Source organism: Streptomyces sp. NPDC056734, from assembly GCF_042790455.1.
Classification (GTDB): domain Bacteria; phylum Actinomycetota; class Actinomycetes; order Streptomycetales; family Streptomycetaceae; genus Streptomyces.
The window spans coordinates 135,785-248,779 of sequence record NZ_JBHTZD010000014.1; the positions used below are offsets into that span (position 1 = coordinate 135,785).

Sequence of the window (112,995 nt, forward strand, 5' to 3'; positions counted from 1 at the left end):
ACGGGTGGGAGCTGAGATACAGACGGGAGCTGATACGTACGGGAAGCGCCGACGAGGGTCGGTTTGGAGGCGGGCGGTGGCTGAGGCGGGCCGGTTGCGGCACATGGCTGATGACGGCTGACGCGGGTCGGGGCGATGGCTGACGCGGGTCGGCGGCGGGCGGGTCGGCACGAGCTGGCCGCGGTGGCTTGCAGATGCGTGAGGCGGCTGACGTGAAGCGATGGCTTCCGCCGGACGCCGCCGGACGCCGACGGACGATGGTCGCCGCCGACAGCTGACAGCCGCGCCGCCGAATGGAGGCCGACGAAGGCCAGTCGAAGGCCGACGGACGCCGAAGAAGGCCGACCGGCGCCGAAGAAGGCCGATGAAGGCTGATGGAAGCCACGCGACGCCACCCGACGCCACCCGACGCCACCCGACGCTGCCGGACGCCAACAGACGCCCGCACCCCCACCCCCGTCGGCACCCGCCGACCACGAGAACCGATGAGCCCCCCGCGGGCTCCGGTGAGGAGTGAGAACACCCCATGACCAGTCCGTCCACCCTCCGCTGCGTGCCCGCCCTGGGGACCCGCCCGGTCTCCGGCGTCCACCCGAGCCGCGCCGAGACCCGTGAGCGGCTCGACCGGGCGTCGTACGACCTGCTCGTCATCGGCGGCGGCATCCTGGGCATCTCCACCGCCTGGCATGCCGCGCAGTCCGGGCTCAGGGTGGCGCTGGTCGACGCCGGTGACTTCGCCGGTGCCACCTCCTCCGCCTCCTCCAAGCTGCTGCACGGCGGGCTGCGCTATCTCCAGAGCGGCGCGGTGAAGCTGGTCGCGGAGAACCACTTCGAGCGGCGCGCGGTCTCCCGCCAGGTGGCCCCGCACCTGGCGAACCCGCTCACCTTCTACCTCCCGGTGTACAAGGGCGGACCGCACGGCGCGGCGAAGCTCGGCGCGGGCGTCTTCGCGTACTCGGCGCTGTCCGGGTTCGGCGACGGAGTGGGGCATCTGCTCTCCCCCGCGAAGGCCGCGCAGGACGTGCCCGAGCTGCGCACCGAGAACCTCAGGGCCGTGGCCGTGTACGGCGACGACCAGATGAACGACGCCAGGATGGCGCTGATGACGGTCCGCGCGGCCGTCGAGGCGGGCGCAGTGGTGCTCAACCACGCCGAGGTCACCGGTCTGCGCTTCACCAGAGGCCGGGTGAGCGGCGCCGAACTGAAGGACCAACTCACGGGCGAGGAGTTCGGGGTGGACGCCCGGCTGGTGCTGAACGCGACCGGCCCGTGGGTGGACCGGCTGCGCCGGATGGAGCACCCGGGCGCGGCCCCGTCCGTCCGGCTGTCCAAGGGCGCCCATCTGGTGCTCAGGCGGACCTCACCCTGGCGGGCGGCGCTGGCCACCCCGATCGACAGGCACCGGATCACCTTCGCCCTCCCGTGGGAGGAGATGCTGCTGCTGGGCACCACGGACGAGGAGTTCGAGGGCGACCCGGCGGACGTCGCCGTCACCGAGCGGGACATCGCGCAGATCCTGGACGAGGCCGCGTTCTCGGTACGGGACCAGCAGCTCGACCGGGAGCTGATCACGTACTCCTACGCGGGGCTGCGGGTGCTGCCGGGCGGTCCCGGGGACACGGCGAAGGCGAAGCGGGAGACGGTGGTGACCGAGGGCCGGGGCGGGATGCTGTCCGTCGCGGGCGGCAAGTGGACGACCTTCCGGCACATCGGCCGCACGGTGATGCGCAAGCTGGAGTCGCTGCCGGGTCGTCCGCTCGGCGAGGACTTCGAGCCGGTCGCCACGCTGCCGAGGCAGCTGCCGCTGCCGGGCGTCGCCAATCCGCGCGCGGTCGCCCACCGGCTGCTGACCGACGGTCCGGCGCCGGGCCCGCGGATGGCGGCGGACACGGCCCGGCACCTGGCCACCCACTACGGTTCGCTGGCCTTCGACATCGCCCGCCTGGCCAACGACAACCCCGAACTGGCCCGCCGCGTCCACCCTGACGCCCCCGAGATCTGGGCGCAGGTGGTGTGGGCCCGCGACCACGAGTGGGCCGAGACGCCGGACGACGTACTGCGCCGCCGCACCACCCTGACGATCCGCGGCCTGGCGACGGACGAGGTCCGGACGCGGGTTCAGGACATGCTCGACGAGAACTAGAACCAACGGGCGTACGGGCGTACAGGCGTAGCCACGGCACACAAGGGCGGTTCCTTCACCGGAACCGCCCTTTCCGTATGCCCGCGCACCCGGGCGCACAGGGTGCCTCCTGTCCGTTCACCCGCTGATCGCCGGGCGCGCGGGAGAGTTCACGGCGCATTAGGGCACCGGCGGTGTAACGACGTTGATGAGACGTCAATCATCTTGTCATGAACCTGCGGCACGACGGACGGGCCGCAGCCTCATGGAGGTGTGCCTTGCACCGCAGACTCGCCACCGGTCTCGCCGCCTCGGCCCTGGCCGTGATCACCGTCGCCGCGACCGCCACCAGCGCCGCCGCCGCTCCCGCCGACAAGCCCCAGGTCCTGTCCAGCTGGACCCAGACCAGCGCGTCCAGCTACACCACGTGGGCCGCCGCCCGCGCCAACCAGAGCGCCTGGTCCGCCTACCAGTTCGACTGGTCCACGGACTACTGCTCCTCCTCCCCCGACAACCCCTTCGGCTTCCCCTTCGCCAACTCCTGTGCCCGCCACGACTTCGGCTACCGCAACTACAAGGCCGCGGGCACCTTCGACGCCAACAAGGCCCGCCTGGACAGCGCCTTCTACGAGGATCTCAAGCGCGTGTGCAACGGCTACAGCGGCGCCTCCAAGACCGCCTGCAACAGCACCGCCTGGACGTACTACCAAGCCGTCCGCGCCTTCGGCTGAGCGGCGCGGCGCCACCGGGTGCGGGTCCCGTCGGACGGGGTCCGCACCCGCTGCGCGCCGGGGTGTGAGCGCGGTGGGACAGGCGATTCGCATGTTCGTATGATCGGCGTCGCCGCCCGCTCGTCCCTCCGCCGCCTGGGAGTTGCCGTATGCCGCAGGATCGCCAGCCGCTCACCCGCATACCCCGCACCGGGCTGCCGGAGCATGCGGTCGTCGTGGGTGACCCGGGTCGGGCCGCGGACGTCGCCGCGCTGCTCGACGGCGCCGAGGAGGTGTCGTACCACCGTGAGTACCGGGTGTTCGCCGGGAGCTGGAAGGGTCTGCCGGTGGCCGTCGCCTCGCACGGGATCGGGGGGCCGGGCGCGATCCTGCTCTTCCAGGAGATGGCGGACGCGGGCGTGGGCACCTTTGTGCGGCTCGGTACGGCGGGGGCGATGCGGCCGGGCATCGGTGACGGCGAGCTGGTGATCGCGCAGGCCGCCGTGCGCGACGACGGGGTGACCGGGCAGTTGCTGCCGCCGGAGTACCCGGCCGTGGCCGCCCCCGAGGCGGTGCTGGCGCTGGAGCGGGCCGCGCGGGAGGCGGGGGCGGTGAGCCACCGGGGCATCGTGTGGACGCGGGCCGCGTTCCAGCCGGGACTGATCCCGCTGACGGCGTACGAGGGTGCCGGGCTCGCCGCGATCGAGATGGAACTGTCGGCGCTGCTGGTGACGGCGTCGCTGCGCGGGCTGGTCGCGGGCGGGGTGCTGGTGATCGACGGGGTCAACGCCGACGCACTCGCCGACGAACGGGCGACCGGCGCGTACGACCCGCACCGGGAGGTGGTCACGGCCGGCGTCGAACGGGGCGCGCTGGTATCGCTGGAGGCGCTACGACTGCTGGCGGAGGGGGCGGGGGGCTGGTGAGCGGGGTGGGGGTGGAGTGGGATGGGGGTGGAGGGGGTGCGGTAGCCGGATCGGCCGGCGCCCAGACCGGGCCGACGTCCGGCCCCGTCCCGACGCCTGGACCGGGCCGGCGTCCGGAATGGCCAGCCGTCCGGAACGGCCGGGCACCCAGATTGGCCGGGCATCCGGACTGGCGGGCATCCGGCTCGGCCCGGCGTCCGGATCACGCCGGAATCCGCCTCGTCCCGGTGCCCTGGTCGCCCCACGCCCGATCACGTCGCCGCCCGGTTCCGGCCCGGTCGGGAAGCGGGCCTGGCGGCGGGCCCGATGCGAAACCGGGCCGGTCCAGATCGGACCCACCCGGATCGGACCAATCCTGACCCGCCCGGTGCGATTCGAACCCGCCTAGATCGGACCCGCCGTCGCGGATGCCCCGGCACGCACCGGCCCCCTTCGGCACAAGTGCGCTCCAGCCCCCGGGTCCGTGTGGATCGGCCCGGCCAGGACCGAACCGGCCGAGTCGGAGTTCCACAGCAACCGCTGACCACCCCTCTCGCACGCCTCGCACTTGACGCACTCGTGCGAGGCGCCGCACACGTCGCACCGCGCAGATCGGCTCCCCTGAACCCGACCCGCCGTCACGAACCCCGGCACACACCTGGAGCCCCTCGACCCCGCCCCCATTCAGCCCGCGGCCCTCTGCGGATCGGACCCGCCAGGACCGAACCCGCACAGATCGGACCCCCTGAACCGAACCCAGCCATCGCCCCAGCCGTCGCAGACCCCCGCACCCACCCGACCCCCTCGACCCCGCTCCCGTTCAGCCCGCTGACCGAGCATAATGACGCTGAGACATCCGATGTCTGAGTGACCGGAAGGCGGGGCCATGGCTGTCACCGACGAGGCGATCGAGAAGATCAAGGGAATGATCGTCTCCGGTGCGCTGCGGCCCGGCGACCGGCTGCCCAAGGAGAGCGAACTCGCCGCCGAGCTGGGCCTGTCCCGCAACTCCCTGCGCGAGGCCGTGCGCGCGCTGTCGCTGATCCGGATCCTGGACGTGCGCCAGGGCGACGGCACGTACGTCACCAGCCTGGATCCGCAGCTGCTGCTGGAGGCGCTGAGCTTCGTCGTCGACTTCCACCGGGACGACACCGTCCTTGAGTTCCTCGCCGTGCGCCGCATCCTGGAGCCGGCCGCGACCGCGATCTCCGCCACCCGGATCGACGAGCGGCAGCTCGACGCGCTCACCGCGCAGTTGGACGCGCTGGGCGGCGCCCCCTCCGTGGAGGAACTGGTCGCCTCCGATCTGGAGTTCCACCGCGCGATCGTGCAGGCGTCGGGCAACTCCGTGCTGTGCTCGCTGCTCGACGGGCTGTCCGGGCCGACCACCCGGGCCCGGATCTGGCGCGGGCTGACCCAGGAGGACGCGGTCAGCCGCACCCTGCACGAGCACCGGGCGATCCTCGGCGCACTGCGCGACCGGGACGCGGAGGCGGCACGCGCGTGGGCGACCGTGCACATCGCGAGCGTGGAGCAGTGGCTGCGCTCCACGCTGTAGGTCCCGGGCGCTGTAGATCCCTGTGTGAATCCCTGTGCTCGGATGATTCGCAGAGCTGTTCGCGGGGTGTTCCGGGGTGGTGGGCGGGGCAGTGATCCGTTCATCCCCCGTGCCCGGGGGCTGCGGGCGCCCGCGCCGCACGCCGTAAGGTTGGGTGGTCAGGCGAGGGCATGTCGGAAGGAGGCGCTGGGTGATCGAGCTGGAGGGGGTTCCCGAGCTGATCGACCCAGTGATGGTGGCCGCGTTCGAGGGCTGGAACGATGCCGGCGACGCCGCTTCCACCGCGGTCGCGCATCTGGAGCGGGAATGGAAGGGCGAGGTGTTCGCGGCGCTGGACGCCGAGGATTACTACGACTTCCAGGTGAACCGCCCCACGGTGTGGATGGACGACGGCGTGCGCAAGATCACATGGCCGACGACCCGGTTGTCCGTGGTCCGGGTCGGTGGCGAGAAGCCGCGCGATCTGGTGCTGGTGCGCGGCATCGAGCCGTCCATGCGCTGGCGCTCGTTCTGCAACGAGCTGCTGGGCTTCGCCCATGAGCTGGGTGTGGAGCTGGTGGTGATCCTGGGCGCGCTGCTCGGCGACACCCCGCACACCCGCCCGGTCCCGATCAGCGGCACCACGTCCGACGCGGACCTGGCGCAGCGGATGGACCTGGAGGAGACCAAGTACGAGGGCCCGACCGGCATCGTCGGGGTGCTCCAGGAGGCGTGCACGCACGCGGGCGTACCGGCGGTGTCGCTGTGGGCGGCCGTGCCGCACTACGTCTCGCAGCCGCCGAACCCGAAGGCGACGCTGGCGCTGCTCAACCGCCTCGAAGACCTGATCGACGTCCGGATCCCGCTGGGCGAGCTGGCGGAGGACGCGCGGGCCTGGCAGGTCGGGGTGGACCAGCTGGCCGCCGAGGACAGCGAGGTCGCCGAGTATGTGCAGTCGCTGGAGGAGGCCCGGGACACCGCGGAGCTGCCGGAGGCGTCCGGTGAGGCCATCGCCCGCGAGTTCGAGCGCTATCTGCGGCGTCGGGACGGCGGCGCGGCCCCGCCGACGCCGGGCGAGCGGACCCGCCCGCCCAAGCCCCCGAAGTCGGCGACGGACGACGACGAGTCGTCGGAGGACTGAGCGGGGACGATGGACCGGGGCTCAGGGAGCACGGAGGAGGGAGGCGCACCCCGGGGTGCGCCTCCCTCCTGCGTTGACCGTCTGACCGTCCGCGTCTCTAGAGCGCCACGCCGAGCAGCGCGTCCACGGCCCGGGATACGACGCCGGGGGCGCCGATGTCCGTACCGCCCCGGTCCTGCTGGAGCGCGGCCCAGCGGTCCACGGCGGTGAGGGCGGCCGGGGCGTCGAGGTCGCGGGCGAGGGCGTCACGGATCTCGTCGACCACGGCGTCGGCCGGGGGGCCGTCGGGCCGGGAGACGGCCGCGCGCCAGCGCTCCAGGCGGGCCTCGGCGTCGGCGAGGACCTGGTCGGTCCACTCCCAGTCGGCGCGGTAGTGGTGGGCGAGCAGGGAGAGGCGGATGGCGGCGGGGTCGACTCCGTCGCGGCGCAGCTGGGAGACGAAGACCAGGTTGCCCTTGGACTTCGACATCTTCTCGCCGTTCAGGCCGACCATGCCGGCGTGGACGTACGCCTTGGCCATGGGGAACTCGCCGGTGAGCACCTGGGCGTGCGAGGCGCCCATCTCGTGGTGCGGGAAGGCGAGGTCGGAACCGCCGCCCTGGACGTCGAAGCCCATGCCGAGGTGGTCCAGGGCGATGGCGACGCACTCGATGTGCCAGCCGGGGCGCCCGCGGCCCAGGGAGCCGCCGTCCCAGCTGGGCTCGCCGTCGCGGGCCGCCAGCCACAGCATCGGGTCCAGAGGGTTCTTCTTGCCGGGGCGGTCCGGGTCGCCGCCGCGCTCGGCGGACAGCAGCCGCATGGCGGCGGCGTCCAGGTGGGAGACCTGCCCGAAGTGCGGGTCGGCCTCGACGGAGAAGTAGACATCGCCTTCGAGGTCGTAGGCGGCGCCCAGGTCACGCAGGCGCTCGACCAGCGGGACGATGCCGGGTATGGCCTCGACCGCCCCTATGTACTGCCGCGGGGGCAGCATCCGCAGGGCGGTCATGTCCTCGCGGAAGAGGGTGGTCTCCTGCTCGGCGAGGGCGGTCCAGTCGACGCCGTCGCGCTGCGCCCGCTCCAGCAGCGGGTCGTCGACATCGGTGACGTTCTGGACATAGTGGACCTGGCGCTTGGTGTCGAGCCACACGCGCTGCACGAGGTCGAACGCGTTGTAGGTCGCCGCGTGCCCCATGTGGGTCGCGTCGTACGGCGTGATGCCGCAGACGTAGATACGGGCGACGGGACCGGGGTCGAGGGAGACGAGGCCACCGGTCGCGGTGTCGTGGATCCTCAGGTCGCGGCCCTGACCAGGCAGGGCGGGGACCTCGGAAGCGGGCCAGGCATGCATGACTTGAGCCTAACCGGACGACAGTTACGTGTACGAACCGGACCGGGCCGGATGGCCGGTTAGGCGGTCTTGCGGAATCGGCACCCATATGCACCCGGGCATCGCGCCGGTGGGCTCCGCGCCCATGGGCTCCACGCCGGTGGCTCTACACCGGCGGCTCTATACCGGTGGCCAGGGGATGGCGGGCCAGTCGCCCGTCGGCTGGGGGTGGACCCCGGCGGTCAGGAGGGCGGTGATCCTGGCGCGGGTGGCGTCGAGTTCGGCGGGGGTGATCAGGGTGGCGAGGCGCTGCGCCAGGGGGGCGCCCGGTGCGAGGGCTTCCGTCAGGCGGGTGAGGGCGGTGGTGGCGTCGGGGAGGAGGGGTTCGCCCGCCCAGCCCCACAGGAGGGTGCGGAGTTTGGTCTCGGCGTTGAAGGTGACGCCGTGGTCGATGCCGTAGAGGTGGCCGTCGGCGGTGGGGAGCAGATGGCCGCCCTTGCGGTCGGCGTTGTTGATCACGGCGTCCAGGACGGCCAGGCGGCGCAGCTGCGGGTCGTCGGCGTGCACCAGGAGCGCGGTCCGGTCCTCGGCGACCTCGGCGAGGCCGATGGCCTTCCAGCCGGGCTCGGGTTCCTCGCCGTCCACCAGGGCGAGCAGGTCGGCGTCCGGGGTGGCCTCGATCCACAGCTGGACCATGCCCTCGCCGTAGGGTCCCTCGCGCAGCACGGTCGGCGGGATCAGGTCCCAGCCGGTGGCCGCGCCGACCTCGTAGGCGGCCACCTCGCGCTGGGCGAGGGTGCCGTCGGGGAAGTCCCACAGCGGGCGCTCCCCGGCGACCGGCTTGTAGACGCAGGCGGCCTCGCGGCCCTGGTGGGTGATCGTGCAGTACAGGGCCGCGTTGGAGGCGTCGCGGATCCGGCCGCGTACGGTCAGCTCACCCTCGGTGAGCAGATCGACGGGCCGCTGCGGGGGCGAGCCGGCGGGCGGACCGGCGGGATGGCCGTCGGTCTGCTCGGCGGGATGGCCGGCGGTCTGCTCGGCAGGACGGCCATCAGACCGCTCGACGGGGTGGCCGTCAGGCCGCTCAGCGGGGAGGCCGTCAGGCCGCCCGGCGGGCGATGGGGGCGGTGCCTCGGAGGTCACGCTCCGCGGCGGTATCCGTTCTGGCGCGGACATACGTGTCCTTCCGGGTCGAGCGGCAGGCTGCACAGCGGGCACGGCGGCCGGCCGGCGTTGACGACGTCCAGCGCGCGTTTGGCGAAGGCGCGGGCCTGGACGCCGGAGAGCCGGACCCGCAGCATCGGGGGCCCGTTCTCCTCGTCCTGGAGGAGGCGCTCCTCGGCCTCGGCGAGATCCTCGTCGGAGTCGGCGTCCAGTTCCACCAGCGCCTGCGCCTCGACGATCATGCGCTGTTCCTCGCCGTCCCAGGCGAGGGCCATGGTGCCGACCCGGAACTCCTCCTCGACGGGGGTGTCCAGGGGGCCGGTGTCGGCGATCTCCGTGGGTGCCACGGCCGGGACGGCCGCGCTGCCGCCGCTGCGCCGTACGACCTCGTCCAGCAGTTCGTCCATGCGTTCGGCGAGGGCGGCGACCTGGGTCTTCTCCAGGGCCACGCTGGTCACGCGGGGGCCGGCGGTGGCCTGGAGGAAGAACGTACGGCGTCCGGGCAGTCCGACCGTACCGGCCACGAAGCGGTCCGGGGGGTCGTAGAGGAACACCTGACGGGACACGTCCAGCTCCATAGCAGTCGAGAAGGGAATCGGCGGTGGTGGGGGATCGCGGGCGACGCTGCTCGGTTTCGCGGCTCCTGCAACCGCTCAACCCTACTGCGGCCGTCGATCACGGTGCGCCCGCACCACCACCGACCGGGGCCTCCCCCTCCGGGGGTGCCTCGCGCGGCACCAGGGAGGCGAAATCGCCGGTGTCGCCGAGCCGGAGCAGGAAGGGCCGCAGCCGGGTGTACCGGATCACGGTGATCGAACAGGGCTCGACGGAGATCCGCTGGAACAGGTCGAGATGGAGTCCGAGCGCGTCGGCGACCAGCGCCTTGATGATGTCGCCGTGCGAGCACATGAGGTAGACGGCGTCGGCGCCGTGATCGCGCTCCACGCGCGCGTTCCACTCGCGTACGGCCTCGGCGGCGCGGTGCGCCATGGCGCGCATGGACTCACCGCCGGGGAACGCGGCGGCCGACGGATGGGACTGGACGATGTCCATCAGCGGCTCGCCGGTCAGCTCGCCGAGCTTGCGGCCGGACCAGTCGCCGTAGTGGGCCTCGCCGATCCGCTCGTCCTCGTGGACGGTCAGTGCGGGGCGGGCTTCCAGGAGCGGCTGGACGGTCTCCCGGCAGCGCGTGAGGGGGCTGGTGACGACTTCGGCCAGCGGCAGCGCGGCGAGCCGTGAGGGCACGGTGGCGGCCTGTTCCCGGCCGCGCTCGTCGAGTACGACACCGGGCGTCCAGCCGGCGAGCAGACCCGCGGTGTTGGCGGTGGAGCGTCCGTGCCTCAGAAGGATCAGCGTGGGCATGCCGACCAGGGTAGGCGTACCACCGGGTGCGGCGGCGGGTCGCCGGCGGGAGAATGCGCAGGGTGATCGTGGACTGCGCCATCTACCGCGACGGGCGGCGCACGGAGGCGCCCGAGGACTTCTCGGCGGCGCTCGCCGAGGCGCGCGCGGGCGGCGGTTTTGTGTGGATCGGTCTGCATGAGCCCACGCCGGGCGAGTTCGACCTGGTCACGGAGGAGTTCGGGCTGCATCCGCTGGCCGTGGAGGACGCACTGAAGGCGCATCAGCGGCCCAAGCTGGAGGTGTTCGACGACTCGCTGTTCGTGGTACTGAAGCCGGTGCTGTACGAGCCGGAGGGCGACACCGTCACCAGCGGCGAGGTGATGATCTTCATCGGGGAGGGCTTCGTGGTGACCGTGCGTCACGGCGAGGGCGCTCCGCTGACGGCGGTACGGCATCGGCTTGAGCACGATCCGCAGCTGCTCGGCAAGGGGCCCACGGCGGTCGTGTACGCCATCTCGGACGCCGTGGTCGACCACTATCTGGAGGTCGCGGGCGAGTTGCAGACCGACCTGGAGGAGCTGGAGGCGGAGGTCTTCTCGCCGGAGGGCGGCGGCTCGCGGACCGCGGCGCTGCGGATCTACTCCTTCAAGCGGCAGGTCCTGGAGTTCCGCCGGGCGTCCGTGCCGCTGACGCTGCCGCTGACCCGGCTCGCGGGGCTCGGCCCGTTCGGCGGCGGGGTGCCGTTCGTGAACCACAAGGCGCGGCCGTACTTCCGCGATGTCAATGATCATCTCGCGCGCGTGAACGAGGCCGTGGAGAGCCTGGACCGGCTGGTGTCGGACATCCTGTCGGCGCAGCTGGCGCAGATGAGCGTGCGGCAGAACGACGACATGCGCAAGATCTCCGCCTGGGCGGCCATGGCGGCGGTGCCGACGCTGATCGCGGGCATCTACGGCATGAACTTCGACCACATGCCCGAGCTGCACTGGATCTGGTCGTATCCGGCGGTGATCGCGCTGATGGGGGTGCTGGTGACGGCGCTGTACCGGGGGTTCAAGCGGCGGGGCTGGATGTAGCGGGTGCGGGAGGGGTGGCGGGTGCGGTGGTCGGTCGACGCGCGCGTGTGCCGCGCCCCACGCACGGCACGCGCGCGTGGGGCGTTTTCTGCGTCCTGGCGGGACGTTTTCCGCGTCCTATGGCGGCGATTTTCGTGGAGCCGGGCTCAGGCGAACTCGGGTGCCGCGCCGGCCGGTCCGCCGAGGGCGTCCCGGCGTTGCGGCATCTTCAGCGACACCATGCGCCGCCAGCCGCCCAGACGCTCGTACGCGTAGACGGCGTGGATGCCGAGGGCCAGGGCGGCCGACTTGGGCCGGGACCAGCCCAGGACGTGCCCCATCTGGGCCATGACGGCGAGGCTGACGTCCCGGTAGATCCGGATCTCGGCGAGGGCGCAGGTGCGCAGGGTGCGGTGGATGGCCCGGCCGTGCCCGGCCCGCGCGTAGCGCAGCAGTTCCTCGTGGCAGTAGGCGAGGTGGTTGTCCTCGTCGCTGGAGATCATTTTCACCGCGCGGCCGATGTCGGGGTGATCGCCGAAGTGCCTGAGCAGCATCTCCATCTGCTCCGAGGCACGCTGCTCGGTGACCCGGCTGTGGGCGAGGTAGGTGATGACGTCCTGGAGGGTGAGGGCCTGGTCGCTCTTGAGCTTCTCGTGGGCGAGACCGATGCCGTTCTTCTCCAGGAGCATGGTGTAGTCGGTCGCGGACGGTACGTCGACGGGTTCGAGGCCGCGCTTCTTCATCAGGGCGTTGAAGATCCGCCCGTGCTTGTCCTCGTCGGCGCCGTGCCGGGTGATCTTGGGGGCGAGATCGCGCTCACCTGCGGGCACGAGCGCGGCGATGCGGGCGTTCTCCCAGCCGCCCTGCGACTCACCGCTGGCGGCGATGGAGCAGAACAGCCGGAAGGACTCGTCGTTGTCGAGGATCTCCTGGAACAGACTCTTGGCCGAAAGCATCTGAGGCACCCTCTCTGGAGGAACTCCGCAAAGAACGAGTCAAATGCCCGCGCGGAGGTGCTGCAACAGTTGTGTCGGACAACTCCGCCAAAAGAAGGACTCGGGGATTGCGCCGGAGGCGTAACCGCGCGCACTCCGGCGCGTTGTTCCCGTGACGGCCGTGGCGGGGAAGACCCCCGAGCCCCCACCACGGCCGCAGAAACCTCCCCCTCCTTGCCCCTCCGGGTGACGCCGTGTCACGCGAGCCCGGCGCGCTCCAGGGCCTCGGTGCCGGCGCGCAGCGCGGCGAGCCGCTCGTCCAGGGTGAATCCGGCGGGGGCCAGCGTGAGGGTGGTGACACCGGCCGCCGCGTACGCCTTCATCCGGTCGGCGATGCGGTCCACGGAGCCGAGCAGGGTGGTGGAGTCGATGAGGTCATGCGGTACGGCGGCTGCGGCGCCCTGCTTGTCGCCCCCGAGGTACTTCTCCTGGATCTCGGCGGCGGCCTGCTCGTAGCCCATGCGCTGGGCGAGCTGGTTGTAGAAGTTCTGCTTGCGGCTGCCCATGCCGCCGACGTAGAGGGCGGTGTAGGGGCGGAAGGTGTCGGCGAGGGTGGTGATGTCCTTGTCGTCGCCGAGGGCGAGGGGGACGGTGGGGCAGACGTCGAAGCCGTCCAGTGTCCGGCCGGCCTTCTCGCGTCCCGCGCGGAGGTAGTTCAGCGCGGTGTCCTCCAGGTGGTCGGGCGCGGCGAAGATCAGCAGGGCGCCCTCGGCGATCTCGCCGGTCTGTTCCAGGTTCTTCGGGCCGATCGCGGCGATGTACAGCGGGATGTGCTCGCGCTGGGGGTGCACGGTCAGCTTGATCGGTTTGCCGGGGCCGCCCGGCAGCGGCAGCGTCCAGTGCTCGCCCTCGTAGGAGAGGCGCTCACGGGTCATCGCCCTGCGGACGACCTCGACGTACTCGCGGGTGCGGGACAGCGGTTTGTCGAACTTGACGCCGTACCAGCCCTCGGACACCTGGGGCCCGGAGACGCCGAGCCCGAGCCGGAAACGGCCACCGGAGAGGGAGTCGAGGGTGGCGGCCGTCATCGCCGTCATCGCGGGCTGGCGGGCCGGGATCTGGAAGATGGCCGAGCCGACGTCGATCCGCTCCGTCTGCGCCGCCACCCAGGTGAGCACGGTGGCCGCGTCCGAGCCGTACGCCTCGGCGGCCCAGCACACCGCGTAGCCCAGCCGGTCGGCCTCCTTGGCGACCGCCAGATTGTCCGCGTCCATCCCGGCACCCCAGTATCCGAGGTTGATCCCGAGCTGCATGGCCGATCCCCTTACCCATCAGTAACGTCCCTGTGTCCGCAGACCCTAGCGCGGGGCGGACCGGGGGGCGAGACGGCTGTGACGAGGGTCGCGGTGGGGGGATGGGGGTGGAGGTGACCGGTGGGCGAGTGGGGTGGGGGTTTCGGGGGGGGCGGGGCCCTGTTGTGGAGGCCGGTTGGGGGGGTGGGGTGAGGAGCAGGCGGGGGGGAAGTGGGCGCGGGTTCAGCGGGGCCGACGGGACCTTTCCCCGGCGGGGCGGCAGCGACGGGCGTTCCGGGGCGCGGGCGAACTGGGTGGACGGGACTTTCGGCGGGGAGCGGCGAACGTAGGCACGGGTCGGAAGCAGAACCTCAAGCCAGGAGCGTGCCGGGCACGTTCGGCAGACACCGGGTGGGAGAGGGGGCACGGGCCGGCTGCTCGCCGCCGGCATCCGGCATCCGGCATCCGGCATCCGGCATCCGGCATCCGGCATCCGGCATCCGGCGGTCAACGTCCGACGTCCGGCGCTCGATGTCCGGCGTCCGGCGCTCGATGTCCGGCGCTCGGCGTCCGGCGCTCGGCGCTCGGCGTCTCAACGGAGACCCGCCCGACGAGGACCGCCTCGACGGAGACCGGCTCGGCTACCGGTGAGCGGGCGCGGTGTTACGCACCGCACCGCACCACACCGCGCGCCGCACCGCCACATCCGGACCGGCAGTCACGGCGAGGAGCCGCCCGACCAGATACGCCCCGACCCAACCGGCGTCTGACAGCGGACGCACATCGCAGCCCCCGCCACCCCAGCCCGCCCCCAGACGCCACAGCCAAACCGAAACAGCACGCACCGGAGCCGGTACCGACCGGCCGCGCACACCCCCCAACACCCTCAACGCGCGGCAGCGCACCGGCACCGCACCCCCGACGCGGTGGGCGGTGGCCGGGCCCCGCCCTCGGGGCCGCCCTGCCGCCCGGGGCCGGGGCCGCCCGGTTCGGGGTGTGCGGGCCTGTGGCCATGGGCTTCGCCGGTCCCCGGTGAGGTGGCGGTCGGGGAGGCCGGTTGTGCGCTGGCCACCCACGGGGCCAGTTCTGGCCAGTACTCTCGGCGTTCATGGAGCAGAGGCATCTCGGCCGCACCGGCCTGCGCGTGTCCCGCATCGGTCTCGGCACCCTCACCTGGGGCAGAGACATCGACGAGCACGACGCGGCGGACCTCTTGAAGACATTCTGGGAGGCGGGCGGGAACCTGATCGACACGGCGGACGTGTACGGCGACGGGGAGGCCGAGTATCTGCTCGGGCGGCTCATAGACGGCTTCGTGCCGCGCCGCGATGTGGTCATCTCCACGAAGGCGGGCAGCGTGCCCGACCCGGACCGCCGCTTCAACGGCTCGCGCGGCCATCTGCTCGCCGCGCTGGACGCCTCCCTCGCCCGGCTCGGCACGGACTACGTCGACCTCTGGCACATCCACGCCTTCGACCCCGACACCCCGCTGGAGGAGTCCCTCCAGGCCCTCGACCTCGCGGTGGCCAGCGGTCGCGCCCGCTACGCCGGGGTCTCCAACTTCTGCGGCTGGCAGCTCGCCAAGGCCGCCACCTGGCAGCTCGCCGCCTCCGGCACCCGTACCCGGCTGTGCAGTACGCAGATGGAGTACTCGCTCCTCCAGCGCGGCGTCGAACGCGAGGTCCTGCCCGCCGCGCTCGACCTGGGCATCGGGCTGCTGCCCTCCTCGCCGCTGGGGCGCGGCGTGCTCACCGGCAAGTACCGCGAGGGGCTGCCCATGGACTCGCGGGGCGCCTCGGAGCACCTGGCCCCGTTCGTCGAGCCGTACCTGGACGACACGGCGAGCCGGATCGTCGAGGCGGTGATCACGGCCGCCGACGGGCTCGCGGTGACCCCGCTCCAGGTCGCCCTCGCCTGGATCCGGGACCGGCCCGGAGTGACCGCGCCCATCGTCGGCACGCGCAACGCGCAGCAGCTCAGCGCCGCGTTGTCAGTGGAGGCGCTTAGTCTTCCTGACGAGATCTGCCGGGCGCTCGACGATGTGTCGGCGCCCGTGCACCGCTATCCCGATCACGACTGGAGCACGCTGTGAGCACGGAGCCGGAGAGCACGGAGGAGAACACGGCCGAGGGCCCTCCGGACACACCGGACGCGACCGAGGTGACCGAGGCGACCAACGTGGCCGACGCGGGTGACGGGGCAGGACCGCCCGACGGCGTGCCCTCGGGTGACTCCGCGACCCCCGACGCCGCCGCCCAGCTCACCGAGGCCGAGGCCGAACTGGCCGCGCAGCGTCTGGAGCGGGAGCGGATCGAGCGGCGCAGGGCGGAGAAGGCGGCGCCCATCGCCAGCGGTGCCAAGCTGAACGGCAAGGCGGCCGATCTGCTCGCGGCGGTACGGGCGGTGGAGAGCGGCGAGAAGCCCGCCACGACCGTGTTCGCAGAGCCCGAGCCACCGGCAACGCCGGCATCCGCACCGCGCCCCGCCCCCAACCTCCCCCCCACCCCCACCCCCTCCCCCGAGCCGGGCAGGCGTCCGGCACCAGCGGTCGCCGAGACGCCCGCGGGCCCCACCGCCGACGCCGTGGCCGCCGTACGGCAGGTGCTGGCCGGTGGTGGTGCCCCCGAGGCGCTCGCCCCGCAGATCGCCGAGGCCCTCGGCGCGGACGCGCCCGACCTGCTGCGCGAGGACCCCTGGCGGCTGCTGGGCGTCGCCGGGGTGCGGCCCGAGCAGGCGGACGGCTTCGCGCGGGCACTGCTGGGCGCGGAGTGCCGCCCTGACGACGAGCGGCGGGGCCGCGCGGTCACCTGCTGGCTGCTGGAACAGGCGGCGCTCGCCGGACACACCGCCCTCGACCTGCCCGCCCTGCTCACCGCCCTGGGACAGCGCGGGGTGCCCGCCCCGGACGAGGCCGTGGAGAACACCCTCACCGAGGGCGAGGCACTGGTCTTCCACGATCCCCTGGACGGGCAGCCCGGCACCCCGGGGCAGGACGAAGCAGAGGAAACAGAAGGCACAGAGGGCACAGAAGGCACAGAAGGCGCTGAGGAGGCCGAGCGGCCCGTCCGCGTGCTGGTCGGGCTTGAGCGGTACGCGCTCGCCGAGGAGAGCCTCGCCGACGGGCTGGCCCGGCTGATCACCTCCGTACCGAAGCAGGACGGTTCGGCCGAGGACTGGGAGCGGGCGGCGGGCGGGGCCGAGGGGGCCGCCGCCGAGCTGATCGGCGCGGTCGCGGGGCACGGTCTGGTGCTGCACACCGGCGCCGAGGCGTCCCTCGCCGAACCGGCCGCGCTGCTGGACGCGGCGCACGCGCTCGGGCTGCGCGCCTGGGCGGCGACCCACTCGCCGGTGGGCCGGGAGCGGTTCGCGGCCCGGGTCGAGGGGCCCGGGACGGCCACCGTCGCCGGTCTGCTGTCGGGCGTCCAGGGTCCCGGCCGGGATCCGGAGGGCGCCCTCGACCTGGATCTGCTCGTCGTCCTCGACGCGCCTCAGCTGGACGTGGAGAGCGCCGCGCTGCTCACCGAGTCGCTGCCGGACGGCGCCCGCCTGGTGCTGGCCGGTGACCCCGCGGTGCTCTGGTCGGCGGGGCCCGGCCGGGTCTTCGCCGATCTGCTGGCGGCCCGGTACTGCCCGCAGATCGCCTCCCGCCGCCCGGACCCGGGCCCCCTGGGCGAGCTGGTCTCGGGCATCGGCATCGGCGAACTGGCCCAGGTCGACGCGCCCGGCAAGGAGATCGTCATCGTGCCGGTGCGGGACGCGGGCGAGGCCGTGCACCGGGCGGTCCAGCTGGTCGCGGACTCCGTGCCCCGCGCGATCGGCGTGCCCGCCGAGGAGACGGTCGTGATCACCCCGGGCCATGGCGGCGCCGCGGGCACCCGCGCGCTCAACGCGGCCCTCAAGGAACGGCTCAATCCGGGCCCCGGCCGCTTCGGCGGCTTCGACCCCGGTGACCGGATCGTGCACTCCCCGGCGCCGGGCCGCGGCGTGCCGGGCACGGTGGAGACGGCGGACGCCGACGGGCTGCACCTGTCGTGCGCGGGCGAGCGGGTCGTCGTACCGAAGGACCGGGTGGCGCAGTCCGTGCGGCACGGGTGGGCGCTGACCGCGCACCAGGCGGTGGGGGCGCGCTGGCCGGCCGTGGTCGCGGTCCTGCCCGGCGATGCCGCGCAGGCCCTCAGCCGTCCCTGGGTGTACACGGCGTTCGGCCGCGCGGACCGTCATCTGTCGGTGGTGCACGGTGTGGAACAGACGCTGTCCCGGGCCGTGGCCGACGTCCCCGCCAAGCCCCGCACGACCCGTCTGCCGGCGCTCCTGCGCCCCCAGCTCCCGCCCTCCGGCTGACCACCGGCCCGCACCCAACGGTGACGGCGGCGACCGGGAGACTCCGCTCTCCCGACCGCCGCCGGTCACCACCGCTCAGCACCACTCCGCACTGCCGTCGAGATCAGCCCGATGCCACGAGCCACGACACGCACCGCTCCCCCGTGCCCACCGCGTCAAGGGCGTGGGGTGGTGCCGCGCAAGTGACGGACAAGAGGCCCTAGCGGTGATCCGCGTCCAGCGGCTCCAGGTCCTCGTCGTCGTCCAGCTCGTCCAGCTCCACCTCGTCGACCTCATCGACGTCATCGATCTCGCCGACGTCATCGGCATCGTCGGCGTCCTCCGGGTCCTCGCCGTCGTCCTCCTCCTCGTCGAAGACCGAACTGACGTCGAAGCGGCACACCACCCGCTGCGGATCGACCTGGTCGAACGGGGCGTCCAGCCACTCGCCGGGGTCGGCCGACTCGTCCGCCGCCGTCACCCACAGCGTGGAATCGCCCTCCTCCAGGCCGAACTCCTTGTGCCGCGAGGCGATCTCGTCCGGCTCGTACTCCCCGAACAGCACCCCGAGCGCCCCGTGCAGGGTGCCCGCCGTCCGGTCGCCGACCGCGCCGTCCTCCTGGTCCACCGCCTCGATCCGCTGGGCCTGCGCCAGCAGCCGCTGCGGCTCCGCGACCGCGTAGTCACGGCGGATCAGCACACTCAGCGCGTTCGGCTCCTCGGGACCGGTGTACGGCGGCAGCGCGTCCTCCGCGCCGGGGATCTCGAAGGGCGTGACCTCGTCGTAGCGGTCGTAGAGCAGCTCGTCGTACGCCTCGGCCGCCGCGGCGAGCTGGTTGAACGCCTCGTACACGGCCTGGTCGTCCTCCTCGGACCGGCGTTCGACCGCGGCCAGGTGGCGGTCGAGCGCGGTCTTGACCGCCTCGGCGGCGGCACGTACCTCGGCAGCGGTGGGCTGCGCAGCATCAGACATAGTGCAGACGCTATCCGTACCGGGCCCCAGCCCGCACAATAGATGCGATGCCGGAATACGAATTTGTCGACGTCTACGTACCGCGCGGGGTTTCCCGCAAGGAAACGGCACGTCTGCTGACCGACCACGCCGAGTACGGAAACTGGGAGTTGTACCGCCTGAGCCTGCTGCGTGACGGCAGCCGCCGGGTGCGGCTGCGGCGGCGGATCATCCGCCAGGTCCGCGCGACCTGGTGACCCGGCCGGTACGCGCGAAAGGACGGGCGCGGCGGTACCCGCGCATACGGAGCGGGCCCCGCCGAGACAGGGCCCGCTCCGTCGGACGCGTCCGGTGCGGCGGCTCGGGCTACGCCGAGATCCGCGCCCGGCGGTAGATCACCGCGCCCGCGAGCAGCGCCCCCGCACCCAGTCCGAGCGCCCCGCCCAGCGGCAGTGAGCCACCGGTCTCCGCGAGCTGCGCCGAGCCGTCCGGCTGCGCGACGGAGAGGGCATCGGGCCGGTTGCCGGACGAGACGGGGGTGACCGGGGTTCCGGGGGTCCCGTCGCCCGGTCCGGGCGGGGTGGCCGGCTCCACCGGGTTTCCGGGGGTGCCCGGCTCACCAGGGTTTCCAGGAGTTCCGGGGGTACCAGGGTTGCCGGGATTGCCGGGCTCCCCGGGGTTCCCCGGTGTCGACGGATTCGGCGGGGGCGTGGTGGCCGGGCCGCCCGGCGGGGTGACCGGCTGTTCGCCGTACCCGCCGCCTCCGTTGCCGCAGTCGTTGCCGGTCGTGGAGTTGCCGATGCCGATGACGTCGACGGTGTTGCCGCAGACGTTGACCGGCGCGTGGATCGGCGCCTCGACGTGGTTGCCGGAGCCGACGCCGGGTGAGCCGCCGGTGCGGCCCTGGGCGTGGGAACCGCCGGCGTTCCCCGGGCCGGCGGACGGTCCCGCGCCCTTGTTGCCGCAGGTGTTGCCCATCGACGGGTTGAGCACCCCGACGACGTTCACGGTGTTGCCGCACACATTGACCGGCACGTGCACCGGCGCCTGCACCGAGTTACCGGAGAGGACGCCGGGTGAACCGGCGGCCTGGCCGCGGGCGGCGGAGTCGGCGTGGGCCGTACCGCCCGCGGCGGCGATCACACCGGTCGCGGCGGCCATGGTCATCAGTCCCTTGCGGGTGACCTGTCGCATTGCTGGATTCCTGCCTTCGGCATGTGAGAAGCGGTAGAAGACGATCGGCCCCGGAGCGCGGGAAGCGCTCCGGGGCCGAAGGCTCAGACCCTCATCGGGCGAGGCCCGACGTCACTTGTTGATGCAGGTGTTGCCGAAGGCGGGGTTCAGCAGCCCGATCACCGAGATCGTGTTGCCGCAGACGTTCACCGGGACGTGCACCGGCACCTGGATGACGTTGCCGGAGACGACGCCCGGGGAGTGCACGGCGGCACCCTGGGCACCGGAGTCCGCAACGGCCAGGCCCGCGCCCGCGAGAACCAGCCCACCAGTGGCAGCCGCAGCGGCGACGACCTTCTTGATCATTATTCCTCCTTGTTGGCAAAAGCGATCCCATAGCCACGGACCGCAACACCAGTAACGAGGGACACGGATTAGGGCTACGACCTGATGAGCGCATTCACTCGTCCCGGTGATCGCCGCACAGGTGGACGAATACCGCCGGACACCGCGGGAAGGCGGCTCAGGACGCGTCGATGAAGCGGTCCAGCACCCGCACGCCGAACTTCAGGCCCTCCACCGGTACCCGCTCGTCCACGCCGTGGAACATGCCCGCGAAGTCCAGCTCCGGCGGCAGTTTCAGCGGGGCGAAGCCGAAGCAGCGGATGCCGAGGTCGTCGAAGGACTTGGCGTCGGTGCCGCCGGAGAGCATGTAGGGCACCGCGCGGGCGATCGGGTCCTCGGCGCCGAGGGCGGTCTGCATGGCGTCGACGAGCTTGCCGTCGAAGTCGGTCTCCAGCGCCTTGTCGCCGTGCACGTCCTCGCGCCTGACGCGCGGGCCGAGGATGCGGTCGAGGTCGGCGAGGAACTCCTGTTCGTAGCCGGGCAGGAACCGGCCGTCGACATGGGCGGTGGCCTGGCCCGGGATGACATTGACCTTGTAGCCGGCGCCGAGCATGGTGGGCGCGGCCGAGTTGCGGAGGGTGGCGCCGACCATCTTGGCGATGCCGCCGAGCCTGGCGAGCGTCTCGTCCATGTTCTCGGGGTCGAGTTCGGTGCCGAGCGCGTCGGACAGCTCGTCCAGGAAGGACCGTACGGTCTTGGTGACGCGGACCGGCCAGGTGTGGCGGCCGAGGCGGCCGACGGCCTCGCACAGCTCGGTGATGGCGTTGTCGTCGTTGGTCATCGAGCCGTGACCGGCCGTGCCGTCGACGGTGAGCCGCATCCAGTGCATGCCCTTCTGGGCGGTCTCCACCAGATACAGCCGCAGCTTCTCGTTGACGGTGAAGGAGAATCCGCCGACCTCGCCGATCCCCTCGGTGACCCCCTCGAACAGCTCGGGGTGCTTGTCGACCAGGAAGCGGGCGCCGTAGGTGCCGCCGGCCTCCTCGTCGGCGAGGAAGGCGAGCACGATGTCGCGCGGGGGCTTGCGCCCGGTGCGCAGCCGGTCGCGGACGACCGCGAGGGTCATCGCGTCCATGTCCTTCATGTCGACCGCGCCGCGGCCCCACACACATCCGTCGGCGATCTCGCCGGAGAACGGGTCGTGGGTCCAGTCGGCCGCGTTGGCGGGCACGACGTCGGTGTGGCCATGGATCAGAAGGGCGGGCCGGGACGGGTCCTCGCCCTCGATCCGGGCGACCGTGGAGGCGCGGCCCTTGTGGGACTCGAAGATCCTGGGTTCGAGCCCGACCTCGGCGAGCTTCTCGGCGACGTACTCGGCCGCCGCCCGCTCCCCCGGCCCGGAGTGGTCGCCGTAATTGCTGGTGTCGATCCGGATCAGTTCACGGCAGAGATCGACGACCTCGTCCTCGCCGGTGACGCCGCCCGCGGTGCCCGTCTGGCTCACGCTGTTCCTCCCGCTGTAGCTGCTGGCAGTCCCCCACATCCTCTCTCCCCGCGGCCCCGGCCCCAAGAGCGGTCCCGGTCCGTCACACGTCGTTCACGTGGCCGGGGGTGTGATCGGACACGCTCGAAAGCCTGGTAATGTTTACGTCGTCGCCGCGAGGGAAACCCCGCGCGAAAGACACCTTGTCCGGGTGGCGGAATGGCAGACGCGCTAGCTTGAGGTGCTAGTGCCCTTTATCGGGCGTGGGGGTTCAAGTCCCCCCTCGGACACCAGCTGAGACCCCTGTCCATCAGGGGTTTCTTGCGTTTCCGGGCTGCGGCGTGACCAACCACGTGACCGACAGCCGGCAGATTCCCGAGGTCAGGCCAGGGTGGTGTCGCACGTTGACGGAGACCTCTATGAGGTTCTCTCCAGCCTCCGGAGAATTGGTCACCCACTGTGGCGCCAGTCGTATATCTGGAAGTCGTCGGGGAGATGCAGACAGTTACGAAGGGTGCGCCACCATGCCGACACCTTCTCCAGGTCCTGCGGTCCGCCCGCCTCGACCCGGTAGAGCTTGAAGCCGTCACGGGCGAACACAAGGTCATGGTCAGCCCACGCCGCCCCGAGGCGCTTCCGCTTGTCGTCCCGGCTCTCCTTCTGCCGCTCCAGAATTACGCGGTCGACGACGGAGCCACCAGTCGGGCCCGCTCGTAGAGATCGCGCGCGGTCGAGTTCTTGAGGTGTGGCTGAATTAGCCAGAACATTCTTCTGATGTGATTATCGACCTGTCTAGATTGAATCGTTGGATAATCATCCACAACCTTCCCCCATGTGGCACACGCTGCATCCAAGTGGCCGATTTTAAGTTGACGCTCCACTTGTGCGGTGTGGTAGGCGAGTGTGGCAGCGTTGTAGCCACCGAAAATTCCCCGTTGACTGTCTGCCTTGTTCAGGGCGGTTTCGGTTTCCTGGATGCTTCGGAGGGCGTTAGAGCGCTCGCCTGCAATCGCGCAGGAATGAGCCTGTTGACCTGCCATGAAAGCGACCACTCTATGGCCAGCCGTAGGGGATGCCTCACTGGCCACATTAGCCCAATCCACTGCTGTCTGGCCATGGCCCAAATCTGCTGATTGCACCGACATTCCACGCAAGATGCGGCAGTAGGTCAAGTAGTCATTACTGGAACCCGCAAGCTCCAGGCCCTTAACTTAATACCGCTGTGCTGTGCCGTGTGATCCTTCATCAACCGCCATCCAGCCTGTGAGATAGCACAGGAAGGATGCAGCGGACACCATTGCCTTTCGTACCTCTTCGGGCGCGTCCGCCTTCACGTAGGGGCTATGATATTAACTAGAAAGGCAGCAGCCATGGGACGCGCGTATCGCCCCCCCGAATTCACCATCAAGGTCCGAAAGTCGATCCGTCATGGAAATGACGGTATTCACATCAGACATGCCGATGCGTTGCGCTTGACCAGTTTGGATCGCTTCCATACGGCCCACGACATCCCGCCAATTGGGAACGGCGAGAGCAACAGAAAACAGGCCCGCCCCTATAACGCTGCGTCGTGACGGGTCCATGTCGTCCCTTCCGAGATCAACTAGCCCTTCCACGGTGCCCGGGCAGACCTTCGAATTCCCTTTGGGCCCGGGAAAGCCCGCTTCGCTGTGTGTGACCGGACGGCGGAGCCTTCGAGCCAGGGCCTCCAGGATCAGGGGGCGGGTTCCCTCTCTCGGCATGTATCCCTTGAGCCACTGATGCGCGGACTGCTCACGGTATTTGACTGGGGTTCCCCGCTCAGTACCGATCTTGTTAACCGCCTGCGCGAACTGCCGCAGGTTCCACGCGGTCTCGCGGTACAGGCGCGCAAGTGGCTCGTTCGGCTCCCGCGTCACGGACTGTCAACTCCTCTTACTGAGTAACCGTTTGAGAATTTTGAAAGCAAGTGCCGCCTCAACGGTACCCCCTTGCGTGACGGGCCGGTCACCTAGAGCGAGCAGGGCGATGGTGATCCGGCTGCACCCCTACCGCCGGATCACGGACGTAACTCCATAGACACCGTTGCCGGTAGCCAGAACTTCCAGCGAGGGGAAGGGGCCCCGACCTGCGCCCCCCATTACCGTGTGGTGCCCCGCAATGGGGCGCCCGACCCCCGGAGCTGGCATGACTTTCTCCCCCTGTCGATCACATGTCTCGGGGGGTGGTGTCACCGGCTCCAGAGGCATCGACAGACCACTGATTAGGGGTATGACCACCGGCCTTTCCGCAGGTCGGGAGGCTCTTCGTAATGTGGATGTGGCGATCGGTGCCGTGGGACGGCCGGGCGGCAGGGACGACCGGAGGACGCACGTGATGGACATCAGCGGCATCGGCGCCTTCCTCGGCCTGGACGTCGGCAAGGGCGAACACCACGCCACCGCCGTCACCCCGGCCGGGAAGAAAGCCCTCGACAAGCGGCTGCCCAACAGCGAGCCCAAGCTCCGCGAGGTGTTCGGGAAACTGCAGGCCAAGCATGGAACCGTGCTCGTCGTGGTCGACCAGCCGGCCTCCATCGGCGCGCTGCCGCTGGCCGTCGCGAGAGACATGGGCTGCCCTGTCGCCTATCTGCCGGGGCTGACGATGCGGCGGATCGCCGACCTCTACCCGGGTGAGGCCAAGACCGATGGCCGCGACGCGTTCGTCATCGCGGACGCGGCCCGCGTCATGCCTCACACACTCCGCTCGGTCGATCCCGAGGACGAGACCATCGCCGAGCTGGAGATGACCGTCGGCTTCGACGACGACCTGGCCGGCGAAGCGACGCGGATCAGCAACCGGCTTCGGGGCCTGCTGACACAGATCCATCCGTCGCTGGAACGGGTTCTGGGGCCGCGGGTGCAGCACCCGGCCGTGCTCAGGCTGCTCGACCAGTTCGGCTCGCCCGCCCAGATACGCAAGGCCGGGCGTCGTCGGCTCGTGACGCTGATCCGTCCAAAGGCCCCACGGATGGTCGAGCGTCTCGTCGATGACATCTTCACGGCATTGGATGAACAGACCGTCGTCGTCCCGGGCACCGACGCGGCCTCGCTGATCGTTCCCAGCCTCGCCAACTCGCTCCAGAAAGTGCTTGACCAGCGCAAACTCCTCGCCGCCCGGATCGGGGAACTGCTGGAGGACCACTCTCTTTCCAAGGTCGTGACGTCCATGCCGGGGATTGGCATCAGGACCGGAGCACGCATCCTCATCGACGTCGGCGACGGCAGTTCGTTCCCGTCCGCCGCCCACCTCGCCGCCTACGCCGGTCTTGCCCCAGCGACCCGCAGCTCGGGCTCGTCAATCCGTGGTGAGCAACCGTCCAGGAGGGGAAACAAGCAGCTCAAACGGGCCTTCTTCCTCTCCGCGTTCGCCGCCCTAAACGACCCGGTCTCCAGGGCCTACTACGACAAGAAGATCAGCCAGGGGAAGCACCACACCCAGGCCCTCCTCTGCCTCGCCCGACGACGAGCCGACGTGCTCTTCGCGATGCTCCGCGACGGCACCTTCTACGAACCCCAACCCGCCCCACCAGCTTGACCAAACCCATAGGGGTACCCCCCCCGTAACCCATGGGTCGGGGCCCGCGCATTCCCCACCGACAAGGAAGCCAGATGAGTGCCAAACTCCCCGATGGCTGGACGTACTTCCAGTCAGCGCCGGGTAGCCAAAATCCCTCGCGTTGGTACGCGACGCCCCCATACAGCGCGAGCGTGTTCGCACTGCGCGAGAAGTACGGGGCCAGCCGTTCAAGCGACCCAGCGTGGAATCTCGCCCACACCGTGGATGCGCCGACCTGGACCAAGTTGTGCGCCGAGGCAGCCGAGCAAGTGGCGCTTCACCAGAGCCTCATGGAGCGCGAGTCATGACGGCCCCCGCGAAGCGTGCGAGTACCCGTCCGAGCGTGCTGCCGGACCCGGAGGTCAGCCTCAGTGACACCCCGGCAGAGCCTCAGACGGCCGTCCAGGCACCTTGGTGGGAGGAGTACGGCGGACGGCTCGACCCGGCATCCGGCATGATCTCGTTCCCCCCTGTCGCACTCCCGCCGTGCCCGGTGCCCAACTGCCCTGACTGCAACCGGAACAGGGAGGCGACATGACCGCCCGATGCAAAGCTGTGGTCGTTGTCGACCCTGACGTTCTCGCCAGCACAGCCCAGCTTGAATGCGCGTTCTCAGCCCCTGATTGGGCGGACGCCGACGCGTTGCAGTGCCAGATGGGCGACGTGCCGCACGTGTTCCATGCAGCCTTTCTCCGGGACGGCGCACAGCGCGAACCGTGCTCGGACGTGTTCCTGCGCTGGCATCAGGAGATGCCCGGCCAGTGGGCCGAGGATCTCGCTGTGTGCCTGAGTAGTAACACCCCTACCAGCGACATGTGCACGCTCTTCCGTGACCACCAGGGCCCGTGCGAGTGGCAGCAAATCGACCCATTCGACATGGCATTACAGGCGCACGCGGACCAACTGATTCAAGAGTGGCAGCAGGGCGGGCCAAGCGACAGCCTCGCAAAGTGGCTCGCGCGCATGGGGGAGGGTACCGATGCTGCTTGATCTCCGTACCTGCCAACGGCCCCTTCGAGGGTGGGGGTAATGGTCACCAAACGCATGATCGGCCAGCGCGTCACTGATGGCCGGCGCACCGGCGTACTCATGGAGATTGACTCCCGATGGGGCGACCCTAGCAAGCTCCCCGAGGAGCGCAGAGAGGCCCCTACAGCGTTCGTGCGGCCCGAGGGCGGCGGACGTGAGTGGACCGCCCCGCCGGACCGGCTGAACGCCGTATGAGCCGCCCAGGTCCCCCGTAGTAGGCGGATACATCCGACCGGCTACCGGGCAGAGAAGCCCCCGTTTATGTGTCCCTCCGGAGCGCATCGGGCTTCTCCGTGCTCAGAGCCGGTTGGTCACCTGACCAACGCATGACCGGCAGCGGCCGAAAACGGGCGGAAACGGCAGATGAGCATGATCAACCGCCACACCTCTGGAGGGTGCTCGATCGGTACATCATCACAGGTCAGCTGACGTAGGGAGCTGGTGCCCGAGCGGAGACTCCAAGTCCCCCGTCGGACACCAGCTGATACCCCAGTTGTGGTGGCACCTTCGGCCGGGCTCCTGAGGTCACAGATGCCCTACCGACCGTAGGTCGGGCCGCAGAGCGGTGCCGTGATCAATCCTCACAGTCATTCGTCCGTGGGCGGGATCATGAATCCTCGCATCGCCCCGAACCCGGCTTCGCCTCCGGAAACTTGGCGGCCAAAGATGGCAGCGCATCAGGAGTGACGTCCCGGCGCGTGGCCGGATCGGCCATGTCGTACACACGCCATGACCCCGCTGTGTTCTCCGGGTCATCCTGTGCGATCACACCGGGGATTCCCAACTGCCTGAGCACGGAATCAACTTGCCGGGCCTGCTCAGCGTCCACACTTCCGCCTGCTAGCGGCCAGCTTAGCCTCGATCTTTAACGTTCGGCGTCGAATGGCAGGTCGAACTTGATCACTCGGTGCGGTAACTGCCGTACGTGGAAGCGGCCTTCGTCTGAACATGTGCTCCGACCAAGGAACACACACATTCAGAACGAAGGCCGTGAGGATGAGTCTGCTGCATCACGACGCCCGGTCTGACGCATTGGCACAACTGTCATGCTTCCGGGGCGAGTTCTACTCCTGCCTGACCACCCGTTCGGACGCCTTGTTCGAGCTGGCCGATGCAGTTCTGTGCAGCGACGGACCAGTGAGGTCTCTGGCCGAGTTGTCGCTGGTGGGTGAACACCGCCGCGGCCATGGCGGGCTCTACGCCGCGGTGGCCCGTGGCCGCATCGATGCAGGCCGGCTGCGGCGGGCACTGGCCGATGTACCACTGCCACGGGCTGCCGACGGCCGGCTGGTCCTGGCCATCGACGTCACCTGCTGGCTGCGGCCCGACGCGCACACCTCACCGCAGCGGATCCTGTGCCACACCTACGGCCGGGGCAAGGACCAGCACATCCCTGTCCCCGGCTGGCCCTACTCGATCATCTGCGCACTGGAGCCGGGCCGCAGCTCATGGACCGCACCCCTGGACGCACTCCGCCTGGAGCCCGGCGACGACACCGCCACCGTCACCTCTCGCCAACTGCGCGATCTGCTTCAGCGACTGATCGCAGCGGGGCAGTGGCAGACGGGTGACCCCGACATCCTCATCGTCGCGGACGCCGGATACGACGCGCCCCGCCTCGGCTTCCTCCTCAAAGACCTGCCGGTCCAGGTACTGGCCCGGATGCGATCCGACCGCGTCCTGCGCAGGGCTGTCCCACCCCGGCTGCCGCACACCCAGGGCCGGCCGCCCCGGCACGGTGGCGAGTTCGTCTTCGGACAGTCCGACACCTGGGGCACCCCGGACACCGAAACAGCCACCGACACATGCCTCTACGGCACCGCCAGGGCCCGCTCGTGGGACCGCCTGCACCCCAAACTGACCCACCGCTCCTCCTGGGCCGCGGCCGACGCCACCCTCCCCATCGTCGAGGGGACCGTGATCCGCCTGGACATCGACCACCTGCCCAGCGGAGCAACCTCCAAGCCGGTCTGGCTGTGGTGGTCCGGCACCGACGCCACTCCGGCAGACGCGGACCGTCTGTGGCAGGCATACCTGCGGCGCTTCGACATCGAGCACACCTTCCGCCTCTTCAAACAGACCCTCGGCTGGACCTCCCCGAAGATCCGCACCCCCGAGGCGGCAGACCGGTGGACCTGGCTGATCCTCGCCGCCTACACCCAACTGCGGCTCGCCCGGCCGCTGGCGGCGGACCGGCGTCACCCCTGGGAAAGACCAACTCCGCCCGACAGGCTCACCCCGCCCGAGTCCGCCGCGACTTCCGGCACATCCGCCCAAAGACCAACTGTCCAGCCCAAGCACCGAAACCCACCCGCCCTGGCCCAGGGCGACCCCCAGGCCGAAAGAACACCCGACCCACCCCACGCCACGACGTCCACACACCCCGCAAAACACCGGCGGCGAAACAACGAACGAAGAAGTCGACCAACCCACGACCACGCCGCACAGGTTAAAGATCAAGTTAGCCGTTGGTCGTAGACGGCGAAGGTGTTCATCGGCCCACGACCCACGGCTGTTCCCGTAGGGATGAGCCCGATATGCATGTTGGGCAGATGGGATATCGAGGCGAGCCGATCCATTTGGACGGCCATCGCCGCAGGCGGGACCACGGCCCATCTGACGGCCTGTTCCGTCAGGAGGAACGTGAATTGCTTCGTGCTGTCGTAAAGAACCGCTTGCCGTTCCATCTTCCTCGCGACCATTTTGGTTGTGTCCACCGATGAATTGCTGAGGCTGTCTCTGATGCATTCAGGTGTGGCCAGGAGTCCCGTCACCATCGCAGCCAGGAAGTAGCGAAGTGTCGAGGCTTCCCTTTCGAGGGCGGCCAGCTCGTCCTGTCGCGTCTCCAGCCCTCTTCGCCAAGAAGCCCTCTTGCCCTGCCACTCCGTATTGGCCAGCCGCGCCAGGGCGGTAACTTCGGCCAAGATTTCCGGAGGGGCGTCAAGGGCTCTAAGAATCAACTCGACATCGACAAGACCGGGGGTGACTCGTCCGGTCTCGATATTACCCAGATTGGTCTGAGAAATATTGTAGCGCCGAGCGAGCCAGACGCCCGGCTCGCTTTCGCATACCGCGAAGTGTTTCTGCCAGGTCAACCTTCGACTGGCCCAGATGGTCAGGGTCAAGCGTCAAAGGACCTTCACGCACTCCTCGAAAGGTACTGCGTGCTCCAGAGCGACCCGCTTCCAGTCACGATGGGGGCCCGGATCACCTTCGTACGCTTCACGATTGATCTGAGTTCCGTCCGGACGGAAGCTCAGGTGAGCGATGCGGGAATCGTCGAACATCCACCAGTCCCGGCCTGAGAGCGGCAGCCCGAAGTCGTTTCGCGTCACATCCAGGATGCAAATGTCTTCCCCGGCAGCAATGTTTCCGGGGATGCCCCAGGCACATTGATACCGCTGATAGTCGGTGAGCGGCTGACGTACGATGCGGACACGCCCGATGCGCCTGCCGGATTCGATGTGCCCGCGTACTCGTTCGTGCCAGCGGGCATTGTGGCCTGTGGGCTTGTCCTCACCGCGCAGGAAGCGGGCCACGTTCTCCTCCTCCTTGGGCATGGTGTACGTGGGCTGCGCCTCGAACCGCCACGGTTCGCACTCGAAGGCGTCGAAGAACCGGCGCCAGTCGTCACCGTCCAAGAGCACAGACGGCCTCCCTCAGAATGTGCTCGGGGATCTCCACGAGGTCCTCACCCAAGGGCGGAGTGAACGCGTCGGACACGTCGCCGTGGACGATGATCGAACCGCTCCTGGTCCGGTAGACGTTCGGGCAGTCGTCATCGTCACAATTGGGTCCTTTGGCGTTGCCGGTAAGGCGGGTCAGTTCCTCACGTGCCATGGTTCCGCTCCTCGGGCACAGGGCCATTCCCTGCCACCGTGAGGACGGTAGGGCCAGACCGCGTGCGAGGTCTATGACACTTCGCCGATATCCGCGTTGTCAGGTAGACAATCTTGAGAACCCCTGGCCGGTCAGGGCGAGCGAGCGGCGGCCACGTGACCATTCTCCGAGGCCGTCCCGACCTGCTTGACGCGTCCGCGCCAGAGATGTGGGGGATGTCTCCCGGCTGCGAAGATCCCGAGGTCACAGGGGGTTCCCCGGGGCTCACGACGGACCCGTTCGGCCCACCCGAGTGGCTGTCGACAGGCCGTGGATCTAGGTTCGTACTAAAATTTCCGGCTTGTTACGGAGCTGGCGCCGGACAACCCCAGGCGGACCTGTGGGCCGGCCAGCGCCCCGGAGGTTTCCGGGATCGAGACGCGAGGACCGATGGCAGCCATACACGAGAGCAGCGCTCTCGGCTCGCTCGACGAAGAGATTCTTGAGCGGTTCGGCGATACGGCACGTTTCTCCGGGGGACAGCCGGCCCCTCCCCGCACCCTGGTCGACATCTTCGACGCGTCCGTGCGCGCCCACCCCGACGAGCCCGCGCTGGACGACGGGACCACCCGGCTGAGCTACCGGGCGCTGGCCGGCGAGGTCGAGCGGCTGCGGGCGCGGCTCGCGGCGGCCGGGGTCGGGCTCGGGGACCGGGTCGGGGTGCGGGTGCCGTCCGGGACCAATGATCTGTACGTGGCGATCCTGGCCGTACTGGCCGCCGGGGCCGCGTATGTGCCGGTGGACGCCGAGGACCCCGACGAGCGGGCCGAGCTGGTGTTCGGGGAGGCGGAGGTACGGGGCGTCGTCGGGGCGGGGCTGGAGGTGACCGTCAGCGGGCGGGCCGAGGTGCCCGCCGCGCGGCCGGGGGGCGGGCACGACGCCTGGGTCATCTTCACCTCCGGGTCGACCGGGAAGCCCAAGGGCGTCGCCGTGAGCCATCGCAGTGCCGCCGCGTTCGTGGACGCCGAGGCCGCGCTGTTCCTGACCGAGGATCCGATCGGGCCCGGTGACCGGGTGATGGCGGGGCTGTCGGTGGCGTTCGACGCGTCCTGCGAGGAGATGTGGCTGGCGTGGCGGTACGGGGCCTGTCTGGTGCCGGTGCCGCGCTCCCAGGTGCGCAGCGGGGCCGATCTGGGGCCCTGGCTGGTGGAGCAGGAGATCAGTGTCGTGTCGACCGTGCCCACGCTGGCCGCGCTGTGGGAGCCGGAGACGCTGGACGACGTACGGCTGCTGATCTTCGGTGGGGAGGCTTGTCCGCCGGAGCTGGTGCAGCGGCTGGTGACCGAGGGGCGGGAGGTCTGGAACACGTACGGGCCGACCGAGGCGACCGTGGTGGCCTGTGCGGCGCTGCTGGGCGGGGAGGAGCCGATCCGGATCGGGCTGCCGCTGGGGGGGTGGGAGCTGGCCGTCGTGGACGAGGGCGGGGAGCCCGTGGCCATGGGCGGGAGTGGGCAGTTGGTGATCGGGGGCGTGGGGCTCGCGCGGTATCTCGACGCCGACAAGGACGCGGAGAAGTACGCGCCGCTCACGTCGCTGGGGTGGGAGCGGGCGTATCGGAGCGGGGATCTGGTGCGGGCCGATGCCGAGGGGCTGGTGTTTCTCGGGCGGGCCGATGAGCAGATCAAGCTCGGGGGGCGGCGGATCGAGTTGGGGGAGGTCGACGCGGCGCTCCAGGGGCTGCCCGGGGTCGCGGGGGCGGCTGCCGCCGTACGGACCGCGCGGAGCGGGAATCAGCTGCTGGTGGGGTATGTCGTCACGCAGGAGGGGTGGGATCAGGCGGCGGCCGTGGAGAAGCTGCGGGCCGGGCTGCCCGCCGCGCTGGTGCCGCTGCTGGCGCCGGTCGCGGAGCTGCCGACCCGGACGTCCGGGAAGGTGGACCGGGACGCGCTGCCGTGGCCGCTGGAGGGAGTGGCGGCGCCGGGTGGTGGCGAGCAGTTGTACGGGACCGAAGCCTGGCTCGCCGAGCAGTGGACCGAGGTGCTCGGGGCGCCGGTGACCAGTGGGGCCGATGACTTCTTCGCGATCGGCGGGGGGTCGCTGGCCGCCGCTCAGCTCACCACGCGGCTGCGCACCCGGTATCCGAGCGCGGCCGTGCTGGACATCTATCAGCGGCCCACGCTGCGCAAGCTGGCGCGGCGGCTGGAGGAGTCGGCGCAGGACGACGGGGCCCGGCGGGTGATCGCGCCCGTGCCGGCGCGCGCGAAGGTGGTGCAGCTGCTGGCGCTGGTGCCGCTGTTCACGCTGCTGGGGCTGCGCTGGACGGTGGTGCTGGCGGCGGTCGGGATGGTGCTGCCGGGGTATGTCTGGCTGCCCTCCGCGTCCTGGTGGGCGGTGCTCGCCGGGGCGCTGGTGCTGTTCACGCCGCCGGGGCGGATCGCGGTCGCGGCGGGCGGGGCGCGGCTGCTGCTGCGCGGGGTGCGGCCGGGGCGGTATCCGCGCGGCGGGAGTGTGCACCTGCGGTTGTGGGCGGCGGAGCGGCTGGCCGAGTTCAGCGGGGCGACCGGGCTGACCGGGGCGTGGCTGCTGCGGTACGCGCGGGCGCTGGGCGCGAAGGTCGGGCAGGACGCCGATCTGCACTCGCTGCCGCCGGTGACCGGGCTGCTGAAGCTGGGCCGGGGTGCGGCCGTGGAGTCCGAGGTCGATCTGTCCGGGTACTGGCTGGACGGTGACCGGCTGCTGATCGGCACGGTCAGGGTCGGGGCGCACGCGGTGGTCGGGACGCGCAGTGTGCTGTCGCCCGGTGCCCGGGTCGGCAAGCGGGCCGAGGTGGCGCCGGGGTCGGCGGTGGCGGGGCCGGTGCCGACCGGGCAGCGGTGGGCGGGCTCGCCGGCGGTGAAGCTGGGCAGGGCCAAGCGGAACTGGCCGAAGGAACGGCCGCCGCGGGGCCTGTACTGGCGGGTCATGTACGGCGTGACGGGGGTGGCGCTGAGTCTGCTGCCGGTGGTGGCGGGGCTGGCGGCGCTGGGTGTGGCGCGGGTGTTCGTGACGCCGGGGATGGGTCTGGCGGAGGCGTTGCGGGGGGCGGCGGTGGCGCTGGTGCCGGCGACGCTGGTGTTCGGGGCGGCGTACGCGCTGCTGATCCTGGCGGGGGTGCGGCTGCTGAGCCTGGGGCTGCGGGAGGGGACGTATCCGACGCACAGCCGGATCGGGTGGCAGGCGTGGACGGTGACGCAGCTGATGGACCGCTCGCGCGAGACGCTGTTCCCGCTGTACGCGGGGCTGGCGACGCCGGTGTGGCTGCGGCTGCTGGGGATGCGGATCGGCAAGGGCGCGGAGGTGTCGACGGTGCTCGCGCTGCCGAGTCTGACGACGGTCGGCGAGGGCGCGTTCCTGGCCGACGACACGCTGACCGCGCCGTACGAGCTGGGCGGGGGCTGGATAAAGATCGGGCGGGCGCAGATCGGGCGGCGGGCGTTCCTGGGGAACTCGGGGATGACGGCGCCGGGGCGGAGCGTGCCGGACGGCGGACTGGTGGGGGTGTTGTCGGCGACGCCGAAGAAGGCGAAGAAGGGGACCTCGTATCTGGGGCTGCCGCCGGTGAGGCTGCCGCGCAGCGCGTCGGGCGGGGATCAGAGCCGGACCTATGATCCGCCGGCCCGGCTGCTGTGGGCGCGGGGGCTGGTGGAGGTGTGCCGGATCCTGCCGGTGCTGTGCTCGGCGGCGCTGGCGGTGCTGACGGTGGCGGCGCTGGGCGCGCTGGGCGGCTGGGCGTGGCCGCTGGGCGGGGTGGTGCTGCTGGGGGCGGGTGCGGTGGCCTGTGCGGGGTCGGTGGCGGCGAAGTGGCTGCTGGTGGGGCGGCACCGGGCCGGGGAGCATCCGCTGTGGAGTTCCTTCGTGTGGCGCAATGAGCTGGCGGACACGTTCGTGGAGGTGCTGGCGGTGCCGTGGCTGGCGGGGTCGGTGCCCGGGACGCCGGTGATGACGGTGTGGCTGCGCGGGCTGGGGGCGCGGATCGGGAAGGGGGTGTGGCTGGAGTCGTACTGGCTGCCGGAGGCCGATCTGGTGACGCTGGGGGACGCGTCGACGGTCAATCGGGGCTGTGTGCTCCAGACTCACCTCTTCCACGACCGGATCTTGCGGACGGATACTGTGGTCCTCCGTGAGGGCGCGACGCTGGGTCCTGGCGGAATCGTTCTGCCCGGCAGCACGGTGGGTGCCCGTACGACCCTGGGTCCCGCGTCGCTGGTGATGGCGGCGGAGTCCCTCCCCGACGACTCCCGCTGGCTGGGCAACCCGATCGAGGCATGGCGCCGGTAGCCGGGGGCGACCGCCGGGCGGGGCGTGGCACGTCGTACGAGCAAGGGCAGGGAGCAGGCGGGCAGTGGCAGTTCAGCAGGCGGCGGGTCCGGATCCGTACTTCCCGGGCAGCGGTGACGCCCGGTTCCGGGTGCACCGCTACGAACTCGCCGTGGACTACCGGCCCGGTCCCAACCGGTTGTCGGGCACGGCCCGGATCAACGCGATAGCGGGCCGGGCGGCGCTGGCCGAGTTCCAGCTGAATCTGGCGGATTTCAAGATCGGCCGGGTGCGGGTGGACGGGCGGCAGCCGCATTACACGCATCGCGGCGGGCGGCTGCGGATCCGGCCGGCGAAGGCGATCCGGGCGGGGGCCGCGTTCACGGTCGAGGTGCACTGGTCGGGCAATCCCAAGCCGGTGAACAGCCCGTGGGGCGGGATCGGGTTCGAGGAGCTGACCGACGGGGCGCTGGTGGCCAGCCAGCCGGTGGGGGCGCCGTCCTGGTATCCGTGCAACGACCGGCCGGCGGACAAGGCGTCGTACCAGATCTCGGTCACCGCGCCGTCGGCGTACTCGGTGGTGGCGGGCGGGCGGCTGCTGACCCGGACGACCAAGGCGTCCACGACGACCTGGGTGTACGAGCAGGCGGCGCCGACGTCCAGCTATCTGGTGGGGCTGTCGATCGGGAAGTACCAGACGGTGCTGCTGGGGGATCCGGGGATCGGCGGGGTGCCGCAGCACGGGCACATCCCGGCGCAGCTGCTGCCGCAGTTCTCGCGGGACTTCGCGCGGCAGCCGCAGATGATGGAGCTGTTCCAGGAGCTGTTCGGGCCCTACCCGTTCGACGAGTACGCGGTGGTGGTGACCGAGGAGGAGCTGGACGTGCCGGTGGAGGCGCAGGGGCTGTCGCTGTTCGGCGCGAACCATGTGGACGGGGCGCGGGGTTCGGAGCGGCTGGTGGCGCACGAGCTGGCCCATCAGTGGTTCGGCAACAGTGTGTCCATCGCGGACTGGCGGCACATCTGGCTGAACGAGGGGCTGGCCAAGTACGCGGAGTGGCTGTGGTCGGAGCGCTCGGGCGGCCGGTCGGCGCAGCAGCTGGCGGCCGTGGCGCATCGGGTGCTGGCCTCGATGCGGCAGGATCTGCGGCTGGCCGATCCGGGCCGCAAGCTGATGTTCGACGACCGGCTCTACGAGCGGGGCGGTCTCGCCGTGCACGCGGTGCGCTGCGCGCTGGGCGACGAGGCGTTCTTCCGGATGCTGCGCGGCTGGACGTCCCAGCATCGCAACGGGTCGGCCACGACGGCCATGTTCACCGCCCATGCGTCCCGCTTCGCGGCGGAACCGCTGGACGACCTGTTCGCGGCGTGGGTGTACGGGGTGGCGCTGCCGCCGTTGCCGGTGCCGGCGTCTGCGCCTGCGCCACGGGCGGCGGACGGGGCGGGGGTGCCGGCTCGGCCGCCGTATCCGCCGGGGCGGGGGGCTACGGCGTGAGGGGCGGGAGGGCGGGAGGGGGTATGGCGTGGGGGTGGGGGTGGGGGTGGGGGCGAGTGCGCGGGCTCGTGGCTGGGGGCCGGGGGCGGGTGCGAGGGCTCGTGGCTCGTGGCCGGGGGGCCGAGGGCGGGTGCGAAGGCCCGCCGTGGAGGGTGTGGCCAGCGGGCGCGTGGGCGTGCGGCTGGGGGCGAGGGCTCGGGGCGGGCGCGAGGGCTCGGGGCGGGGGGCGGGTGCGAGGGGCATGGGTGTGCTCGGACGCGGAGGCTGAGGGGCGTGGGTGTGCGCGGACGCGACTGCGTGCGGCGGGAGTGCGTGCCGGGCGTCGCCAGGACAGGCGGGTTTTCGAGCACCCGCTCCAGGGCCCCGAGCGCGGACGCGAGGGTCCGGGGGGCGTGGGCTTGAGGGGGCGGAAGGGATGCGGGTGTGGGTGTGAGGTGGCGCGCGGGCTGGGGCGGCGGGAGCGAGGGCGAACGCCCGGCGGGGAGCGAGGACGAAGGCCCGGCGGGGGCGGTGTGAGTGAGGGTGGGGGCCGGGAGGCGGTGGCGTGAGTGGGCGGAAGGGCAAGGCGGGGCGGCGGGGGGCGGCTCCGGTGGGGTGTCCTTGTGGGTTGCCGGGGGCGTACGACGGGTGCTGTGGGCGGTTTCACTCGGGGGGCGCTGTCGCGGCGAGTGCCGAGGTGCTGATGCGGTCGCGGTACAGCGCGTTCGTGAAGCGGGACGAGGGGTATCTGCTGCGGACCTGGCATCCTCGGACGCGGCCGGGGCGGGTGGAGTTCGATCCGGGGATGCGGTGGACGGGGCTGGAGATCGTCCGGGCGCGGGACGGGTCGGCGTTCCATGCCACCGGGGTGGTGGAGTTCCGGGCGTCGTTCCGGGGCGGGGTGCTGCATGAGCGCAGCCGGTTCGAGCGGGTGGACGGGGTCTGGGTGTATGTGGACGGGGAGTTTCCCGATGCGTCCTGACGGCCGGTCCTGACAGATCCCCGCCCTAGGGCGCCAGGATGTCGAGTTCCTGGAGGGCGCCGACCGTGATCTCCCTGGTCAGGTGTTCGGCGCGGGCCGCGTCGCGGGCGCGGACGGCCTCGGCGACCTGGACGTGCAGGGTGACGGCGGCGGGGTCGGGGTCCTCGAACATCACGTCGTGATGGGTGCGGCCGGTCAGGACCTCGGCGACGACATCGCCGAGGCGGGCGAACATCTCGTTGCCGGACGCCGTGAGGATCACCCGGTGGAAGGCGACGTCGTGGAAGAGGTACTGCTCCAGGCGCCGGCCGCGTGAGTTGGCGACCATGCCCAGGGCGCACTCGGTGAGCGCGGCGCACTGCTCCGGCGTGGCGTGCCGCGCGGCGAGTCCGGCGGCGGCCGGTTCGACGGCCGAGCGCAGCACGGTCAGGGAGCGCAGCTGGCGCGGGCGCTCGGTGCCGGCCAGGCGCCAGCGGATGACCTGCGGATCGTAGACGTTCCACTCGGACTCGGGCAGGACCGTGACGCCGACCCGGCGGCGGGATTCGACCAGGTGCATGGACTCCAGGACCCGGACCGCCTCGCGCATCACCGAGCGGGAGACGTCGAAGCGCTGGGCCAGTTCGTCCGTGCGCAGCACGCTGCCCGGTGGGTATCCGCCGGCTGTGATCTCGGGGCCGAGGGTGTCCAGTACATGGCCGTGCAGCCCCCGGCCCGCTGTGCTCATGCACGCAGCGTACGGGGCGGGTCACGGGACGAAAAAGTCAGACTTATTCATCACAGTCTCTTGAATTTGTCTTACCTAATGGGTTTCAGTGGCTCGACCTCAAGGTGAGGTCCCCAGGTCGATGAAGACAGCGAGGCAGCGATGAGCACTCCCCACGTCGTCGTGGTCATGGGCGTCGCGGGCACCGGCAAGACCACCATCGGTCCGCTGCTCGCCGCCCGGCTCGGTGTTCCGTACGCCGAGGGCGACGACTTCCATCCGCAGGCCAGCATCGACAAGATGTCGGCCGGTGTCCCGCTGACCGACGACGACCGCAGGCCCTGGCTCGACGCGATCGGCGCCTGGGCGGACGGCCGGAGCGGGCTCGGCGGGGTGGTGAGCAGCTCGGCGCTGAAGCGGGTGTACCGGGACCGGCTGCGGGCCGCCGCCGAGGGGCTCGTCTTCGTCCATCTCACGGGCGGGCGCGCGCTGATCGAGGAGCGAATGGCACACCGGCGGGGGCACTTCATGCCGGCCGCGCTGCTGGACTCGCAGTTCGCCACGCTCGAACCGCTCCAGCCGGACGAGACCGGTGTCGCCGTCGATGTGTCCGGCGGCCCGGAGGAGATCACCCGGCGGGCCGTGGCGGCCCTGGAGCGGCTGTCGTCGTCCGGCTAGACCCGCGACGCCCCGCTGTCCCCTCACCTCATTTCCCCCGTCCCCGTAACTGCAAAGGGAATCACCCGTGACCAGACTCAGCGTCGAGATGCTGGCAGCGGACACCGTCGAGCCGATCACCTCGGCCGGGCACGCCCAGTTGGGCATCGCCGTGCTGGCGGGCATCGCCGTCATCGTCCTGCTGATCACCCAGTTCAAGCTGCACGCCTTTCTGTCCCTGACCATCGGCTCGCTGGCGCTCGGCGCGTTCGCCGGGGCGCCGCTGGACAAGGTCATCGCCAGCTTCACCAGCGGGCTCGGGACCACGGTCGCGGGCGTGGGCGTGCTGATCGCGCTCGGCGCGATCCTGGGCAAGATGCTCGCCGACTCCGGCGGCGCCGACGAGATCGTGGACACCATCCTCGCCAGGACCGGCGGGCGTTCGATGCCCTGGACGATGGTGCTGATCGCCTCGGTGATCGGGCTGCCGCTGTTCTTCGAGGTCGGCGTGGTGCTGCTGATCCCCGTGGTGCTGATGGTCGCCAAGCGCGGCAACTACTCCCTCATGCGCATCGGCATCCCGGCGCTCGCCGGTCTGTCCGTGATGCACGGTCTGGTGCCCCCGCACCCCGGCCCGCTGGTCGCGATCGACGCGGTGAACGCCGACCTGGGGGTCACGCTCGCGCTCGGTGTGCTGGTCGCGATCCCGACGGTGATCATCGCCGGTCCGCTGTTCTCCCGGTACGCGGCCCGCTGGGTGGATGTCCCGGCGCCGGACCGGATGATCCCGGACCGCCCCTCCGAGACGCTGGAGAAGCGCCCGGGCTTCGGCGCGACGCTGATCACCATTTTGCTGCCGGTCATCCTGATGCTGTCCAAGGCGCTGGTGGACATCGTCATCGACGACCCCGAGAACACCACCCAGCGGGTCTTCGATGTCGTCGGCTCCCCGATGATCGCGCTGCTCGCCTCCGTACTGCTGGGCATCTTCACGCTGCTGCGGCCCGCCGGGTTCGCCAAGGAGCGGGTGTCGGGGCTGGTGGAGAAGGGGCTCGCGCCCATCGCGGGCATCCTGCTGATCGTCGGCGCGGGCGGCGGCTTCAAGCAGACCCTGATCGACTCCGGGGTGGGTCGGATGATCCTGGAGATATCCGAGAGCTGGGCGATCCCGACGCTGCTGCTGGCCTGGCTGATCGCGGTCGCGATCCGGCTGGCGACGGGTTCGGCGACCGTGGCGACCGTCTCGGCGGCCGGTCTGGTCGCGCCCCTCGCGGCCGGCATGTCGACCAGTGAGACCGCGCTGCTGGTGCTGGCCATCGGCGCCGGTTCGCTGTTCTTCAGCCATGTCAACGACGCCGGGTTCTGGCTCGTCAAGGAGTACTTCGGGCTGACCGTCGGCCAGACGATCAAGACCTGGTCGGTGATGGAGACGATCATCTCGGTCGTCGCCGGGGGGTTCGTACTGCTGCTGTCCTTGGTCATATGAGGGCCGCAAAGGGCTCATAGAGATTCATAGGGGTTCATGGCGGGTCCGTGGTGATGTTGGTGCGGACATGTTCCGTCCGCGGGTTCCCTCGTGCCGTGGGCTGGATGATGATGGAAGACCTTCCGTGGACCCGGCTGGTTCCCGGAAGTCTTCTCGACGGGGGGCGTCATGGCGGTTTCCCTGGGGACACGTGTCTCTGGGCTGCTGGTTGCGGGGTCGGTGGCCGTACTGGCCGTCGCCTTCACGGACGGCGGGCGGAACGCCGGAGTGCGTCCCGGCGAGGGGCATGTTCCGGTCATCGCCGGGCCGTCGTCCGGTGCCGAGGCGGGCGGGACGGTCGCGCCCCCGGCGGCGCCACCCGGGCCGCCACCCCTGCTGTCCTCCCCCGCCGGAGGCTCACGCGGGGCGGCCACCACGCCCCCGCCCGGCGAGCACTCGCCCCGGACCGCCCCGGATCCCGCCCCGTCCGCGACCGATTCCGATACGGATACGGATACCGCCCAGCCCGTACGCCTGCGCTGGCTGCCGCCCGGGCCCGGTTCGCCGGATGCCGACGGGGTGCCGGATCCGGCGAGCGTCTACGACGTACTCACCGACCCCGCCCGGTGTGCCGCGGGCCTCGCGGCCGTACCCGAGACCTCCGACGATCCCGAGTGGCAGGTGCTGCGCGGGCTCGCGTCCGCCTGTCTGGCCGCCCAGGGGCGCGGGGGTGACTGGGACACCGCCCGGCTGGCCCGCGACGCCGCCGCCGGGGTGGGGAGTTGCAAGGGGCGGGCCGCCCTCGCCGTACTGGACGGGCTGCTGGAGTTTGAGCGGCTGCGGCCCGCGCAGACCGCGCGGCTCGGTGCGAAGTCGCAGGGGCCCGCGCAGACTCGGGCCGCCTGTGACTTCGGCATCGCGGCCGTTGACGCGGGCGACGCGGGTGGGGGTGTGGTGCGGGCCGGGGAGCGGGTGGTGATCACGTTGCGCGGGGTCTTCTTCGATGTCCGTGAACTCGCCCTGGGTGGGGAAGTGCTGGTGGGCGGGCGGGCTGTCACCCCGGCGCCCGAGGGGGTGGCGCCGGGCGTGGCGGCGGGGGTGCCGGTCGGGTCGGTTGGGTCGACTGTGTCGGTCGTGGTGCCTGAGATGGAGGGGTATCCGCGGGTGGTGGGGGTCAGTGTGCGGTATGGGGGTGGGGAGGCTGTGGTGGAGGGGGTGTTGTCGGTGGTCGGGGGTGGGCCGGGGGCGTCGCCGGGGCCTTCGCCGGGTTCGTCGCCCGGGTCCGGGACTGGTTCGTTGCCGGGGTCCTTGCCCGGGGCCTCACCTCTGGGCGGGGGGCCTGAGGGGGCGGTGGCCGGGATGGAGGCGGCGGACGTGACAGTCGGGGCGGACGTGGCGCGGGTCGTGGTGGAGGGGTCGCCGGGCTGGGGGATGCCGGGTGCCGAGGTGGTGTACGGGGGTGCGCGGGCGGGCGTCGCGGTGTCGCCGGAGCCGGAGCCGGAGCCAGAGCCGGCGCCGGTGGCGGAACCGGTGGCAGCGGCGGAACCGGGGGCAGTGGTGGTGGCGGGTGGTTCGGGCGGGCCGTAGTGGCGGGCCTTGGGGCGTCGCGTGTCTCATGGGCGCCACAGTCCGTGCCGGTCGCGGGCCCACTCCTCGCTCACCGAGCCCGTGCGCAGGCCGCGGCGGGCCTCCGGGTCGGCGAGGGCCATGCCGATATGGCCGGCCAGGACGATGCCGAGGGTGAGGGCCAGCCAGTCGTGGACGAAGGTGGCGGCGGTGCGCCAGCGCAAGGGGGTGAGGCCGGTGAACCACATCATCAGGCCCGTGCCGAGCATGACCAGCGTGGCTCCGGCGATCCAGGCGGCGTAGATCTTCTGCCCCGCGTTGAACTTGTCCGCCGGGCCCGACGCGCGGCGCAGCCACACCCTGTCGTGCGGGCCGAAACGGTTCAGGCGGGTCAGGTCGGCGCGGAAGGCCCGGGAGAGCAGGCCCGCCAGGACCGGGAGCGGCAGGGCCAGACCGGACCACTCGTGGACGCGGACCACCAGTGCGCGGCGGCCGACGAGTTGGGCGAGCTGGGGGACGTACAGGCAGGCGGCGGTCAGGACGCAGAGGCCCATCAGGGTGGCCGTGGTGCGGTGGATCCAGCGTTCGGCCCGGGTGAAGCGGCGCACACGCCGTGCGAGGGGCGGGGCGTCAGCTCGTAGGCTCATCGCCACGTCCGTTCGAACGGCCGACCCAGGCGTCGATGTCGTAGCCGCGTTCCTCCCAGTAGCCCGGCTCCACCTGGTCGGTGACGGTGATGCCGGAGAGCCACTTCGCGGATTTGTAGAAGTACATCGGCGCCACGAAGAGGCGGACCGGGCCGCCGTGGGCGTGGCTCAGGTCCTCGTCGCGCATCCGCAGGGCGACCAGGACGTCCGCGCGGCGGGCCTGTTCGAGGGTGAGGCTCTCGGAGTACGTCCCGTCGAAGCAGGTGAAGCGGATCGCCCGCGCGGAGGGGCGTACTCCGGCGGCGTCCAGCAGCAGGGACAGCCGTACGCCCTCGAAGGGGGTGTCGGGGACCCGCCAGCCGGTGACGCACTGCACGTCGCGCACCAGCCGGGTCTGCCGCAGGGCGCGCAGGTCGGCGAGGGTGTGGGTGGCGGGGCGGTCGACCAGGCCGTCGACGGTGAGGCGGTAGGTGGCGGCGGTCCTGCGGGGTACGGAGGTGGCGACCGAGTAGTAGCGGAAGCCGCCGCCGTTGGGGAGCAGGTCGGTGAGGCCGGTGGGGTCCTGGTCGGACGCGCCGGCGAGGAAGGACTCCAGGCCGCGCTGGAGGGTGGGCGCGGTGAGCACGCCGAGGGCGCCCAGGCCGAGGGTGCCCAGGAGGATGCGGCGGCCTATGGGGGCGCCTGAGGGGGCCGGGGGTTGGGGAGGTTGTGGGGGTTGGGGGGATTGCGGGGGCGCAGGAGGGGCCGAGGGGTCCGGGGGCGCCACGGAAATCGTGGGCTCCGGCGGGGCCGGGGGCGCAACCGACTTCGCTGGCTCCGGCGGGGCCGGAGGCGCCGAGGATTGCGGGGGCTCCGGTAAGGCCGCGGGTGCCCGGGATTTCGGGGGCTCCGGCGGGTCCGGGGGTTTGGCGGGGGTGGGGGTCACCCGTTCATTCGAGCACCCGCGGGCCCCGTCCGGCCAGGGGTCGCGGGTGCTCGTCAGACTTCCGTCAGGTGTGGTGGCGGGGCGGTCAGGACGACCGGGACTCCGCCTCCTTCTCCAGCTGGAACGCCTCGTTGCCGAGGCCGATCCGGGCGTGGGCCTCGGGGTTGCGGGAGCGCATGATCAGGCCCTGGGCCACGCCCCCGACGACGGCGAGGGCGATGATGCCGGGCAGCACCCAGCTCAGCGAGGAGTCCGGGCCGGCGCCGACCAGGACATCGAAGTCCTTGACCGTGTAGACCGCGATCACCACGAGCGCGATGCCCGAGAGCGCCGAGGTGACCAGGCGCCACGCCTGGGTTCCGGCGGCTCCGCGGCGGACGAAGAAGACGATCACGGAGAGGGAGGCGGCGGCCATCAGCAGGATCACGCCGAGCGCGCCGATGTTCCCGAACCAGGTGAACAGGTGCAGGATCGGCGCGGTCGGGTCGCCGTCGGGCCCGTCGTCGGTGACCGCGAAGGCGATCACGATCACGGCGGAGACGGCGGTCTGGAGGAGCGAGCCGGTGCCGGGGGCGCCGCTGGAGCCGGTGGTACGGCCGAAGGCGGACGGCAACAGGCCCTCGCGGCCCATGGCGAACGCGTACCGGGCGACGACGTTGTGGAAGCTGAGCATCGCGGCGAACATGCCGGTCACGAAGAGAATGTGCATGACGTCGGTGAACGTCCCGCCGAGCCGCGACTCGGTGAGGAAGAACAGCAGTCCGGCGCTCTGTTCCTGGGCCGCGGGCACGATCTGGTTCGGACCGGCGGCGACCGTCAGGGCCCAGCTGCTGAAGGCGAAGAAGACGGCGACCCCGGCCACCGCGAGGAACATCACGCGCGGCACCAGGATGTGCGGGCGGCTGGTCTCCTCGGCGTACACGGGGGCCTGCTCGAAGCCGAGGAAGGCCGCGATGCAGAAGCACAGCGCGGTGCCGACGCCCACGCCGCTGAGGGTGTCCGGGTTGAAGGCGTGCAGCGACAGGCCCTCGGGGCCGGGGTCGCCGAGGGCGGCGATGTCGAAGATCACGACCAGCGCGACCTCGATGATCAGCAGGACGCCCAGCACCTTCGCGTTGACGTCGATCTTCAGCCAGCCGAGCGCGCCGACCACGGCGAGCCCCACCAGCGCCGGGATCCACCAGGCGATCGTCACCTCGGCGTACGTCGCGAGCAGCCCGGCGACCTCGAAGCCGAAGATGCCGTAGATACCGGCCTGGAGGGCGTTGTAGGCGACCAGGGCGAGCATCGCGGCGCCCGCTCCGGCGGTGCCGCCGAGACCGCGGGAGATATAGGCGTAGAACGCGCCCGCGTTGTGGACATGGCGGCTCATCTCGGCGTACCCGATGCCGAACAGGACGAGGACCACGCCCAGGAAGACGAAGAGGAGCGGCTGTCCGACGATGCCCATCACCGCGAATGTGGTGGGCATGACACCGGCGACGACCATGAGCGGGGCGGTCGCGGCGAGCACGGAGAGCAGCAGGCCCCCGGTACCGAGGCGGTCGGCGCGCAGGGCGCGTTCCTGGCCCTTGAAGGTGCTGATGCCGTCGGAGGAGGAGGCGGCGGCGGACGCGGCGGAGGGGCTGGTCTTGCCGGGAGTGCTGGTGCCGGGAGCGTTTGTACTGGCAGCGCTCGTACCGGACGTGCTCGTACCGGATGTGCTCGTGCTGGATCTGCTTGTGCTGGATCTGCTCGTGTGGGAACTGCCGGTGCTCATCGGGGGCGGATCCTTTCGAACGGGCGGGATCGAGGCTCGGGCGGATGGGATCGGGTGTTCAGGTCGTGCCGAGCGCGCTGTCGCGGGCGGCACGGAAGGCGGGGTGCGGTTCACGGTCCGGGTAGGACCAGGGCTGCGGTGTGAAGCGGTCGCCGATGCGGTGGAAGAGGGCGGCGGCCTCGGCGGGCCGGCCCTCGCAGAATTTGGCGTGGGCGAGGAAGTTCAGGTCCACCAGGCGGCGCGGATGGTCCTCGTGCTCCCACTCCAGCCACCAGTCGAACGCGGCCTTCATCACCTGGCGGGCCCGGCGTCCCGCCCAGTGCCCGGAGGCCACCGGGTCGGTGGGCAGCTGACCGGCGGCGGCGAGCACCCGGAACCGCTCGGCGTGCGCGACGACCGGCAGGATGGCGAGCGGGGAGTCGGCGGGCGCCTGCTCGGCGGCCCAGTTGGCGAAGTCGTACACCTCGTGCAGCGGGTCCCTGCCGGTGTCGGTCAGCCGCTCGGCGAGCCGGGCCACCAGCAGCTGGTGGGCGTGGTGGTGGTCGGGGTGGCGGTGCCGGACCTCGTCGAAGAGCCGGACCACGTCCTCGTCGGAGCCAAGGGAACGTTCCAGCAGCAGCAGGCCGAGCCAGGGGGTGGGGTCGGCGGGGTCGCGGCCGGCGGCGGCCCGGCACGCCTCGCGGGCCCGCTCCGGCTTCAGCTTGCCGCGCAGGGCGCTGTGCACCTGGGCGAAGGCGGCGAGTACGGCGGCGTCGGCGGACTCGGGCTCGGCGATCTGCCAGTCACCCGCCCAGGCGGCGGTGTACGACTCGGCGCCCAGGACGGTGACCCGGTGGCCGCGGCGGTCCCAGTCGTCGCCGGTGCGCACCAGCAGGGAACGGACCGCCTGCCAGCGGCCTTGGGCCAGCGCGGCCCGCGCGGCACTGAGTTCGGTGTCGTCGAGAGCCGCGTCGTGGGCCTGGGCCGCTCGCCTGCGGCCTCGGCCGAGGGGAGGCGGGGGTGGGGGCACCGCGGGAACTTCCTCAGCGACGAATTGGGGGGTCGGCGCGTTATCGCCCGATCACGCACAGCAAATCGGCAGCCAACGCTTACCGTCAAGTGCGTTCCATGCGTGACACGCGTCAATTCGTGTGAAGGGAGGGGCAGTTGTGACGACCTTATGGAGATCGGCGCACGCGGGCTGTGATGCGGGGTGGGGGGTGTGGCGTACGTCATAGGGACGGTTCCCGGCCATACGGGGCGCCGGTCCGTCGTGCGTCGCCGAGGCCGGGGAGGGTCCGGCTCCGGTGCTCCGGTGTTCTGGCGTTCCGGTGTTCTGGCGTTCCGGTACGTGTGTGGCGTACGCCATAGCGTTCGGGGGTGCGGAGACGGACTATGGGACGTAGGTCGCGCCGACGCCCGCCTCCGTCGCAGGGCATCGCGGCCGACATTCCGCGTCACCACCACATCTCCCCCATTTCCTCCATTCCCCCACATACAGCTCATCCCGTGTCCCGGTATCCCGCTCCGACGCCGACGTACTCCCGGTGGATCGCCTGCGGGCCCTCCGGGGGCAGTGCCGCCCCCGGGCCACTACAGTCGGCCGTACCGCACCCCGTGTTTCCGGCCGGATGATCCTGAGGTACAGCGTGTCGGTTCTGGTCCTGGTTCTCGCCGTGAGTGCCGCCTGCTGTCTGGGCTTCGGCTTCGTCCTCCAGCAGAACGTGGCTCAGCGCGCGCCGCTCGGCGACTTCCTCTCCCCGCGGCTGCTGCTCGACCTGATGAAGGTGCCGCGCTGGCTCGGCGGCATCGGGCTGATGGCGGCCGGTATGGCCCTGGGCGCGATCGCGCTCGGCCACGGCCAGCTCTCCCTCGTCGAGCCGCTGCTCGCGACCAACCTCCTGTTCGCCCTCGCGCTGTCCCGGCGCCAGACCAAGCAGCCCCTGGGGCGGCAGGGCTGGGCCGGGCTCGCGCTGCTCGCGGGCGGGGTGACGACATTCATCGTGGCGGGGCAGCCGCACGGCGGTACGGCGGTCACCGATCCGGTACGGCCCTGGCTGATCATCGGCGTGATGGTGGGACTGGCGATGCTGCTCACCGGGTACGCCAAGCGCGCCCGGCTCAGCTCCGCGCCGGTGCTGCTGGCGCTGGCGGCGGGTCTGCTCTACGGCGTCCAGGACGCGCTGACCCGGGTGAGCGGGCAGCGCTTCAGCGAGGGCGGGATGCTGGAACTGCTGACCGGCTGGCAGCCGTACGCCGTGCTGGTGCTGGGCGTCACCGGGCTGATCCTGGTGCAGAGCGCGTTCGAGACGGGCTCGCTGCGGATGTCGCTGCCCGCGCTGACCGCCGCCCAGCCGATCGCCGGGATCATCTGCGGCGTCGGCTTCCTCGGCGACCGTCTGCGCACCGACACGGGCGCACTGGCCTGGGAGGCCGCGGGCCTCGCCGCCGTCGTCGCGGGCATCGTCCTGCTCGGCATGCATCCCGCGATGCCCCGGGGGGCCACGGCGGCCACCACGGCGACCATGGGGCGGCTTCAGCCTGTTCGGCCCAGTTGAGGGTGTCTGGCCTCGGTGCCGCGGTCCCAGGCAAGTAGGCCCGTCCCGCTTGGGGTGGTTCGCCGGGTGCGGGTGTGTGGGTGGCTGCTCGCGCAGTTCCCCGCGCCCCTGAAAGAGGCCGGCGTTCCGGGCGCCTCCGCCGGGCAGCACCCGGCATCCCGCAATCCCAGCCAGGTGAGGCGCCTGCGCCCGGGCGGTGGGGGCGGGCTGCTTGGATGCGGGCATGAGTGCAGCTGACGAGATTCTTGACGTCGTCGATGAGCGGGACCGGGTGATCGGGCAGGCACCGCGCGGTGCCGTGTACGCCCGGGGGCTCCGGCATCGGTGTGTGTTCGTGCAGGTCAGGGATGGTGTCGGGCGGATCTTCGTGCATCGCCGGACAGCGACCAAGCTGGTGTTTCCGGCGCTGTACGACATGTTCGTCGGCGGGGTGGTCGGCGCGGGCGAGTCGTACGACGACGCCGCGTTGCGGGAGGCCGAGGAGGAGCTGGGGGTCTCGGGGCTGCCTGGACCGTCGTACCTCTTCAAGTTCCTCTACGACGACGGGGCCGGGCAGACCTGGTGGTCCGCCGTCTACGAGGTGCGCTGCGAGCTGCCGGTGCGGCCCCAGGTCGAGGAGGTGGCCTGGCACGACTTCCTGCCCGAGAGCGAGCTGGAGTCGCGGCTCGGGGCGGGGCGGCAGCAAATAGGGCAGCGGGAGGGACAGTGGGAAGGACAGCGGGAAGGACAGCGGGAGGGTGCCTGGGAGTGGGTGCCGGACGGGGTGGCCGCGTATCGGCGGCTGCGGGAGTATCGCTCGGCGGGTCGCGGGTAGCCGGTCGCGGATCGCGGTCGCGAGTAGCGGTCGCGGATCGCGGTCGCGGGTAGCGCATCGCGCCCCCGGGCAGGCGGGACGCCGACCCCAGGGCCTAAGGTCGGACATGTGAGCGAATTTGTGCGGAACGTCCGGCTGTGGTTCGCCCCCGAGCGGGTGAGCGCGGAGGGCCGCACCCCCGACTACCGGTTCTCGCTGGCGAACGAACGCACCTTTCTGGCCTGGCTGCGCACCGCGCTGGCCCTGATCGGCGGAGGTTTCGCCGTCGATCAGTTTCTGCCGGAGCTGCGCTGGGCGGTACGGGTCGCGCTCGCGCTGGCGCTGCTCGCGGCGGGGGTGCTGTGCTCGCTGCGGGCGGTCAATCACTGGGTGCGCTGCGAGCGGGCGATGCGGCGCGGCGAGGATCTTCCGGTGTCACGGTTCCCGGCGCTGCTGAGCCTGGTCGTCGCGGTGGTGGCGCTGGGGATGGTCGTGGTCGTGGTGTTCGGCTGGGAGGGGTGAGCCCTCATGAGCGGTGAGGTCGGCCCGGCCCGGGATCCCGGGCTCCAGCCCGAGCGGACCCGGCTGGCCTGGCGGCGTACGACCCTCGCGGGCACCGTCGCCGCCGTGCTCGCCGTACGGACCACCCTGCGCGGAGGTTTCTCGGTCGCCGCCGCTCTCGCCTGCGCCGCGTGCTGTCTGCTGTGGCTGGGCTTCCTGCTGATCGCCCACCGGCGGATACGCGCCCTCGCGGCGCAGACCCGGCCGCCCGCACTGCCCGTGCGCCAGGCCGCGGCGGCGACGCTGTGCACGGTCGCGCTGGCCGTGTGCGCGGCGGCGGCGCTGATCTTCTGACCCGGGCGGGTCATGGATGCCCGCGCCCTTCCCGTTCCCATTCCACGGCATGAACCGCAAGGCATGAACCGCGAGGGACGAACCGCGAGGCACGAACCGCGAGGCACGCCACCGATATGCCCCTTATGCTCCCTTTCGTATGGCAATCTGTCCGTCGCCATTTCCCCCACCCCAAGGTGAGCAGCATGACCACCACACACCTCGAACACTCCGCCCACGCGCACACCCACGGCCCGGGCTGTGGTCACACCGCCGTGCCGCACGGCGATCACGTCGACTACGCGCACGACGGGCATCTGCACCGCGCGCACGACGGGCACTGGGACGAGTGCGAGTCCGCCGGGCACACCGCCCACGCGGGGCACGAGCACCGGCACGGCGAGGACTGCGGCCATGCCTCGGTGCTGCACGGCGACCATGTGGACTATGTCCACGACGGCCACCGGCACGCCGCCCACGGCGACCACTGGGACGACCACTAGGCCGGAATCCGCCCCTGAGGGTCTCAGGACCTGACGATCCAGGGTGGCCCGGGTCACGTTCACCCGTGGGCGTCTGGACGGCATACCGACCGGTCGGCATCATGGTCACGTCCCGTTCACGTGTCCGTAGGAGCGACGATGGCCGCCGACCACCCGCCAGGTCTCGATCCCGTACGGCTGCGCGCTCTGCTCGACCGTGAGCGGCCCGGCATGGTGGCCGGGCCGCTCACGGCGCGGCTGATCGAGGGCGGACGGTCGAATCTCACGTACACCGTCACCGACGGCAGTGCCCGGTGGGTCGTACGGCGTCCGCCGCTCGGGCATGTGCTGGCCACCGCGCACGACATGCGGCGCGAGCACCGGGTGATCAGCGCCCTGCACCCAACAGCCGTCCCGGTGCCGGAGCCGCTGCTGCTGTGCGAGGACGAGGAGGTGCTGGGGGCGCCGTTCTACGTGATGGAGTTCGTGCCCGGCACCCCCTACCGCACCGCCGGGCAGCTCGCCCCGCTGGGCCCCGAGCGCACCCGCGAGGCGGTGCTGGCGCTGGTGGACACGCTGGTGGAGCTGCACGCGGTGGACCCCGGGGCGGTGGGACTCGGCGACTTCGGGCGCCCCGACGGGTTCCTGGACCGGCAGCTGCGCCGCTGGGGCAAGCAGCTGGACGCCTCCCGCGACCGCGACCTCGCGGGCATCGACGAACTGCACGCCGCACTCGGCCGCGCGCTGCCCCGCTCCCCCGCCCCGGCCGTGATCCACGGCGACTACCGGCTCGACAACGTCCTCCTGGACGGCGCCGACAAGATCGCCGCCGTCCTGGACTGGGAGATGTCCACGCTCGGCGATCCGCTGACCGATCTGGGCCTGCTGGTGATGTACGGCATCCCGCTGGGCACGCCCGACTCGCCGGTCTCCACCACCGCCGAGGCCGCCGGGCACCCCGCGCCCGCCGAGCTGATCGAGCGGTACGCGGCCCGCTCGGGGCGTGATGTGTCGGCGGTGTCCTGGTACACGGCGTTCGCCTGGTTCAAGCTCGCCGTGATCCTGGAGGGCATCCACTACCGCTACACGCTGGGGCAGACCGTCGGGCGGGGCTTCGACCGCATCGGCGAGCTGGTGCCCGTCTTCATCGCGCACGGACTGACGACTCTCCAGGAAGGCTGACCGGCATGGACTTCGCGTTCGACGCCCGCACCGAGGAACTGCGCGGCACTCTGCTCGCGTTCATGGACGAGTACGTGTATCCGGCGGAGGCGGTCGCTGAGGAGCAGCGCGCGGCCCTGGCCTCGCCCTGGGACACACCGGCCGTGGTGGAGGAGCTGAAGGCCGAGGCGCGGCGGCGCGGGCTGTGGAATCTGTTCCTGCCGGACCCCGAGCACGGCGCCGGGCTGACCAACCTCCAGTACGCGCCGCTCGCCGAGATCACCGGCCGCTCCCCGCAGCTCGCGCCCACCGCGACCAACTGCGCCGCGCCCGACACCGGCAACATGGAGGTGCTCGCGCAGTTCGGCGACGAGGAGCAGAAGAAGCGGTGGCTCCATCCGCTGCTCGCCGGGGAGATCCGCTCGGCGTTCGCGATGACCGAGCCGGAGGTGGCCTCCTCGGACGCCACCAACATCACGACCCGGATCGAGCGGGAGGGTGACGAATACATCATCACCGGGCGCAAGTGGTACATCTCCGGGGCGATGAACCCGGACTGCGCGATCTTCATCGTGATGGGCAAGACCGATCCGGACGGGCCGGATCCGCGCCGCCAGCAGTCCATGGTGCTGGTCCCGCGCGACACGCCCGGTGTCACGGTCCGGCGCGCGATGCGGGTGTTCGGCTACGAGGACCACTCCCACGGCGGCCACGCCGAGGTTGTGTTCGACCACGCGCGCGTGCCGGTGTCGCAGCTGATCGGCGAGGAGGGCGGCGGCTTCGCCATCGCTCAGGCCCGGCTCGGGCCCGGCCGGATCCATCACTGCATGCGGCTGATCGGCATGGCGGAACGGGCGATCGAGCTGATGTGCCGGCGGGCGGTGTCCCGTACGGCGTTCGGCAAGTCGCTGGCGGAGCAGGGCGTGGTCCACAACTGGATCGCGGACGCGCGGGTGACCGTCGAGCAGTTGCGGCTGCTGGTGCTGAAGACGGCCTGGCTGATGGACACCGTCGGCAACAGGGGCGCGCACACCGAGATCCAGGCCATCAAGATCGCGACGCCCCGCGCGGTCGTGCGGATCCTCGACCAGGCGATCCAGCTGCACGGGGCGGGCGGGGTGAGCCAGGACTTCCCGCTGGCCGAGCTGTACGCCGGGGCGCGCACGCTGATGATCGCGGACGGGCCGGACGAGGTGCACCAGCGGTCGCTGGCGCGGCGGGAGCTGAAGAAGTACCTCTAGGCTCCGTGTCGCCTACGGCCGCAGCGCCCGCAGCAGCAGGTCCGCCAGGTGGTCGGCGACCTGCTGCGGGGTGAGGGGGCCGTCGGGGCGGTACCAGGTCGACAGGTGGTGGACGGAGCCGAAGTGGTAGTCCACGACCAGGTCGGCGGGGGTGGCGTCGGAGAAGACGCCCTTGTGCTGGCCCTCCTCGATGAGCGCGCGGAAGCGTTCGTGGTAGCGGCGGCGCTCGGCGCGGACCTGCTTGTTCTTCTCCGGGCTGAGGTGGTGCATCGAGCGGAAGAAGATCATCGCGTCGTCGAGGTTCTCGATGGTGGTGACCACCACGTCCGCCGCCGCGTCCCGCAAGCGCTGCTCCACCGGCTCGTCGGCGTCGGCGAAGGCGTCGAGACGTTCCTGCTGGACGCGCAGCATCCGCGCGTACACCTCGTGCAGCAGATCGTCCTTGGAGCCGAAGTAGTGGTAGAGCGCGCCCTTGGTGACGCCCGCGGCCTCGACGATCTCCTGCACGGAGGTGCGGTCGTAGCCCTGCTCGGCGAAGAGCCGGGTGGCGGCGGCCAGCAGCCGCTGCGGGACGGGGGTCCCTGCTTCGTCCGTCGTCCTGGGCACTGCCGCCACCTGCCTTCCGTGATGCACTGCTGACGTTCCCGCGAACGGGAGCGCGACTCCCGACGGAGGATCTTCCCACTGGGCCATCCGGGCACGTCGGGCAGGATCTCCACCGGCCGCCGGGATGTGGGGGCGGCCCGGCTCACCGCCTGGCCTCCCAGGTGCGCTGGAGGTGGTTCATGCCGCTCAGCCAGCGGTCCGGGTCGGCGGCGCGCGCCTGGTGGTACTCGGCGACCTCAGGGTGCGGCAGGATCAGGAACCGGTCCTCGGCCATGCCCTTGAACAGGGCGTCGGCCACGTCCCGCGGCTCGATCGCGGTCGGCTTGAGGACCAGGTCCCCCGCGCTGCCGGCGGCGGCCAGCATGTCGGTGCGCACCCCTTGCGGGCAGATGGCGTGCACCTTCAGCCCGCGGTGCCGGTACGTCAGCGACAGCCACTCGGCGAAGGCGTGGGCGCCGTGCTTGGTGACGCTGTAGGGGGCGGCGCCGATCATGGTGAGCAGCCCGGCGGCGGAGACGGTCGACACGAACCGCCCGCTGCCACGCTCCAGCCACCCCGGCAGCAGCGCCCGCGCCGCCCGCACGTGTGCCATCACATTGACGTCCCAGGCGGCGGCCCACACGTCCTCCTCGGCGGCCTCCGAGCCACCGGAGCCGAGCCCGGCGTTGGCGCAGTAGACATCGACGGTGCCGTCGAGCGCGTCGAGCGCGGCGTCCACGATCCCGGAGGCGTCCCCGGGGAGGGCGATCCCGCCGATCTCCCGGGCCACGGCCCCGGCCTTCCCTGCGTCGAGGTCATTGACGACGACCCGCGCTCCTTCGGCGCCGAACCGCCGGGCGAGCGCGGCCCCGATCCCGCCGCCCGCCCCGGTGACGACCACTCCGGCACCCCGCACGCTGACCACCATCGTCCTCCAGCCTCACGATCCGGACCCCGCCAGGCCAGACTAACCGGTCGGTATGTCACTGGTAAGGGCACGCACCCGCCACGGAAGGCAGGACGGGGTACCGGCGCGCGGGCGCGACAGGCCCGGGACCGCCCGCACCCTCCCCACACCCCCGCCGGCACCTACCTTGCCCCTCATGCCCCCATCGAGACGTACGGTCCTCGCCACGGCCACCGCCGCACTGGCGCTCTCGCCCGCCCCGGCCGGAGCCGAGGAAGATCCCCGCCGACTCCGTACCCTCCGTACCGGCTTCGAGTGTCTGTCGGCGGACGGCTACACCCTCCTGGATGGCGCCCGCGCGGGGATCGTCACCAACCCCACCGGTGTGACCCGCGAGGTCCGCCACCTCGTGGACGTCATGCACGCCGACGAACGGGTGAACCTCACCGCCGTGTTCGGCCCGGAGCACGGATTCCGCGGTACCGCCCAGGCGGGCGGCTCCGAGGGCCGTTACGACGATCCGGCGACCGGCCTGCCCGTCCACGACACGTACGGCCTGTCGGGCCAGCCGCTGGCGGACGTCTTCACCGCGTCCGGCGTGGACACGGTGGTCTTCGACATCCAGGATGTCGGCGCCCGCTTCTACACCTACATCTGGACGCTGTACGACTGCATGGAGGCGGCCCGGCTGGCCGGGAAGCGGTTCGTCGTCCTGGACCGGCCGAACCCGGTCACCGGGCGCGGCGCGTACGGGCCGGTGCTGGAACCCCGGTACGCGAGTTTCGTCGGCCGGCGGCCCCTCGCGCAGGCCCACGGCATGACGGTCGGCGAGCTGGCCGGGCTGTTCAACGGGGAGTTCCTGGCGGCGCCGGTGCCGCTGGACGTCGTACCGATGACGGGGTGGCGGCGGTCGGACTTCTACGACGCGTCGGGGCTGCCGTGGGTGCCGCCGAGCCCGAACATGCCGACGCCGGACACCGCGCTGGTCTACGCGGGGACCTGTCTGTTCGAGGGGACGAACCTCTCCGAGGGGCGCGGCACCACCCGTCCCTTCGAACTGCTCGGCGCGGAGGGCCTGGACGGGCGCTGGGCCGCCGCCGTGAATGAAGAGGGGCTGCCGGGCGTGCGGTTCCGGGAGGCGTACTTCACACCGACGTTCTCCAAGTTCCCGAACCGGACCGTCGGCGGTGTCCAGATCCATGTGCACGACCGGGACGCCTACGACCCGGTGCGGACCGGGATCGCGCTGCTCGTGACCGCCAAGCGGTCCTGGAGCGGCTTCCGCTGGCTGGCGAACCACTGGATCGACACCCTCACCGGCTCCGCCCTGGTCCGCACGATGATCGACGCCGGGGCGGACGCCGACGAGGTGGTGGCGGCCTGGCAGGACGAGCTGGCGGCGTTCCGGCGGACGCGGGCGGGGTATCTGCTGTACCGCTGAGCCGGCCGGTGCCGGCTCAGCGGTCTGACATGGCTCGACTGTGACTCAGCGGTGTGACGTGAACTCCACGACCTGCTGGTAGGTCGGCCGGTTCTGCCAGCTGATATTGGGGTGCGTGATGCCGCCGAGGGCCCGCTGGTTGAGCGAGTCGGCGCACCACTGGTCACCGGCGGCGCACAGGTCGTCGCCGGGGTAGACCTGGGCGGGGGTCTTGGCGGCGGCCTGTTTGAGGGTGGTGATCAGGGCGTCCCGGCAGGCGGTGAGGGAGCCGTCCCCGCAGTAGGTGTCGCCGAGCGGGCCCTGGACGGGCTCACCGAGCACCGCGCGGATGTCCTTGTCGACATAGCTCCACCAGCCGTACTGGAAGGCGCTTCCGGCGTGGGCGCCGGTCGCGCCGTGGGCGGCGGACGGGGACTCGTCGACGGGCAGATTCGCGGTGATCGCCGTGTACAGCTCGCTGCCGAGGCCGGGTTCGAACTGGGCCTTGACCAGCAGCGGCCACCAGGCGTCCAGGATCCGGATGGCGTCGGCGTGGGCGTAGGTCTTGGAGCCCGCCGAGGTCTCGGTGCGTTTGCCGCCCGCTGTCAGCCACGCCTGGAGCTTGCTCAGCGCCGAGGCCGCCGCCGGATCGGTTACGGGGGTGCTGGTGAGGACCTTCAGCAGGTCGGGCAGCACCTGCTCGGCGCGCAGGTCGGCGAGGCCCGCGTCGGCCATGGCCTTGACCAGCGCGGACCGGGTCACCCCGCCCTGCTCCACGAGTTTCCTCACCCGGTCGTCCAGCAGATCGCCGCGGTGCACCGAGCCGTTGCCCCAGGGGGCGGATGCATAGTCCGTGGCCTGTTTGTTGTTCCAGGAGATGTAGTAGTCCTGGTCGATGGAGTTCGGGTGCTGGGACGGCGGGGTGTAGTCGGCGGTGTTGGTCGCCGGGTCCCAGCCACGCCATTCGTACGCCGGCTGCGCCCAGACCGGGAACTCCGGGTCGACGCCGGTCGCGCGGACCGGGTTGTCGCCGCTGTTGTAGTAGGCGGTGTGCGCGGAGTCGGCGTAGAACCAGTTGAAGGTGTAGTTGATGTGCTGCACCGCCTGCTGGAAGGTCTGCGCGCTGTTCACCTGGCCGGGGTCGTTGAGCATCTGGAAGCCGATGATCGACTCGGCCTCGTTGAGGAAGGACGAGCGCAGGGTGGTGTAGGCGACCTTCTTGCCGCCGACGGTGGCGCGGTACTCGACGGGACCGTACTCGGTGCGCCACACCCGCATGGTGTACGAACCGGCGGCGGTGCCGTCGGCGACGGTCGGCGTCCAGGAGTTCTTCTGCTCGACCTTCTCCATGGGCGTGCACACGCCCCGGTAGAGATAGTGGTAGTCGTCCTGGCACAGCTCGACGGCGTAGGTGTCGATGATGTCCTGGCCGGAGGTGGTGGCGCTCCAGGCGTAGTCCTGGCCACGGCCGAGCAGGACATACATGCCGAGTCCGGCGAAGGTGGCGCCGCGGGCGCTGAGGCCCGGACCCTGGATCTCCTGGAGCATCAGCAGCTGTGGCGCGAAGTAGCCGGTCTGCGGCCCGAACACGGCGATGGGGTTCCCGCTCGCGGTGTGCTCGCCGCTGACCACCAGGGCGTTGGACATGCCGCGTTTGGCGGAGGTGACGGCGTCAGCGGCGGCGTCGGCGGAGGTGCCGGTGGCCGCCTGGGTGGCCGCGCTGCCGGTGCGGTCGTAGACAAGGGGTTCCTGGACGACCGAGCCGGGGTCGGGCAGGGCGGTGCCCTGCGGGTTCTCGGGTTTGGTGCCGTACGGGAAGCTGCCGTCCTGGACGGTCAGTACGGCCTCGGGGTCGTTGCGCTCGCGGAAGGACTCCCAGACCTCGGTGCCCTGCTGCACGCCGTACCGCTGCTGGGCGGCGAGCAGCGAGAGGGCGTTGTTGACCTCGCCGCCGCCGCCGGCGCCGAAGAGTGAGCCGATCACGGAGGCGAGGGCGACCAGGTCGGTGGATTTGAAGGGCTTGATGGTGCCCGCGTTGGTGAGGGAGTCCTTGTGGCCGGTGAGGACGTACTCGCCGGGGAAGTAGCGGCCGCTGTCGGAGGCGGCGATGTAGGCGTTGATGCCGTCGACGTAGGCGTTCACGTCGGCGAGGGCCTGGCGGCCCCGTTCGCCGTTGGTCGCGGTGGCGCGGTCGATCTGGGCCTGGAGGTCGGCCTCGGTGTAGGGGGCGTTGCGCCAGAAGGTCTGTTCCAGGCCCTGGTTGTCGAGGGCGCCGCCCGCGAAGGAGGTGAGCTGGCCCCGGCCGACGTGCCGGAACAGGTCCATCAGCCAGAGCCGGTCCTGGGCGGCGGCGTAACCGGCGCCGAACTCGGTGCCGTAGCGGGTGGTGCCCGTGATGTGCGGCACACCTGTCTTCTTGTCGCGGACGATGGTGACGTCCGTGCGTCCGGCGGGCTGGAGGGTGGAGGCGACCTGGTCGGCGGGGACGCCGAAGGAGGCGTCGTTGAAGAAGGTGTTGAGGGTGGCGTCGGTCAGCGACTGGTAGCCGGTGGGGAGCTTGGCATAGGGCCCGAGCTGGTCCTGGGCGTGTTCGGGCTGGGTGCCGAATGCCTGGTTGAGCAGGATCTGGGCGAGGGTGGCGTTGCCGTTCTGGCCGGGCGGCAGGATGTCCGAGCACTGGTTGCCGCAGTGGTCCGCGACCGCCGCCGCATCGGCCACCGTGGGGGTGGTGGCCGAGGCGGCTTGGGAAAGCGGAGACAAAAGCCCGGCAATCAGAGCGCATACGGAGACGGTCTTCAGGAACCCACGAGGAGTGTGGGGAGTTCTCAGTCTGTCGAGGTCGGTGCGTGGGGTGCGCCGTGACATGGCAGCTCCTCCCGATGGGGATGGGGCCGGACGTTACCGGCGGTATCCCCCGGTTAAAAGATGAACATGCGTCAAGTTTTCGGGTCGCTCCCGCTGCTCGGCGGGGCCGCCGGAAATCAGTGAGAGCCGGAAGGGAGCCGAATCGCTTGTCGATACGTCTATTCGGCGAAGTCCGTTCGATGACGCCGCAGTGACCGAAGTACAGGTGCAGGTGTGACGGAGGTGCAGGGCGATGGCCGGTTTCCGGAGTCTGGCAAGACAGGTGCGCGACCCTCGGTGCGATCTGGCACTACGGCGCTATTCACTGCGCAAGTGCCTTGAGCGATTTGCCCCTTATGGGCATAGAGCGACCTGGGATCATCTGTGCTCCCGGGCCGGGTTCGGCCCCGAGGACCGCTCTCCCGACCCGGTGCGGCTCGTGGCCGCGCTGGAGGAGCTGGAGGAGGCGCGGGTGGTCTGGCTGGCCTATGAGACCGAGTTCGCCGAGCGCCGCAGGAAGGAGAAGCACGACGGGCTGCGCAGGCCGGGCACCGTGGACGACTGGCACCGGCTGACCTGGGGCGGATTCGGCGCCGCGTGGTGCGACGACCCCCGGGTGCACCCCGGTGAGCCCCTCGCGGAGGTGCTGCGCCGGCTGATCGCGGCCCTGGAGCGCGAGCCGGGCGCCGACTGCCCCGTCTGCGGCGGCGAGCGCCTCGTCTGGAAATACGAACTCGACCACGAGCCGTCCTCCGGCCCGGTCTGCACGGACTGCGGAATCCTGGTCCCACGCCCGGTGCTCACGGCGGAGGCACTGGCCTATGCGCGACGCGGGCCACTGCTGATGTCGGCGTAGGCGCTGCCGCGCGGGGTGCCGGGTGCCGCGGCGCTGGCCGGCGGGACTGTGCAGGGTGGGTAAGGGGGTCGGTAGCGAGGTGGTGCGGGATCGGTGGCGAGGCGAGTGCCGGGTCGGGACGCAGGTGGGTGCGACGTCGGTGGCCAAGCGGGTGCCGGGTCGGGACTGAGGCGGGTGCGGGATCGGTGGCGAGGCGAGTGCCGGGTCGGGGCTGAGGTGGGTGCGAGGTCGGTGGCGGGTCGGTGGCCCGAGGTGAGCGCGAGGTCGGTCAAGGGTCAGCGCCCAGGTGGGTGCGGGTACCGGGCTGTTGGGTCCGCGCCGGGCGGGACCTGAACGCCGGTGACCGGGCAACGTCAGGCGATGGGCTGAGACCCGTATCCGCCGGGCGGACACCCTTACCCCGTCCACGGGCGAACGTGCGGGCTCCAACGCCGCGTTGGTGGCAGCCGCGCCGGCCATGACGCCCTGAGGGGCGCGGGGAACTGCGCGAATCACCACGAACCACCCGCACCCGACGTCCGACCTCCCGTACCGGCACCCGGCACGCGGCACGGACCGCCCCTTACCGCCGCCGCTCCACCAGCAGCCGCGACCCCGCCCGTTCCTGGCCGAACGCGTCGTCGGGGTTGGACAGCACACAGCCGTCCAGCGACAGACACCCGCACCCGATGCAGTCGGTCAGATGATCCCGCAGCCGATTGAGCTGCCGGATCCGCTCGTCCAGCTCCGAGCGCCACGCCTGTGACAGCTTCGCCCAGTCCTCGCGCGTCGGCGTCCGCTCCTCCGGCAGTTCCGCCAGCGCCTCACGGATCGTGGCGAGCGGGATGCCGACCCGCTGTGCCGCCCGGACGAAGGCGACCCGCCGCAGGGCGTCACGCGAGTACCGGCGCTGATTGCCCGTCGTCCGGCGGCTGCTGATCAACCCCTTGGACTCGTAGAAGTGCAGCGCGGACACGGCCGCGCCGCTGCGCGCCGACAACTGGCCGACGGTGAGTTCATGGATGTTCTCAGGAATCTGCGGCATCACCGCAACCCTACCCATCCGCCGGAATCCCCTCCGTTGACATCGTCACCGCCCCACACCAAGCTAAGCAGTTGCTTAGCAATGTGCGTGATCGATGGGTCGAGCGAGAGGCCGGGCATGGCAGAGGCGAGGATCTTCACGTCCGTGGACGAGCTGAAGGCCGCGGTGGGCGAGCGGCTGGGGTACACCGACTGGGTGGAGATCGACCAGAAACGGATCGATCTGTTCGCCGAGGCGACCGGCGACCACCAGTGGATCCATGTCGATCCGGAGAGGGCCGCGACCGGCCCGTTCGGCACGACGATCGCCCACGGCTATCTCACCCTCTCCCTGCTGCCGCTGTTCGCCCCGCAGCTGATCGGCGTCGAGGGCGTGACGATGGGCGTCAACTACGGCACCAACAAGGTGCGCTTCCCCGCCCCCGTCCCGGTCGGCTCCCGGCTGCGCTCGACGGCGACGATCTCCGCGGTGGACGAGGTGCCGGGCGGCGTCCAGGTCGCCCTCGCCTTCACGGTCGAGCGCGAGGGCGGGGAGAAGCCGGTGTGCGTGGCGGAATCGGTGTCCCGCTACTACCTCTAGGCCACCATCCCGGCCACTACCCCCCGCCAAAACCCCCGGTCAAAACCCCCGGCTACCGCCCCGGCTTCCCCGCCCCCACCATCCGCAGCACCAGGTCCGCGTACAGCGTGCCGACCTCGGTGGGGGTCCAGGGGCCGCGCGTACTGAACCAGCGGGCCACGTCGATGCAGAGCGACAGCACGGCGAGGGTGGTGCCCTGCACGTCGAGCACCTCGAACTCGCCCGCCGCGACCCCGTCCTCGATGATCCCGCGGACCTCGGCGTCGCACTGGCGGCGCAGCGCGACGATCTCCGCGCGCGCGTCCGGCCCGAGGGAGTCCAGTTCGTACTGCACGACCCGGGCGGTGGTACGCCGTCCGGCGTGCCAGCGGACGAAGGAGGCGACCGCGTCGGCCAGCCGCTCGCTCGCCGTGCCCTCGCCGCGGGCGGCGGTGCGCAGGATGTCCAGCGCCTTCTCGTGGCCGATCCGGCTGATCCGGTGGAGCAGCTCTTCCTTGGTCTTGTAGTGGATGTAGAGCGCGGCCGGGCTCATCCCGGCGCGGCCCGCGATGTCGCGGGTGGTGGTGGCGTGGTAGCCGCGCTCGGCGAAGGCCTCCACCGCGGCGATCAGCAGCCGCCGCGCCGCGTCCGGGGTGACCTCGGCCCACGACTCGTCCTCGTCGCCGGCCGCCGCTTCCTGCGCCGTACTCATCGCGTCCTCGTCCCTCTCGCCGACAGCGCCCCCACCATACAGCCGAGGGTGAGCGGGCGCTTAGTGGACGGGGCGCCGCACTGCGCCGGGCGGGTCAGAGCTTCTCGAAGGGGTCGTGCTCGGCGAGCAGCTTCTCCAGGCGGGCCTGGTCGACCCGGCTGACGATCTGCCCGGCCTCCTGGCGGTCGCGGACCACCTTGGCGAGGGTGAAGGCGGAGGTGACGAGATAGAGGACGGCGACGGCCAGGAAGGAGCGGACCCAGGGGTCGGCGTCCAGCTGGAAGATGCCGATGCCGGTGGCGCCCAGGGCGACCGCGAAGGAGAGGACGGCCTGGCCGTGATAGGCGGCGGTGGTCTGCTGTTTGACGGGTGTGTCGCTCATGCGGAACAGGTTCGGCGACCGTGGCGCCCGCCACATCCGTCGGTGTACTCAGAGAGATACTCAGCCGGGCCGCCCCCTGTCCGATGCCGGCCCGCACCCCCTGCGACGCCGACCCGGCCCCTTGTCCGACTCCGGCCCGCACCTGGCACCCGGCACCCGGCATCCGACACCCGACACCCGACACCCGACACCCGACACGTCACCCGTCACCCGGACTAGCACTGCTAGTTTCCAGCGCCCCGTCCTACTATGTGCGCCATGGCCCGCCCCCGCAAACCCCTGCTGAGCACCGAACGCATCGTCGCGACGGCCCGGGAACTGGTGGACGCGGAGGGGCTCACCGCCGTCTCCACCCGCCGGCTCGCCGCCGAGCTGGGGGTGAGCGGGCCCTCCCTCTACAACCACTTCCGCACCAAGGACGAGATCCTGGAGGCGGTCGCCGAGTCGGTGATCGAGCAGGTCGATCTGTCGATGTTCGAGGACGGCCGGGACTGGCGCACCGCGCTGCACGACTACGCGCTGTCCTACCGCGGCGCCCTGCGCGACCATCCCCACATCGTGCCCGTGCTGGCCGGCGGTCCCGGCTGGCGCCCGGCCGCGCTGCGGCTCGCGGACGTGGTGTACGGGGCGATGGTCGCGGCGGGCTGGCCACCGGCCCAGGCCACCTCGATCGGGGCGCTGATGCGGTACTTCATCATGGGGTCCGCGCTCGGCTCGTTCGCCGGGGGTTTCGTCCGGGACGAGAGCGCGTACGACCCCGCCGACTACCCGCATCTCGGGCAGGCCCATCTGCTCCCCGAGCGGCAGCGGAAGGTGGACGAGCGGGCGTTCGAGGTGGGGCTCACGGCGCTGCTGGACGGGCTGGCGGTGCGGTTCGAGCGGGTGGGGGGCGAGGGCGGCTGAGCCGCCCTGCCGGGGGATGTTTCGGTGGGCGCCGAACCATCCGTGGCGCACGCTGGAGACATGTCGACCAAGGACCCCCGTGCTCCGGAGTTCGCCGCCTTCGCCGCGCTGCTCGCCGATGAGACCCGGGCGCGCTGTCTGCTCGCGCTGCTCGACGGACGGGCCTGGACGGCCGGGGAACTGGCCCGGCACGCCGGGGTCGCCGCGTCCACGGTGAGCGAGCACCTCGGGAAGCTGGTGTCGGGCGGGCTGCTGACCGAGGAACGGCAGGGCCGGCACCGGTACGTACGGCTGGCGGGCCCGTCCGTCGCCCAGCTCGTGGAGGATCTGGCGGCGCGGGTGGGTCCGGACGTCGTACGGCGGCCCCGTACCCTGCGCGAAGCCGGGGCCGGGTCGGCGATGGCGCGCGGGCGGACCTGTTACGACCATCTCGCCGGGCGGCTCGGCATCGCGCTCACGGACGCGCTGACCGCACGCGGGCTGCTGCGGCAGGACACCGGGTTCGCGCTGACCGACGACGGGGTGGACTGGTTCGACGCGGCGGGCATCGCGCTGCGCCGGACCGGACGCCGCCCGCTCGCCCGCGCCTGTCTGGACTGGACCGAGCGGCGGCCCCATCTCGGCGGGGTCGCGGGGGCCGCGCTGTGCCGGCACGCCCTCGACACGGGCTGGTGCGTGCGGATCGGCTCCCAGCGGGCCGTGAAGGTGACCGGGGAGGGGGAACGGGCGCTGGGCCGGCTGCTCGGCATCGAGGCCGGGGCACTGCGCTGACCGCGCCCCGGACCCCCGTCCCACGTTGACGTGCGAGACCCCCCGGCCGTTGGCGTGCCGTCCGAAATCCGCCAGCCGTTCCCCGTCGGCATTCCTAGGCTCAGGAGCATGATGAACCACTCCCCCGGCAACCCCGAGCGTCGCCCCCAGGTGACGGCCGCTGCCGCCGCCGTGGTCACCGTCGTTCTGTGGGCGTCCGCGTTCGTGTCGATCCGCAGCGCCGGTGAGGCGTACTCGCCGGGGGCGCTCGCGCTGGGCCGGCTGGCGGCGGGCGCGCTCGCGCTGGGCGCGTGGTGTCTCGTACGACGGGAAGGGTGGCCCGCGCGGGCGGCGTGGCCCGGCATCGCGATCTCGGGGGTGCTGTGGTTCGGCGTCTACATGGTCGTCCTGAACTGGGGCGAGCAGCAGGTCGACGCCGGGACCGCCGCGCTGGTCGTGAACACCGGGCCGATCCTCATCGCGCTGCTCGGCGCCCGGCTGCTCGGCGATCCGATGCCGCCGCGGCTGCTGGCGGGCATGGCGGTGTCGTTCGCGGGCGCCGTCACCGTCGGGCTGTCGATGTCGGGGCAGGGCGGGGCGTCCGTGCTCGGCGTGGTGCTGTGCCTGATCGCGGCCGTCGCGTACGCGGGCGGCGTGGTCGCGCAGAAGCCCGCGCTGGGGCACGCGAGCGTCCTCCAGGTGACGGCGTTCGGCTGTGCGGTCGGGGCGGTGCTGTGTCTGCCGTTCTCCTGGCAGCTGATCACCGAGGCGTCCCGGGCGCCGCTGTCCGCCACGCTCAACATGGTCTATCTCGGCATTTTCCCGACCGCGCTCGCCTTCACCACCTGGGCCTACGCCCTGTCACGCACGACCGCGAGCCGGATGGGGGCGACGACGTACGCCGTTCCCGCGCTGGTGGTGCTGATGTCGTGGCTGGCGCTGGGCGAGGTGCCGGGGGTGCTCACGCTGGCGGGCGGCGTGCTGTGTCTGGTGGGGGTGGGGGTGTCCCGGTCGCGGTCGCGGTCCCGAGCCGTCCCTGACGCCGACCCGGAAGTGGCCCCGCCCGTCGGCCCCGGACCTGCCCCTTCCCCGGCAGCCGGACGGGCCGACGCCACCTGACGCCCTGACGTCCCCGCGTCGCGACAGCCCTCAGAACGTCACCAGCGCCCGTCCCCCCTTGCCCGCCACCATGTTCTCGAACGCCGCCGGGATGCCGTCCAGGTCGATGCGTTCCGTCACCAGGGCCGCGAGGTCCAGGCGCCCCGCGCGGATGTGGTCGGCGAGGACCGGCAGATCCCGTACGGGGTCGGAGTTGCCGTAGACACAGCCGGACAGGGTGCGGCCCCAGTGGAAGATCTCCAGGGCGTTGAAGGTGACCAGCTGGTCCTTGCCGCCGATGCCGACGACCGTGGTGCGTCCGCCCCGCCGGGTCGACTCCCAGGCCGTACGGATGGTGACCGCGCGGCCCACGCACTCCACGGCCACGTCCACGCCCTGCTTGCCGGTGAGGGCGCGAAGGTCCCGGGCGGTGCGCTCGGAGGCGATCACATAGTCGGTGGCGCCCGACGCGCGGGCCAGTTCCTCCTTGGCCGGGGAGACATCGACCGCCACGATCCGGGAGGCGCCCGCGATCCGCGCGGCCTGGAGGGTGGCCAGGCCCACCCCGCCGACGCCGAACACCGCGACGCTCTCGCCGGGCGCCACCCGCGCCGAGTGGTGCACGGCGCCGTAGCCGGTGAGGACCGCGCAGCCGAGCAGGGCCGCGTCGGTGAGCGGGATGCCGTCGGGCAGCGGCAGCACACAGGACCGCGGGACGACGGTCTCCTGCGCGAACGCGGCCACGTTCAGGCCGGGATGCAGATCGACGCCGGTGGCGGTACGGGCGTACACCTCGGCGGCCCCGTTCATCGCGGTGGCGCACAGCCACACCTCGCCGCGCTCGCAGGCCGGGCAACTTCCGCAGGACGGGGCCCAGTTGAGCACCACGGGAGCACCGGGGGCGAGGTCCGTGACGCCCTCCCCCACGGACACCACCGTGCCCGCGCCCTCGTGACCTAGGACGGCCGGGACCGGGACGCTCATGGTGCCGTCGGACAGGGAGAGGTCGGAGTGGCACACCCCGGCGGCGGCGAGCCGCACCCGGACCCGGCCCGGACCCGGCTCGGGCAGCTCGATGTCGGTGATCTCCAGCGGAGCACCGACGGCGGTCAGGACAGCGGCGCGTACGGTCGTCGTCATGAGGGGCGACTCTCCTGGAAGGGATCGGGCGGACTCACCAGAACGGACTAGAACTGACTAGAACCGACTAGAACCGACTAGAACTGAAGGGACTTGGTCTGGAGGTACTCCGCGAGGCCGTGCGCGCCCAGTTCCCGGCCCACGCCCGACTGCTTGTAGCCGCCGAACGGGGCCAGCGGATTGAAGCGCCCGCCGTTGATGTCGACCTGGCCGGTGTCCATCCGCCGGGCGAAGGCGACCGCCTCCGCCTCCTCGCCCGCCCACACGGCACCGGCGAGCCCGTAGACCGTGCCGTTGGCGATCCGCAGGGCGTCCTCCTCGTCCTCGTAGGACAGCAGGGACAGGACCGGGCCGAAGATCTCCTCCTGGGCGATGGTCATCTCCGGGGTGACGTCGGCGAAGACGGTCGGGCTGATGTAGTAGCCCCGCTCGCGCGGCGCCCCGGGGCCTCCCGCGACCAGCCGGGCGCCCTCGGCGACGCCCTGCGCGATGTACCCCCGTACCCGCTCGCGCTGCTTGGCGTTGACGACCGGGCCGATGCGCTCGCCGTACTTGGCGGCGGCCGTGGCGGCCAGCGCGACCGCCTCCTCGTACCGCTCGCGGTGGACCAGCATCCGGGTCCAGGCGCTGCATGTCTGCCCGGAGTTGGACATCACGTTGGCGACCCCTACGTTGACGGCACGGGCGAGGTCGGCGCTCGGCAGGATCACGTTGGCGGACTTGCCGCCCAGTTCCAGGGCGACCGTCTTGACGGCGGCGCCCGCCGTCGCGGCGATGCTGCGGCCGACGGCCGTGGAGCCGGTGAAGGAGACCAGGTCGACGCCCGGGTGTTCGGCGAGCGCCTGCCCGGCGACCGGGCCCAGGCCGGTGACCAGGTTGAACACCCCGGCCGGCACGCCCGCCTCATGGACCGCCTCGGCGAACAGCCGGGCGGTGAGCGGGGTGTCCTCGGCGGGCTTGAGGACCACCGTGCAGCCGGCCGCGAGCGCCGGGGCGACCTTGGCGACGATCTGGTGCAGCGGGTAGTTCCACGGGGTGATCGCGCCGACCACGCCGACCGGCTCCTTAAGGACGGTCGAGTTGCCGATCTGCTCCTCGAAGGGGTGGGTGGCGGCCAGTTCGGCGTACGAGGCGGTCACCGCGATCGGCATGGAGACATGGACGGCCTGCGAGAACGCGAGCGGGGAGCCCAGTTCGGCGGTGACGGTCCCGGCGATCTCGTCCTTGCGGGCGGTGAGGGCGTCCCGCAGGGCCGCGAGCCGGGCGGCGCGCTCGGCGGGCGGGGTGGCCGCCCAGGACGGCAGCGCGGCCCGCGCGGCCCGTACCGCCGCGTCGACGTCCTCGGCGGTGCCCGCCGGGACCCGTCCGATGACCTGCTCGTCGACCGGGTTGACCACGTCGATGTACCCGGCGCCCGCGGCGGGGCGCCAGGCGCCGTCGATGTACATCCCGTCCTGGGCCTTCATGCTCTGCCTCCCGAAACAGCGGTGTCGTCCGCCCCCCAAACTAGCGGCGATAGTTTTTTCTCGCCAGGGGCGTCCGCCGCTCGGGACACCGGGGTGCCGGGGTGCCGGAATGCCGGGCGCCGGGGGGCCGGGGGCCAGGGCCGGGAGGGGCGCCCCTCGGAAAGGGGGGCCCTCAGAAGTCGACCCGCACCCGGTCGTCCACCCGCCCCACCGACTCCTGCCCGAACGCCTTCTCATAGTCCCGGCGGATCTCCTCGATCGCCCGGTCGGCCGGGGCCGCTTCCCCGACCGGGTACAGCAGGAGCAGCTCGTACGACCGCTCCTTCTCGATCGTGCCGGTGATGTCCCGCCACTGGCCGCGCCCGCTCCGCACGGTCAGCCCGTCGGGAAAGGCCGGGGTGACCTCCTCGTCGATGAACGTCATGAACTGCCGGTCGGTGACCACCGGGCCGCCGTCGGGCCGCGCGGTGCCGAAGAGCAGCCGGGTCTCGGCGTACGGCTCACCGCGCACCGGCGTGGTCGCGGCGAGCGGCGCGGCCGGTGCGGAGGCGCCGCCCCCGGTCGCCGAGCCGTCGAGGGTGGCGTAGGCGGCGGTGGGGACGCCCACGGCCAGCAGGGCGGCGGCGGTGACGAGGAGGGGCCGGGTACGGACCGGCTGAATCTTCACGTCCCTCACCTACGGGATTCCGCCCCCGCGGGTCCCTCCGCCGCGCGGGCGGTGCCCTGCGGTACGTCGGCCGGCTCCCGGGCGGGCGAGCGCAGCGCCACCCCCGCCGACAGCAGGAGCAGCCCGCCGAGCAGCACGAACGGGGCCGCCACGCCCGCGACCCCGGCGACCAGGCCCGCTCCGGCGGGGGCGGCGACCTGGCCGAGGCGGTTGCCGGTGAGGCGCAGGGCGAGGGCGGTGGAGCGGGCGCCCTCGGGGGCCGCCTGGACGACCGTCGTCATGGACAGCGGCTGTCCGACGCCGAGACAGAAGCCGAGCGCGGCCAGCAGCATCGCGAGCGCCCACACCGGCACCGGCAGGGCGATGCCCGCGCAGAGCAGGGCCGCGAGGAGGCAGGTGGAGGTGAGCAGTGGGGTGCGGCCCAGTTTGAGCAGCGGGGTGAGGACCAGCCGGCAGGCGATGGTGGCCGCCGCGCGCAGGCTGAGCAGCAGGCCGACGACGGAGGGCGCGATGCCCCGGTGCTCGCCGACCACCGGGAGGTAGGCGGTGAGCACATCGGTCGCGGACAGGACGGAGAGGCTGATCAGGATGCCGGCCGGGACGCCCCGCGCGCCCAGGATCCGCCGCACCGGCACCGGGTCGCCGTGGCGGGAGCGGGAGGTGAGTGCCGTACGGTCCTCTATCCGCCACAGCGAGGTGACCGCGACGGCGGCCCCCGCGCCCGCGACCACCAGGGCGAGGGCGCTGGTGCCGGCCATGTCGTGGCCGCCGATCAGCGCGCCCGCGGCGATCGGGCCGATGAGCTGGCCGAGGGAGGCGCCGATGGTGAAGTGGCCGAAGTTGCGGTCCTGTTCGTGCGGGGCGGACTGGCGGGCGACCAGGGACTGTGCGCCGATGACGAAGCTGAGGTGGCCGAGGCCCATCACCCCGCTCCAGACCGCCATCGCCCACAGGGACCCGGCGAGTCCGCTGAGCGCGCAGCCCGCCGCGATCAGCACCACCCCGGCGGGCAGCAGGGGCGCGCAGCGGCCGTGGTCGGTACGGCGGCCCAGCGGGACGGCGGCGAACAGCGGGAGCAGGGCGTAGACCCCGGCGATCACGCCGATCGCCCGTTCGTCGGCGCCCAGCGCGAGGGCCCGGTAGGAGACGGCGGGCCGGGCCATCGACACCGCCGCCTGCGCGAAGCTGAAGGCGATGACGAGACGGAGCAGCCAGCCCCGGTTCCTGCCGGGCCTCACGGTACGGACCTCCTGCTGACGCACGGTTCGGGGCGGAAACGTCCGACGAGCCGGACGGGGCCGGATGACTCCGGGTGCCTCGAACGACTCAGGCGCCTCGGACGGGCCGGGCGCCTTGGACGGGCGGGGCGGGACGGGACGGGCGCCTCGGATGACCCGGACACCGCCCCCACCCCCCACCCCACCCCCACCCCCACCCGCCTCAGATGATCCCGAACAAAATCCCCGCGCCCAGAACCACCAGCGAGGTGAGCGCGGCCCACTTCACCACGAAGCGCGTGTGGTCGCCGAAGTCGACCTTCGCCATGCCGACCAGTACGTACACGGCCGGGACCAGCGGGCTGGACATGTGCAGCGGCTGGCCGACGAGGGAGGCGCGGGCCATCTCCACCGGGCTGACCCCGTGCGCGGCGCCCGCCTCGGCGAGGACCGGCAGGACACCGAAGTAGAAGCCGTCGTTGGACATGAAGTAGGTGAGCGGGAGGCTCAGCAGACCGGCGACGATGCCCATGTGCGGGCCCATGCCGCTGGGGATGATGTCGACCAGCCAGTTCGCCATGGAGTCGACCATGCCGGTGCCCTGGAGCACGCCGGTGAAGACGGCGGCGGCGAAGACCATGCCGGAGACGTTCAGCACGTTGTCGGCGTGGGCGGCGAGACGGGCCCGCTGGTCCGGGATGCGCGGGAAGTTCACGGTCAGCGCGAGCGCGGCGCCGAGCAGGAACAGCACCGGGATCGGCAGCAGCTCCATGATCATGGCGGTGAGCAGGGTCAGCGTGAGCAGCACGTTGAACCACAGCAGCTTGGGGCGCAGGGTGGCCCGGTCGGGGTCCAGGCCCTGGAAGTCGTCGCCCTCTTCGGCGTCCCCGGCGGCCTCCGCGTCCGTACCGGAGCCCGAACCCCCGGTCGTCGTCCCGGCCGTCGCCGCGCCGCCCTTCTCGAAGCTGACCCGCCCGGTGCCGGAGCCCGTGCCGACCAGCACCGTCTCCTTGTCCTCGACCGGGTCCTGAAGCACCTCGTCCAGCGTCAGCACCCCGAGCCGCTTGCGCTCGCGCAGGCCGAGGACGTACGAGAGGACGAACACGAAGAGCAGGCCGACGGCGAGCGCCGGGATCATCGGGACGAAGATGTCGCTGGCGTCGAGCTTGAGCGCGGTCGCGGCGCGGGCCGTCGGGCCGCCCCACGGCAGGGTGTTCATCACACCGTTGGCGGTGGCGGCGACACCGGTCATCACGACCAGGCTCATCTTGAGCCGCTTGTACAGCGGGTACATCGCCGAGACGGTGATCATGAAGGTGGTCGAGCCGTCGCCGTCCAGCGACACGATCGCGGCGAGCAGGGCCGTGCCGACGACGATCCGCATCGGGTCGGCCTTGCAGAACTTCAGGATGGCCTTGACGACGGGATCGAACAGCCCGACGTCGATCATCAGCCCGAAGTAGACGATCGCGAACATCAGCATCGCCGCGGTGGGGGCGAGGCTGGAGACACCGTCGATGACGTAGTCGCCCAACTGGGCGCCCTTGCCGACGAACACACAGAAGAGTGCGGGGATCAGCACGAGCGCCGCGATCGGCGACATCTTCTTCATCATGATCAGGACCAGGAAGGTCGCGATCATGGCGAAGCCGAGGATGGTCAGCATGTTTGTGGATACCTAACGTTCGCCCTTGAACTCCCACCAGGGCCGGCGGTGCGACGACGTTAGGTCCGGCCAAAGAGTGTTAACAAGACGTTGACACGCGAGCAATAAGCGCAAAACTCCAGGTCACAGCTTTGCTCAGGTCAGTCACAGGGATCCAGTACCCGTCCCAGATACGCGCGCAGCAGCTTCCGCATCTCCTCGATGATCGCCGCGTCCCCCTGCGGATCGACCCGGAAGGCCAGGTGGACCAGGGTGTCGGCGGTCTCCACCGCGACCAGGAAGGTGCGCCGCAGGGCGTCGTCGTCGGGGTGGCGGCCGAGATGGCCGGCGAGGAGAGCGGCGAGCCGGTCGGCGACCCGGTGGTTGGGTTCGTCGTGGCGGGAGCCGACCGGGATCTGGTTGCCGAAGTCGACGAGGGAGAAGCCGGGCGCGGTGCGCTTCATGGCGAGGTACTCGTCCAGTACGGCGTCCAGGGCCGCGCGCCAGCCGTCGCCGTCCAGGGCGCCGAGCCGCGCTCGCACCCGCTCGGTGTACCGCTCCAGATTGCGTCCGGCGAGGGCGTCGGCCATCGCCCGCTTGTTGCCGAAGAAGCGGTAGACCGACCCGATGGGGACACCGGCGCGCTGGGCGACGGCCCGGGTGCTCAGGGCGTCGTAGCCGACCTCGTCGAGGAGGTCGGCGCACGCGTCGAGGATCCGGGTCAGCCGCTCGGCGCTGCGGCGCTGCACGGGGGCACGGCGGAGCGGGGTCGTCGCATGGGGCACGGGCATCATGATGCCTTTCCGCCGGGCCGGGGTGAAGCGGGCCTCCGGCACGGGGGAGGTAGGCCGGACGCTAACCGGCCGGAACCGGCACCGCGGTGGCCTCCGGCACGGGGAGGGACGGCCGGACGCTAACCGGCCGGAACCGGCACCACGGCCGAGGCGGACGGGCCGGATACGGACGGGATGGACGCGGACGGACCGGACACGGACGGACCCGAAGCCCCAGCCGGGGCCGGGGCCGATACCGAAGCCGGCACGGAGGCCGATACGGCGGCCGACACGGACGGATCCGGAGCCGACAGCGCCGACGCCCCCGGACCCGGCTCGGACACCGTGATGTCCGCCGTGGACTCCACGGGTTCACCGTCGGCCGCCCACACCGTGCCGTCGTCGGCGTAGAGCCGGACGGTGACCTGGTGGGTGCCGCGCCCCATGAGGTCGGCGGCGAGGCGGTGCGAGGGGGTGTGCAGGTCGACGACCGGGCGGCCGTCGATGAACAGCCGGGCCACGCCCCGGCCGGCCACGGCCTCCGCCCGGGTCCCGAACGGCGAGAAGGTGAAGTGCTCGACGGTCAGCCGGACCTCCCAGCCCTCGCCGTCACCGACGGGCTGCACCTCGATGTCGACCTCGGGGGCGTCGCCCTCGTCGAGCTCGCGGTAGTGCCGCCCGTCGGAGTCGGTGTCGTCGAGCACCTCGCCCACCGGGTACGGCTGGTCCGCGGCGCCCTCCTGGCCGCCGTCCGATTCACAGCCCGCGGATCCGGTCAGCAGCAGGACACAGACCGCGAGCACGGTGAGTGTCCCCCGTGTCCACGTCATACGGGCGAGCGTAGAACACCGGTACGACGCCCTGAATCCGCCTCAAGGCTGGTTCCACCGTCCGGCCGTAGTCCCTACAGACGAGTCCCGGGGTACACCCTTGCGTCTCCCTTCACTCAATCCTATGGTGGACCATAGGAATCAGAGGACAAGGAGCGGTGAACATGAGTGCGGACGCGCGCAAGACGGCCGAATCGCTGGTCTATCTCTCCGGGTTCGGCAACGAGCACGGTTCGGAGGCGGTCCCGGGCGCCCTGCCCATCGGCCGCAACTCACCCCAGCGGGCCCCGCTCGGGCTGTACGCGGAGCAGCTCAGCGGCACCGCGTTCACCGAGCCCCGGGCGCACAACCGCCGCTCCTGGCTGTACCGGATCCGCCCCTCGGCCGCGCACCCGGCGTTCACCCGCACCCGTAACGGGGGGATCCGCACGGCCCCGTTCTCCCAGACCGCGCCCGACCCCAACCGGCTGCGCTGGAACCCGCTGCCCGAGCCGGAGGCGGGGACGGACTTCGTGGCCGGGCTGTGGACCCTCGGCGGCAACGGCGATGTCACCCAGCGCACGGGCATGGCCGTGCACCTCTACCACGCCACCGCCTCCATGGAGCGCGTGTTCAGCGACGCGGACGGCGAACTGCTGATCGTGCCGGAGCACGGCGGGCTGCTGCTGCGCACCGAGTTCGGTCTGCTGCGCGCCGAGCCCGGCCATATCGCGCTGATCCCGCGCGGGGTCCGTTTCCGCGTGGAACTGCTGGACACCTCCGCGCGCGGCTATGTCTGCGAGAACTACGGCGCCCCGTTCGTCCTCCCCGACCTCGGCCCGATCGGCGCCAACGGCCTGGCGAACGCCCGTGACTTCCAGGCCCCGGTGGCCGCCTACGAGGACATCGAGGGCCCGGTGGAGGTGGTGAACAAGTTCTGCGGCAACCTGTGGACCGCGACCTACGGCCACTCCCCGCTGGACGCCGTCGCCTGGCACGGCAACCTGGTGCCGTACGTCTACGACCTGCGCCGTTTCAATGTCATCGGCTCGATCTCGTACGACCACCCGGACCCGTCGATCTTCACGGTGCTGACGTCCCCGTCCGACACCCCGGGTCTGGCCGGTGTCGACTTCGTCGTCTTCGCGCCGCGGTGGCTGGTGGGCGAGAACACCTTCCGGCCGCCGTACTTCCACCGCAATGTGATGAGCGAGTACATGGGGCTGATCGAGGGCGCGTACGACGCGAAAGCGGAGGGCTTCGTGCCGGGCGGCGGCTCGCTGCACAACATGATGTCGGCGCACGGGCCGGACCGGGAGACGTTCGACCGGGCGAGCGCGGCCGAACTGCGGCCGCAGAAGATCGACGACGGGCTCGCCTTCATGTTCGAGACCCGCTGGCCGGTGACACTCGCCCCGCAGGCGGCGGGCGCCGGCCATCTCCAGCAGGGCTACGACGATGTCTGGCAGGGCCTCGAACGGCACTTCCGCACGCCGTGAGCGCCTCCGCCCCCGTCGGGCACGCGCACGCCGTGAGCGCCTCCGCCCCCGCCGGGCACGGCTCACCCGGTTGCACGGAACAATCCCTGCCGGTACGGATGGCCCCGTGACCTCCTTCGCTCCTGACTCGATCGTCCTCAACCGCAAGCTGCCGCTGTGGTACCAGGTGTCGCAGTCGCTGCGCGCCTCGATACTCGGCCGCTCCGCGCGGGACTCGCTGCGGCTGCCCACCGAGGAGCAATTGGCGGACCACTACGGGGTCAGTGTGCTGACCATGCGGCAGGCGCTGAAGGAACTGGAGGACGAGGGGCTGATCACCCGGCACCGGCGCCGGGGCACCTTCATCGAGCCGGACGCGACCCGCGGCGCCCCGGTGCTGCTGCTGGGCTCGGTGGACACCATCGTGGCCCAGCAGTCCGGCATGACCGCCGAACTGCTGGAGCAGGGGCGGGTGCCGGTGCCCGCCGAGTACGCCGAGCACTTCCCGGATCTGGGGGAGGCGATGACGTACCACCGGCTGCGCAGCGACGCGAAGACGGGCGAGCCCACCAACCACGCCCGCAACTACGTCCGTCCCGAACTCGCCGACCGCATCGACCCGCGGGATCTGGCCCGCTGGCCGATGACCAAGGTGCTGCGGGACATCGTGGGCGCCGACATCAGCCGGATCACCGACACCGTCCAGGCCCGTCTCGCCGACCCCGAGACCGCGCGTCTCCTGCGGGTCCCGCTGCTCAGCCCGATCCTCCACTACACCGGCATCGCCTACGACACCGCCGGACAGGTCCTCGACGTGGCCGTCATCCACTACCGGGGCGACCGTTTCTCCTTCACGGTGACCGTGGACGCCACGTAGGGCCCTTCCGGCGGATCAACAGCGGGGCCCCGGACTGCCGCTGCATTCCCTCCCGTCCGCCCGGAGGGGGTGCCTCCACACGGGCCGGGCGAGAGTGCGCGCACGGCACCGCCCGGCAGAGGGAGGACGACGACGCGCCCGGTCCGGCCGAGCGGTGCCCGCCCCGCAGCCCGTCCCTCAGTCCGCCCCGCAGCCCACCCCGTGGACGGGCCGATCCGGACCGCGGTCCCTCGCCCCCGCCCCACCACCCCGTCGTACGATGCCGGGCGTGACGTTCGACGACGCTCCGCCGCTGGCGGACCTCATGCCGTGGTCCGTCGCACCTCCGCGGCTCGGCCGTGGCTGGCCGGCGGGTCCTGATCCGGCGTCCCTGAAGGCCCGTTGGGACCGGTTGATGAAGGCCGCGGGGGACGAGCGCGCGGCCCTGTTCGAGCCGACGCGGGCCCGGACGCCGTACTCGGCGGTGGGCGGGCTGCCCGGCCGGTCCGGCGGTACCGAGCGGCTGGCGCGGGCCGAGGGTCCCTGTCCCGAGCCGGTGCGCGCGCTGGTGGCGCCCTTCGACGAGCAGTGGCTGATCCCCGATCACCGGCTGATCGACGCGGCCCGGCCCGAGCTGTGGCGGGTGGCGGACGAGCGGCAGGTCTTCGTGGCGGAGACGCCCGGCGGCACCGGCCCGCCACTGCTGGCGACCTCGCTGCTGCCGCTGCTGCGGCCCGGCCGCATCCGCCCCCTCTACCGCCGCCCCGGCGGCACCGAACCGAACCTGGCGCCCGGTCTGCTGGAGCACCTGGGCGCCGGGCTCGGCGGGACACCGGAGCCGGTGGACGTGCTGGCCTGGATCCTGAGCGCGGTCCGCGCCGATCTCACCGTGCCGCTCACCGCGGACCCCGGGCTCTGGGCGCGGGGCGTGGCGTCGGGCCGCCGTGCCCTGTGGCTGATGCGCCGCGACGGCGACCGCCCCAAGCTCCCCGGCGGGCGCCGCCCGTATGTCCGCGCCCCCCTGCCGGACCGCCCGCCCGGCCTCGACTACGACCGCGCGGAGGAGACCCTGTGTCTCGGTGAGGGCCGGATCTCCCCGGTGCCGCCGGACGCCTGGGACTTCGCGGTGGGCGGGGAGCGGGTCCTGGAGCGGTGGTTCATCGCCCGGACGGGTGAACCCGGGCCGGGGGTGCTGTCGGCGATCCGCCCGGCGGGCTGGCGGCGGGCGTGGACGTCGGAGCTGCTGGAGCTGATCACGGTCCTCGCCCTGCTCGCGGAGGTCCCGCCGCTGCCCGAGGAGTTCCCGGCCCCGGTCACGGCCACCGGCCTGCGCACGGCCGGCGTGCTCCCGGTCCCGCCGTCGTCCCGCCGCCCGGCGTCGGTGCTCGACCCGCACGAGGAGGGCCCGGAGGGCCAGCTCGCCCTGCTCTGACCGGCACAGGCACCGGGCGCCAGGGCCTGTTCGTGTGGATCATCCGGGCGCTTCGGGTGGCCCGGCACACACATCTGCCGCGTGGTCGTCACCCACCGACTCCCCCACGCTCGACTGTGTTCACGCGGGGGCACCCCCATCGCGTCGACGCCCTCCCCCGCCTCGCAGCCGCACGCACCGCACCCCGCTCGGGCCGGCCGAAAGGCCACCGAGCCCCACCGCCAGGATGATCCGAACGACCGGCCCTAACGGTCGAACGCGTCCAGCACCCGCGTCAGCGCCCGTTCGAAGACCGCCTCCAGGTCGACCGGACCGCTCTGTTCCGCGAAGGCCGCCGCGAGATGGGGATAGTCGCCGGTCGCCACCTGACCGCCGAGATAGGCGATCCGGGCCGCGTTCTCCTGCTCCTCGCTCCAGGGCATCGCCCGGGTGCGCTCGGTGGTGGCGATCTCGTTCCCGACGTACGTGCTCACCAGTCCGGTGACCATCGCCACCAGCTCGGTCTTGACGGCGTACGACGCGTCGAGCGGCTCCAGACAGGCCAGGCAGTGCTCCAGGAAGCGCAGGCTGCTGGGGCTGAAGCCGTGCACGCCCGCCATCAGCCGGGGCGCCCAGGTGTGGCGGTGCATGATCGCCCGGGTCTCGCGCGCGTTGCGGAGCATGTCGGCCCGCCAGTCGCCGGACGGTTCGCGGATCTCATGCTCGGCGCCGATGGCGTCGATCATCAGCTCGGACAGGTCCTCCTTGCGGGGGACGTAGTTGTACAGCGACATCGTGCCGCAGCCCAGTTCGGCCGCGACGCGCCGCATGGAGACCGCCTCCAGCCCCTCCGCGTCGGCGATCCGCACCGCCGCCGCCGCGATGTCGGCGCGGGTGTACGCGGGCCTCGGCCCACGCCCCGTCCGCTCGGGACGCGCCCAGATCACTTCGGGTACGCCGGTCCGGCCCGCCATGGTCATCACCTCGGCCACCATCCTAGTTACGTACAGCGTACGTAGTGCGCTATGGTCGACCCATGGCTACTACGTACGCTGTACTTAGTGAGGGTCTGGAGAAGCGGTTCGGCGAGGTGCGCGCGCTGCGCGGGCTCGAACTCGCCGTGCCCGAGGGCACCGTGCTGGGGCTGCTCGGCCCCAACGGCACGGGCAAGACCACGGCCGTCCGGCTGCTGGCCACGCTGCTGCGCCCGGACGCCGGTTCGGCGCGGATCGCGGGACACGATCTGGTGCGGGAACCGGCCGCCGTACGCCGGGCCATCGGGGTGACCGGGCAGCGCACCTCGGTCGACGGGGACCTGACCGGACGGCAGAATCTGCGGCTGTTCGCCCGGCTGCACGGAGTGCGCGGCGCGGCCGGGCGGGCCGCCGAACTGCTCGACCGCTTCGGCCTCACCGACGCCGCCGACCGCCCCGCGTCCACCTACTCCGGCGGGATGCGCCGCCGCCTCGACCTCGCGTCGAGCCTGGTCCGCCACCCCCGGGTGCTGTTCCTCGACGAGCCGACCACCGGCCTCGACCCGGCGAGCCGCGCCGGGATCTGGGACGCGGTGCGTGCGCTGCGGGACCAGGGCACGACCGTGCTGCTGACCACCCAGTATCTGGAGGAGGCCGACCAACTGGCCGACGACATCGCGGTGATGGACGGCGGCCGGATCGCCCACACCGGCTCCCCCGCCGAACTGAAGGCGCTGCTCGGGACGTACACGGAGATCGTCGTCGCCCACCCCGACGCGCTGGAGCGCGCGGCCGGCGTCCTCGACCGGCTCACCGGCGGGGAACCGGTGTTCGACCGTGAGCGCAACGCGGTCGGTGCCGTCACCCGCGACCCCACCCTGACCCTGCCCCGGCTGGTCCGCGAACTCGACGCGGCGGGCGTCCCGCTGCTGGACGCCGGACTGCGCCCGCCCACCCTGGACGAGGTGTTCCTGCGCCTCACCGACACCGAGGAGCCCGCCGCATGAGCACCCTGGCCCACGACAGCACCGCCCTGCTCGGCCGCCAGCTGGCCCGGGCCCGCAACAACCCGGGCCTGATGATCCTCACCCAGACCATGCCGATCACCATGCTGCTGTTCTTCGGGTATGTCTTCGGCAGCGCGCTCGCCGTGCCCGGCGCCGAGTACCGCGCGTATCTGGTGCCGGGCCTGCTGGTGGCGACGGCCGCGAACGGGATCATGACCGGGATGTTCCAGGCCGCCCAGGACACCCACCGAGGTGTCACGGACCGGCTGCGCTCGCTGCCGGTCAGCCGGGCGGCGGTACCGCTCGGCCAGGCGGGCGCGGATCTCGTCACGACGGCCGCCGGGGCCGTGCCGCTGCTGCTGGTCGCGCTCGCGGTCGGCTGGCGGATCGAGGGAAGCGTGCCCGGGGCGGTCGGCGCGTTCGCGCTGCTGCTGCTGTTCCGGTTCGCCACCACCTGGATCGGCATCCTGCTGGGGCTGCTGTCCCGCAGCGAGGAGGCCGCGGGGCAGTTGGGCGGCGCCACGTTCCTGCTGCCGTTGCTGTCCAACGCCTACCTCCCCGTCGACGGGATGCCGGGCTGGCTGCGCACGGTCGCCGAGTGGAATCCGATCAGCGCGCTGACCACGGCCCTGCGGGATCTGTTCGGCAACGCGCCGGTGCCGGCGGACGCCGCCTGGCCGGTGGCGCATCCGGTGGCGGGGTCACTGCTGTGGTGCGCGCTGCTGCTCGCGGTGTCCGTCCCGCTCGCCGTACGCCGGTACGCGCGGGGCGAGGCGTGAAGCGTCCGGGCGGGCGGCGCCCGTCGGGGGAGGGGAGGGGAGGGGGAGGGGGAAGGGGAAGGGAGAACGGAAGGTATGCGCGGGGGCCGGGGTACGCGACTGACGCCGCCCGTGGGGAGTCGGGGGCGTCAGTTCGAGCGCTGGAGGTCGGAGGCGGTCGGGGTGCGCGGGTCGCCGGGTTCGCTCAGCGTCCGCCGAAGAGGGAGCGGCGGAGCCGGCGGAGCGGGGCGAAGAGCGAGACGCGGCGTACCTTGGCGCCCTGGGCGCTCGGGTCGTGCGCGGTGTCACGCGCGGTCAGCTCACGCATCAGCGAGGTGGCCTCGGCCGTCTCCCGCTGTGGCACGGGGGGACCCGCCAGCACCGACAGGTGGCGGTCGAGGCGCGAACTGGTCGCGCTGCTCCCGCAGCTGATCGCAGGGACCCTTGCCCTGCTGTGCGCTGTTATCTGATCCATGTCACTCCCCACCCGTACGAGTCCACCCGGCCCGGGCAGGCTAACCCTATCGCCCCCTTGGGGCACCCGCGTATCGAGGTCACAGGATTCACCTTTCCCGTAAGGGGGTTGACGCACACTCGGCGACTACTCTCCGAATCCAACCGATTTCAGGGCGAGTTGGACAACTTGCTGGCCGGTGGGCTGTGCCGAGCCGCCATCACGCTCGACGATTACGGCGAGTGACGTCATGGAGGGGCCGAGACCGGACGCGGCGCAGGGCGTGTCGGCGGCGAAGAGCCCGAGGGAGCGTGGTTGCGCGTGGGGCGCATGAGCCGCAGTTGGTGCACGCGCCCGCTCGGGAGGGCGTCGTATCCGCTCAGGGTCACCACCGCGCGCCCCTCCGGGGTGGAGGCGATCACTCCGATTCCGCGGCCCAGGCGGCCGGGGCGGCCGGAAACGTGGGCGATCTCACGTGCCTGGTGCTGCCCGATCGGCAGCCGGCCGGTTCTGGGGGCGGCAGTGACGGAGTGTGCGCGGGGGGGGGGCCACGGACATCCACGCGAGCCGGACTGCGGGGTGACCCGGGACCTCGGCGGGGCGGCCCGGCTGGACCGCGTACGCGGTGGCGGGTCTGGTGCGGCGGGCGGTCGTGGCGGGTCTCGGGGCGGATCGGTGTTCAGGGGGGCCGCATCCGTATGGGGCTGAGCTACTTTGGGGAGAAATCTGGCGTGGGCGTCGGACGGGGCGAAGGGGGGTGCGCCGGTGTCCGAACAGCCGGGCAGTGAGCGGGTGATCGCGGGCCGGTACCGATTGCTGTCGCCGTTGGGCGCGGGCGGTATGGGCACGGTGTGGCGGGCCCGGGACGAGGTGCTGCACCGCGAGGTGGCCGTCAAGGAGGTGCGCGCCCCGGCGGGGCTGCCGGCGCCGGACGTGGAGCGGATGTACGCCCGGCTGGAGCGCGAGGCATGGGCGGCGGCGCGCATCACGCACCGGAACGTGGTGACGGTGTACGACGTCGCCACCGACGACGGCCGGCCGTGGATCGTGATGGAGCTGGTCCGGGGGCTGTCGCTGGCCGACACCCTGGATGCGGAGGGCCCGATGCCGCCGCAGCGGGCCGCGCTCGTCGGCGCGGAGGTGCTGGCCGCGCTGCGGGCCGCGCACGGGGCCGGGGTGCTGCACCGGGATGTGAAGCCCGGCAATGTGCTGCTGGCCAACGACGGCCGGGTGGTGCTGACGGACTTCGGGATCGCGATGGTGGAGGGCAGTTCGGCGCTGACCATGACCGGGGAGGTCGTGGGGTCGCCGGAGTTCCTGGCCCCGGAGCGGGCGCTGGGCCGGACGCCCGGCCCGGAGTCGGATCTGTGGTCGCTGGGCGTGCTGCTGTACGCGGCGGTGGAGGGCGTCTCGCCGTTCCGTCAGGACACACCGCTGAGCACGCTGCGGGCGATCGTGGACGAGGAGTTGCCGCCGCCGCGCCGGGCGGGTGCGCTGGCCCCGGTCATCGAGGGGCTGTTGCGCAAGGACCCGGCCGGGCGGCTGTCCGCCGAGCGGGCGGAGCGGGAGTTGCGGCTGGTCGGCGCGGGCGGTGCGCCCCGGGCGGACACCGTGTGGTCGGCGTCGACCGCGCCGACGGTCGCGGCCCCGTTCCCGGCCACCCCGCCACGGCCGGTGCCGATGCCGGTGCCGGTGCCTTCGGTGGACACCACCGCGACCGGTACGCCCCCGCCCGGCCGGGACCGCCGGGCGGTGGTGTTCCTGGTCGCCGGGGTCACCGCGCTGGCGCTGGCGCTCGGCGGGCTGACGTACGCGCTGGTCAACGGCGACGACGGCGGTGACGGCGGGGGAGGGAGTGCGGGCGGGGGGAGCCCGAGTGCCTCGGCGGAGGGGTCGGGCACGCCGTCCGCCGAGGAGCCGTCCGGTGGGGACGCGGCGGGGAGTCCGACGCCGGACGTCCCGGAGAGCACGCCGAGCACGTCGAGCGGGTCGAGCGCTCCGCCGCAGTCGGTGACCGTGACGGTGGCGGGGGCGCGCACCGCGTACGAGGGCGTCTGTCCGCCGCCGGAGGCCGGGGCACCGGTGTTCACGGCGACGTTCACGGTGGGGCGGCTGCCCGCCGAGGTGGACTACCGCTGGGTCGCGCGGGACGGGGAGGTCACGGACGAGAGCTGGCGGACGCTGTCGTTCCCGGCGGGCGGGACGCGGACCTCGCAGACGAGCGTGACGGTGACGGCGTACGACGAGAGCGGGACGTATCACAACGCGCTGGGTGTGGAGGTGCGGGATCCGGTGGACGTGACGTCGAACGTGGTGGAGTTCTCGGTGAGCTGTGTGCCGGAGGTGACGGAGACCCCGACCGGCGGGGCCTCCGCTTCCTCGACATCGGCCTACTGATGTACCGGGGTCAGGCCGCGCTGTTCAGGACCGGCAGATAGCCGCCGGACTGGCCCGCGGCGGTCGGGTGGTAGGACTCGCCGACGTTGAGCCAGTTGACGCTGTGCAGCCAGGAGCTGCCGGAGCAGATCTCATGGCCGGTGAAGGTGGAGCGGACGTCGCCGAAGGTGAAGCCGTGGTCGGCGGCGCGCTTGGCGATGGTGGTGTTGAGCAGGTCGGAGGCGTCGTTGATGGCCTTGCGCTTGGTCTCCGAGAGGCCGAGGCAGCTCTGGCCCAGCAGATAGAAGCGGGGGTAGCCGAGCACGACGACCTCGGCGGACGGGGCCTTGGAGCTGATGGCGGAGTACACGGTGTCGAGCTTGCCCGGCAGGGTGGCGGTCACGTACGTCCGCGCGGTGTTGATCCGGGAGATGCAGGAGCTGTCGGACTGGAGCACACAGGTCGTCATGATGTCGGCGAAACCGGCGTCGTTGCCGCCGACGCTGATCGAGACCAGACCGGTGGACGCGCTGAGCGGGGTGAGCTGACCGGCCAGGACTTCATCCGTTCGGGCGCCCGAGCAGGCCGTGAAGTTGAAGGACGAGGGTGAGTTGGCTGCGGCCCACAGCGAGGGGTACGCGTTCGTGCTGCGCTTGCAGTCGCCGCTGGAGCTGATGTAACTGCCCGCGCCGACACCGGAGGAGTAGGAGTCGCCGAGCGCCACATAGCCGGTCGCGGCGGCTTCGGCGCCCTGTGCGGCACTCGCCCCGGTGAGGGCGGCGCCGGCGGCGAGGAGGAACGAGCTGAGGATCACGGCGATCCGGGAACGTCTCATGGAACCTCCCTTTAGCAGGATCTCTGCCGCAACATGCGTACCGACTACGCGCGTTGATTGGAAGTGTTCATGCCAAGACCTTCAGACGTCGTCCACAAATCCCGGCAGGTCTTCACCGGTTGATTACGTGCACATGTCACGTTTGTTGACAGGTGCTCAACACCCTTGATCTACGCGGGTGGATGACCCAGGCTGTACCCCAGCCCCGGAGCGGAACGCGACGTTCCAGGGGTCGTGCCGCGCGAATACGCGCGCATCCCCCACAGTCGCGCGCCCATATCCCGGGTGCGCGCCGCCAACAGGAGGACACCCTCGTAATGGCACACCTGCGTAGCAACAAGGTGCGGCTCGCCGCGATAACCACCCTGGCGACCGCCGCCCTCGTCGGCGGGCTCACCGCGATACCCGCCCAGGCCGCTCCGGCCGAGGGCAAGGTCATCTCGGCCGGCTCCCCCACCGCCGTCAAGGACAGCTACATCGTCACGCTCGACCAGGACGCGGGCTTCAAGGCGTCCTCCAGCACCGGCAAGGGCCTGATCGGCGAGTACGGCGGCAAGGTGGACAAGACGTTCGGCAGCGCGCTGAACGGCTACACCGCGACGCTCTCCGCGGAGGAGGCCCGCAGACTGGCCGCCGACCCGGCGGTCGCCTCCGTCGAGCAGAACCAGCGCGTCCAGGTCGCCGACACCACCCAGACCAGCGCCCCGTGGGGCCTGGACCGCGTGGACCAGACCTCGCTCCCGCTCTCCGGCACCTACACCTACCCGGACACCGCGGGCAGCGGCGTGACCGTATACGTCGTGGACACCGGCGTGCGGATCACCCACCAGCAGATCAGTGGCCGTGCGAGCTACGGCTACGACGCCATCGACGGCGACAACATCGCCGCCGACGGCAACGGCCACGGCACCCATGTGGCCACCACGATCGCGGGCTCCACCTACGGCATCGCCAAGCAGGCGAAGATCGTGGGCGTGCGGGTGCTGGACAACAGCGGCTCCGGCACCACCGCCGGGGTCATCGCGGGCGTCGACTGGGTGACCCAGAACCACTCCGGCCCCTCGGTCGCCAACCTCTCGCTGGGCGGCGCCGCCTCCACCACGCTGGACACGGCGGTGCGCAACTCCATCGCCTCCGGCGTCACCTACGCGGTCGCGGCGGGCAACAACAACCTCAACGCCTCCTCGTACTCCCCCGCCCGCGTCACCGAGGCCATCACGGTCGGCGCCACCACCAGCACGGACGCCCGCGCCAGCTACTCCAACTACGGCACGGTGCTGGACATCTTCGCCCCCGGCTCCTCCATCACGGCCGGCTGGCACACCAGTGACACCGCGACCGCGACCATCTCCGGTACGTCGATGGCGACCCCGCACGTGGCGGGCGCGGCGGCGATCTACCTCGCGAACCACACCACGTCGACGCCCGCCCAGGTGGCCACGGCGCTGGTGAACGGGTCGACCCCGAGCAAGGTCGTCAGTCCCGGCACCGGTTCCCCGAACCGGCTGCTGAAGATCGTCCCGTGACCCGTGTGATCCGGGTGACCCGTGTGATCCAGGTGATCTGAGCGATCCGGGTGATCTGAGGGATCTGAGGAATCCGAGTGACCTCGGGGCGGTGGCTTCCGCACCGCCCGTGACATTCGCACCACAAGTACGACCCGCACCACCCGTGTGACACCGGAGCGCGCCCGGTGTGAACGGCGGGTTCCCCGGGCGCCCCCACGCGCTCCGGGGAACCCGCTGCACGCGTTGCCCGCGACCGGCGTCCGTACTCCGGCGCACCGGAGCAGGCTCGCGCACCTCGCCGGGGCGTGCCCCCGCCGTGTGGGTGACCGGCTTCCGCATCTTGACGGCCGTCGGCGGGCTGCGCGACATTGAAGCCCGGCATCCGGCGCTTCGGGGGGCAAAGTCGCCAATGCAGCGCTTACACACAGAGACAACCGCAACAACGGCACCGCGGGACACCGAGCGGGCGCGGTCAGGACCGGGGAGGGACCTGTCGCCGCTGCTCGCGGGCGCCGCGACGGCTGTCGGGGGGATCGGCGCGATGCTGGCGCTGACCGGGTCGGACTGGGCGCTGCGCGGGCCGTTCACCCTGTTCTTCCTGTTCGCCGCGCCGGCCGCGGCCCTCGCCGCCGCACTGTCCGGACTGGACCCGTTCGGCCGGCTGATCGCCTCGGTGGCGGGCGCGATCGTCGTGAACATGCTGGTGGCGCAGACGATGCTGGCGCTGCACCACTGGTCGGTGACCGTCGGGATCGCGGCCGTGGGCGCGTTCAGCGCGGTGACGCTGCTGCTGGTGCTGCTCCGCCGCCGCAGCCGCCGCCGCAGCCGCCCGGGGACCCGCCGTACGGCGAGCAGACAGGACGCGTGACGTGGACATCAGTGTGTACCGCCCCGGCGAGCTGACCGGCGCAGACCGGGCGGCCTGGACGGGTTTCCAGACCGAGGCCCATCTCCACGGCACACCGGAACTGGCCAATCCGTTCCTCGCGCCGGAGTTCGCGCTGGCGATCGGCCGGTGCAGACGCGGGGTGCGGATCGCGGTGGTCCGGGAGGAGGGCGAGCCCGCCGCGTACTTCCCGTTCCAGCGCACTGCGGCGGGCGTCGGCCGGGCGATCGGGCTCGGGGTGTCCGACGCGCAGGGCGTGGTGCACCGGCCGGGGTTCACCTGGGACGCCGCCGAACTGCTGCGGGGCTGCGGGCTCGCCGTGTTCGAGTACGACCATCTGGTGCGGGGCCAGCGGCCGTTCGAGGCGCAGGTCTCCGGCACCTTTCCGTCCCCGGTGATGGACATCGACCGTGGATACGACGCCTATCTGGCACAACTGCGCGCCCAGGCACCGAAGTTCACCCGGTCCACCCTGGCCAAGGAACGCAAGCTGGGGCGGGACGCGGCGGGGACCCGGTACGTCCATGACGAGCGCGACCCGGCCGTGCTGCGCACGCTGATGGACTGGAAGTCGGCGCAGTACCGCAGGACCGGCCGCAACGACCGGTTCGCGCACGACTGGATCACGCTGCTGGTGCAGAGGCTCTTCCACACCCGCTCGGCGCCGTTCGCCGGGCTGCTGTCGGTGCTGTACGCCGGGGACCGGCCGGTCGCCGCGCACTTCGGGCTGCGCAGCGAGCGGGTGCTGGCCTGCTGGTTCCCCGCGTACGACCCGGCGTTCGCGAAGTACTCGCCCGGTCTGGTGCTGCATCTGCGCATGGCCGAGGCGGCGGCCGCCGACGGGATCGCCTATCTGGATCTCGGGCGCGGCCAGAAGGAATACAAGGACTCCCTGAAGACCCGGGAAATCCAGGTGTCCGAGGGGTGGGTGACCCGGCGTCACCCGGTGGCGGTCGGGCATCGCGCCCGGCGTGCGCCGGTACGGGCGCTGCGCAACGCGGTGGTGACCCGGCCGGAACTGTTCGAACCCGCCGATCGGCTGCTGAAGCGGATAGGCAAGATTCGGTCGAAATAACAAAAAAGTGAGACCTCGGTGTAGGTCTTGCCATAAATAGTCAACCATCAATACCGTCATACAACTCATCCGCGCCGGATCATCACCCAAGGGCTCCAGGGGAGGGCTCAGGGCCCTGGGAGATACCGGCGCGGGAGCGCGGCAGGGGGGTGCCGTGCCCGGAGGCCGTGGGCCGACGGGCCGAGCCGCGCGACCGGCTGCCGTGCTGCGGCATCCGGCGTACTGCCAGCTCATCTTGTGCGCACAGGGCGTCAGCTCCGGTGTGCCGTAGGTGAGATACCCCCCTTTCGAACCGGACACAGAGCCGGGCCGCCCAGGGGCGGGCGGTCCACCGGACGAGAGGGACCGGACTCATGAGTTCTGTACTGCACCCGGTGAGCACGGGTGACGATCCGTCCATGACATCCATAGCAGCGGCCTCGGAACCGGTGACCGCCGGCGCCTACCGGCCGATCTCCTCCCACCTGGCGATCACGCCACCGGTGAGTGTGGTGATCCCCGCCATGAACGAGGCCGAGAATCTGCCGTACGTGTTCCGGACGCTGCCCGACTGGATCCATGAGGTGGTCCTGGTCGACGGCAACTCCACCGACGACACCGTGGGCGTGGCGCGCGCGCTGTGGCCGGGCGTCCGGGTGGTCGAACAGTGCGGGAAGGGCAAGGGGGACGCGCTGATCACCGGGTTCGAGGCGTGCACCGGCGACATCATCGTGATGGTCGACGCGGACGGCTCGGCCGACGGCGGCGAGATCGTCTCGTATGTCTCCGCGCTGGTCTCGGGCGCCGACTTCGCCAAGGGGTCGCGGTTCGCGAACGGCGGCGGCACCGACGACATGACCTTCATCCGCAAGCTGGGCAACCGCGCGCTGTGCGCGGTCGTCAACGGGAAGTTCGGCGCCCGCTACACCGATCTCTGCTACGGATATAACGCGTTCTGGCGGCACTGCCTAGACAAGATCGACCTCGACTGCACCGGCTTCGAGGTGGAGACCCTGATGAACATCCGGGTCGTCAAGGCGGGTCTGAAGGTGCAGGAGATACCTAGCCACGAGTATCTGCGCATCCACGGCACCAGCAATCTGCGGGCCGTCCGCGACGGGCTGCGGGTGCTGAGGGTGATCCTCGCGGAGCGTTCCAACCGGCGGGCGCTGCGCCGCCGCCCGGCCCGCTCCCCGATGCTCGACACGGTCCGGGGAGAGGTGTCTTGAGCGGTCCCGGCGTCTCCGTCGTGATCTGCGTGTACACCGAGGACCGCTGGGAGGACATTCTCGCGGCGGTCGTCTCGGTGCGGGCGCAGTCCCGCCCGGCCCTGGAGACCCTGCTGGTCGTGGACCACAATCCGGCGCTCCTGGACCGGCTGGGCGGGGAGTACAAGGAGACCGGGGGCGTGCGGGTGCTCGCCAACGCGGGCCCGCGCGGGCTGTCGGCGGGCCGCAACACCGGGATCGCCGCCGCGCGCGGCGAGATCATCGCCTTCCTGGACGACGACGCGGTGGCCGAGCGGGACTGGCTGCTGCGGTTCGCCGGGCACTACGCCGACCCGCGCGTGATGGCGGTCGGCGGGCGCACCGAGCCGATCTGGGCAGCGGGGCGGCGGCCGGTGTGGTTCCCGCGTGAGTTCGACTGGGTGGTGGGCTGCACCTACACCGGGCAGCCGCACGGGATCGCCCGGGTGCGCAATGTCCTGGGCGGCAACGCCTCCTTCCGCCGTACGGCGTTCGACGCGGCGGGCGGCTTCGCCACCGGCATCGGCCGCGACGGCGACAAACGCCCGCTGGGCTGCGAGGAGACGGAACTGTGCATCCGGCTGGCCCGCGCCCTGCCGGACGCCGTGCTGCTGCTGGACGACCGGGCGGTGATCCACCACCGGGTGCCGGCCCCGCGCGAGCGCTTCGCCTACTTCCGCACCCGCGCCTACGCCGAGGGCCTGTCCAAGGCCCTGGTGTCCCGCAGCGTCGGCGCGGCCAAGGGGCTGGAGTCCGAACGCCGGTACGCCACCCGGGTCCTGCCCACCGGAGTCGCCCGAGCCCTGCGCGACGCGGTCCTCGCCCGGCCGGGCGGCGCGGGACGCGCGGGCGCGATCGTCGCCGGAGTGGCGGTGGCGGCCGGTGGGTACGTCGTCGGGAGCGTACGGGCCCGCCGCGAGGGCACGACGTTCGAGGCGGGACGGATCGGGACGGGGCGGGTCGAGGGGGGCGGTCGTGGCTGAGGTGCGGGGGAAGGGGCTGTGGCTGACACGTCGACAGGGGGTCGCCATGGCTGACATGCCAAGGGAAACGGTCACGGCCGACCCGCCCAGGGAAGCCATCAAGCCCGACGCGTCGACAGGGGCCATCGTGGCTGACGCGTCCAGGGAAGCAGCCACGGCTGACGCGCCGCAGGAAACGGTCACGCCCGGCCCGTCCGCAGGGGGCCGCCATGGCTGACGCGCGGGTGCCGATCCTGATGTATCACTCGGTCGCCGCCGATCCGAGCCATGCCACCCGGGCGCTGTCCGTGTCGCCGGAGGCGTTCGCGGAGCAGATGGGGCTGGTGGACGGGCTCGGGATGACCCCGCTCACCACCGCCGACCTGTGCGGACGGTGGCGCCGGGGGCGCCCGCTGCCGCCCCGCCCGGTGCTGATCACCTTCGACGACGGGTACGAGGGTGTGCACCGGCACGCCCTGCCCGTCCTGGCCCGGCACGGCTTCACCGCCACCCTGTTCGTCTCCACGGGCTGGCTGCGCGGCGCGTACGACACCGGGGGCGCCCTGGACACCATGCTCGACTGGGACCAGGTGCGCGAGCTGGCCGCCGCCGGGGTGGAGATCGGCGGGCACAGTCACAGCCATCCGCATCTCGACCAGGTCGACGATGACACCCTGCACACCGAGCTGAGGGGCTGCCGGGAGATCGTCGCCGGTGAACTCGGCACCCCGCCCGCCTCGTTCGCCTACCCGTATGGCCACTCCGACCGCCGGGTGCGCGAGGAGGTGCGGGCCACCGGGTACGCCCAGGCGCTCGCCGTCGGCAACGCGCTCGCCGAGCGGCGGCAGGGGCCGTACGCGCTGCACCGGGTGACCGTGCGGCGCTGGACGGACGCCGCCGAGTTCGAACGGCTGCTCAAGGGCCGTGCCATCGCCCGCACCTTCGCCCGGGACCGCGCCCTGACCAAGGGGTACGCCGTGGTCCGCAGAGCCCGCCAGGTCCGCCGGAAGGCCACCCGATCCCGTGTCTGACACGACCACCGCCACCGAGACCGACGAGCCCAACGAGACCGACGAGACAGACGAGACCGACGAGACCAACAGCGAGAACCGTCCGGCCGACGGCGCGGCCGAGGGGCCGGGGCGGTCCCCGCGTCGGCTGCGGCTGCGGCTGCCCGGCCTCGGCCGCTCCGGCGGCACCCCGCTGTTGCGCAACGCCTACGCCCTGATGCTCAACACCGGCATCTCCGCGGTACTCGGCCTGACGTTCTGGCTCGCCGCCGCCCGCTACTACGACGAGTCCTCGGTCGGGCAGAGTTCCGCCGCCATCGCCGCGATGAAACTCCTGGCCGGGCTGACCGCGGTGACCCTCACGGGGGCGCTGGCCCGGTTCATCCCGATCGCCGGACGGACCACCGGTCGGCTCATCTTCCGTACCTACGCGGGCAGTTCGCTGATCGTGGCGGGGGCGGCCGGGCTGTTCCTGCTGACGCTGGACTTCTGGGGAGAGTCGTACCGCTTTCTGAACGGGCCGCTGCCCGCGCTCGGTTTCGTGCTCGCCGTCGTCGCCTGGAATCTGCTCACCCTCCAGGATGGGGTGCTGACCGGGCTGCGCAGCGCGACCTGGGTACCGGTCGGCAACACCCTGTTCTCGGCGGTCAAGCTGGGGCTGCTGGTGGTGTTCGCGGTGGCGATCCCGACCGCCGGGGTGTTCGTGTCCTGGGTCGCGGCGATCGCGGTGAGTGTGCTCCCGCTGGGCTGGCTGGTGTTCCGGCGGCTGGTGCCCCGGCATGTGCGGGCCACCGAGGGGCGGACCACGGCGCCGACGGTCAGGGAGGTCGGCCGGTTCCTCGCCGGGGACTACACCGGCTCGCTGTTCTCGCTGGCGGCGGTCTATCTGGTACCGGTGATCGTGGCCTCGCAGGTCGGTTCCGTGGACAACGCGTACTTCTACATCGCCGTCACCATCGGCGGCACCGTCAATCTGCTGGCCATCAACATGGGCGCCTCGCTCACCGTGGAGGGCTCGCACGATCCGGCGCGGCTCGCCGCCAACACCCGGGCCGCGCTGAAGCGGATGGCCAGGATCATGCTGCCGGTCGCCGCCGTGCTGTTCGCCGGGGCGCCCTGGATCCTCGGCGTGTTCGGCGCGGGGTACGCGGACGCGGCGACGCCGCTGCTGCGCTGGTTCGCGGTGGGCGCGGTGCTGCGGGTGGTGATGGAGACGTACTTCGCGGTGCTGCGGGCGCAGAGCCGCACCGCCGGACTGGCCTGGCTCCAGGGCCTGCTGTGCGCGCTGGTGCTGGGGCTGACGCTGGTGCTGCTGCCCCGGATGGGCCTGACCGGTGCCGGGGTCGCCGAGATCATCAGCCTCGCGGTGATCGTCGCCGTCGCCGCGCCCCGGCTGTACCGCACCGTCCGGGCGGCGCCCGCCGCCGACGCCCCCGAGGATGCCGTGCCGGACGGTGACCTCGCCGATCCGGGGACGCGCGGGGCGGCCGTACCGGCGAGGGCGCGTCAGCGGGGGCCGGCCTGGGCGCGGGACGCCGACACCCTGGCGCTGGGCATCCCGGCCGACTTCGACCATGTGGAGCGGCGGCCGGATGTGCGGCCGGGTCCGGGGACGCCGCCTGCGGGGATGCCGGTGACACCGGTGATTCCTGTAGTTCCGGTGGTACGGACGCCGTCGTGGGCGCTGCCGCCGGGGAGAGCGGCCGGATCGGACGGGGCCGGTGAGGCGGCGGATGTCCGGGAGGTGGACGCGCCGTTCGCGAAGGACGGCCCGTTCGGAGCGCCGGGGCGCCTCGCGGAGGAACGGCCCGCCACCGCCGTACCCGAGGAGCGCCCGGCCCCCGAACCCGTACCGGCGCCCGTGCCCCCGCCCCCCTCCCCCCGTGCCTCCCTTGTCGGGGTGGTCCTCGGCTGTCTGCTGGGCGCCGCCCTGCTGCTGTACTGGGTGCCGGCCGCCCGGCTGGGCGAGAGCGACCTGGACCGCATGGGCGGGCTCGGTCTGGTCTCGGTCCTGCCGCTGCCCACGCTCGTCGGCGCGGCGCTGCTGGTCGTGGTGTTCGCCTCGCTGCTGTGGCTGAGACGGGAGCGCCGGGCGCTGCTGCTGGTGACGCTGGTCGCCACCGTCGTGTCGCTGCACGCGCTGCCCGCCGTGATCGAGATCGAGCCGCGGTTCGCGACGGCCTGGCAGCATCTCGGGTTCCTGGACTACATCGACCGGACCGGGACGGCGGCGCCCGATCTGGACGCGCGCTGGAGCTGGCCCGGCTTCTTCGCGGCGGCGGCGTTCATCGCACAGGCGTGCGGGGTGAACGACTTCACGGAGATCATCCGCTGGTGGCCGCTGACGGTCCAGTTGCTGTATCTGGCCCCGATGTTCCTGCTGACCCGCTCGCTGCGGGCGAGCTGGAGGGCGCGCTGGACCGGTATCTGGATCTTTGTGCTGAGCAGCTGGGTCGGGCAGGACTACTTCTCGCCGCAGGGCTTCACGTATCTGCTGTATCTGGTGTTCGTGGCGGTGCTGCTGGTGTGGTTCCGGGCCCCGCATGTCATATGGAGCCGGGTGCGGCCCGGCGAGTCCGAGGCGGAGCCGGCGAACCGGCGGCAGCGTACGGTGCTGCTGCTGGTGGTGATCGGGCTGTTCGCGGCGAGCGTCCCGGCGCACCAGCTCACCCCGTTCGTGATGCTCGGCGTGCTCGCGGCGCTGGTGCTGACCGGCCGGTCGGAGCTGCGCGGTCTGCCGGTGCTGTTCACGGTGATGGTGGCGGCCTGGATCGGCTTCCTCGCCGAGCCGTACTGGTCGGGGCACTTCGACGAACTCTTCGGCGGGATCGGCGGGGTCGGCGGCAATGTCTCCTCGTCCGTCGCGGGCCGGATCGAGGGCGGCAGCTCCACCCACCAGCTGGTGCTGTACGCCCGGGTGCTGCTGGCCGGCGGGGTGATGGCGTTCGCCTGCTGGGGCTGGTGGCGGCGCCGTTTCCACCGCTACCGCGAACGCAGCCTGCTGGTCCTCACCTTCGTCCCGTTCCTCGGCTTCGGCATGCAGTCGTACGGCGGGGAGATGGCGCTGCGCGTCTTCATGTTCGCGCTGCCCGGCGCGGCCCTGCTCGCCGCGCTCGCGTTGTTCCCGCGTACGGGGGCGACGGCCGAGGAACGTGACAAGGAGCGGGTGAGCCTGGCACCGCTGGCGGCGCTGCTGGCCGGGCTGGTGCTGATGGGCGGCTTCCTGGTGGCCCGCTGGGGCAACGAGCCGTTCGAACGGATCCGGCCCGGCGAGGTCGCCGCCATGGAGTACGTGTACGCGCACGACGATCCGACGCTCCGGCTGCTCTGGCTGAGCAACGACACCCTGGACAATGTCACGCCCGCCATGCCGTGGGGGGCGCGGGACATGGAGAAGGTGGAGTACGTGCCCACGCTCGCGCCGCCCGATCCGGTGCTGGTGTCGAGCCTGGTCAAGGCGCTCAAGGACGCGGGCCCGAACTCGTATCTGATGGTCAACCGCAGTCAGGTGACCTATCTGACGATGGACGCGGGCTATCCGGTGTCCTGGGAGGCGCGGCTGATCCAGAACCTGGACATGCGGCCGGAGCTGACGAAGCCGTTCGTGAACCCGGACGTCACGATCTACGCGCTGCGCGATCAGCCGTCCGACCCGGTGCCGCGCGCCGATCCCGGTCCGGCCGGGCCCCGGGTGACGTGGACGCCGTGGTCGGTGGTCGGGGCGCTCGCCGCCGTCGCGCTGATCGTGCTGCTCACCGGGCGTGAGGTGCTGCGGGTGGCGATGCGGCCGAGCGTGCGTCAGCTGCGCCGGCTCCAGAGCGGCTTCTGGTTCGCGGTGCCGCTGCTGGCGGTGTTCTTCGCTTCGCTGGTGCAGCGGTTTTTGACTATGCGGTGAGGGGGGTGGGGTGTGGGGGGCGGGGGTGTGCGGGCTGCGGGGCGCGGGCCGGGGGTGTGGGGGCCGGGGGTGTGCGGGCTGCGGGGCGCGGGCGGGGCCGCAGGGCGTGGGGCCGCCGACCGCAGCTGCGGGGGCGCAGGCGTGGGCCGCACGGCCGTGTACCGCAGGATGCCGGGCCCCAGGGTGCCGGGACGCAGGATGCCGGGGCACAGGGTGCGGGGCGCAGGGCGTTGGGGCACGGGGCGTAGGGATGCACGGCCGTGCAGGCGCAGGGCCGTGCAGGCGCAGGGCCGTGCAGGCGCAGGGCGGCTGTGGGTTGGCTCAGCGGTCGAGCCAGCGGACCTCGTACGCCGCCAGGTCCAGGCGTTCGCCGGCGATCTCGGCGGTCAGCCGGCGGTCCTGGGTGTTGACGACGAGGACGGTGTCGGCGGAGGCGAGGACGCGGACGTCGGGAGTGGACACGGGGACGTCCTCCTGGCGGGTGCCGGGCGGGAAGGCGGCGGCGAAGCGGGAGAGCAGGTCGTACATGGGCAGGGCACGGCCGCCGTCGGCGGTGTCGGTGGGGGTCCACAGACAGCCGGGGCAGTCGGGACCCCGCTCGTTCTCCGGGTTCCAGTAGAAGCCGGAGGTGGTGCCGCCACGGGCCAGCGCGATCAGCCCGGCGGCCTGGACGGCGACCCGGTGCGGCTCGGACCAGCCCTCGCGGTCGTCGTTGGAGTCGGCGGGCTCGACGTAGTACTCGGCCCACCACAGCGGCAGGTTCCCGGTCCGTGCGCGCACCCACTCGCTGACCGCCGTGAACTTGTCGGTGGCGGCGAACTCGTCGGGCAGCAGCTCGTCGTCCCGGGTGTAGCTGGCGCCGTCCACGACGACGAAGTCGGCGCCCGCCCGGTGCTCGTTCCAGTAGTCGAAGGCGTCCAGGACCCGCTGGTCCGCCGCGCCCCAGGGCCCCTTCAGGGTGGTGGAGGCCAGCTCCGTCTGGCGCGGGTCGACGCTGTCCATGACGAGATACGGCCCGCCGACCATGATCTCCTCGTCCACCTCCTTCAGCGCCTCGTACACCAGGTTGTACAGCTGGGTGTAGCCCTCGTAGTCCCAGCGGGCCTCGGCGTCGTTCCAGAAACCCTTGAACTCGTTCCACACGACGAAGTGGCGTACGTCGGGATAGCGCTGGGCGACGGTCGCGGCGAGGGCGGCGAAGTCGGCGAAGTGCTCGGGCTCCGGGGCGGTCTCCAGGGCGGCCTGGCTCCAGTCGGTGTCGCCGGACACGCCGCCCTTCATCCAGTCGGGCGCGCAGCACAGGGTGATCACCGGGGTCGCCCCGGAGGCGCGGGCGAAGTCGATCCGGCTGTCCAGGGCCGCGAAGTCGTAACGCCCCTGGACGGGCTCGGGGTTGTCGGCGCCCCAGCCCATGATGTGCTGGTTCTGCGGCAGACCCGTGCCGGACAGTCGCTCCCCGACCCGGTCCACCGCCGCCGCGCTGCCCTCGTCGGCGCTGAACTGGGTGTGGGTGAAGCCCCAGCCGACGTCCGGTCCGGTCCGCTCCGGGGTGGCGGGCGTGCCGTGCACCTTGTCGCCGTCGGGGGTCGTCCCGGCGGTCGAACCGCCGTCCCCGGGAACGGTGTTGAACAGGGTCAGGGCCAGTGCGATCGCGGCGGCGGCCACTCCGAGCAGTGCGGTGAGCCGCCACCGCCGTGCCCCCGAATCCCACCCGTGACGTCCCATCGAGGGCAACAGTAACCGTGCGACCACCCGGTGGAAACCGGGTGCACACGGGCCGCGCGTGCCCGATCATGGCGGCATGTCCGCACTTCCGCACGACGTCCCGCCGCTCCGGCTCAACGTCGACGACTCCGACTCCCCGTCGGACGTCGTCGACCTGCTGTTCCTCGGCCGTTTCGCGACGGGCGAGCAGCCGTACGCGCACGCGGCGAACATCGAGCGGGTGCGCTCCGGCGCGACCCTGCTGCCGCAGGGCGCCCGGGTGCTGCGCCTGTCCCGCGACGCCGACCGCAGCGCCACCCTCGCCGAGGGCGACGGCTGGACACTGCTGATCTCCCGCTGGAACCGGGGCGCCGATGTCACGGTGACCGCGACCAGCGCCGAGCTGGCCTCGAAGGTGCTGGACGAGGCGACCGACGGCGCCGCCGACGAGCCCGAGCCGCAGCCGGAGAACGTGACGATGGGCTTCTGGTACATGTCGCCCCGGCGCGGCCCGTACCGCACGACCCGGCAGATCGCCGCGGGCACCTGGGACGAGGTGCGCGCCAACTACACCGCGCCGGTGGCGGAGGTGATGGACGGTCTGATGAGGACCACGCCGGAGGACATCGCCGGGCGGCTGCTCCTGCTGCACGGCCCGCCGGGCACCGGCAAGACGTCCGCGCTGCGCACCCTGGCCCGGTCCTGGCGGGAGTGGTGCCAGGTGGACTGCGTCCTGGACCCGGAGCGTCTCTTCTCCGACGTCGGCTATCTGATGGACATCGCGATCGGCGAGGACGACTCGACGGGCAAGAGCCGCTGGCGACTGCTGCTCCTGGAGGACTGCGACGAGCTGATCCGGGGCGAGGCCAAGCACACGGCGGGACAGGCCCTGTCCCGTCTGCTGAACCTCACGGACGGTCTCCTGGGCCAGGGCCGCAATGTCCTGGTCGGCGTCACCACCAACGAGGACCTGGAGCGCCTGCACCCCGCCGTGGTCCGCCCCGGCCGCTGCCTCGCCCGTATCGAGGTCGGCGCCCTGACCCGCCCCGAGGCCGTCACCTGGCTCGGCACGGAGAAGGACATCCCCCGCGAGGGCGCCACCCTGGCCGAGCTGTACGCCCTCCGCCGGGGGACGTCCCCGAGAACCCTCCCGGAGCCTCGGGGCGGGACGGATGCGGGGCTTTATCTGTAGACGGGGATCTGTAGTACGAGGGTTGGGGCTTCGCCCGGGCATCGGTAGCCCACCCGCGTGCCCGCCCCATCCCACGGAGGCGCCCGGCCGGGAGGGTGACGCCCCGTGTCAGTCCGTGTAAGCCGCCCGCAGGGCTTCCCGTACGGCGGTCAGGGCCTCCGGCTGTGTCACGCCGAGGCGGCGGACCCGTTCCGCGTAGACCTGGGCGGCCGAGGCCGCTTCCCGTTCGGCGGCGGAGCCCGCGGCGGCGACGAACGTGCCGTTGCGGCCCCGCGTCTCGATCACCCCGTCCGCCTCCAGCGCCCGGTACGCCTTGGCCACGGTGTTCGCCGCGAGGCCCAGCGTCTCGGCGAGCCCCCGCACGGTCGGCAGCCGGTACCCCACCGGCAGCAGCCCCGACCGGGCCTGCTCGGAGATCTGTGCCCGCACCTGCTCGTACGGCGGCGCGCTGTCATCGATCCGGATCTTCAAGGTCACGCCCCGATTCTCCCGTACCCGCCGGAACGGGCGCACGCGGCGGGCCCTGGCATTCGCCCGGCACCCGGCGGGCAGCCGCACCCGGCGGAGAACGGCCCCGCACCCGGCGGAAAATCGGAGGCGTCCCGTGCGAGGCCCCCGTAGCGTGCGGCGCTATGACCGTGATCGTGCGTGATATCCGCCCCGGGGTCCGGGCCGACGCCGAGGGTTTCTGCGCGGCCCGCCGGCTGGCGCTGCCGTATCTGCTGGCCACCCCGGAGTCGGTGCTCCACGACCTCGCCCACAGCCGCCCGCACGCGCATCACCGGCTGCTGGTGGCGGAGCTGGACGGCGAGATCGTCGGCACCGCCGAGGCCGGTCTCGCCCTCGACAGCCCCGAGCCCGGCCACGGCTACCTCAATGTGTATGTCCGCCCCGACCGCACCCGCCACGGCGCCGGTTCGCTGCTGGTGCGTACGGCCGAGGAGCATCTGGCGACGCGCGGCGCGGTCAAGGTGTTCGCCTGGGTCCTGGACCGGCCGCAGCACCGGGCCTTCGCCGAACGCCTCGGCTACCACGCCGGCCGCTCCGGCCACTTCCTGCGCCTGGACCTCTCGACCGGCACCCTCCCCCCGCTCCCGCCACTGCCGCCCGGCGTCGCACTGCGCACCGGCGCCGACTACGCCGACGACCCCCGCCCGATGTTCGCCCTGGACGCCGAGGCCACCTCGGACGAGCCCGGCGACATCGCCGCCGAGCTGACCGACTACCCGGCCTGGCTCGCCGAGACCTGGCGGCACCCCCTGCTGAACCACGCCCTGACCTCGGTCGTCCTGGTCGACGGCGAACCCGCGGCGTTCAGCGCGGCCTACACCGACGGCCACGGCCGCTACGGCTCCGCCATGACCGGCACCGCCCGCGCCCACCGCGGCCGGGGCCTGGCCAAGCTCGCCAAGGCCGACTCGCTGCACCGGGCCCGCGCCGCCGGATGCACCGAGGCGATCACCGGCAACGACTCCGGCAACGGCCCGATGATCGCGATCAACAGGTGGTTCGGCTACGAGATCTGCGCGACGGAGGTCCGCCATGCCCGCACCCTCGGCTGACCCGGCCCGCCCCGCGCTCCTCGACATCGTGCTCGTCAAGGCGGGCCGCACGAAGATCCGTTACCCGGCCGAGCTGCTCGCCGACGACGGCGTCCGGATCGCGGTGCGCGCCCCCTGGGCGGGCGAGGCCGCACGGGACTTCGGCTTCGTACGGTTCGAGAAGGGCGATGTCTTCACCGAGTACTACTGGCGCGACCGCTGGTACGCGGTGAAGGAGGTCCGCGACGCCCGGGGCACGCTCAAGGGCTGGTACTGCGACATCACCCGCCCCGCCGTGCGCACCGGCCATGAGCTGACCGTCGAGGATCTCGACCTGGACCTGTGGCGCTCCGCCGACGGCAGCGACGTACGCCGCCTGGACGAGGACGAGTTCGCGGACAGCGGTCTCGCGGAGCGGGACCCCGCGGCAGCGGCGGCGGCCGTGGCGGCGCTGGAGGAGCTGGAGCGGCTGGCGGGTGCGGGGCGGTTCGGGGAGCTGGTGGCACAGCCGCCCCTCTCATGACCGGGGGCGGCCGACCGTCACCGCACCATCGCCACCACCGCATACCTCTCGTCCCGCACCTCCCTCCCCCACAGTGCCGTGTCCTCGGACAGTGGTTCCGTGCGCAGTTGGGCCGCGGCCGGGGTGAGGAGGGCGGTGAGGCGGTCGGCCGGTATGCCCGTCGGATCGGCCGTGCCCCAGACGCCCTCGATCAGGACCAGCCGTCCGCCGGGGCGGATCAGGCCACGCCAGCGGCGCAGGGCGCGAGCGGGGTCGGGGAGCGTCCACAGCACATGCCGGACGAGCACCACGTCGTAGCGCTCCTCGCCGATGGGGGGTGCCGCCGCGTCGCCGGTCAGGACCGCGGCGTCCCGGCCGGCGAGCTTGGCCCTGGCGCGCGCGACCATGGCCGGGGAGCGGTCGACGCCGGTGACGCGGTGGCCCTGCTCGGCGGCGAGGAGGGCCAGGCTGCCGGTGCCGCAGCCGAGGTCGAGCAGATCGCAGGGGCGGTCGGGCAGCCAGGAGCGCAGCCGCGCGGCCCAGGCGGCCCGCACCTCGGGATCGCGCAGTCCGTGATCCGGCTCGTCGTCGAAACGGGCCGCCTCGGCGTCCCAGTCGACCGTGTCCGTCGTCGCCCGAGATCCGCTGTCCGTCACCGCGCCCGCCCCCTTCGTACCATCGGCGTCGTTCGTCATGCACCCAGAGTGACACCCGGCACTGACAATCGGCCGTCCGCCACCCATGGGGACATGGGTACAGCGGGGTTGTGAGTCGAAGGACGGTCCAATCGTGATGTCCGCCACTGACAGACCGGCATCGATGAGGAATTCTCGCCCAAAGGGTCTACCTCCGTGCCGCCACGGGAGCCGGTAGGCACTGAAGGAGGCAGCCATGCGCCGCGTGACCGTGCAGAAGCCCCTGAAGAAGTCGGACGCCAGACGGGTCCGCGAGAAGCGCGAGGAGCGCCCCGCGGAGCGCTCCGAGGTGCGCGAGGACATCGCCCGCACATGGTGGCCGGAAGGCTGAGCCCTCCGGGTCCCAGGGCCCGGTGGTCCCCTCGCCGGGTTCTCAGTCCAGCCGCTTGCGGTAGTGGACGCGGTCGTAGCGCCCGTCCACGCACCGCTCCACGACCTCATACCCGAATTTCGGGTAGATCTCCTGGTTCTCCCACATCAGGGCGTTGGTGTAGAGGCGGACCTCGGGCAGGCCCAGTGCGCGTGCCCGTGCGTCCACGAACTCCAGCAGCCGCCGGCCCACACCCCGGCCGTGTGCGTCGGGGTGTACGGCGATGCTGTCCAGGAAGAGATGGTCGGCGTGCGCCTCGATCACCACGAGCCCCGTCACCGGTTCACCCGTGACGAACACCCGTCCGGCCGCCACCTCCGCCGCGTGATCCGCCTCCATGGGCTGCGGCACCACCCCGATCCGGGCGATGTAGTGCCGGTACGCGGCGTCGGTCACGCCCTTCACGGCGGGGAGGTCAGCCGCCGTCGCGGGCCGGATGCGTACGTCGTCCATGGCTTGAACCGTACCTACCTCAGCTCTGTCTGAGCACTCCCTTAAAGCGAGCATAAGGATCTCCACAGGCGGCTCTCAGCAGCCGATCGCGCGGATCGTCGGGGCTAGCTTCATCTCGCCCCCACAGGATCACCAAGATCCATCCGGGTCCCGCGAGATCGTCGAGCGACCGCTACGAGGAGTTCCCCCATGTCCGTTCGCCTGTCCGTTCGCCTGTCCGTTCGCCGCAAGGCCGCCGCTGTCGTGGCCGTCGGTATCGCCCCGCTCGCCCTGACCGCGCTCTCCACCGCGCCCGCGTCCGCGCACGGCGCGCTGGGCGACCCGGTCAGCCGGGTCTCGCAGTGTCTGGCGGAGGGGCCGGAGAACCCGCAGTCCGCCGCCTGCAAGGCTGCGGTCGCGGCCGGTGGCACCCAGGCGCTCTACGACTGGAACGGCATCCGCATCGGCGACGCCGACGGCCGCCACCAGGAGCTGATCCCGGACGGCAAGCTGTGCAGCGCGGGCGACCCCACCTTCAAGGGCCTGGACCTGGCGCGCGCCGACTGGCCCGCGACCAGCGTCGAGGCCGGTTCGTACAACTTCAAGTTCCGGGTGACGGCTCCGCACCAGGGCGCCATGAAGGTATATCTGACCAAGCCCGGCTTCGACCCGTCGAAGGCGCTCGCCTGGAGTGACCTGGATCTGGCCAACCCGGTCGCGTCGACGGCCACCACCCGGAGCGCGGCCGACGGGTTCTACACCTTCCAGGGCACCCTTCCGGAGCGTTCCGGCCAGCATGTGCTGTACGCGGTGTGGCAGCGCTCGGACAGCCCCGAGGCGTTCTACTCCTGCTCGGACGTCACCTTCGGCGGCGCGAGCGGCGGCGGCACCGGGACCGGGACCAGCACCGACGGCGGCACCGACGCCGGGTCCGGGTCCACCCCGGCGCCCACCGCCTCCGTCCCGTCGCAGGAGCAGATCGACGCCGGTACCGACAAGTCGACGATCGAGAACAACGGGCACGGCGACCACGACCCGGCGACGACGACCGATCCCACGACCGACCCCACGACGGACAGCGCCGGCGCCGACAGCGGTGACGGCACCGACAGTGGTGCCGGTGGCAATGAGCCGCAGGCCGCCGGTGCTCCGGCGCAGCCCGTGCAGGACGGTGAGTCCACCGGCCAGAACCTCGCCGAGACCGGCGGTGACAGCACCACGCCGATGATCGCCGTCGGCGGTGCGGCGGCGCTGGCGCTGGGCTCGGCCGCGCTGTTCGCCTCGGCGCGGCGCCGGGCCGCCCGCAACGGCAGCTGACGCCCGCCCCCTGGTCCGGGGCCCGGCCGGCGGCTCAGGCCGGCCGGGCCCCTTCGCGCGTCGGGGCGGGGAGTCGGGCGTAGGACGCCGGGCGTAGGACGCCGGGCGTCAACTGAACGCCGACGCACAGGTGGTGGGCGTGGCCCGGGCCGGGTCAAGGGCGCCCGCGACCTCGTGGAACGCGATCCGGTCGAACAGCCCGATGGCCAGATGCTCGGAGAGATCGACCGGGCACAGATCCTGGAGCAGCACATTGCGTACGTTCGGGCCGTCCAGGAACGCGCTGCGGTACGGCGTGACGACCTGGTCGTACCGGGTGGCGATGACGGTGTAGTTCACGCCGGGCACGGTGTCCCCGCCCTCGTTGAGCTTGGTCAGGAAGGGCGAGCCGGCGATCTGGTCGGCGAGGGCGGGCGTGGCGGTGGTGAGCAGGTCCTCGGCGCCGGGGAAGTACGGCAGCAGTTCGGTGAGGCCGGACAGGGTGGTGCCGTGGTTGTCGGGGGCGATGCCCACGAGGGTGTTCACCTCGGCCGCTCCGCCCAGGAACTTGAGGTAGTAGCGGGGCATCATGCCGCCCTGCGAGTGCCCGACGAGGTCGACCTCGCCGGCGCCGGTCGCGGCGAGCACCTTGTCGACATAGGCGTCGAGTTGCTCCGCGGACTTGTCGATGGGGCCGAGGCCGTGGAAGAACGGCACGCCGGGCAGTTGGCCGTGGTCGAGCGAGAAGACGCAGTAGCCGCGCCGGGTCAGATAGGGCGCGAGGCCCAGCCAGTTGTCGACCGAGTTGCCGAAGGTGCCGTGGACCAGCACGACGGGGCGGGGATGGGCGGCGGACGGCTGGCAGGAGTAGTCGTTCCAGCCACCGACGGCAGCAGCAGGAGCAGTTGTGGCTGTAGTTGTAGTTGTGGCTGTGGCTGTGGCTGTGGCTGTGGGGACGGTGGCCAGTGTGCCGGTCAGCAGCAGTGCCGCCAGCGGTCCGAGCACTCTTCTCCAGGGCAGCATCGAGTGATCTCCTTGCGGCTCAAGGGAGTTGCGAGTTGCGACTGCGTTTCGCCCTGTGATCCGGATCACGAGGATGCTGTTCACTCGTCAAGTTACGGACGGGTAGCTCAAGAGGGAAGTTACGGGCGAGTAAAGTCTCCGGCGCGCAGCTGACACATCACAGGTCGTGCAGGGCGCGCAGGGCCTGGGCGATGGCGGCCTGCGCCACCCGGGCGGTGCCGGAGACCCGTTCGTACATGCCGCCCTCATGGGGCAGGCCCAGCAGCCGCATGGCCGTCACCGGCACCCCGGCCCCGGCGAGCGCCGCCGCGTACCGCTCGCCGTCGTCGCGCAGCGGGTCGACCTCGGCGGTGAAGATGTACGCGGGCGGCAGTCCGCCGAAGTCCTTCGCGAGCAGCGGCGACACCCGGGGGTCGGGCCGGTCCTCGACCCGGGGGACGTACCAGTCGACCGCCCTCTCCAGCGGCGCCAGTTCCGCCTCCGTGATCCCGTCGGTCACCCGTTCCCCGGCGCCGCGCGTCAGATCGAGGCCGGGCACCTCCAGGATCTGGAGTGCCAGCGGGTGGCGGGCCCGGTCGCGGTTGAGCTGGGTCAGCGCCGCCGCCAGGTTTCCGCCCGCGGACTGCCCGGCGATCGCGATCCGCCCCGGGTCGACGCCGAGCGAACCGGCCTCGCGCATCAGCCAGTCCAGCGCGGCCCAGCCCTGTTCGAGTGCGGTGGGGAAGGGGTGCTCCGGGGCGAGCGCGTAGGACACCGCCGCGATGACGACGTCCGCGCGGGCGGCCCGTAGCGCGCACATGGCGGCGACGCTCGGGTGGTGCAGGCCGCCCTGGACGAAGGCGCCGCCGAAGAAGTGCAGACAGGCCGGGAGGCGCAGGTCCGGGGCGGGCTCCCTCGGGTAGTACAGCCGCACGGCGACGTCCGGCCGGCCCGCCACCGGGACGACATGCTCACGGACCGGCAGTTCCGGCCCGGCCGGTCCGAGACGCGGGTACACCGCCCGCTCGTACGCCAGGGCCCGCTCACGCTGTTCCTCCGGGTCGTTCGACGGCAGGGGCGCGGGGACGCCCAGTTCGGCGATGGCCTGGATGAGGGTGGGGTCTATGGGCATGAGGGCCTCCGGTGAGGGCGGGGTGCGGTCGGGCGGTCGGGCGGTCGGGCGGTATGTGTACGTGTACGTATTCGCGGCGGTACGCGGTCGGCCGTGGCACGTGGTCGGCCGTGGTACGTGGTCGGCGGCGTCGTCGTTGGCACGGTTGCCGTCGGCGCGGTCGCCCCGGGCACGGTTCAGGTCGGGGTGCTCACGGCGGCCCGGCGGGTCCGGCCGCGCAGGAACGCGCCGACCCGGTCCTGCCAGGCCCGCGCGGTCGCCGAGGTCCGGGTGAGCGACCCGCTCCCGTGGAGCTGGCCGGGCGCGCGCCAGCTCTGGACCGGCACCCCGGCCCGGGCGAGCCGGGCGGCGTAGGACTCGCCGGAGTCGCGCAGCGGGTCCAGCTCGGCGGTGATCACCAGGGCGGGCGGCAGACCGGCGAGGTCGGGGACGTCGGCGGGCGCCGCCCAGCGCGCGGCCGGGCCGGGCGTCCCCCAGACCGCGGCCCACCCGGCCGACCCGGGGGACCCAGCCACCCCGGCCACCCCAGCCACCCCGGCAGATCTGGACGCCCCGGCCACCCCGGCCCCGGACCGGCTCCCGACCACCCCCACCCCGCCCAGATACGCCGCGTGCAGCTCGGCGACATCCCCGCCGAGGCCGCCCAGCGTGCCGTACGCGCGGAACGAGTCGTCCCGGTCGAAGTCCAGGTTCGCCGCGGGCACCTCCAGGACCTGATGGTCGAGGCGGATGCCACGGTCCCGGGCGTGCGCCGCGACCAGCCCGGCGAGGTTGCCGCCCGCCGAGACCCCGCCGACGCCGATCCGCCCGGGGTCGATCCCGAACCCGGGGGCGGACTCGATCAGCCAGGTCAGGGCGTCGAGACAGTCCTCCAGGGCGGCGGGGAAGGGATGTTCGGGGGCGAGCCGGTAGTCGACGTCGAAGATGTCGGCACCGCCCGCCACGGCCCGGCTCCGGGCCAGCCGCGCGTTCACCACCTCATGGACGCTGCCGAGGACGAAGCCACCGCCGTGGATGCTCAGGTGCGCCATGCGCGGGCCGGTGACCTGGGGCGGCCGGTAGCGCACCACGGTGATCTCCCCGGCACGGGTCGGCACCCGGTGCCCGCTCACCTCGCACTCCACGGGGCCGGGCAGCGTGAACCGGGTGGCGAGCGCGTCCGACAGCTCGCGTGCGGCCCGCCGTCGCCGGGGCCAGTCGGGCGAGCGCAGATCGGGCAGCCCGGCGGCGATCTCGCCGGCGGTCGCGCACCAGTCCACCACCGCCGGTTCACAGCCCGCGCCACGGGCGAGCGCCAGGGGGTCTGACACCGGGACCTCCACTCTCGTAGCATCGATCGAAGCTCTTCGACGAAGTACTTTAAATCTGCCTCGGACCGAGGTCAACGACCATCCGCCGGGCACCGATGGGGGTGGGCTAGGGTGAGCGGCGTGGGGAGCCAGGGCGTGACGATCTATCAGGTGGCCAAGACGGCCGGGGTCAGCATTTCCACGGTGTCGCTCGCGCTCAACCACCCGGATCGGGTCAGCCCGCCGACCCGTGACCGGATCATCCGGGTCGCCGGTGAGCTGGGGTACCGGCCCGGCGCGACAGCCTCCGCGCGGGCCCGGCGTCATACCGGCCGGATCGCCGTACTGGCCCCCTTCAGCAGCTACGAGAGCTACCGGACCCGGCTCGTCGGCATCCTGGAGACCTTCGCCTCCGACGACGTCGAGGTCGTGGTGCTCAACGCCCCGTCCGCCGCCGCGGAAAGCTCACCGCTGCTGGAGACACTGCCGGTGCGTGGCGATGTCGACGGGCTGCTGATCATGGGCGTCCCGCTCGGCGAGCAGGGCGCCGACCGGCTGCGGCGCTGGGGTCCGCCGACCGTGCTGGTCGACTCCGCGCACCCGTCCTTCAGCACCGTCACCTTCGACGACGAACGGGCCGGGCACGCGCTGGCCACCCATCTCCTAGGGCGCGGCCACCGCCGCTTCGGCGTGCTGCACGAACCCCAGCGCTCGGAGACCTACGTCTCCTCCGGCATGCTCCGCTACGAGGGGATCCGGCGGGCGCTGCGCGAGGCGGGCGCGGCCGAGCCCACCTGCGAGGATCTGGAACTGGCCGACAACGACCTGGCGACGGCACGGGCGTTCGCCGCCGGGTTCGTGCGCCGCGCCGACCGGCCGACCGCCGTCATCGCCCACCACGACCTGCTCGCCGCGGGCTTTCTGTCGGGGCTGCGCGCCGCCGGGGCGGAGGTGCCCGGGGACGTCGCCGTCGCGGGCTTCGACGACGGGCCGCTGGCGGAGGCCCTCGGGCTCACCACCATCCGGCAGCCGTTCGCCGAGTCCGGCCACCGCGCCGCCGAGTTGCTGCGCTCCCTGATCCAGGCACCGCAGCAGACACCCGCGCGCACGCTGCTCCTGCCGGAACTGATCGCGCGCGAGACGACCTGACCCCGGCTGGTCGGGCCCATGCGTCTCCGGCCGGGTCGGGCCCGCGTGTTCCGGCCGGGTCGGACCGCGTGCGAGTACGGCCTCACCGTCGATCGGCCGGGCCAGCGGCGTCCCCGGCCGGTCGACCACTCCCGCCCCAAGCCAGAATCAGCCGCGCTCACCGCAGAACTCCACGAACGCCGCCACCCGCCGGTTGAGCCACGCCCTGCGGGCCACGACCTTCGGGCCACGCCCCGGTCCCGTCGTACGTCCGGTCGGTGGCGGCCCGTTGCACCGGCAGCGCGTGGCCCATGCCGCCACGGCTGTGCGGCCGGACGCTGCCTGCGCAGACGCCGCCGGAACACCATCCTCGGGCACCCGCCGCGCGGTCGGTCAGCCGGCAGTCAGCCAGACAGACAGCCAGACAGTCAGACATCAGTCGGCCAATGTCGCCGGATGGATCGCGCCGGGACCGAAGCGGTGGCGGGCGCGGTCGGCGGCGGCCTCGGCGGCGCGGGCACGGTCGGTGGCCGGGTCGAGCGAGAGCTGGCGGTAGGTCTCGCCGGCCGGCAGCAGTCCGTCGGCGCGGAGCACGAAGGCGCGCACTCTCGCCCGCTGGAGCCCGAGGGTGTTCAGCAGCTCCAGGGCGGATTCCGCGAGGGCGGGTGAGTGGTCGGTGGGTTCCGGCAGGGTGCGCGTACGGGTGCTGGAGCTGCGGTCGGCGTACCGCACCGTGAGGGTGAGCCGGCCGGCGGACTGCCGTTCGCCGCGCAGCCGCCGGCCGATCTCGTCGGCGAGTCCCAGGACCGCCCGGTGCTGCCGGGCCGGGTCGAGACAGTCCCGGTCCAGCACCAGGTCGGCGACCAGGTGCGCGGCCGGTCCGGGTGGGGCGACCGGACGGGGGTCGTGGCCGCGGGCGCGCTCGGCCAGCAGCCGGGCGGGCCCCGCGCCGAGCAGGCGTTGCAGGGTCCCGGCGGGCAGGTCGACGACCTGGCCGATGGTGCGCAGACCGTAGCCGCCGAGGGTTTTCGCGAGGGTGGGGCCGATCCCGGGCAGGGCGGTGACCGGACGCGGATACAGCCAGTCCGCCGCCTGTCCGGCACGGATCCAGGTGGTCTCGCCCGGCGCGGACGCGTCGGCCGCCATGGCGGCCAGCATGCGGTTGCCCGCGAGCCCGGCGCTGCTGTCGATGCCGTACAGCGCCTTCAGTCTCATCTTCGCCAGCTGGACCACGTTGTAGGGAGACAGATCGAAGTACCGGAGCGCCGATGTCAGGTCCACCTGCACGGCGTTGGGCGGGACGGCCTGCACATGAGGCGTGACACCGGACATCAGTTCGATTACATCGGCGTACTGCTCCCCGGCCAGCACGGCGTGCAGGTGGAGGTGGGCGATGTGGCGCTGCCGCACGGCCACCCCGTTCACCCCATCCATCCTGTTCACCCCGTTCACCCCGTTCACCCCGCGCTCCCCGGGCTGCGGTGGCCGAACTTCTTCAGGTCGGCGGAGCGGGTGCCGGCCGGCTGAAGGTCGGCGTACGGGTGGAGGCGGGCGCCGGTGGTGCCGTTGACGAGGGTGCGGTGCGGCTGGGCGGGGCCGGGCCGCGGCCGTCCCGGAACCGGCTGTCCGGGAACGGGAGTCTGGGCGGGCGTCGGTTGGGGGTGGTCCGTGCCGAGGAGGGCGAGGGCGGCCTCGGGGCCGTTGTCGCGGCGGGCGGTGGCGATCTCGTCCAGGTCCCAGGCCATGGTGCCGACGACGGTACGGCGGGTGCCGCGCACCTGGACCGTGCCGCGCACCAGCAGCAGCCCGCTGTGGAAGACGGTGTACGCGCACGCCGGATGCGAATCCTCGAAGAACGCCAGGTCGACCAGGCCGGAGCCGTCCTCCAGGGTGACGAAGATGATCCGCTTGCCGCTGGCGATCGGCGGGGTCTGGGTGGAGGCCCGTACCCCGGCCACGAGGACCTGCTGACCGGCGCGCAGCCCGGCCAGATGCGCCGCGTCGGTCGCGCCGATCTCCCGCAGCAGACGGTGGTGGTGCTCCATCAGATGCTGGGAGACGTCGATGCCGAGGGTGTTCAGTTCGGCGCTCAGGGCCTCGCGGCCGGTCAGCTCCGGCAGCCCGCTCGGCTCCGCCCCGCCGACCGCGCCCGTGCTGATGGGCAACTGCCCCGCGCCCGCGGACCGGACGCGGGCGGCCCGGTGCAGTTCGGCGATCTGGAGCAGCAGGTCACGGCGGGTGAGCCGGCCGTCGTGCAGCTCGTTCAGGGCGCCGATCTCGGCGAGGCGCTCGGCGACCGGCCGGCTGGGGTGGGCCCGCTGCCAGAAGTCCGACAGCGATCCGTACGGCTGGCTCTCCTCGATGCGGGCGCATTCGTCCGCGCTGATGCCGTGCACCGCGGACAGCGCGAGCCGCACCCCCCACTGATCCCCGTCGGCCTTCTCCACGGTGTGTTTCACCCGGGAGCGGTTGACGTCGACGGGCAGGACCGGCACCCCGCGTCGCCGGGCGTCGGAGACCAGGACCCGCTTGGGCCACATCCCGGGGTCGTGTTCGAGCAGGCCCGCCAGCAGGAACGCCGGATGGTGCGCCTTGAGCCAGGCGCTCTGGAGGGCCGGTACGGCGAACGCGACCGCGTGGGCGCGGCAGAAGCCGTACGCCCCGAACGCCTCGACGGTCCTCCAGACCTCGGCCCGCACCGCCGGGCCGTACCCCCGCGCGCGGGCCAGGACATGGAACCAGTTCTTGATCCTCGGGAGCTGGTTCCGGTCGCCGAGCGCCCGCCGGGCCAGCTCCGCCTTCGCCCGGCCGCAGCCGGTCATCACATCCAGCGTCTCGATGATCTGCTCGTGCCAGATGGTCACCCCGTAGGTGTCGGCGAGCACCGGCTCCAGGTCCCGATGGGCGTACGACGGCGTACCGCCGTGGCGGGCGGCGATGTACCGCTCGGGCATGCCGCCCTGGACCGGACCGGGGCGGAAGAGGCTGATGTCGGCGATGACGTCCTGCGGGTCGCGGGGCTGGAGCCGGGACAGCAGGTCCTGCTGGCCGGGCGACTCCAGCTGGAACAGGCCCAGGGTCTGGCTCTCCCGGATGAGTTCGAAGGCGAGGGGGTCGTCGAGCGGTACCTGCCGTGGATCGTCCAGGTCGACATGGCGGCCGGTCACCCGTTCGATCTCGGTGAGCGCGTGGGCCATCGCGGACTGCATCCGTACGCCCAGCACATCGAGTTTGATGTTGCCCAGCGCCTCGATCTCCTCCTTCGCCGCCATGGCCATGGGGTAGTCGCCCTGCGGAGTGGGCTGCACGGGCAGCCGGTCCAGGAGGCCGGCGTCGCTGATGACCACGCCGCAAGGGTGCATGGCCATGCCGTGGACCAGGGAGTCGAGGCCCTCGGCCAGCTCCCACAGCGGCCCGTACCGGTCCGCCTCGGCCGCGAGGCGCCGCAGTTCGGGCAGTTCGGCGAGGGCGCCGGTGATGTCGCAGGCGCGCAGGTGCGGGAAGCTCTTGGCGATCCGGTCGACGTCCGCGGGCGCGATGCCGAGGGCGAGGCCGGTGTCCCGCAGAGCCCTGCGCGCCCGGTAGGTCTCGGGCATCGCGGTGACCGCGACCCGCTCCTTCCCGAACCGCTCGAAGATCGTGTCGTAGCACTCCAGCCGGCGCGCGGACTCCACGTCGATGTCGATGTCGGGCAGCGAGGCGCGGCTCATGTTCAGGAAGCGTTCGAACAGCAGCCGGTGGTCGAGCGGGTTGGCGGCGGCGATGCCCAGCGCGTGACAGACCAGGGAACCCGCGCCCGAGCCGCGGGCCGCGACCCGGATGCCCTTGGCCCGGATGTCGGCCACGACCTGGCCGACGGCGAGGAAGTAGGAGTCGTAGCGCCGGGCGGAGATCACGCCGAGTTCCTCGTCCAGCCGGGTCAGCGCCGCCCGGTCCCGGTCGAGGCCGCGCCGGGTCAGACCGGCCTCGCACTGCCGGCGCAGCAGGTCGGCGGCTCCCCTGGTGCCCGGCCCGGCGCCGAACAGTTCCGGTTCCGGGAAGTGCGGGACGCCCAGCCCGAGGTCAGCGCGGGGGTCGAGGGCGCATCCGTCGGCCGTGGCGACGGTGTCCGCCAGTAGCCTGCGCGCCCGCCGGTCGTCCGCTCCGGCGCACTCGGCGACCAGTCGGGCGACGGCCGTCATCTCCCGCGCGCCCTTGAGCCAGCGCTGCCCGCTGTCCAGGCGGCGCCGGTCGACCGGCCGCAGCAGCCGGGCCGCGTCCAGGACATCGGCGAGCCGGTGCTGGGCGGGGTCGGCGTAGCGGACGGCGTTGGAGAGCACCGCGGTGATGCCGGTGCGGTCGGCCAGCGCCAGGGTACGGGCGGCGGGCCGGAGCGCTCCGGGACCCATGCCAAAACGTTTCTGCGCGACGACTTCCAGCCTCACTCCCCCACCGAAGATCTCCCGCCACGGCGTCAGCAGCCTCACCGCGACCTCCTCCCGGCCCGCCGCCAGCGCCCGCACCGGCTCCGAGAGCGGCCCGAGCAGCACGGTCAGCCCGGGACCGCCGTACTCACGCAGCGCCTCCCACGGCACCACCACCGGCGCCGCCCCCGACGCGGTACCGGCGTGGGCGGCCGAGGTGATCCGGCACAGCCGCGCCCACCCGTCCCGGTCCTGCGCGAGCAGTACGCATCTCAGCGGTGGCTCGACGACATGCGCGCCACCGCGCGCCGGGGTACGGCGACGCCGGTCGGGCGGCGGGGGCGCGAGGGCCTCCACCGCCAGGTCGACCCCGAAGAGCGGCCGGACCCCGTTCTCCGCACACGCCCGCGCGAACCGGACGGCCCCGGTGACCGTGTCCCGGTCGGTGAGCGCGAGCGTGGTCATACCCCGCTCGGCCGCTCGCCGGACGAGCTGCTCGGGGTGGGAGGCGCCGTAGCGGGCGGAGTAACCGGATGCGACGTGCAGATGAGCGAAGCCCGCCATGCCGCACCTCCATCACTCCACCCCTTTTCAGCCATACGCCCTATATGTTCATCGTACGCCCGTTCGATTACTCTAACCTCATCAGCACCGGTCAGAGACCATATTCGAACACACAAACGATTCTCTGGGGATTCCCCGAGGGCGAGGAGCGGTGGCCGAAAAGGCGCCACCCCGTCAGCCCTCCGACAGGGCGGAGCAGTTGGGGAGCGCTGGAGAAGCAGCTGAGGAGCAGCTGAGGAGCGGCCGAAGAGCGGCTGAGGAAAAACATCCCCGGGGCGGGCAAGGCCCCTCACTTCGAACACCCACACGACATCCGTTCGGTCGCCTCCCCCCTGCGGAAACGTCCCCCGGCCCGGACCTACGTGGGGGCGCTGCACGACCCCAGGCCCAGGGACGTGCCCTTCGGGGTGGTCGCGCCCGCGGCCGTGGCCGGGCAGACGGTGGCCCGGCTCGACCGGCTGCCCGGTTCCCCGCTGGACCCGCGTGCGGTGGCCGACGAGGCGAGCGCGCGGCGGCAGATCCTCGATCGGGGCATCGACGGCGCGCTGATCGTGGACCCGGCCCGCACCACCGACACCCTCCTGGTCGCGTCCGGCGGCGGCACCGTCCTCGCCACCACCCTGGAACGCCTGGTCGGCGCGGTGGACGAGACCGAGGGCCGTACCGTGCGCACGGTCGACGTGGCCCCGGCCTCCCCACGGGACTTCAACGGGCTGTCGTCCTTCTATCTGGTGGTCGGCTGGTGCGTCGGCGGCTATCTGTGCGCCTCGATCCTGGCGATCAGCGCCGGGGCACGGCCCGCCGATCCGCGCCGCGCGGTGATCCGGCTGGGCGCGACGGCGCTGATGGCGATCGCCGGCGGGCTCGGCGGGGCGCTCATCGTGGGGCCGGTCCTGGACGCGCTGCCCGGCGGGGTGGCGGCACTGTGGGGCTCGGCGCGCTGATCACCTTCGCGGTCGGCGCCGCCACCCTCGCCCTCCAGGGCATCTTCGGGATCATCGGTATCGGCCTGGCGATCCTGCTGGTGGTGATCGCGGGCAACCCGAGCGCGGGCGGCGCCTTCCCCTACCCGATGCTGCCGCCGTTCTGGCGGTCCATCGGCCCCGCGCTCCCCCCGGGCGCGGGCACCTGGGCGGCCCGCTCGATCGCCTACTTCAAGGGCAACGCCCTCACCGGCCCCCTACTGGTGCTCTCGGCCTGGGCCCTGGCAGGCATCGCGATCACCATGCTGGCGGCGGGGCGGAGGAGGAGACGTGGGATACGGGAGGCGGAGGGTGGGCGGGCCGACTGACCGAAACCCACCCCCCGCAGTCACCCCACACAGAACACCCGGAACCCCCGGAACACCCGGCCACCACCGCCCCGCAGGGACACCCCGCCCCCCTCAGCCAACCGCCACCGCCACATCCACATACCCCGCCCCGATCTCCGCCAGCCTCTCCCCCGCGTAGGCCGGATCGATCAGCGCCTCGGGCGTGTGCAGGCCCGCCGGTACGGTGTCCCCGCGCAGCCCGAGCAGCCGCTCGACGCCGAGGGCGATGCCGAGCGCGGTCAGCGGGCGCTGCCCCTCGGGGTGGACGAGACGGCGGGTCCTGCGCAACGGCTCACCGTCCGGTCCCGCCCCCTCGATGTCGATCCGGATCTCGATCGACGGACCAGCGCCCCGGCGACGGCCCGCGGACTCCCCGACGGCGAAGGCGAAGCGGACATCGGACGCGCCCGTGGCCAGACCGATGCTCGGCACATCGAGGATCGGGACACTGCGGCCCGTCAGCACCCTGCCGTCGCTCGTGGCCACCGCCACGTCCGCGTCAGGACCGTCGACCCAGGTGAAGCGGCCGTCCCGGCGCTCCAGCCCGGCCGTGGTGACCAACCCCCAGCGTTCCAGGTCGGCGATGCCGGCGGGCCCGCCGATGTCCGACTCGTCCAGCACCGCGTCGGCCCGCACGGCATCGACCCGCCCGAACTCCCGGGCCAGGTCCAGCACCGCGAGCACCAGCGTGCCCGCACACCAGTGACTGGCCATCAGCACCGGCGCGGCCGTCGCCCGCTGGGCGCTCGCCACGACCTCCGGCCCGATGTCCGTCAGCCCGCTGGAGAGACCGAGGTACGGCACCCCGTGCCGCTGCGCGTACCGCAACCCGTACAGCTGGTCGTCCCATACGGCGGCCACCACCGCCGAGTACCCCGGACCGTCCGGCAGCCCCAGATCGCTCCGCGCCAGATCGACGGTCACGGCCGTCGCACCGCCGAGTTCCCCGGCCACCCGCCGGGCCCGCCCAAGATCCCGCCCCGCGACGGTCAGCGGCAACCCGGGATGCCAGCGCCGCAGCAGCCGCGCGGCCCCCGACCCCGCCTGCCCCGAACCCCCCAGGATCAGCACCGACTCCGTAAGCCCCACGAGAAACCCCTCCTCCGACCCACACTCACACCACAACCTACATTCCGTAACCTACACTACGTAACCTACGTTCTGTAGGCTAGACTCCGGATCAGCGCACAGGAACCAGGGACCACCGGACGGACGGAAGCGAACCCCATGGCCACCACCTCCCCCCGGCCGTCCCCCCGGCCGTCCCTCCGACTGCCCAAGAAGGCCCGGCGGGAGCAGCTGCTCGACACCGCCGTGGTGATCGTGCGCGGCCAGGGCACCGACGGGCTGACGCTGGTCACCCTCGCGGAGGCGGCCGGGGTCAGCAGGCCGATCGTGTACGACCATTTCGGCACCCGGCCCGGCCTGCTGCTCGCCCTCTACCGGCGGCTGGACGAGCGTCACCGGGCGGCCACCGCCGAGGCGTTGCGGGAACCGGCCGCCACCGCGGACACAGTCGCCCGGGTGATCAGCACGGCGTACTTCGCCTGCGCCACCGACATGCCGGAACTCACCGCCGTCTCCGCCGCGCTGAAGGGCGACCCGGAGCTGGAGGCCACCCAGCGCGAGCTGCTGGACGGCTACACGGACCTGATGGCCGAAGCCCTCGCCCCGCACTCCGCCCTCCCCCGCGAGGCGCTGCGGCTGCGCTGCGCCGGACTGCTGGGCGCGGCCGAGTCCCTCGCCGGCGAACTGAACCGGAACCGGGCGACGACCGGGGAGGCCGTCACCGCGCTGACGGAGCTGATCCTGGGCGGCCTGGGGACGGACGGGTAGCCACTCACCCACGGCCGGGCACAGAACGAGCCCCCACGCACCGATACGGCACATGGGGGCTCGCGGGGACTTCTCTCCGACCGGGGTGCGGGCAACGCCCTTGAGGGGCGCGGGGAACTGCGCGACCAGCCCCCGACAACCCGTACGAACCACCCGGCGAAACCAGGACGGCGCTTAGTACACGCTCACCCCGTACGCGCTGAGCGCCTCCGTCACCGGCTGGAAGAACGTCGTCCCGCCGGACGTGCAGTTCCCGCTGCCGCCGGAGGTCAGACCGTAGGCCGTGCCGTTGCTGCCGTACAGCGGACCACCGGAGTCACCCGGCTCGGCGCACACATTGGTCTGGATCATCCCGTACACGACATCGCCGCCGCCGTAGTTGACGGTCGCGTTGAGG

At 72.1% G+C, this 112,995-nt stretch carries 98 protein-coding genes, 1 tRNA gene and 2 pseudogenes (1 of these 101 running past the window's edge); 54 read left to right on the plus strand and 47 right to left on the minus strand.

Translation table 11 applies throughout. From position 1 onward, the window contains the following. The first annotated feature begins 526 nt into the window (after positions 1–526). From ACFRFC_RS22180 to ACFRFC_RS22200, 5 genes are all read left to right on the plus strand, one after another. Positions 527–2,143: an FAD-dependent oxidoreductase gene (locus tag ACFRFC_RS22180; RefSeq protein ID WP_382687935.1), complete on the plus strand. Its 1,617-nt coding sequence runs from the start codon at positions 527–529 to the stop codon at positions 2,141–2,143. 257 nt (positions 2,144–2,400) lie between these two features. Further along, positions 2,401–2,853: a phospholipase gene (locus ACFRFC_RS22185; RefSeq protein WP_382687937.1), complete on the plus strand. Its 453-nt coding sequence runs from the start codon at positions 2,401–2,403 to the stop codon at positions 2,851–2,853. A gap of 149 nt (positions 2,854–3,002) precedes the next feature. After that, positions 3,003–3,758 carry a nucleoside phosphorylase gene (locus tag ACFRFC_RS22190; protein WP_382687939.1) on the plus strand — a complete coding sequence of 252 codons (756 nt, stop codon included), beginning with the start codon at positions 3,003–3,005 and terminating at the stop codon, positions 3,756–3,758. A gap of 865 nt (positions 3,759–4,623) precedes the next feature. Beyond that, positions 4,624–5,295, plus strand: a complete 672-nt coding sequence (locus tag ACFRFC_RS22195) for a FadR/GntR family transcriptional regulator (protein WP_382687941.1) — start codon at positions 4,624–4,626, stop codon at positions 5,293–5,295. Positions 5,296–5,485: 190 nt separating this feature from the next. Next, a complete protein-coding gene (locus ACFRFC_RS22200) occupies positions 5,486–6,415 on the plus strand; it encodes a PAC2 family protein (RefSeq protein ID WP_382687944.1) in 930 nt (309 codons plus the stop codon). A 97-nt stretch (positions 6,416–6,512) separates the two neighbouring features. Here ACFRFC_RS22200 and mshC read toward each other — a convergent pair whose 3' ends face one another. From mshC to ACFRFC_RS22220, 4 genes are all read right to left on the minus strand, one after another. Beyond that, a complete protein-coding gene (gene mshC / locus ACFRFC_RS22205) occupies positions 6,513–7,742 on the minus strand; it encodes a cysteine--1-D-myo-inosityl 2-amino-2-deoxy-alpha-D-glucopyranoside ligase (RefSeq protein WP_382691737.1) in 1,230 nt (409 codons plus the stop codon). Positions 7,743–7,901: 159 nt separating this feature from the next. After that, complete coding sequence (locus tag ACFRFC_RS22210) at positions 7,902–8,672, minus strand: SCO1664 family protein (protein WP_382691840.1); 771 nt, start codon at positions 8,670–8,672, stop codon at positions 7,902–7,904. A 188-nt stretch (positions 8,673–8,860) separates the two neighbouring features. Continuing rightward, positions 8,861–9,451: a DUF3090 domain-containing protein gene (locus ACFRFC_RS22215; protein WP_382691738.1), complete on the minus strand. Its 591-nt coding sequence runs from the start codon at positions 9,449–9,451 to the stop codon at positions 8,861–8,863. A 109-nt stretch (positions 9,452–9,560) separates the two neighbouring features. Beyond that, complete coding sequence (locus ACFRFC_RS22220) at positions 9,561–10,247, minus strand: histidine phosphatase family protein (protein ID WP_382691739.1); 687 nt, start codon at positions 10,245–10,247, stop codon at positions 9,561–9,563. A gap of 62 nt (positions 10,248–10,309) precedes the next feature. Here ACFRFC_RS22220 and corA point away from each other — a divergent pair, with 62 nt between their 5' ends. Further along, positions 10,310–11,305: a magnesium/cobalt transporter CorA gene (corA, locus tag ACFRFC_RS22225; RefSeq protein ID WP_382691740.1), complete on the plus strand. Its 996-nt coding sequence runs from the start codon at positions 10,310–10,312 to the stop codon at positions 11,303–11,305. A gap of 146 nt (positions 11,306–11,451) precedes the next feature. Here the strand turns inward: corA and ACFRFC_RS22230 are convergent, their stop codons facing one another. Together ACFRFC_RS22230 and ACFRFC_RS22235 are read right to left on the minus strand one after the other, a co-directional pair. Next, the gene (locus ACFRFC_RS22230; RefSeq protein ID WP_382691741.1) at positions 11,452–12,240 is read right to left on the minus strand and encodes a ferritin-like domain-containing protein; all 789 of its coding nucleotides are present in this window, start codon (positions 12,238–12,240) and stop codon (positions 11,452–11,454) included. A gap of 236 nt (positions 12,241–12,476) precedes the next feature. Continuing rightward, entirely contained in the window at positions 12,477–13,532 is a 1,056-nt protein-coding gene (locus tag ACFRFC_RS22235) for an LLM class F420-dependent oxidoreductase (protein ID WP_382691742.1), read from the minus strand. A gap of 1,087 nt (positions 13,533–14,619) precedes the next feature. Between ACFRFC_RS22235 and ACFRFC_RS22240 the strand changes: the two genes are divergently transcribed. Both ACFRFC_RS22240 and ACFRFC_RS22245 read left to right on the plus strand, forming a co-directional pair. Further along, complete coding sequence (locus tag ACFRFC_RS22240; protein ID WP_382691743.1) at positions 14,620–15,603, plus strand: aldo/keto reductase; 984 nt, start codon at positions 14,620–14,622, stop codon at positions 15,601–15,603. Continuing rightward, a complete protein-coding gene (locus ACFRFC_RS22245) occupies positions 15,600–17,852 on the plus strand; it encodes a helix-hairpin-helix domain-containing protein (protein ID WP_382691744.1) in 2,253 nt (750 codons plus the stop codon). The genes ACFRFC_RS22240 and ACFRFC_RS22245 overlap by 4 nt, the downstream gene beginning before the upstream one ends. A gap of 199 nt (positions 17,853–18,051) precedes the next feature. Here the strand turns inward: ACFRFC_RS22245 and ACFRFC_RS22250 are convergent, their stop codons facing one another. Then, positions 18,052–18,804, minus strand: a complete 753-nt coding sequence (locus ACFRFC_RS22250) for a hypothetical protein (RefSeq protein ID WP_382691745.1) — start codon at positions 18,802–18,804, stop codon at positions 18,052–18,054. Positions 18,805–18,851: 47 nt separating this feature from the next. On the opposite strand from ACFRFC_RS22250, the gene ACFRFC_RS22255 reads away from it, so the two are divergent. Next, positions 18,852–19,040: a DUF5703 family protein gene (locus ACFRFC_RS22255; RefSeq protein WP_037670480.1), complete on the plus strand. Its 189-nt coding sequence runs from the start codon at positions 18,852–18,854 to the stop codon at positions 19,038–19,040. A 109-nt stretch (positions 19,041–19,149) separates the two neighbouring features. On the opposite strand, the gene ACFRFC_RS22260 is transcribed toward ACFRFC_RS22255, so the two are convergent. From ACFRFC_RS22260 to ACFRFC_RS22270, 3 genes are all read right to left on the minus strand, one after another. After that, positions 19,150–19,977: a chaplin gene (locus tag ACFRFC_RS22260; RefSeq protein WP_382691746.1), complete on the minus strand. Its 828-nt coding sequence runs from the start codon at positions 19,975–19,977 to the stop codon at positions 19,150–19,152. A 111-nt stretch (positions 19,978–20,088) separates the two neighbouring features. Beyond that, positions 20,089–20,322 carry a chaplin ChpH gene (chpH, locus tag ACFRFC_RS22265; RefSeq protein WP_019066065.1) on the minus strand — a complete coding sequence of 78 codons (234 nt, stop codon included), beginning with the start codon at positions 20,320–20,322 and terminating at the stop codon, positions 20,089–20,091. A gap of 157 nt (positions 20,323–20,479) precedes the next feature. After that, positions 20,480–21,805, minus strand: coding sequence for a M20/M25/M40 family metallo-hydrolase (locus ACFRFC_RS22270; RefSeq protein WP_382691747.1), 1,326 nt, complete (start codon positions 21,803–21,805; stop codon positions 20,480–20,482). A gap of 184 nt (positions 21,806–21,989) precedes the next feature. Between ACFRFC_RS22270 and ACFRFC_RS22275 the strand changes: the two genes are divergently transcribed. Further along, positions 21,990–22,077: transfer RNA gene (locus ACFRFC_RS22275), tRNA-Leu, on the plus strand. Between the two features lie 157 nt (positions 22,078–22,234). Here the strand turns inward: ACFRFC_RS22275 and ACFRFC_RS22280 are convergent. Further along, entirely contained in the window at positions 22,235–22,384 is a 150-nt protein-coding gene (locus ACFRFC_RS22280) for a hypothetical protein (RefSeq protein WP_382691748.1), read from the minus strand. Between the two features lie 74 nt (positions 22,385–22,458). Continuing rightward, positions 22,459–23,682 (minus strand): annotated as a pseudogene (locus ACFRFC_RS22285) (tetratricopeptide repeat protein). 457 nt (positions 23,683–24,139) lie between these two features. Between ACFRFC_RS22285 and ACFRFC_RS22290 the strand changes: the two are divergent. From ACFRFC_RS22290 to ACFRFC_RS22305, 4 genes are all read left to right on the plus strand, one after another. Next, positions 24,140–25,339, plus strand: a complete 1,200-nt coding sequence (locus ACFRFC_RS22290; RefSeq protein WP_382691841.1) for an IS110 family transposase — start codon at positions 24,140–24,142, stop codon at positions 25,337–25,339. Between the two features lie 74 nt (positions 25,340–25,413). After that, entirely contained in the window at positions 25,414–25,668 is a 255-nt protein-coding gene (locus ACFRFC_RS22295; protein WP_382691749.1) for a hypothetical protein, read from the plus strand. A 226-nt stretch (positions 25,669–25,894) separates the two neighbouring features. Next, positions 25,895–26,350 carry a hypothetical protein gene (locus ACFRFC_RS22300; RefSeq protein WP_382691750.1) on the plus strand — a complete coding sequence of 152 codons (456 nt, stop codon included), beginning with the start codon at positions 25,895–25,897 and terminating at the stop codon, positions 26,348–26,350. Positions 26,351–27,385: 1,035 nt separating this feature from the next. Then, positions 27,386–28,867 (plus strand): NF041680 family putative transposase, encoded by a 1,482-nt coding sequence (locus tag ACFRFC_RS22305; protein WP_382691751.1) that lies wholly within the window; start codon positions 27,386–27,388, stop codon positions 28,865–28,867. On the opposite strand, the gene ACFRFC_RS22310 is transcribed toward ACFRFC_RS22305, so the two are convergent. The 3 genes from ACFRFC_RS22310 to ACFRFC_RS22320 are packed head-to-tail and all read right to left on the minus strand — an operon-like array spanning position 28,846 to position 30,229. After that, positions 28,846–29,514 (minus strand): Scr1 family TA system antitoxin-like transcriptional regulator, encoded by a 669-nt coding sequence (locus tag ACFRFC_RS22310; RefSeq protein ID WP_382691752.1) that lies wholly within the window; start codon positions 29,512–29,514, stop codon positions 28,846–28,848. The two genes, ACFRFC_RS22305 and ACFRFC_RS22310, sit on opposite strands and share 22 nt — an antisense overlap. Positions 29,515–29,517: 3 nt before the next feature. Beyond that, positions 29,518–30,036, minus strand: a complete 519-nt coding sequence (locus ACFRFC_RS22315; RefSeq protein ID WP_382691753.1) for a DUF6879 family protein — start codon at positions 30,034–30,036, stop codon at positions 29,518–29,520. Beyond that, a complete protein-coding gene (locus ACFRFC_RS22320) occupies positions 30,020–30,229 on the minus strand; it encodes a hypothetical protein (protein ID WP_382691754.1) in 210 nt (69 codons plus the stop codon). Before ACFRFC_RS22320 ends, ACFRFC_RS22315 begins: the two co-directional genes overlap by 17 nt. Positions 30,230–30,658: 429 nt before the next feature. On the opposite strand from ACFRFC_RS22320, the gene ACFRFC_RS22325 reads away from it, so the two are divergent. The 3 genes from ACFRFC_RS22325 (at position 30,659) to ACFRFC_RS22335 (ending at position 36,960) form a co-directional block, all read left to right on the plus strand. Further along, positions 30,659–34,525, plus strand: a complete 3,867-nt coding sequence (locus ACFRFC_RS22325; RefSeq protein WP_382691755.1) for a Pls/PosA family non-ribosomal peptide synthetase — start codon at positions 30,659–30,661, stop codon at positions 34,523–34,525. Positions 34,526–34,589: 64 nt separating this feature from the next. Next, positions 34,590–35,999, plus strand: coding sequence for a M1 family metallopeptidase (locus ACFRFC_RS22330; protein WP_382691756.1), 1,410 nt, complete (start codon positions 34,590–34,592; stop codon positions 35,997–35,999). A 544-nt stretch (positions 36,000–36,543) separates the two neighbouring features. Further along, positions 36,544–36,960, plus strand: coding sequence for a YchJ family protein (locus ACFRFC_RS22335; protein WP_382691757.1), 417 nt, complete (start codon positions 36,544–36,546; stop codon positions 36,958–36,960). Between the two features lie 25 nt (positions 36,961–36,985). Here ACFRFC_RS22335 and ACFRFC_RS22340 read toward each other — a convergent pair whose 3' ends face one another. Next, complete coding sequence (locus tag ACFRFC_RS22340) at positions 36,986–37,687, minus strand: FadR/GntR family transcriptional regulator (protein ID WP_382691758.1); 702 nt, start codon at positions 37,685–37,687, stop codon at positions 36,986–36,988. Between the two features lie 141 nt (positions 37,688–37,828). Here ACFRFC_RS22340 and ACFRFC_RS22345 point away from each other — a divergent pair, with 141 nt between their 5' ends. The 3 genes from ACFRFC_RS22345 (at position 37,829) to ACFRFC_RS22355 (ending at position 41,375) form a co-directional block, all read left to right on the plus strand. Then, positions 37,829–38,344: a gluconokinase gene (locus ACFRFC_RS22345; RefSeq protein ID WP_382691759.1), complete on the plus strand. Its 516-nt coding sequence runs from the start codon at positions 37,829–37,831 to the stop codon at positions 38,342–38,344. A 67-nt stretch (positions 38,345–38,411) separates the two neighbouring features. After that, positions 38,412–39,809, plus strand: coding sequence for a gluconate:H+ symporter (locus tag ACFRFC_RS22350; RefSeq protein WP_382691760.1), 1,398 nt, complete (start codon positions 38,412–38,414; stop codon positions 39,807–39,809). Positions 39,810–39,977: 168 nt separating this feature from the next. Next, positions 39,978–41,375 (plus strand): hypothetical protein, encoded by a 1,398-nt coding sequence (locus tag ACFRFC_RS22355; RefSeq protein ID WP_382691761.1) that lies wholly within the window; start codon positions 39,978–39,980, stop codon positions 41,373–41,375. Between the two features lie 26 nt (positions 41,376–41,401). Here ACFRFC_RS22355 and ACFRFC_RS22360 read toward each other — a convergent pair whose 3' ends face one another. The 4 genes from ACFRFC_RS22360 to ACFRFC_RS22375 form a co-directional block, all read right to left on the minus strand. Next, complete coding sequence (locus tag ACFRFC_RS22360; protein ID WP_382691762.1) at positions 41,402–42,001, minus strand: cytochrome b/b6 domain-containing protein; 600 nt, start codon at positions 41,999–42,001, stop codon at positions 41,402–41,404. Next, positions 41,985–42,674: a molybdopterin-dependent oxidoreductase gene (locus ACFRFC_RS22365; protein WP_382691842.1), complete on the minus strand. Its 690-nt coding sequence runs from the start codon at positions 42,672–42,674 to the stop codon at positions 41,985–41,987. The genes ACFRFC_RS22360 and ACFRFC_RS22365 overlap by 17 nt, the downstream gene beginning before the upstream one ends. A gap of 337 nt (positions 42,675–43,011) precedes the next feature. Then, positions 43,012–44,685 (minus strand): APC family permease, encoded by a 1,674-nt coding sequence (locus ACFRFC_RS22370; protein ID WP_382691763.1) that lies wholly within the window; start codon positions 44,683–44,685, stop codon positions 43,012–43,014. A 58-nt stretch (positions 44,686–44,743) separates the two neighbouring features. After that, the gene (locus tag ACFRFC_RS22375) at positions 44,744–45,694 is read right to left on the minus strand and encodes a hypothetical protein (RefSeq protein ID WP_382691764.1); all 951 of its coding nucleotides are present in this window, start codon (positions 45,692–45,694) and stop codon (positions 44,744–44,746) included. A 619-nt stretch (positions 45,695–46,313) separates the two neighbouring features. Between ACFRFC_RS22375 and ACFRFC_RS22380 the strand changes: the two genes are divergently transcribed. The 7 genes from ACFRFC_RS22380 (at position 46,314) to ACFRFC_RS22410 (ending at position 51,733) form a co-directional block, all read left to right on the plus strand. Continuing rightward, positions 46,314–47,222: a DMT family transporter gene (locus ACFRFC_RS22380; RefSeq protein WP_382691765.1), complete on the plus strand. Its 909-nt coding sequence runs from the start codon at positions 46,314–46,316 to the stop codon at positions 47,220–47,222. 223 nt (positions 47,223–47,445) lie between these two features. After that, positions 47,446–48,036, plus strand: coding sequence for an NUDIX hydrolase (locus ACFRFC_RS22385; protein WP_382691766.1), 591 nt, complete (start codon positions 47,446–47,448; stop codon positions 48,034–48,036). A 108-nt stretch (positions 48,037–48,144) separates the two neighbouring features. Beyond that, complete coding sequence (locus ACFRFC_RS22390; RefSeq protein WP_382691767.1) at positions 48,145–48,537, plus strand: YidH family protein; 393 nt, start codon at positions 48,145–48,147, stop codon at positions 48,535–48,537. A gap of 6 nt (positions 48,538–48,543) precedes the next feature. After that, entirely contained in the window at positions 48,544–48,870 is a 327-nt protein-coding gene (locus ACFRFC_RS22395; protein ID WP_382691768.1) for a DUF202 domain-containing protein, read from the plus strand. 185 nt (positions 48,871–49,055) lie between these two features. Beyond that, entirely contained in the window at positions 49,056–49,352 is a 297-nt protein-coding gene (locus tag ACFRFC_RS22400) for a hypothetical protein (protein ID WP_382691769.1), read from the plus strand. Between the two features lie 138 nt (positions 49,353–49,490). Next, a complete protein-coding gene (locus tag ACFRFC_RS22405) occupies positions 49,491–50,513 on the plus strand; it encodes a phosphotransferase family protein (protein ID WP_382691770.1) in 1,023 nt (340 codons plus the stop codon). Positions 50,514–50,518: 5 nt separating this feature from the next. Then, positions 50,519–51,733 carry an acyl-CoA dehydrogenase family protein gene (locus tag ACFRFC_RS22410; RefSeq protein WP_382691771.1) on the plus strand — a complete coding sequence of 405 codons (1,215 nt, stop codon included), beginning with the start codon at positions 50,519–50,521 and terminating at the stop codon, positions 51,731–51,733. 12 nt (positions 51,734–51,745) lie between these two features. Here ACFRFC_RS22410 and ACFRFC_RS22415 read toward each other — a convergent pair whose 3' ends face one another. Beyond that, on the minus strand, positions 51,746–52,339 hold the full coding sequence (locus ACFRFC_RS22415) for a TetR/AcrR family transcriptional regulator (protein ID WP_382691772.1): 594 nt from the start codon (positions 52,337–52,339) through the stop codon (positions 51,746–51,748). A 142-nt stretch (positions 52,340–52,481) separates the two neighbouring features. Further along, positions 52,482–53,246, minus strand: a complete 765-nt coding sequence (locus tag ACFRFC_RS22420) for an SDR family oxidoreductase (protein WP_382691773.1) — start codon at positions 53,244–53,246, stop codon at positions 52,482–52,484. 175 nt (positions 53,247–53,421) lie between these two features. On the opposite strand from ACFRFC_RS22420, the gene ACFRFC_RS22425 reads away from it, so the two are divergent. Continuing rightward, positions 53,422–54,666 (plus strand): exo-beta-N-acetylmuramidase NamZ domain-containing protein, encoded by a 1,245-nt coding sequence (locus ACFRFC_RS22425; protein WP_382691774.1) that lies wholly within the window; start codon positions 53,422–53,424, stop codon positions 54,664–54,666. Positions 54,667–54,711: 45 nt separating this feature from the next. Here the strand turns inward: ACFRFC_RS22425 and ACFRFC_RS22430 are convergent, their stop codons facing one another. Continuing rightward, on the minus strand, positions 54,712–57,510 hold the full coding sequence (locus ACFRFC_RS22430; RefSeq protein WP_382691775.1) for a penicillin acylase family protein: 2,799 nt from the start codon (positions 57,508–57,510) through the stop codon (positions 54,712–54,714). A gap of 232 nt (positions 57,511–57,742) precedes the next feature. Here ACFRFC_RS22430 and ACFRFC_RS22435 point away from each other — a divergent pair, with 232 nt between their 5' ends. Continuing rightward, complete coding sequence (locus tag ACFRFC_RS22435) at positions 57,743–58,345, plus strand: hypothetical protein (protein WP_382691776.1); 603 nt, start codon at positions 57,743–57,745, stop codon at positions 58,343–58,345. A 562-nt stretch (positions 58,346–58,907) separates the two neighbouring features. Here ACFRFC_RS22435 and soxR read toward each other — a convergent pair. After that, positions 58,908–59,369 (minus strand): redox-sensitive transcriptional activator SoxR, encoded by a 462-nt coding sequence (gene soxR / locus ACFRFC_RS22440; protein WP_382691777.1) that lies wholly within the window; start codon positions 59,367–59,369, stop codon positions 58,908–58,910. 117 nt (positions 59,370–59,486) lie between these two features. Here soxR and ACFRFC_RS22445 point away from each other — a divergent pair, with 117 nt between their 5' ends. Beyond that, positions 59,487–59,948, plus strand: a complete 462-nt coding sequence (locus ACFRFC_RS22445) for a MaoC family dehydratase (RefSeq protein ID WP_382691778.1) — start codon at positions 59,487–59,489, stop codon at positions 59,946–59,948. A gap of 52 nt (positions 59,949–60,000) precedes the next feature. Here the strand turns inward: ACFRFC_RS22445 and ACFRFC_RS22450 are convergent, their stop codons facing one another. Further along, the gene (locus ACFRFC_RS22450; RefSeq protein WP_382691779.1) at positions 60,001–60,639 is read right to left on the minus strand and encodes a TetR/AcrR family transcriptional regulator; all 639 of its coding nucleotides are present in this window, start codon (positions 60,637–60,639) and stop codon (positions 60,001–60,003) included. A gap of 94 nt (positions 60,640–60,733) precedes the next feature. After that, a complete protein-coding gene (locus tag ACFRFC_RS22455; protein WP_382691780.1) occupies positions 60,734–61,021 on the minus strand; it encodes a YiaA/YiaB family inner membrane protein in 288 nt (95 codons plus the stop codon). Between the two features lie 258 nt (positions 61,022–61,279). Between ACFRFC_RS22455 and ACFRFC_RS22460 the strand changes: the two genes are divergently transcribed. From ACFRFC_RS22460 to ACFRFC_RS22470, 3 genes are all read left to right on the plus strand, one after another. Then, positions 61,280–61,924: a TetR/AcrR family transcriptional regulator gene (locus ACFRFC_RS22460; RefSeq protein ID WP_382691781.1), complete on the plus strand. Its 645-nt coding sequence runs from the start codon at positions 61,280–61,282 to the stop codon at positions 61,922–61,924. A 60-nt stretch (positions 61,925–61,984) separates the two neighbouring features. Continuing rightward, positions 61,985–62,695 carry an ArsR/SmtB family transcription factor gene (locus tag ACFRFC_RS22465; protein WP_382691782.1) on the plus strand — a complete coding sequence of 237 codons (711 nt, stop codon included), beginning with the start codon at positions 61,985–61,987 and terminating at the stop codon, positions 62,693–62,695. 108 nt (positions 62,696–62,803) lie between these two features. Further along, positions 62,804–63,793: a DMT family transporter gene (locus tag ACFRFC_RS22470; protein WP_382691783.1), complete on the plus strand. Its 990-nt coding sequence runs from the start codon at positions 62,804–62,806 to the stop codon at positions 63,791–63,793. Between the two features lie 30 nt (positions 63,794–63,823). On the opposite strand, the gene ACFRFC_RS22475 is transcribed toward ACFRFC_RS22470, so the two are convergent. From ACFRFC_RS22475 to ACFRFC_RS22505, 7 genes are all read right to left on the minus strand, one after another. Then, on the minus strand, positions 63,824–64,912 hold the full coding sequence (locus ACFRFC_RS22475; RefSeq protein ID WP_382691784.1) for a Zn-dependent alcohol dehydrogenase: 1,089 nt from the start codon (positions 64,910–64,912) through the stop codon (positions 63,824–63,826). Positions 64,913–64,989: 77 nt separating this feature from the next. After that, on the minus strand, positions 64,990–66,378 hold the full coding sequence (locus tag ACFRFC_RS22480; RefSeq protein WP_382691785.1) for an aldehyde dehydrogenase family protein: 1,389 nt from the start codon (positions 66,376–66,378) through the stop codon (positions 64,990–64,992). 172 nt (positions 66,379–66,550) lie between these two features. After that, on the minus strand, positions 66,551–67,045 hold the full coding sequence (locus ACFRFC_RS22485; RefSeq protein WP_382691786.1) for a DUF3574 domain-containing protein: 495 nt from the start codon (positions 67,043–67,045) through the stop codon (positions 66,551–66,553). A 5-nt stretch (positions 67,046–67,050) separates the two neighbouring features. Then, positions 67,051–68,283, minus strand: a complete 1,233-nt coding sequence (locus ACFRFC_RS22490) for an MFS transporter (RefSeq protein ID WP_382691787.1) — start codon at positions 68,281–68,283, stop codon at positions 67,051–67,053. A 202-nt stretch (positions 68,284–68,485) separates the two neighbouring features. Beyond that, positions 68,486–69,928 (minus strand): CitMHS family transporter, encoded by a 1,443-nt coding sequence (locus tag ACFRFC_RS22495; protein ID WP_382691788.1) that lies wholly within the window; start codon positions 69,926–69,928, stop codon positions 68,486–68,488. A 140-nt stretch (positions 69,929–70,068) separates the two neighbouring features. Further along, positions 70,069–70,701: a TetR/AcrR family transcriptional regulator gene (locus tag ACFRFC_RS22500; protein ID WP_382691789.1), complete on the minus strand. Its 633-nt coding sequence runs from the start codon at positions 70,699–70,701 to the stop codon at positions 70,069–70,071. Positions 70,702–70,820: 119 nt separating this feature from the next. Then, positions 70,821–71,510 (minus strand): hypothetical protein, encoded by a 690-nt coding sequence (locus ACFRFC_RS22505; protein WP_382691790.1) that lies wholly within the window; start codon positions 71,508–71,510, stop codon positions 70,821–70,823. 164 nt (positions 71,511–71,674) lie between these two features. Between ACFRFC_RS22505 and hmgA the strand changes: the two genes are divergently transcribed. The 3 genes from hmgA to ACFRFC_RS22520 all read left to right on the plus strand — a co-directional run bounded on the left by hmgA (position 71,675) and on the right by ACFRFC_RS22520 (position 75,255). After that, positions 71,675–72,988, plus strand: a complete 1,314-nt coding sequence (gene hmgA / locus ACFRFC_RS22510; RefSeq protein ID WP_382691791.1) for a homogentisate 1,2-dioxygenase — start codon at positions 71,675–71,677, stop codon at positions 72,986–72,988. A 106-nt stretch (positions 72,989–73,094) separates the two neighbouring features. Further along, entirely contained in the window at positions 73,095–73,844 is a 750-nt protein-coding gene (locus ACFRFC_RS22515) for a GntR family transcriptional regulator (protein WP_382691792.1), read from the plus strand. A 259-nt stretch (positions 73,845–74,103) separates the two neighbouring features. Then, the gene (locus tag ACFRFC_RS22520) at positions 74,104–75,255 is read left to right on the plus strand and encodes a type ISP restriction/modification enzyme (RefSeq protein ID WP_382691793.1); all 1,152 of its coding nucleotides are present in this window, start codon (positions 74,104–74,106) and stop codon (positions 75,253–75,255) included. A 245-nt stretch (positions 75,256–75,500) separates the two neighbouring features. On the opposite strand, the gene ACFRFC_RS22525 is transcribed toward ACFRFC_RS22520, so the two are convergent. Then, the gene (locus ACFRFC_RS22525) at positions 75,501–76,208 is read right to left on the minus strand and encodes a TetR/AcrR family transcriptional regulator C-terminal domain-containing protein (protein ID WP_382691843.1); all 708 of its coding nucleotides are present in this window, start codon (positions 76,206–76,208) and stop codon (positions 75,501–75,503) included. Between the two features lie 62 nt (positions 76,209–76,270). On the opposite strand from ACFRFC_RS22525, the gene ACFRFC_RS22530 reads away from it, so the two are divergent. Both ACFRFC_RS22530 and ACFRFC_RS22535 read left to right on the plus strand, forming a co-directional pair. After that, positions 76,271–77,215: an ATP-binding cassette domain-containing protein gene (locus ACFRFC_RS22530; RefSeq protein ID WP_382691794.1), complete on the plus strand. Its 945-nt coding sequence runs from the start codon at positions 76,271–76,273 to the stop codon at positions 77,213–77,215. After that, positions 77,212–77,994: an ABC transporter permease gene (locus ACFRFC_RS22535; RefSeq protein WP_382691795.1), complete on the plus strand. Its 783-nt coding sequence runs from the start codon at positions 77,212–77,214 to the stop codon at positions 77,992–77,994. The genes ACFRFC_RS22530 and ACFRFC_RS22535 overlap by 4 nt, the downstream gene beginning before the upstream one ends. A gap of 184 nt (positions 77,995–78,178) precedes the next feature. On the opposite strand, the gene ACFRFC_RS22540 is transcribed toward ACFRFC_RS22535, so the two are convergent. Then, positions 78,179–78,448 (minus strand): hypothetical protein, encoded by a 270-nt coding sequence (locus tag ACFRFC_RS22540; RefSeq protein WP_382691796.1) that lies wholly within the window; start codon positions 78,446–78,448, stop codon positions 78,179–78,181. Positions 78,449–79,192: 744 nt separating this feature from the next. Here ACFRFC_RS22540 and ACFRFC_RS22545 point away from each other — a divergent pair. Next, on the plus strand, positions 79,193–80,824 hold the full coding sequence (locus ACFRFC_RS22545; protein ID WP_382691797.1) for a protein kinase: 1,632 nt from the start codon (positions 79,193–79,195) through the stop codon (positions 80,822–80,824). A gap of 10 nt (positions 80,825–80,834) precedes the next feature. On the opposite strand, the gene ACFRFC_RS22550 is transcribed toward ACFRFC_RS22545, so the two are convergent. After that, the gene (locus tag ACFRFC_RS22550) at positions 80,835–81,638 is read right to left on the minus strand and encodes an SGNH/GDSL hydrolase family protein (protein ID WP_382691798.1); all 804 of its coding nucleotides are present in this window, start codon (positions 81,636–81,638) and stop codon (positions 80,835–80,837) included. Positions 81,639–81,955: 317 nt separating this feature from the next. Between ACFRFC_RS22550 and ACFRFC_RS22555 the strand changes: the two genes are divergently transcribed. The 7 genes from ACFRFC_RS22555 (at position 81,956) to ACFRFC_RS22585 (ending at position 92,200) form a co-directional block, all read left to right on the plus strand. Further along, the gene (locus ACFRFC_RS22555; RefSeq protein ID WP_382691799.1) at positions 81,956–83,164 is read left to right on the plus strand and encodes a S8 family peptidase; all 1,209 of its coding nucleotides are present in this window, start codon (positions 81,956–81,958) and stop codon (positions 83,162–83,164) included. Between the two features lie 523 nt (positions 83,165–83,687). After that, positions 83,688–84,014: a hypothetical protein gene (locus ACFRFC_RS22560; protein WP_382691800.1), complete on the plus strand. Its 327-nt coding sequence runs from the start codon at positions 83,688–83,690 to the stop codon at positions 84,012–84,014. Position 84,015: 1 nt separating this feature from the next. After that, a complete protein-coding gene (locus ACFRFC_RS22565; protein ID WP_382691801.1) occupies positions 84,016–85,107 on the plus strand; it encodes a GNAT family N-acetyltransferase in 1,092 nt (363 codons plus the stop codon). Positions 85,108–85,460: 353 nt separating this feature from the next. Further along, a complete protein-coding gene (locus ACFRFC_RS22570; RefSeq protein ID WP_382691802.1) occupies positions 85,461–86,315 on the plus strand; it encodes a glycosyltransferase family 2 protein in 855 nt (284 codons plus the stop codon). Next, positions 86,312–87,316: a glycosyltransferase gene (locus ACFRFC_RS22575; RefSeq protein WP_382691803.1), complete on the plus strand. Its 1,005-nt coding sequence runs from the start codon at positions 86,312–86,314 to the stop codon at positions 87,314–87,316. The genes ACFRFC_RS22570 and ACFRFC_RS22575 overlap by 4 nt, the downstream gene beginning before the upstream one ends. Before the next feature lie 209 nt (positions 87,317–87,525). Then, entirely contained in the window at positions 87,526–88,326 is an 801-nt protein-coding gene (locus tag ACFRFC_RS22580) for a polysaccharide deacetylase family protein (protein ID WP_382691804.1), read from the plus strand. Next, the gene (locus ACFRFC_RS22585; RefSeq protein ID WP_382691805.1) at positions 88,319–92,200 is read left to right on the plus strand and encodes a lipopolysaccharide biosynthesis protein; all 3,882 of its coding nucleotides are present in this window, start codon (positions 88,319–88,321) and stop codon (positions 92,198–92,200) included. The genes ACFRFC_RS22580 and ACFRFC_RS22585 overlap by 8 nt, the downstream gene beginning before the upstream one ends. Before the next feature lie 321 nt (positions 92,201–92,521). Here ACFRFC_RS22585 and ACFRFC_RS22590 read toward each other — a convergent pair whose 3' ends face one another. Continuing rightward, complete coding sequence (locus tag ACFRFC_RS22590) at positions 92,522–93,925, minus strand: xylan 1,4-beta-xylosidase (RefSeq protein ID WP_382691806.1); 1,404 nt, start codon at positions 93,923–93,925, stop codon at positions 92,522–92,524. Positions 93,926–94,001: 76 nt separating this feature from the next. Between ACFRFC_RS22590 and ACFRFC_RS22595 the strand changes: the two genes are divergently transcribed. Continuing rightward, positions 94,002–95,096 (plus strand): DUF5925 domain-containing protein, encoded by a 1,095-nt coding sequence (locus ACFRFC_RS22595; RefSeq protein ID WP_382691807.1) that lies wholly within the window; start codon positions 94,002–94,004, stop codon positions 95,094–95,096. A 108-nt stretch (positions 95,097–95,204) separates the two neighbouring features. On the opposite strand, the gene ACFRFC_RS22600 is transcribed toward ACFRFC_RS22595, so the two are convergent. Next, positions 95,205–95,573 carry a GntR family transcriptional regulator gene (locus ACFRFC_RS22600; protein ID WP_382691808.1) on the minus strand — a complete coding sequence of 123 codons (369 nt, stop codon included), beginning with the start codon at positions 95,571–95,573 and terminating at the stop codon, positions 95,205–95,207. Between the two features lie 155 nt (positions 95,574–95,728). On the opposite strand from ACFRFC_RS22600, the gene ACFRFC_RS22605 reads away from it, so the two are divergent. Further along, complete coding sequence (locus tag ACFRFC_RS22605; RefSeq protein WP_382691809.1) at positions 95,729–96,658, plus strand: GNAT family N-acetyltransferase; 930 nt, start codon at positions 95,729–95,731, stop codon at positions 96,656–96,658. Beyond that, positions 96,639–97,160: a DUF402 domain-containing protein gene (locus tag ACFRFC_RS22610; protein WP_382691810.1), complete on the plus strand. Its 522-nt coding sequence runs from the start codon at positions 96,639–96,641 to the stop codon at positions 97,158–97,160. Before ACFRFC_RS22605 ends, ACFRFC_RS22610 begins: the two co-directional genes overlap by 20 nt. A 17-nt stretch (positions 97,161–97,177) precedes the next feature. Here the strand turns inward: ACFRFC_RS22610 and ACFRFC_RS22615 are convergent, their stop codons facing one another. Further along, positions 97,178–97,834 (minus strand): class I SAM-dependent methyltransferase, encoded by a 657-nt coding sequence (locus ACFRFC_RS22615; protein ID WP_382691811.1) that lies wholly within the window; start codon positions 97,832–97,834, stop codon positions 97,178–97,180. A gap of 196 nt (positions 97,835–98,030) precedes the next feature. Between ACFRFC_RS22615 and ACFRFC_RS22620 the strand changes: the two genes are divergently transcribed. Beyond that, the gene (locus ACFRFC_RS22620; protein ID WP_382691812.1) at positions 98,031–98,165 is read left to right on the plus strand and encodes a hypothetical protein; all 135 of its coding nucleotides are present in this window, start codon (positions 98,031–98,033) and stop codon (positions 98,163–98,165) included. Between the two features lie 42 nt (positions 98,166–98,207). Here the strand turns inward: ACFRFC_RS22620 and ACFRFC_RS22625 are convergent, their stop codons facing one another. Continuing rightward, positions 98,208–98,657, minus strand: a complete 450-nt coding sequence (locus ACFRFC_RS22625; protein ID WP_382691813.1) for a GNAT family N-acetyltransferase — start codon at positions 98,655–98,657, stop codon at positions 98,208–98,210. Positions 98,658–98,846: 189 nt separating this feature from the next. Between ACFRFC_RS22625 and ACFRFC_RS22630 the strand changes: the two genes are divergently transcribed. Next, positions 98,847–99,953, plus strand: a complete 1,107-nt coding sequence (locus tag ACFRFC_RS22630) for a lytic polysaccharide monooxygenase (RefSeq protein WP_382691814.1) — start codon at positions 98,847–98,849, stop codon at positions 99,951–99,953. Between the two features lie 108 nt (positions 99,954–100,061). Here the strand turns inward: ACFRFC_RS22630 and ACFRFC_RS22635 are convergent, their stop codons facing one another. From ACFRFC_RS22635 to ACFRFC_RS22645, 3 genes are all read right to left on the minus strand, one after another. Then, entirely contained in the window at positions 100,062–100,955 is an 894-nt protein-coding gene (locus ACFRFC_RS22635; protein ID WP_382691815.1) for an esterase/lipase family protein, read from the minus strand. Positions 100,956–101,112: 157 nt separating this feature from the next. Next, positions 101,113–102,066, minus strand: a complete 954-nt coding sequence (locus ACFRFC_RS22640) for an alpha/beta hydrolase (protein ID WP_382691816.1) — start codon at positions 102,064–102,066, stop codon at positions 101,113–101,115. A gap of 176 nt (positions 102,067–102,242) precedes the next feature. Then, complete coding sequence (locus ACFRFC_RS22645; RefSeq protein WP_382691817.1) at positions 102,243–103,376, minus strand: alpha/beta hydrolase; 1,134 nt, start codon at positions 103,374–103,376, stop codon at positions 102,243–102,245. 135 nt (positions 103,377–103,511) lie between these two features. On the opposite strand from ACFRFC_RS22645, the gene ACFRFC_RS22650 reads away from it, so the two are divergent. Continuing rightward, positions 103,512–104,504 (plus strand): LacI family DNA-binding transcriptional regulator, encoded by a 993-nt coding sequence (locus tag ACFRFC_RS22650; protein ID WP_382691818.1) that lies wholly within the window; start codon positions 103,512–103,514, stop codon positions 104,502–104,504. Positions 104,505–104,918: 414 nt separating this feature from the next. On the opposite strand, the gene ACFRFC_RS22655 is transcribed toward ACFRFC_RS22650, so the two are convergent. Then, complete coding sequence (locus tag ACFRFC_RS22655) at positions 104,919–105,899, minus strand: ImpB/MucB/SamB family protein (protein ID WP_382691844.1); 981 nt, start codon at positions 105,897–105,899, stop codon at positions 104,919–104,921. A gap of 41 nt (positions 105,900–105,940) precedes the next feature. Continuing rightward, positions 105,941–109,450 carry a DNA polymerase III subunit alpha gene (locus tag ACFRFC_RS22660; RefSeq protein WP_382691819.1) on the minus strand — a complete coding sequence of 1,170 codons (3,510 nt, stop codon included), beginning with the start codon at positions 109,448–109,450 and terminating at the stop codon, positions 105,941–105,943. 311 nt (positions 109,451–109,761) lie between these two features. Here ACFRFC_RS22660 and ACFRFC_RS22665 point away from each other — a divergent pair. Then, positions 109,762–110,741, plus strand: a pseudogene (locus ACFRFC_RS22665) (DUF3533 domain-containing protein). Positions 110,742–110,834: 93 nt separating this feature from the next. Here ACFRFC_RS22665 and ACFRFC_RS22670 read toward each other — a convergent pair. Continuing rightward, positions 110,835–111,851 (minus strand): saccharopine dehydrogenase, encoded by a 1,017-nt coding sequence (locus tag ACFRFC_RS22670; protein WP_382691820.1) that lies wholly within the window; start codon positions 111,849–111,851, stop codon positions 110,835–110,837. Between the two features lie 138 nt (positions 111,852–111,989). Here ACFRFC_RS22670 and ACFRFC_RS22675 point away from each other — a divergent pair, with 138 nt between their 5' ends. After that, positions 111,990–112,598 (plus strand): TetR/AcrR family transcriptional regulator, encoded by a 609-nt coding sequence (locus ACFRFC_RS22675; RefSeq protein ID WP_382691821.1) that lies wholly within the window; start codon positions 111,990–111,992, stop codon positions 112,596–112,598. Between the two features lie 174 nt (positions 112,599–112,772). Here the strand turns inward: ACFRFC_RS22675 and ACFRFC_RS22680 are convergent, their stop codons facing one another. Then, positions 112,773–112,995, minus strand: partial view of a S1 family peptidase gene (locus ACFRFC_RS22680; protein WP_382691822.1) — the end only. The gene runs 680 nt beyond the window's last position; the window shows 223 of its 903 coding nt (coding positions 681–903); its start codon lies off the right edge, out of view — the gene reads right to left on this strand; the stop codon is at positions 112,773–112,775.

What these genes read in the sequence shown, in the direction of transcription:
- ACFRFC_RS22305 (WP_382691751.1), top strand. Translation starts at nt 27,386, where the DNA reads ATGAGTCTGCTGCATCACGACGCCCGGTCTGACGCATTGGCACAACTG.
- ACFRFC_RS22180 (WP_382687935.1), top strand. Translation starts at nt 527, where the DNA reads ATGACCAGTCCGTCCACCCTCCGCTGCGTGCCCGCCCTGGGGACCCGC.
- hmgA (WP_382691791.1), top strand. Translation starts at nt 71,675, where the DNA reads ATGAGTGCGGACGCGCGCAAGACGGCCGAATCGCTGGTCTATCTCTCC.
- ACFRFC_RS22355 (WP_382691761.1), top strand. Translation starts at nt 39,978, where the DNA reads ATGGCGGTTTCCCTGGGGACACGTGTCTCTGGGCTGCTGGTTGCGGGG.
- ACFRFC_RS22495 (WP_382691788.1), bottom strand. Translation starts at nt 69,928, where the DNA reads ATGCTGACCATCCTCGGCTTCGCCATGATCGCGACCTTCCTGGTCCTG.
- ACFRFC_RS22400 (WP_382691769.1), top strand. Translation starts at nt 49,056, where the DNA reads ATGACCACCACACACCTCGAACACTCCGCCCACGCGCACACCCACGGC.
- ACFRFC_RS22290 (WP_382691841.1), top strand. Translation starts at nt 24,140, where the DNA reads ATGGACATCAGCGGCATCGGCGCCTTCCTCGGCCTGGACGTCGGCAAG.
- ACFRFC_RS22500 (WP_382691789.1), bottom strand. Translation starts at nt 70,701, where the DNA reads ATGATGCCCGTGCCCCATGCGACGACCCCGCTCCGCCGTGCCCCCGTG.
- ACFRFC_RS22570 (WP_382691802.1), top strand. Translation starts at nt 85,461, where the DNA reads ATGAGTTCTGTACTGCACCCGGTGAGCACGGGTGACGATCCGTCCATG.
- ACFRFC_RS22190 (WP_382687939.1), top strand. Translation starts at nt 3,003, where the DNA reads ATGCCGCAGGATCGCCAGCCGCTCACCCGCATACCCCGCACCGGGCTG.
- ACFRFC_RS22345 (WP_382691759.1), top strand. Translation starts at nt 37,829, where the DNA reads ATGAGCACTCCCCACGTCGTCGTGGTCATGGGCGTCGCGGGCACCGGC.
- ACFRFC_RS22535 (WP_382691795.1), top strand. Translation starts at nt 77,212, where the DNA reads ATGAGCACCCTGGCCCACGACAGCACCGCCCTGCTCGGCCGCCAGCTG.
- ACFRFC_RS22460 (WP_382691781.1), top strand. Translation starts at nt 61,280, where the DNA reads ATGGCCCGCCCCCGCAAACCCCTGCTGAGCACCGAACGCATCGTCGCG.
- ACFRFC_RS22530 (WP_382691794.1), top strand. Translation starts at nt 76,271, where the DNA reads ATGGCTACTACGTACGCTGTACTTAGTGAGGGTCTGGAGAAGCGGTTC.
- ACFRFC_RS22300 (WP_382691750.1), top strand. Translation starts at nt 25,895, where the DNA reads ATGACCGCCCGATGCAAAGCTGTGGTCGTTGTCGACCCTGACGTTCTC.
- ACFRFC_RS22630 (WP_382691814.1), top strand. Translation starts at nt 98,847, where the DNA reads ATGTCCGTTCGCCTGTCCGTTCGCCTGTCCGTTCGCCGCAAGGCCGCC.
- ACFRFC_RS22405 (WP_382691770.1), top strand. Translation starts at nt 49,491, where the DNA reads ATGGCCGCCGACCACCCGCCAGGTCTCGATCCCGTACGGCTGCGCGCT.
- ACFRFC_RS22445 (WP_382691778.1), top strand. Translation starts at nt 59,487, where the DNA reads ATGGCAGAGGCGAGGATCTTCACGTCCGTGGACGAGCTGAAGGCCGCG.
- ACFRFC_RS22260 (WP_382691746.1), bottom strand. Translation starts at nt 19,977, where the DNA reads ATGCGACAGGTCACCCGCAAGGGACTGATGACCATGGCCGCCGCGACC.
- ACFRFC_RS22620 (WP_382691812.1), top strand. Translation starts at nt 98,031, where the DNA reads ATGCGCCGCGTGACCGTGCAGAAGCCCCTGAAGAAGTCGGACGCCAGA.
- ACFRFC_RS22195 (WP_382687941.1), top strand. Translation starts at nt 4,624, where the DNA reads ATGGCTGTCACCGACGAGGCGATCGAGAAGATCAAGGGAATGATCGTC.
- ACFRFC_RS22520 (WP_382691793.1), top strand. Translation starts at nt 74,104, where the DNA reads ATGCCGGGCGTGACGTTCGACGACGCTCCGCCGCTGGCGGACCTCATG.
- ACFRFC_RS22470 (WP_382691783.1), top strand. Translation starts at nt 62,804, where the DNA reads ATGATGAACCACTCCCCCGGCAACCCCGAGCGTCGCCCCCAGGTGACG.
- mshC (WP_382691737.1), bottom strand. Translation starts at nt 7,742, where the DNA reads ATGCATGCCTGGCCCGCTTCCGAGGTCCCCGCCCTGCCTGGTCAGGGC.
- ACFRFC_RS22255 (WP_037670480.1), top strand. Translation starts at nt 18,852, where the DNA reads ATGCCGGAATACGAATTTGTCGACGTCTACGTACCGCGCGGGGTTTCC.
- ACFRFC_RS22320 (WP_382691754.1), bottom strand. Translation starts at nt 30,229, where the DNA reads ATGGCACGTGAGGAACTGACCCGCCTTACCGGCAACGCCAAAGGACCC.
- ACFRFC_RS22640 (WP_382691816.1), bottom strand. Translation starts at nt 102,066, where the DNA reads ATGCCCATAGACCCCACCCTCATCCAGGCCATCGCCGAACTGGGCGTC.
- ACFRFC_RS22230 (WP_382691741.1), bottom strand. Translation starts at nt 12,240, where the DNA reads ATGCTTTCGGCCAAGAGTCTGTTCCAGGAGATCCTCGACAACGACGAG.
- ACFRFC_RS22435 (WP_382691776.1), top strand. Translation starts at nt 57,743, where the DNA reads ATGGCCGGTTTCCGGAGTCTGGCAAGACAGGTGCGCGACCCTCGGTGC.
- ACFRFC_RS22590 (WP_382691806.1), bottom strand. Translation starts at nt 93,925, where the DNA reads ATGGGACGTCACGGGTGGGATTCGGGGGCACGGCGGTGGCGGCTCACC.
- ACFRFC_RS22675 (WP_382691821.1), top strand. Translation starts at nt 111,990, where the DNA reads ATGGCCACCACCTCCCCCCGGCCGTCCCCCCGGCCGTCCCTCCGACTG.
- ACFRFC_RS22635 (WP_382691815.1), bottom strand. Translation starts at nt 100,955, where the DNA reads ATGCTGCCCTGGAGAAGAGTGCTCGGACCGCTGGCGGCACTGCTGCTG.
- ACFRFC_RS22220 (WP_382691739.1), bottom strand. Translation starts at nt 10,247, where the DNA reads ATGCCCACGCTGATCCTTCTGAGGCACGGACGCTCCACCGCCAACACC.
- ACFRFC_RS22385 (WP_382691766.1), top strand. Translation starts at nt 47,446, where the DNA reads ATGAGTGCAGCTGACGAGATTCTTGACGTCGTCGATGAGCGGGACCGG.
- ACFRFC_RS22430 (WP_382691775.1), bottom strand. Translation starts at nt 57,510, where the DNA reads ATGTCACGGCGCACCCCACGCACCGACCTCGACAGACTGAGAACTCCC.
- ACFRFC_RS22525 (WP_382691843.1), bottom strand. Translation starts at nt 76,208, where the DNA reads ATGGCGGGCCGGACCGGCGTACCCGAAGTGATCTGGGCGCGTCCCGAG.
- ACFRFC_RS22660 (WP_382691819.1), bottom strand. Translation starts at nt 109,450, where the DNA reads ATGGCGGGCTTCGCTCATCTGCACGTCGCATCCGGTTACTCCGCCCGC.
- ACFRFC_RS22395 (WP_382691768.1), top strand. Translation starts at nt 48,544, where the DNA reads ATGAGCGGTGAGGTCGGCCCGGCCCGGGATCCCGGGCTCCAGCCCGAG.
- ACFRFC_RS22625 (WP_382691813.1), bottom strand. Translation starts at nt 98,657, where the DNA reads ATGGACGACGTACGCATCCGGCCCGCGACGGCGGCTGACCTCCCCGCC.
- ACFRFC_RS22615 (WP_382691811.1), bottom strand. Translation starts at nt 97,834, where the DNA reads ATGACGAACGACGCCGATGGTACGAAGGGGGCGGGCGCGGTGACGGAC.
- ACFRFC_RS22560 (WP_382691800.1), top strand. Translation starts at nt 83,688, where the DNA reads ATGCTGGCGCTGACCGGGTCGGACTGGGCGCTGCGCGGGCCGTTCACC.
- ACFRFC_RS22450 (WP_382691779.1), bottom strand. Translation starts at nt 60,639, where the DNA reads ATGAGTACGGCGCAGGAAGCGGCGGCCGGCGACGAGGACGAGTCGTGG.
- ACFRFC_RS22465 (WP_382691782.1), top strand. Translation starts at nt 61,985, where the DNA reads ATGTCGACCAAGGACCCCCGTGCTCCGGAGTTCGCCGCCTTCGCCGCG.
- ACFRFC_RS22540 (WP_382691796.1), bottom strand. Translation starts at nt 78,448, where the DNA reads ATGGATCAGATAACAGCGCACAGCAGGGCAAGGGTCCCTGCGATCAGC.
- ACFRFC_RS22370 (WP_382691763.1), bottom strand. Translation starts at nt 44,685, where the DNA reads ATGAGCACCGGCAGTTCCCACACGAGCAGATCCAGCACAAGCAGATCC.
- ACFRFC_RS22580 (WP_382691804.1), top strand. Translation starts at nt 87,526, where the DNA reads ATGGCTGACGCGCGGGTGCCGATCCTGATGTATCACTCGGTCGCCGCC.
- ACFRFC_RS22410 (WP_382691771.1), top strand. Translation starts at nt 50,519, where the DNA reads ATGGACTTCGCGTTCGACGCCCGCACCGAGGAACTGCGCGGCACTCTG.
- soxR (WP_382691777.1), bottom strand. Translation starts at nt 59,369, where the DNA reads ATGCCGCAGATTCCTGAGAACATCCATGAACTCACCGTCGGCCAGTTG.
- ACFRFC_RS22325 (WP_382691755.1), top strand. Translation starts at nt 30,659, where the DNA reads ATGGCAGCCATACACGAGAGCAGCGCTCTCGGCTCGCTCGACGAAGAG.
- ACFRFC_RS22455 (WP_382691780.1), bottom strand. Translation starts at nt 61,021, where the DNA reads ATGAGCGACACACCCGTCAAACAGCAGACCACCGCCGCCTATCACGGC.
- ACFRFC_RS22605 (WP_382691809.1), top strand. Translation starts at nt 95,729, where the DNA reads ATGACCGTGATCGTGCGTGATATCCGCCCCGGGGTCCGGGCCGACGCC.
- ACFRFC_RS22235 (WP_382691742.1), bottom strand. Translation starts at nt 13,532, where the DNA reads ATGCAGCTCGGGATCAACCTCGGATACTGGGGTGCCGGGATGGACGCG.
- ACFRFC_RS22480 (WP_382691785.1), bottom strand. Translation starts at nt 66,378, where the DNA reads ATGAAGGCCCAGGACGGGATGTACATCGACGGCGCCTGGCGCCCCGCC.
- ACFRFC_RS22610 (WP_382691810.1), top strand. Translation starts at nt 96,639, where the DNA reads ATGCCCGCACCCTCGGCTGACCCGGCCCGCCCCGCGCTCCTCGACATC.
- ACFRFC_RS22295 (WP_382691749.1), top strand. Translation starts at nt 25,414, where the DNA reads ATGAGTGCCAAACTCCCCGATGGCTGGACGTACTTCCAGTCAGCGCCG.
- ACFRFC_RS22550 (WP_382691798.1), bottom strand. Translation starts at nt 81,638, where the DNA reads ATGAGACGTTCCCGGATCGCCGTGATCCTCAGCTCGTTCCTCCTCGCC.
- ACFRFC_RS22595 (WP_382691807.1), top strand. Translation starts at nt 94,002, where the DNA reads ATGTCCGCACTTCCGCACGACGTCCCGCCGCTCCGGCTCAACGTCGAC.
- ACFRFC_RS22505 (WP_382691790.1), bottom strand. Translation starts at nt 71,510, where the DNA reads ATGACGTGGACACGGGGGACACTCACCGTGCTCGCGGTCTGTGTCCTG.
- chpH (WP_019066065.1), bottom strand. Translation starts at nt 20,322, where the DNA reads ATGATCAAGAAGGTCGTCGCCGCTGCGGCTGCCACTGGTGGGCTGGTT.
- ACFRFC_RS22420 (WP_382691773.1), bottom strand. Translation starts at nt 53,246, where the DNA reads ATGGTGGTCAGCGTGCGGGGTGCCGGAGTGGTCGTCACCGGGGCGGGC.
- ACFRFC_RS22250 (WP_382691745.1), bottom strand. Translation starts at nt 18,804, where the DNA reads ATGTCTGATGCTGCGCAGCCCACCGCTGCCGAGGTACGTGCCGCCGCC.
- ACFRFC_RS22360 (WP_382691762.1), bottom strand. Translation starts at nt 42,001, where the DNA reads ATGAGCCTACGAGCTGACGCCCCGCCCCTCGCACGGCGTGTGCGCCGC.
- ACFRFC_RS22340 (WP_382691758.1), bottom strand. Translation starts at nt 37,687, where the DNA reads ATGAGCACAGCGGGCCGGGGGCTGCACGGCCATGTACTGGACACCCTC.
- ACFRFC_RS22240 (WP_382691743.1), top strand. Translation starts at nt 14,620, where the DNA reads ATGGAGCAGAGGCATCTCGGCCGCACCGGCCTGCGCGTGTCCCGCATC.
- ACFRFC_RS22555 (WP_382691799.1), top strand. Translation starts at nt 81,956, where the DNA reads ATGGCACACCTGCGTAGCAACAAGGTGCGGCTCGCCGCGATAACCACC.
- ACFRFC_RS22475 (WP_382691784.1), bottom strand. Translation starts at nt 64,912, where the DNA reads ATGACGACGACCGTACGCGCCGCTGTCCTGACCGCCGTCGGTGCTCCG.
- ACFRFC_RS22425 (WP_382691774.1), top strand. Translation starts at nt 53,422, where the DNA reads ATGCCCCCATCGAGACGTACGGTCCTCGCCACGGCCACCGCCGCACTG.